115 protein-coding genes and 3 tRNA genes are annotated in these 97,333 nt (G+C 39.9%); 62 read left to right on the top strand and 56 right to left on the bottom strand.

Annotation, left to right across the window (positions count from 1 at the left end; translation table 11 throughout):
- Both CL181_RS07580 and CL181_RS07575 read right to left on the bottom strand, forming a co-directional pair.
- Positions 1 to 746 (bottom strand): DNA alkylation repair protein (locus CL181_RS07580; protein ID WP_255251476.1); only part of this gene is annotated, 746 nt, incomplete at its 3' end.
- Positions 737 to 2,923 carry a beta-propeller domain-containing protein gene (locus CL181_RS07575; protein WP_141398832.1) on the bottom strand — a complete coding sequence of 729 codons (2,187 nt, stop codon included), beginning with the start codon at positions 2,921 to 2,923 and terminating at the stop codon, positions 737 to 739. The genes CL181_RS07580 and CL181_RS07575, both read right to left, overlap by 10 nt.
- Before the next feature lie 234 nt (positions 2,924 to 3,157).
- Between CL181_RS07575 and CL181_RS07570 the strand changes: the two genes are divergently transcribed.
- Entirely contained in the window at positions 3,158 to 3,811 is a 654-nt protein-coding gene (locus CL181_RS07570) for a PHP domain-containing protein (protein WP_097298702.1), read from the top strand.
- Between the two features lie 39 nt (positions 3,812 to 3,850).
- Entirely contained in the window at positions 3,851 to 5,260 is a 1,410-nt protein-coding gene (locus CL181_RS07565) for an NAD(P)/FAD-dependent oxidoreductase (protein ID WP_097298697.1), read from the top strand.
- 13 nt (positions 5,261 to 5,273) lie between these two features.
- Here the strand turns inward: CL181_RS07565 and CL181_RS07560 are convergent, their stop codons facing one another.
- The 4 genes from CL181_RS07560 to CL181_RS07545 form a co-directional block, all read right to left on the bottom strand.
- A complete protein-coding gene (locus tag CL181_RS07560; RefSeq protein ID WP_097298696.1) occupies positions 5,274 to 5,615 on the bottom strand; it encodes a hypothetical protein in 342 nt (113 codons plus the stop codon).
- 30 nt (positions 5,616 to 5,645) lie between these two features.
- On the bottom strand, positions 5,646 to 5,993 hold the full coding sequence (locus CL181_RS07555; RefSeq protein WP_097298695.1) for a hypothetical protein: 348 nt from the start codon (positions 5,991 to 5,993) through the stop codon (positions 5,646 to 5,648).
- A 97-nt stretch (positions 5,994 to 6,090) separates the two neighbouring features.
- Positions 6,091 to 7,977 (bottom strand): biosynthetic arginine decarboxylase, encoded by a 1,887-nt coding sequence (gene speA / locus CL181_RS07550; protein ID WP_097298694.1) that lies wholly within the window; start codon positions 7,975 to 7,977, stop codon positions 6,091 to 6,093.
- Between the two features lie 96 nt (positions 7,978 to 8,073).
- A complete protein-coding gene (locus CL181_RS07545) occupies positions 8,074 to 8,361 on the bottom strand; it encodes a hypothetical protein (RefSeq protein ID WP_097298693.1) in 288 nt (95 codons plus the stop codon).
- 178 nt (positions 8,362 to 8,539) lie between these two features.
- Between CL181_RS07545 and aroA the strand changes: the two genes are divergently transcribed.
- The 3 genes from aroA to CL181_RS07530 all read left to right on the top strand — a co-directional run bounded on the left by aroA (position 8,540) and on the right by CL181_RS07530 (position 10,740).
- Positions 8,540 to 9,817 carry a 3-phosphoshikimate 1-carboxyvinyltransferase gene (aroA, locus tag CL181_RS07540; RefSeq protein ID WP_097298692.1) on the top strand — a complete coding sequence of 426 codons (1,278 nt, stop codon included), beginning with the start codon at positions 8,540 to 8,542 and terminating at the stop codon, positions 9,815 to 9,817.
- A 73-nt stretch (positions 9,818 to 9,890) separates the two neighbouring features.
- Positions 9,891 to 10,000: transfer RNA gene (locus CL181_RS07535), tRNA-Met, on the top strand.
- 197 nt (positions 10,001 to 10,197) lie between these two features.
- On the top strand, positions 10,198 to 10,740 hold the full coding sequence (locus CL181_RS07530; RefSeq protein WP_097298691.1) for a DUF6448 family protein: 543 nt from the start codon (positions 10,198 to 10,200) through the stop codon (positions 10,738 to 10,740).
- Between the two features lie 34 nt (positions 10,741 to 10,774).
- Here CL181_RS07530 and CL181_RS07525 read toward each other — a convergent pair whose 3' ends face one another.
- Positions 10,775 to 11,059 (bottom strand): hypothetical protein, encoded by a 285-nt coding sequence (locus CL181_RS07525; protein WP_097298690.1) that lies wholly within the window; start codon positions 11,057 to 11,059, stop codon positions 10,775 to 10,777.
- The gene (locus CL181_RS07520) at positions 11,059 to 11,295 is read right to left on the bottom strand and encodes a hypothetical protein (RefSeq protein WP_097298689.1); all 237 of its coding nucleotides are present in this window, start codon (positions 11,293 to 11,295) and stop codon (positions 11,059 to 11,061) included. The genes CL181_RS07525 and CL181_RS07520 overlap by 1 nt, the downstream gene beginning before the upstream one ends.
- Before the next feature lie 125 nt (positions 11,296 to 11,420).
- On the opposite strand from CL181_RS07520, the gene CL181_RS07515 reads away from it, so the two are divergent.
- The 11 genes from CL181_RS07515 to CL181_RS07465 all read left to right on the top strand — a co-directional run bounded on the left by CL181_RS07515 (position 11,421) and on the right by CL181_RS07465 (position 21,286).
- A complete protein-coding gene (locus CL181_RS07515; protein WP_097298688.1) occupies positions 11,421 to 12,047 on the top strand; it encodes an orotate phosphoribosyltransferase-like protein in 627 nt (208 codons plus the stop codon).
- Positions 12,048 to 12,073: 26 nt separating this feature from the next.
- Positions 12,074 to 12,481, top strand: a complete 408-nt coding sequence (locus tag CL181_RS07510) for a hypothetical protein (RefSeq protein WP_097298687.1) — start codon at positions 12,074 to 12,076, stop codon at positions 12,479 to 12,481.
- Complete coding sequence (locus tag CL181_RS07505) at positions 12,478 to 13,935, top strand: cobyric acid synthase (protein WP_097298686.1); 1,458 nt, start codon at positions 12,478 to 12,480, stop codon at positions 13,933 to 13,935. Before CL181_RS07510 ends, CL181_RS07505 begins: the two co-directional genes overlap by 4 nt.
- On the top strand, positions 13,932 to 14,870 hold the full coding sequence (locus CL181_RS07500; protein WP_097298685.1) for a ribose 1,5-bisphosphate isomerase: 939 nt from the start codon (positions 13,932 to 13,934) through the stop codon (positions 14,868 to 14,870). The genes CL181_RS07505 and CL181_RS07500 overlap by 4 nt, the downstream gene beginning before the upstream one ends.
- A gap of 88 nt (positions 14,871 to 14,958) precedes the next feature.
- The gene (locus CL181_RS07495) at positions 14,959 to 15,657 is read left to right on the top strand and encodes a hypothetical protein (protein ID WP_097298684.1); all 699 of its coding nucleotides are present in this window, start codon (positions 14,959 to 14,961) and stop codon (positions 15,655 to 15,657) included.
- Positions 15,657 to 16,229 carry a hypothetical protein gene (locus tag CL181_RS07490; RefSeq protein ID WP_097298683.1) on the top strand — a complete coding sequence of 191 codons (573 nt, stop codon included), beginning with the start codon at positions 15,657 to 15,659 and terminating at the stop codon, positions 16,227 to 16,229. The genes CL181_RS07495 and CL181_RS07490 overlap by 1 nt, the downstream gene beginning before the upstream one ends.
- An 89-nt stretch (positions 16,230 to 16,318) precedes the next feature.
- Positions 16,319 to 17,767 (top strand): tRNA guanosine(15) transglycosylase TgtA, encoded by a 1,449-nt coding sequence (gene tgtA / locus CL181_RS07485; protein ID WP_097298682.1) that lies wholly within the window; start codon positions 16,319 to 16,321, stop codon positions 17,765 to 17,767.
- Between the two features lie 282 nt (positions 17,768 to 18,049).
- Positions 18,050 to 19,417, top strand: coding sequence for a PAS domain S-box protein (locus tag CL181_RS07480; RefSeq protein ID WP_097298681.1), 1,368 nt, complete (start codon positions 18,050 to 18,052; stop codon positions 19,415 to 19,417).
- Between the two features lie 80 nt (positions 19,418 to 19,497).
- Positions 19,498 to 20,073, top strand: a complete 576-nt coding sequence (locus CL181_RS07475) for a flavodoxin family protein (RefSeq protein WP_097298680.1) — start codon at positions 19,498 to 19,500, stop codon at positions 20,071 to 20,073.
- A 60-nt stretch (positions 20,074 to 20,133) separates the two neighbouring features.
- Positions 20,134 to 20,598, top strand: a complete 465-nt coding sequence (locus CL181_RS07470) for a PspC domain-containing protein (RefSeq protein WP_097298679.1) — start codon at positions 20,134 to 20,136, stop codon at positions 20,596 to 20,598.
- 4 nt (positions 20,599 to 20,602) lie between these two features.
- Complete coding sequence (locus tag CL181_RS07465; protein WP_097298678.1) at positions 20,603 to 21,286, top strand: pentapeptide repeat-containing protein; 684 nt, start codon at positions 20,603 to 20,605, stop codon at positions 21,284 to 21,286.
- 377 nt (positions 21,287 to 21,663) lie between these two features.
- On the opposite strand, the gene CL181_RS07460 is transcribed toward CL181_RS07465, so the two are convergent.
- The 4 genes from CL181_RS07460 to CL181_RS07445 all read right to left on the bottom strand — a co-directional run bounded on the left by CL181_RS07460 (position 21,664) and on the right by CL181_RS07445 (position 25,371).
- Positions 21,664 to 22,242 (bottom strand): hypothetical protein, encoded by a 579-nt coding sequence (locus tag CL181_RS07460; RefSeq protein WP_097298677.1) that lies wholly within the window; start codon positions 22,240 to 22,242, stop codon positions 21,664 to 21,666.
- Positions 22,239 to 22,442, bottom strand: a complete 204-nt coding sequence (locus CL181_RS07455) for a hypothetical protein (RefSeq protein WP_097298676.1) — start codon at positions 22,440 to 22,442, stop codon at positions 22,239 to 22,241. Before CL181_RS07455 ends, CL181_RS07460 begins: the two co-directional genes overlap by 4 nt.
- 90 nt (positions 22,443 to 22,532) lie before the next feature.
- Positions 22,533 to 24,272 carry an ATP-binding protein gene (locus CL181_RS07450; protein ID WP_097298675.1) on the bottom strand — a complete coding sequence of 580 codons (1,740 nt, stop codon included), beginning with the start codon at positions 24,270 to 24,272 and terminating at the stop codon, positions 22,533 to 22,535.
- Between the two features lie 4 nt (positions 24,273 to 24,276).
- Positions 24,277 to 25,371 (bottom strand): DNA repair exonuclease, encoded by a 1,095-nt coding sequence (locus CL181_RS07445; RefSeq protein ID WP_097298674.1) that lies wholly within the window; start codon positions 25,369 to 25,371, stop codon positions 24,277 to 24,279.
- A 452-nt stretch (positions 25,372 to 25,823) separates the two neighbouring features.
- Between CL181_RS07445 and CL181_RS07440 the strand changes: the two genes are divergently transcribed.
- Positions 25,824 to 27,452 carry a radical SAM protein gene (locus CL181_RS07440; protein WP_097298673.1) on the top strand — a complete coding sequence of 543 codons (1,629 nt, stop codon included), beginning with the start codon at positions 25,824 to 25,826 and terminating at the stop codon, positions 27,450 to 27,452.
- Between the two features lie 161 nt (positions 27,453 to 27,613).
- On the opposite strand, the gene CL181_RS07435 is transcribed toward CL181_RS07440, so the two are convergent.
- Entirely contained in the window at positions 27,614 to 28,435 is an 822-nt protein-coding gene (locus tag CL181_RS07435; RefSeq protein ID WP_097298672.1) for a hypothetical protein, read from the bottom strand.
- Positions 28,436 to 28,591: 156 nt separating this feature from the next.
- Between CL181_RS07435 and CL181_RS07430 the strand changes: the two genes are divergently transcribed.
- From CL181_RS07430 to CL181_RS07420, 3 genes are all read left to right on the top strand, one after another.
- Positions 28,592 to 28,789, top strand: a complete 198-nt coding sequence (locus CL181_RS07430; protein WP_097298671.1) for a hypothetical protein — start codon at positions 28,592 to 28,594, stop codon at positions 28,787 to 28,789.
- Positions 28,790 to 29,036: 247 nt separating this feature from the next.
- On the top strand, positions 29,037 to 30,143 hold the full coding sequence (locus tag CL181_RS07425) for a DUF2117 domain-containing protein (RefSeq protein WP_097298670.1): 1,107 nt from the start codon (positions 29,037 to 29,039) through the stop codon (positions 30,141 to 30,143).
- 83 nt (positions 30,144 to 30,226) lie between these two features.
- A tRNA-Arg gene (locus tag CL181_RS07420) sits at positions 30,227 to 30,316 on the top strand.
- A gap of 177 nt (positions 30,317 to 30,493) precedes the next feature.
- Here the strand turns inward: CL181_RS07420 and CL181_RS07415 are convergent.
- From CL181_RS07415 to CL181_RS20220, 7 genes are all read right to left on the bottom strand, one after another.
- Positions 30,494 to 31,243: a 4-phosphopantoate--beta-alanine ligase gene (locus tag CL181_RS07415; protein ID WP_097298669.1), complete on the bottom strand. Its 750-nt coding sequence runs from the start codon at positions 31,241 to 31,243 to the stop codon at positions 30,494 to 30,496.
- Positions 31,240 to 32,085, bottom strand: coding sequence for a pantoate kinase (locus tag CL181_RS07410; protein ID WP_097298668.1), 846 nt, complete (start codon positions 32,083 to 32,085; stop codon positions 31,240 to 31,242). Before CL181_RS07410 ends, CL181_RS07415 begins: the two co-directional genes overlap by 4 nt.
- Positions 32,086 to 32,139: 54 nt before the next feature.
- Positions 32,140 to 33,291, bottom strand: a complete 1,152-nt coding sequence (ftsY, locus tag CL181_RS07405) for a signal recognition particle-docking protein FtsY (RefSeq protein ID WP_097298667.1) — start codon at positions 33,289 to 33,291, stop codon at positions 32,140 to 32,142.
- 15 nt (positions 33,292 to 33,306) lie between these two features.
- Positions 33,307 to 33,756 carry a prefoldin subunit alpha gene (pfdA, locus tag CL181_RS07400; protein ID WP_097298666.1) on the bottom strand — a complete coding sequence of 150 codons (450 nt, stop codon included), beginning with the start codon at positions 33,754 to 33,756 and terminating at the stop codon, positions 33,307 to 33,309.
- Complete coding sequence (rpl18a, locus tag CL181_RS07395) at positions 33,753 to 33,932, bottom strand: 50S ribosomal protein L18Ae (protein ID WP_097298665.1); 180 nt, start codon at positions 33,930 to 33,932, stop codon at positions 33,753 to 33,755. Before rpl18a ends, pfdA begins: the two co-directional genes overlap by 4 nt.
- Before the next feature lie 111 nt (positions 33,933 to 34,043).
- Positions 34,044 to 35,333: an SLC13 family permease gene (locus tag CL181_RS07390; RefSeq protein ID WP_097298664.1), complete on the bottom strand. Its 1,290-nt coding sequence runs from the start codon at positions 35,331 to 35,333 to the stop codon at positions 34,044 to 34,046.
- A 6-nt stretch (positions 35,334 to 35,339) separates the two neighbouring features.
- Positions 35,340 to 35,486 carry a hypothetical protein gene (locus tag CL181_RS20220; RefSeq protein WP_176505108.1) on the bottom strand — a complete coding sequence of 49 codons (147 nt, stop codon included), beginning with the start codon at positions 35,484 to 35,486 and terminating at the stop codon, positions 35,340 to 35,342.
- Positions 35,487 to 35,798: 312 nt separating this feature from the next.
- Here CL181_RS20220 and CL181_RS07385 point away from each other — a divergent pair, with 312 nt between their 5' ends.
- From CL181_RS07385 to CL181_RS07330, 12 genes are all read left to right on the top strand, one after another.
- Positions 35,799 to 38,246 carry a radical SAM protein gene (locus CL181_RS07385; protein WP_097298663.1) on the top strand — a complete coding sequence of 816 codons (2,448 nt, stop codon included), beginning with the start codon at positions 35,799 to 35,801 and terminating at the stop codon, positions 38,244 to 38,246.
- Positions 38,243 to 38,737 carry a ferritin family protein gene (locus CL181_RS07380; RefSeq protein ID WP_176505107.1) on the top strand — a complete coding sequence of 165 codons (495 nt, stop codon included), beginning with the start codon at positions 38,243 to 38,245 and terminating at the stop codon, positions 38,735 to 38,737. Before CL181_RS07385 ends, CL181_RS07380 begins: the two co-directional genes overlap by 4 nt.
- Before the next feature lie 36 nt (positions 38,738 to 38,773).
- Positions 38,774 to 39,181 (top strand): carboxymuconolactone decarboxylase family protein, encoded by a 408-nt coding sequence (locus CL181_RS07375; RefSeq protein ID WP_097298661.1) that lies wholly within the window; start codon positions 38,774 to 38,776, stop codon positions 39,179 to 39,181.
- A 70-nt stretch (positions 39,182 to 39,251) separates the two neighbouring features.
- Positions 39,252 to 39,671 carry a bacterioferritin gene (locus tag CL181_RS07370; RefSeq protein ID WP_097298660.1) on the top strand — a complete coding sequence of 140 codons (420 nt, stop codon included), beginning with the start codon at positions 39,252 to 39,254 and terminating at the stop codon, positions 39,669 to 39,671.
- On the top strand, positions 39,671 to 40,357 hold the full coding sequence (gene mcrC / locus CL181_RS07365; protein ID WP_255251478.1) for a methyl-coenzyme M reductase I operon protein C: 687 nt from the start codon (positions 39,671 to 39,673) through the stop codon (positions 40,355 to 40,357). The genes CL181_RS07370 and mcrC overlap by 1 nt, the downstream gene beginning before the upstream one ends.
- Positions 40,358 to 40,363: 6 nt before the next feature.
- Positions 40,364 to 40,576 carry a DUF2180 family protein gene (locus CL181_RS07360; RefSeq protein ID WP_097298658.1) on the top strand — a complete coding sequence of 71 codons (213 nt, stop codon included), beginning with the start codon at positions 40,364 to 40,366 and terminating at the stop codon, positions 40,574 to 40,576.
- A 5-nt stretch (positions 40,577 to 40,581) separates the two neighbouring features.
- On the top strand, positions 40,582 to 40,803 hold the full coding sequence (locus tag CL181_RS07355) for a DUF2180 family protein (RefSeq protein ID WP_097298657.1): 222 nt from the start codon (positions 40,582 to 40,584) through the stop codon (positions 40,801 to 40,803).
- Positions 40,804 to 40,809: 6 nt separating this feature from the next.
- Positions 40,810 to 41,709, top strand: coding sequence for a pyruvate ferredoxin oxidoreductase subunit gamma (locus CL181_RS21130; protein WP_097298656.1), 900 nt, complete (start codon positions 40,810 to 40,812; stop codon positions 41,707 to 41,709).
- A complete protein-coding gene (porA, locus tag CL181_RS07345; RefSeq protein WP_097298655.1) occupies positions 41,706 to 42,878 on the top strand; it encodes a pyruvate ferredoxin oxidoreductase in 1,173 nt (390 codons plus the stop codon). The genes CL181_RS21130 and porA overlap by 4 nt, the downstream gene beginning before the upstream one ends.
- Positions 42,875 to 43,837, top strand: coding sequence for a thiamine pyrophosphate-dependent enzyme (locus tag CL181_RS07340; RefSeq protein ID WP_097298654.1), 963 nt, complete (start codon positions 42,875 to 42,877; stop codon positions 43,835 to 43,837). Before porA ends, CL181_RS07340 begins: the two co-directional genes overlap by 4 nt.
- Positions 43,834 to 44,091 (top strand): glutaredoxin family protein, encoded by a 258-nt coding sequence (locus tag CL181_RS07335; protein ID WP_097298653.1) that lies wholly within the window; start codon positions 43,834 to 43,836, stop codon positions 44,089 to 44,091. The genes CL181_RS07340 and CL181_RS07335 overlap by 4 nt, the downstream gene beginning before the upstream one ends.
- The gene (locus CL181_RS07330; RefSeq protein ID WP_097298652.1) at positions 44,088 to 44,585 is read left to right on the top strand and encodes a ferredoxin-thioredoxin reductase catalytic domain-containing protein; all 498 of its coding nucleotides are present in this window, start codon (positions 44,088 to 44,090) and stop codon (positions 44,583 to 44,585) included. The genes CL181_RS07335 and CL181_RS07330 overlap by 4 nt, the downstream gene beginning before the upstream one ends.
- 146 nt (positions 44,586 to 44,731) lie before the next feature.
- Here CL181_RS07330 and CL181_RS07325 read toward each other — a convergent pair whose 3' ends face one another.
- Positions 44,732 to 45,316: a hypothetical protein gene (locus tag CL181_RS07325; protein WP_097298651.1), complete on the bottom strand. Its 585-nt coding sequence runs from the start codon at positions 45,314 to 45,316 to the stop codon at positions 44,732 to 44,734.
- 513 nt (positions 45,317 to 45,829) lie between these two features.
- Here CL181_RS07325 and CL181_RS07320 point away from each other — a divergent pair.
- The 6 genes from CL181_RS07320 to CL181_RS07295 all read left to right on the top strand — a co-directional run bounded on the left by CL181_RS07320 (position 45,830) and on the right by CL181_RS07295 (position 50,879).
- The gene (locus CL181_RS07320; RefSeq protein WP_097298650.1) at positions 45,830 to 48,541 is read left to right on the top strand and encodes a NosD domain-containing protein; all 2,712 of its coding nucleotides are present in this window, start codon (positions 45,830 to 45,832) and stop codon (positions 48,539 to 48,541) included.
- 378 nt (positions 48,542 to 48,919) lie between these two features.
- A complete protein-coding gene (locus CL181_RS07315) occupies positions 48,920 to 49,240 on the top strand; it encodes a nucleotidyltransferase family protein (protein ID WP_176505106.1) in 321 nt (106 codons plus the stop codon).
- Positions 49,241 to 49,315: 75 nt separating this feature from the next.
- A complete protein-coding gene (locus tag CL181_RS07310) occupies positions 49,316 to 49,510 on the top strand; it encodes a hypothetical protein (RefSeq protein ID WP_097298648.1) in 195 nt (64 codons plus the stop codon).
- Positions 49,511 to 49,514: 4 nt separating this feature from the next.
- Complete coding sequence (locus CL181_RS07305) at positions 49,515 to 50,207, top strand: IS1096 element passenger TnpR family protein (RefSeq protein ID WP_097298647.1); 693 nt, start codon at positions 49,515 to 49,517, stop codon at positions 50,205 to 50,207.
- 227 nt (positions 50,208 to 50,434) lie between these two features.
- Positions 50,435 to 50,647 carry a TRAM domain-containing protein gene (locus CL181_RS07300; RefSeq protein WP_097298646.1) on the top strand — a complete coding sequence of 71 codons (213 nt, stop codon included), beginning with the start codon at positions 50,435 to 50,437 and terminating at the stop codon, positions 50,645 to 50,647.
- Between the two features lie 25 nt (positions 50,648 to 50,672).
- Positions 50,673 to 50,879, top strand: a complete 207-nt coding sequence (locus CL181_RS07295; protein WP_097298645.1) for a CxxC-x17-CxxC domain-containing protein — start codon at positions 50,673 to 50,675, stop codon at positions 50,877 to 50,879.
- Between the two features lie 52 nt (positions 50,880 to 50,931).
- Here CL181_RS07295 and CL181_RS07290 read toward each other — a convergent pair whose 3' ends face one another.
- Entirely contained in the window at positions 50,932 to 51,840 is a 909-nt protein-coding gene (locus CL181_RS07290; RefSeq protein WP_097298644.1) for a Fic family protein, read from the bottom strand.
- A gap of 350 nt (positions 51,841 to 52,190) precedes the next feature.
- Between CL181_RS07290 and CL181_RS07285 the strand changes: the two genes are divergently transcribed.
- Entirely contained in the window at positions 52,191 to 53,066 is an 876-nt protein-coding gene (locus CL181_RS07285; RefSeq protein WP_097298643.1) for a cation diffusion facilitator family transporter, read from the top strand.
- Between the two features lie 7 nt (positions 53,067 to 53,073).
- Here CL181_RS07285 and CL181_RS07280 read toward each other — a convergent pair whose 3' ends face one another.
- The 16 genes from CL181_RS07280 to CL181_RS07205 all read right to left on the bottom strand — a co-directional run bounded on the left by CL181_RS07280 (position 53,074) and on the right by CL181_RS07205 (position 66,842).
- On the bottom strand, positions 53,074 to 53,562 hold the full coding sequence (locus CL181_RS07280) for a chemotaxis protein CheD (protein WP_097298642.1): 489 nt from the start codon (positions 53,560 to 53,562) through the stop codon (positions 53,074 to 53,076).
- A 202-nt stretch (positions 53,563 to 53,764) separates the two neighbouring features.
- Positions 53,765 to 54,382, bottom strand: a complete 618-nt coding sequence (locus CL181_RS07275; RefSeq protein WP_097298641.1) for a chemotaxis protein CheC — start codon at positions 54,380 to 54,382, stop codon at positions 53,765 to 53,767.
- Positions 54,379 to 55,224: a protein-glutamate O-methyltransferase CheR gene (locus tag CL181_RS07270; RefSeq protein ID WP_097298640.1), complete on the bottom strand. Its 846-nt coding sequence runs from the start codon at positions 55,222 to 55,224 to the stop codon at positions 54,379 to 54,381. The genes CL181_RS07275 and CL181_RS07270 overlap by 4 nt, the downstream gene beginning before the upstream one ends.
- A complete protein-coding gene (locus tag CL181_RS07265) occupies positions 55,221 to 57,188 on the bottom strand; it encodes a chemotaxis protein CheA (protein WP_097298639.1) in 1,968 nt (655 codons plus the stop codon). The genes CL181_RS07270 and CL181_RS07265 overlap by 4 nt, the downstream gene beginning before the upstream one ends.
- A gap of 10 nt (positions 57,189 to 57,198) precedes the next feature.
- A complete protein-coding gene (locus tag CL181_RS07260; RefSeq protein ID WP_097298638.1) occupies positions 57,199 to 58,260 on the bottom strand; it encodes a chemotaxis response regulator protein-glutamate methylesterase in 1,062 nt (353 codons plus the stop codon).
- 12 nt (positions 58,261 to 58,272) lie between these two features.
- The gene (locus tag CL181_RS07255; protein WP_097298637.1) at positions 58,273 to 58,629 is read right to left on the bottom strand and encodes a response regulator; all 357 of its coding nucleotides are present in this window, start codon (positions 58,627 to 58,629) and stop codon (positions 58,273 to 58,275) included.
- 162 nt (positions 58,630 to 58,791) lie between these two features.
- Entirely contained in the window at positions 58,792 to 59,154 is a 363-nt protein-coding gene (locus CL181_RS07250) for a response regulator (RefSeq protein ID WP_097298636.1), read from the bottom strand.
- A gap of 114 nt (positions 59,155 to 59,268) precedes the next feature.
- Positions 59,269 to 60,921, bottom strand: coding sequence for an archaellar assembly protein FlaJ (gene flaJ, locus CL181_RS07245; protein ID WP_097298635.1), 1,653 nt, complete (start codon positions 60,919 to 60,921; stop codon positions 59,269 to 59,271).
- 3 nt (positions 60,922 to 60,924) lie between these two features.
- Positions 60,925 to 62,556 carry a type II/IV secretion system ATPase subunit gene (locus CL181_RS07240; protein ID WP_097298634.1) on the bottom strand — a complete coding sequence of 544 codons (1,632 nt, stop codon included), beginning with the start codon at positions 62,554 to 62,556 and terminating at the stop codon, positions 60,925 to 60,927.
- 13 nt (positions 62,557 to 62,569) lie between these two features.
- Positions 62,570 to 63,262: an ATPase domain-containing protein gene (locus CL181_RS07235; RefSeq protein ID WP_097298633.1), complete on the bottom strand. Its 693-nt coding sequence runs from the start codon at positions 63,260 to 63,262 to the stop codon at positions 62,570 to 62,572.
- 3 nt (positions 63,263 to 63,265) lie between these two features.
- Positions 63,266 to 63,721, bottom strand: a complete 456-nt coding sequence (locus CL181_RS07230) for a flagellar protein G (RefSeq protein WP_097298632.1) — start codon at positions 63,719 to 63,721, stop codon at positions 63,266 to 63,268.
- Between the two features lie 9 nt (positions 63,722 to 63,730).
- A complete protein-coding gene (locus CL181_RS07225; protein ID WP_097298631.1) occupies positions 63,731 to 64,129 on the bottom strand; it encodes a hypothetical protein in 399 nt (132 codons plus the stop codon).
- Between the two features lie 15 nt (positions 64,130 to 64,144).
- Entirely contained in the window at positions 64,145 to 64,783 is a 639-nt protein-coding gene (locus CL181_RS07220) for an archaellin/type IV pilin N-terminal domain-containing protein (protein ID WP_097298630.1), read from the bottom strand.
- 41 nt (positions 64,784 to 64,824) lie between these two features.
- Positions 64,825 to 65,427, bottom strand: coding sequence for an archaellin/type IV pilin N-terminal domain-containing protein (locus tag CL181_RS07215; RefSeq protein ID WP_097298629.1), 603 nt, complete (start codon positions 65,425 to 65,427; stop codon positions 64,825 to 64,827).
- Between the two features lie 27 nt (positions 65,428 to 65,454).
- Complete coding sequence (locus tag CL181_RS07210) at positions 65,455 to 66,015, bottom strand: flagellin (RefSeq protein ID WP_097298628.1); 561 nt, start codon at positions 66,013 to 66,015, stop codon at positions 65,455 to 65,457.
- A 194-nt stretch (positions 66,016 to 66,209) separates the two neighbouring features.
- Entirely contained in the window at positions 66,210 to 66,842 is a 633-nt protein-coding gene (locus CL181_RS07205; protein ID WP_097298627.1) for a response regulator, read from the bottom strand.
- 612 nt (positions 66,843 to 67,454) lie between these two features.
- Between CL181_RS07205 and CL181_RS07200 the strand changes: the two genes are divergently transcribed.
- Positions 67,455 to 67,697, top strand: coding sequence for a hypothetical protein (locus tag CL181_RS07200; protein WP_097298626.1), 243 nt, complete (start codon positions 67,455 to 67,457; stop codon positions 67,695 to 67,697).
- A gap of 235 nt (positions 67,698 to 67,932) precedes the next feature.
- On the opposite strand, the gene CL181_RS07195 is transcribed toward CL181_RS07200, so the two are convergent.
- Complete coding sequence (locus CL181_RS07195; RefSeq protein ID WP_097298625.1) at positions 67,933 to 68,232, bottom strand: DUF2769 domain-containing protein; 300 nt, start codon at positions 68,230 to 68,232, stop codon at positions 67,933 to 67,935.
- A 115-nt stretch (positions 68,233 to 68,347) separates the two neighbouring features.
- Between CL181_RS07195 and CL181_RS07190 the strand changes: the two genes are divergently transcribed.
- Entirely contained in the window at positions 68,348 to 68,734 is a 387-nt protein-coding gene (locus CL181_RS07190) for a hypothetical protein (RefSeq protein ID WP_097298624.1), read from the top strand.
- A 54-nt stretch (positions 68,735 to 68,788) separates the two neighbouring features.
- On the opposite strand, the gene CL181_RS07185 is transcribed toward CL181_RS07190, so the two are convergent.
- From CL181_RS07185 to CL181_RS07170, 4 genes are all read right to left on the bottom strand, one after another.
- Positions 68,789 to 68,862, bottom strand: a tRNA-Phe gene (locus CL181_RS07185).
- Positions 68,863 to 68,946: 84 nt separating this feature from the next.
- Entirely contained in the window at positions 68,947 to 69,201 is a 255-nt protein-coding gene (locus CL181_RS07180) for a hypothetical protein (protein ID WP_097298623.1), read from the bottom strand.
- Positions 69,202 to 69,207: 6 nt separating this feature from the next.
- Positions 69,208 to 70,101 (bottom strand): hypothetical protein, encoded by an 894-nt coding sequence (locus CL181_RS07175; RefSeq protein ID WP_097298622.1) that lies wholly within the window; start codon positions 70,099 to 70,101, stop codon positions 69,208 to 69,210.
- A gap of 3 nt (positions 70,102 to 70,104) precedes the next feature.
- On the bottom strand, positions 70,105 to 70,893 hold the full coding sequence (locus CL181_RS07170; protein ID WP_141398831.1) for a hypothetical protein: 789 nt from the start codon (positions 70,891 to 70,893) through the stop codon (positions 70,105 to 70,107).
- Positions 70,894 to 71,072: 179 nt separating this feature from the next.
- Between CL181_RS07170 and CL181_RS07165 the strand changes: the two genes are divergently transcribed.
- Complete coding sequence (locus CL181_RS07165; RefSeq protein WP_141398830.1) at positions 71,073 to 72,368, top strand: Ig-like domain-containing protein; 1,296 nt, start codon at positions 71,073 to 71,075, stop codon at positions 72,366 to 72,368.
- A 30-nt stretch (positions 72,369 to 72,398) separates the two neighbouring features.
- On the opposite strand, the gene CL181_RS07160 is transcribed toward CL181_RS07165, so the two are convergent.
- From CL181_RS07160 to CL181_RS20215, 3 genes are all read right to left on the bottom strand, one after another.
- On the bottom strand, positions 72,399 to 73,067 hold the full coding sequence (locus CL181_RS07160; RefSeq protein ID WP_097298619.1) for a hypothetical protein: 669 nt from the start codon (positions 73,065 to 73,067) through the stop codon (positions 72,399 to 72,401).
- Between the two features lie 136 nt (positions 73,068 to 73,203).
- A complete protein-coding gene (locus CL181_RS07155) occupies positions 73,204 to 73,980 on the bottom strand; it encodes an S-adenosyl-l-methionine hydroxide adenosyltransferase family protein (protein WP_097298618.1) in 777 nt (258 codons plus the stop codon).
- A 77-nt stretch (positions 73,981 to 74,057) separates the two neighbouring features.
- Positions 74,058 to 74,222: a hypothetical protein gene (locus CL181_RS20215; RefSeq protein ID WP_176505105.1), complete on the bottom strand. Its 165-nt coding sequence runs from the start codon at positions 74,220 to 74,222 to the stop codon at positions 74,058 to 74,060.
- 503 nt (positions 74,223 to 74,725) lie between these two features.
- On the opposite strand from CL181_RS20215, the gene CL181_RS07150 reads away from it, so the two are divergent.
- From CL181_RS07150 to rpl12p, 3 genes are all read left to right on the top strand, one after another.
- Positions 74,726 to 75,367 (top strand): 50S ribosomal protein L1, encoded by a 642-nt coding sequence (locus tag CL181_RS07150; protein WP_097298617.1) that lies wholly within the window; start codon positions 74,726 to 74,728, stop codon positions 75,365 to 75,367.
- Between the two features lies 1 nt (position 75,368).
- The gene (locus tag CL181_RS07145) at positions 75,369 to 76,289 is read left to right on the top strand and encodes a 50S ribosomal protein L10 (RefSeq protein ID WP_097298616.1); all 921 of its coding nucleotides are present in this window, start codon (positions 75,369 to 75,371) and stop codon (positions 76,287 to 76,289) included.
- A 74-nt stretch (positions 76,290 to 76,363) separates the two neighbouring features.
- Positions 76,364 to 76,678, top strand: a complete 315-nt coding sequence (rpl12p, locus tag CL181_RS07140; protein ID WP_097298615.1) for a 50S ribosomal protein P1 — start codon at positions 76,364 to 76,366, stop codon at positions 76,676 to 76,678.
- Positions 76,679 to 76,757: 79 nt separating this feature from the next.
- Here the strand turns inward: rpl12p and CL181_RS07135 are convergent, their stop codons facing one another.
- Together CL181_RS07135 and CL181_RS07130 are read right to left on the bottom strand one after the other, a co-directional pair.
- Positions 76,758 to 77,063 (bottom strand): hypothetical protein, encoded by a 306-nt coding sequence (locus CL181_RS07135; RefSeq protein ID WP_097298614.1) that lies wholly within the window; start codon positions 77,061 to 77,063, stop codon positions 76,758 to 76,760.
- A 14-nt stretch (positions 77,064 to 77,077) separates the two neighbouring features.
- Positions 77,078 to 78,037: a hypothetical protein gene (locus tag CL181_RS07130; protein ID WP_097298613.1), complete on the bottom strand. Its 960-nt coding sequence runs from the start codon at positions 78,035 to 78,037 to the stop codon at positions 77,078 to 77,080.
- A 200-nt stretch (positions 78,038 to 78,237) separates the two neighbouring features.
- On the opposite strand from CL181_RS07130, the gene CL181_RS07125 reads away from it, so the two are divergent.
- The 3 genes from CL181_RS07125 (at position 78,238) to CL181_RS07115 (ending at position 81,616) form a co-directional block, all read left to right on the top strand.
- Positions 78,238 to 79,002: a hypothetical protein gene (locus CL181_RS07125; protein WP_097298612.1), complete on the top strand. Its 765-nt coding sequence runs from the start codon at positions 78,238 to 78,240 to the stop codon at positions 79,000 to 79,002.
- 65 nt (positions 79,003 to 79,067) lie between these two features.
- Complete coding sequence (locus CL181_RS07120; protein WP_097298611.1) at positions 79,068 to 80,222, top strand: formate--phosphoribosylaminoimidazolecarboxamide ligase family protein; 1,155 nt, start codon at positions 79,068 to 79,070, stop codon at positions 80,220 to 80,222.
- An 11-nt stretch (positions 80,223 to 80,233) separates the two neighbouring features.
- On the top strand, positions 80,234 to 81,616 hold the full coding sequence (locus tag CL181_RS07115) for a mannose-1-phosphate guanylyltransferase/mannose-6-phosphate isomerase (RefSeq protein ID WP_097298610.1): 1,383 nt from the start codon (positions 80,234 to 80,236) through the stop codon (positions 81,614 to 81,616).
- 35 nt (positions 81,617 to 81,651) lie between these two features.
- Here the strand turns inward: CL181_RS07115 and CL181_RS07110 are convergent, their stop codons facing one another.
- From CL181_RS07110 to CL181_RS07090, 5 genes are read right to left on the bottom strand one after another with little or no spacing between them, the layout of a single operon-like run.
- Complete coding sequence (locus CL181_RS07110) at positions 81,652 to 81,903, bottom strand: hypothetical protein (RefSeq protein WP_097298609.1); 252 nt, start codon at positions 81,901 to 81,903, stop codon at positions 81,652 to 81,654.
- A gap of 3 nt (positions 81,904 to 81,906) precedes the next feature.
- Positions 81,907 to 82,251, bottom strand: coding sequence for a DsrE family protein (locus CL181_RS07105; RefSeq protein ID WP_097298608.1), 345 nt, complete (start codon positions 82,249 to 82,251; stop codon positions 81,907 to 81,909).
- Positions 82,252 to 82,254: 3 nt separating this feature from the next.
- On the bottom strand, positions 82,255 to 82,557 hold the full coding sequence (locus tag CL181_RS07100) for a DsrE family protein (RefSeq protein ID WP_097298607.1): 303 nt from the start codon (positions 82,555 to 82,557) through the stop codon (positions 82,255 to 82,257).
- Complete coding sequence (locus CL181_RS07095) at positions 82,554 to 82,778, bottom strand: sulfurtransferase TusA family protein (protein ID WP_097298701.1); 225 nt, start codon at positions 82,776 to 82,778, stop codon at positions 82,554 to 82,556. Before CL181_RS07095 ends, CL181_RS07100 begins: the two co-directional genes overlap by 4 nt.
- Positions 82,779 to 82,783: 5 nt before the next feature.
- Positions 82,784 to 83,593: a molybdopterin-synthase adenylyltransferase MoeB gene (locus CL181_RS07090; protein WP_097298606.1), complete on the bottom strand. Its 810-nt coding sequence runs from the start codon at positions 83,591 to 83,593 to the stop codon at positions 82,784 to 82,786.
- A 164-nt stretch (positions 83,594 to 83,757) separates the two neighbouring features.
- Between CL181_RS07090 and CL181_RS07085 the strand changes: the two genes are divergently transcribed.
- Entirely contained in the window at positions 83,758 to 84,171 is a 414-nt protein-coding gene (locus CL181_RS07085; RefSeq protein WP_141398829.1) for a hypothetical protein, read from the top strand.
- Here the strand turns inward: CL181_RS07085 and recQ are convergent.
- A complete protein-coding gene (recQ, locus tag CL181_RS07080; RefSeq protein ID WP_255251472.1) occupies positions 84,168 to 86,564 on the bottom strand; it encodes a DNA helicase RecQ in 2,397 nt (798 codons plus the stop codon). The genes CL181_RS07085 and recQ overlap by 4 nt on opposite strands.
- A 21-nt stretch (positions 86,565 to 86,585) precedes the next feature.
- On the opposite strand from recQ, the gene CL181_RS07075 reads away from it, so the two are divergent.
- Positions 86,586 to 87,077: a DUF5658 family protein gene (locus tag CL181_RS07075; RefSeq protein WP_097298603.1), complete on the top strand. Its 492-nt coding sequence runs from the start codon at positions 86,586 to 86,588 to the stop codon at positions 87,075 to 87,077.
- A 130-nt stretch (positions 87,078 to 87,207) separates the two neighbouring features.
- Here the strand turns inward: CL181_RS07075 and CL181_RS07070 are convergent, their stop codons facing one another.
- Positions 87,208 to 87,786: a hypothetical protein gene (locus tag CL181_RS07070; protein ID WP_097298602.1), complete on the bottom strand. Its 579-nt coding sequence runs from the start codon at positions 87,784 to 87,786 to the stop codon at positions 87,208 to 87,210.
- A 123-nt stretch (positions 87,787 to 87,909) separates the two neighbouring features.
- Here CL181_RS07070 and CL181_RS07065 point away from each other — a divergent pair, with 123 nt between their 5' ends.
- Positions 87,910 to 89,046, top strand: coding sequence for a glycosyltransferase family 2 protein (locus tag CL181_RS07065; protein ID WP_255251469.1), 1,137 nt, complete (start codon positions 87,910 to 87,912; stop codon positions 89,044 to 89,046).
- An 8-nt stretch (positions 89,047 to 89,054) separates the two neighbouring features.
- Entirely contained in the window at positions 89,055 to 89,951 is an 897-nt protein-coding gene (locus CL181_RS07060; RefSeq protein WP_097298601.1) for a glycosyltransferase family 2 protein, read from the top strand.
- Positions 89,952 to 89,955: 4 nt separating this feature from the next.
- Here CL181_RS07060 and CL181_RS07055 read toward each other — a convergent pair whose 3' ends face one another.
- Positions 89,956 to 90,981 carry a glycosyltransferase family 2 protein gene (locus CL181_RS07055; RefSeq protein ID WP_097298600.1) on the bottom strand — a complete coding sequence of 342 codons (1,026 nt, stop codon included), beginning with the start codon at positions 90,979 to 90,981 and terminating at the stop codon, positions 89,956 to 89,958.
- Positions 90,982 to 91,098: 117 nt separating this feature from the next.
- On the opposite strand from CL181_RS07055, the gene CL181_RS07050 reads away from it, so the two are divergent.
- The 10 genes from CL181_RS07050 to CL181_RS07005 all read left to right on the top strand — a co-directional run bounded on the left by CL181_RS07050 (position 91,099) and on the right by CL181_RS07005 (position 97,324).
- Positions 91,099 to 91,572, top strand: coding sequence for a dTDP-4-dehydrorhamnose 3,5-epimerase family protein (locus CL181_RS07050; RefSeq protein ID WP_097298599.1), 474 nt, complete (start codon positions 91,099 to 91,101; stop codon positions 91,570 to 91,572).
- A 17-nt stretch (positions 91,573 to 91,589) separates the two neighbouring features.
- On the top strand, positions 91,590 to 92,546 hold the full coding sequence (rfbB, locus tag CL181_RS07045; RefSeq protein WP_097298598.1) for a dTDP-glucose 4,6-dehydratase: 957 nt from the start codon (positions 91,590 to 91,592) through the stop codon (positions 92,544 to 92,546).
- Entirely contained in the window at positions 92,501 to 93,340 is an 840-nt protein-coding gene (gene rfbD, locus CL181_RS07040; protein WP_255251468.1) for a dTDP-4-dehydrorhamnose reductase, read from the top strand. The genes rfbB and rfbD overlap by 46 nt, the downstream gene beginning before the upstream one ends.
- Positions 93,337 to 94,059: a sugar phosphate nucleotidyltransferase gene (locus CL181_RS07035; RefSeq protein ID WP_097298597.1), complete on the top strand. Its 723-nt coding sequence runs from the start codon at positions 93,337 to 93,339 to the stop codon at positions 94,057 to 94,059. The genes rfbD and CL181_RS07035 overlap by 4 nt, the downstream gene beginning before the upstream one ends.
- Before the next feature lie 79 nt (positions 94,060 to 94,138).
- On the top strand, positions 94,139 to 94,861 hold the full coding sequence (locus CL181_RS07030) for an ABC transporter permease (RefSeq protein WP_255251467.1): 723 nt from the start codon (positions 94,139 to 94,141) through the stop codon (positions 94,859 to 94,861).
- Between the two features lie 450 nt (positions 94,862 to 95,311).
- Positions 95,312 to 95,518, top strand: a complete 207-nt coding sequence (locus CL181_RS07025) for a hypothetical protein (protein WP_097298595.1) — start codon at positions 95,312 to 95,314, stop codon at positions 95,516 to 95,518.
- A 1-nt stretch (position 95,519) separates the two neighbouring features.
- Complete coding sequence (locus CL181_RS07020) at positions 95,520 to 96,008, top strand: PIN domain-containing protein (protein ID WP_176505104.1); 489 nt, start codon at positions 95,520 to 95,522, stop codon at positions 96,006 to 96,008.
- Between the two features lie 324 nt (positions 96,009 to 96,332).
- Positions 96,333 to 96,758 carry an ABC transporter ATP-binding protein gene (locus CL181_RS21370; RefSeq protein ID WP_097298593.1) on the top strand — a complete coding sequence of 142 codons (426 nt, stop codon included), beginning with the start codon at positions 96,333 to 96,335 and terminating at the stop codon, positions 96,756 to 96,758.
- Positions 96,759 to 96,791: 33 nt separating this feature from the next.
- Entirely contained in the window at positions 96,792 to 96,986 is a 195-nt protein-coding gene (locus CL181_RS07010; protein WP_097298698.1) for an antitoxin family protein, read from the top strand.
- Entirely contained in the window at positions 96,971 to 97,324 is a 354-nt protein-coding gene (locus CL181_RS07005; protein WP_097298592.1) for a PIN domain-containing protein, read from the top strand. Before CL181_RS07010 ends, CL181_RS07005 begins: the two co-directional genes overlap by 16 nt.
- Positions 97,325 to 97,333: the final 9 nt, after the last annotated feature.

The following is a 97,333-nucleotide window of genomic DNA, read 5'->3' as shown; positions in this document are numbered from 1 at the left end:
CATGCTGGATTTGCACCAGCTGGCGAGTATGAGCTTTGCTCGGCGCGCCCGCGTAATCTCTTCTGCACCTTTTCATTTGTCAATTCAGCAAGCGCATTAGATGCTACCCATTTAGCAGTCTTTGAATCTATTTCCAGTATCTCCTTTGCAGTTTTAATCGCAATTCCATTTAAATTCAGGTTTCGTTTCCCGATCTGGCGAAGCGCCCAGTTGACAGCTTTCCTGACAAAATTCCTGTTATCCACTGATTCCTTTTTTATACGGGGCAGGAACTTTAAGAACTCTTTATCTGCCGCCATCTTATCATGAACCGCAATTGTAGCCATCATGACAAAACCCGCTCTTTTAACAAATTCTTCTTTCCTGTTGCTCCATTCAATCGCTTTTTGATAAGCAAGTGAGGTTTTGTCAAAAAGATTACTGCAGCACTGGTCGCAAACATCCCATGAGTCAAAATCCACCACCCATTTTTCCATCTGCTCTTCATTTACCTTTTCCGGGACATCGATGAGGCTGGCAAGAATCCGTGCCTCATGGATGCCGGATGACCAGAGTTCCTGGGCAAGGGTGTGATCTTTTCCTGTTTCCCTGGCTATCTTTCTCAAGGTTGGAATAGAAACTCCACAGGTGTTAATCGGATTGATCCCAAACCGCGCCATTCCTGCTACTGCTTCCGGGTTTGAGAGGGATTTCAATCGGTTAAGGATCTCTTCATATTGCATCTTTCCTCCAAATATCAATTCCATCCATACTCATTGTAAAGATCCCTTGAGAACGGCAGATCGATGCTGTTTATCCCGCTGATATCCTTAAGGTCGCTCATCATTACCTTTCTCGCTGATATCGTGTAAAGCACATCATCCATGAACAATGACCTGCGAACTGCGCCGGGTGAGCCCCAGTAATAATACTGCTCCTCGAAATCATCAAAGTGCGATATCTTACCTTTGAGCTTAAAGCCATTCAGGGTTATGTCGAAGACATAAGCGCCCTGCCATACTTTTTGCATATAACCATATCTGCTGTCGTATTGCTCTTTTCCTGTGACTTCTCTTACCGGGATCACAAGCAGGTTCTTCTTTTTATCAAACAAAAATGCCTTATGGTCACGAAGCGCCTCGGAATCCGTCCCGGCTTTTCCGATTTCATAAGTATCTATCTGTTTAGGATTATTGACATCAGATACATCAAAGAGCGACACTTTCACACCTTTTATCGATACTCCACCCCATTCATTCTCGGCGGTTTCTTTCCCCACACCGATTATATGGTTTTCATCATACGGGTGCAGGTAATCTGAGAATCCCGGTATCTTGAGCTGGCCAAGCACTTGCGGTTTGTTGGGGTCTGTGAGGTCTATCACGAACAACGGGTCTATTCTCTTGAATGTCACCATATAGAGCCTGTTCCCGATGAATCGCGTTGAGTAAATTCTTTCGTCCTGAGCTATTTTTTCCAGCTTCCCCGCAATTTTAAGGTCACTGTCAAGGACATATACGTTATTATACTGGATGTTACTGTTCTGTGTCCAGAACTGCGAAGTAGTGGCAACCCTGAAATAATCTCCGGATTCATCCATAGAGAACTGGTTCAGGAGGCTTCCCGGTACCTCGCCTTTTGTCTTATATTCGATAGCGCCATTCTCAATACCAATTTTCTGGATGACCGTCTTTTCTCTTTCCTGTGCGAGTTTTATTTCATATTCTTCAACTGCTTTCCGGACATCTTCCTGGTATTGTTGTTTTTCTTTTTCCGTCATCCTGTTGAAAGTATCTTCCAGAATGGATGATATTTTGTCCCATTTTTCGTGCTGGTCAAGGTTACTGTTCTTTATCTCATTTATTTTATTCCGGGCATCCTGCGGGAGAAGAGGTAAAACCACCTCATAGAACCGTTCTTCACGCTGCGATTCATAATACAATACGGGCATATTTTTCCTGTAAGTGATGTATATATTATTCTGGGAAACATACAAATTATCAGAATAACCCATCATGAAGGTCTTCGCGTTGATGCTATCTGTTTTCTTAATATTGATAGAGGCGATGGTATGAAATACGTAATTCTGTTCCGGATTATCAAAGTAATATACATCAGGAGCCATGATCCTGGCTGATCCTTTCCTGATGACAGGCATATCTACAAAATCATTGTAATAATAAACCGAATCCTTTGCGATGAAATATACATTATCCCCGATCATCCTTGACTGGAAATAATTGCCGCTGATGCTGTAATTTGCTACTTCCTCCGGGTTTTTCCTGTTTGAGATATCATATATCAGGGCTACTGTTTTCATAGTGTTCCTTGGCCTTGGCATATAATCATATTCCGCAATACCATAAACAGTATCGGTATCTTCCATAAAAATCATTAGCCTGTCACCGTTTACGAATATATCCTTTGGCCGTCCTTCGATCAGTGTGGAGGAAAGGATCTTTGCATCAGATGCAGGGAATGCATCAAGGATAACAAGCCTGTTCTGCGCGATGACATAAATATATTTTCCATCGTTCTTTACAAAATCAGCTTCATCTACACCTTCAACCTGGATATTTGTTTTTGAATAATCCGCTGCTGTGCCACCGGAAGGCGCTTGAATGCTCACTGCTTCTCCTTTGGAAACAGATGCGGCTGGTACAGCCGTTACCCTGCCCATTTCTGATCCTGCAATGGCAAAATCCCTTCCCATCCAAAAACCGCCGGATGCACCTGTATTTTGCGCGCTTGCTTTCAGGTATTCCCGCAATTCATATGCTGATGAGAATTTCTTCAATTCTTGAGTTGATCCAGGTACTGGAAAGACTGTCGTGTTCCCCACACTTTTTTCCTCATCTATTGTTTTCATGTCCGCCTGGATGCACCCGCTAAAGATCGCAATGCTTATCATTGCTAATATCAAAATTACTACTTTTTTGTTCATTTATTATCGCCTGCTTGACAATATCATACCGCCTGATGATAAATATATCTTTGACTTCGAATTGAATTGGAGTTATAGATTTTTTTTTCCAGTGGAAATAATGGGGTATATGATAATCATTATTACTATCATATTATTGATTTCTAATTTTCATGCAAAAATGAACTGGTCTAAGTAGATGCAGCAATTCATAGCACAGGTATTTTTTTGTATATCTTAAGAAATACAAGGAATATGCGTTTTGACCTGCACATCCATTCAAACCATTCCTCAGACAGCGGATTGGCTATAGATGACATCCTGAAAAGGGCTGTGGAAAAAGATCTGGACGGGATCGCAATATGCGATCACAATACCATAACCGGGAATTTTCTTGCCCGCAAACGTGCAAAGGATCTGAATCTTCCATTGATGGTTATCCCCGGAATAGAAGTCTCAACAACGCAGGGTCATCTTATCATACTGGGGGCAAGGGGGAGCATCCCCCCGGATCTTTCTCCGCAGGAGACAATCAGTATTGCAAGACAAATCGGAGGCGTTATAATAGCAGCGCATCCTTTTAAGATCAGGAGCCTGGGTAATGTGAAAGGGCTTGATATTGATGCCATCGAGACATTCAATTCAAGATGCATATTCGGGGAGAACAAAAAAGCGGAAGAAATGGCATTGGAATTGGGAAAACCTCAAGTGGGAGGAAGTGATTCCCATATGCTTGCAACAATTGGGAGAGGATATACGGAAATAGATGCAGAGCCTTTTATGGAATCAGTATTAAACGCCATCAGAGAAGGAAAAACCCGTCCGGGTGGGAGGACAGCTCCTTTATATGTAGTTATATTCCAGGTAATGCGCGGGGTTTTCAGGCGTATGAAGAAAGTTATCCGATAGAAAGATTTTTTATAATGTTTCACCAATATAAGAGATGCAATGTCAGATTATGATGTAATTATCGTGGGAGGAGGAATTAGCGGGCTATTATCAGCCCTGACTCTTTCAAAGCATGGGAAAAAAGTGCTTGTACTTGAAAAGGATGATGCCGTAGGGGGCAATTGCAACAGTTATACGGTGGATGGTTTCCAGGTAGATACCGGACCTCATGCGATCACCCACCTGCGGGAAGGACCACTGCGGCGGTTGATGGATGAATATTTCACATATATGCCTTTTTTTGTGGATTACGGGCACTATTATGTGCGTACCGAAAAAGGTCTTACGAAAATCCCTTCCAATATAAAAGATTTTGTCACTTTTGATGTACTCCCTGGGAAAGACAGGCTCATGCTTTCACAGGCATTAACAAAAGCGCTGACCCAGATGACCTTCGGGATGCTGGATGGGGATCAGCCAGTTTACGATTACATTCCTAAAGGACTTTCCGGGGACACATATGATTTTGTCAATGCGATCGCATATTTCCTTTCAGGGAAATCCATGAAAGACACATCCGTAAACCGTGTATTATATGGGAGCAGTTTTGTAAGGGACAGTGTTTCCGAGGATATTTTTGAGAATGTTGAGGAGGCATCAGGTACGTCTTATGCCTCAATGATAAGCGACAAATTGTCAAAATACCAGTTAAAAGGTCATCTTAGCTCCCTGGGCAGGCTTGCCACCAATAAGGTATCTTATGCACAGGCTTACCCCCGTGGAGGATTGAGATCACTGTTAAAAGCGGTATTATATTCGATGCCTGAAACAGTGCAAATAAAAACCAGTTCAAGAGTAAATAAAATATTGACTGATGGCGAAAAAGCGGTTGGTGTCACTACTGATAGTGATTCTTACTCTTCGGATACTATCGTTTACACGGGTTTTGTAAAAAACCTGCCTTTACTTGTCGAATTACCACCGGATTATATAAAGAAACTTTCAACGATAGACCAGACACTCAGCCTCACTCTCTGGCTGGGATTAAAGGAAAAAATGAAGGAATTTGATTATACTGGCTCTGAGGTATGGTTCAAGGGCGGAGCATACTGGGCGATGCCAATCAGTAATTACGATGCGAGCATTGCGCCTAAAGGTAAACAGCTTGTGGGATTTACATTTGTAATTGATGATAAAAATAATATCGAAAGCGAGAAGAAAAAAGCGCTGGATTTGATCTTCAGGGCAGTACCTGGCATAGAAAATAAGATCGAAATGACACATTACCAGGTGACAATCCCTGAAAAAGCCGCAGTGACCATAAACGGATATTTTGCAGGAACACGTTCTCCTGTCAGGAACCTTTATCTGGCAGGGACTGACACCGATAGCCGGAGCATGGGAGTAACAAGGGCGGCGTATTCTGTTCTTGAGTTGCTAAAAGCCATGAAAGAGGATAAGATTCTCTGATCTTTTTTAATTTTTATTTTTTTTTAATTTTTATTTTTTCCTTTTTCCTGTTCTTCATATAATCCGAAAAACCCGAATTCAGGACAAAAACAATTCCGATAGTAAAAACCACAAAACCCAGGAATTTCATATTAGATAAGTTTTCTTTTAATATAAGTAATACTCCCATATGCAGCGCCAAAAGACCCAGAATTATCGATGTAATCTCTTTGAATTTAGGAAAAAATGTAAAAAATATCAGGGCTGCGAGCCAGGTACCCATACCCAGGTATTGGAAAGCAATATTTCCGGAATAAAATCCTGGAAAGAAAAAAACAGAACCAAGTACTGTTAAGAATGCAATTTTTTTATTCATTTAATTGCTTTGATACCAGTAACCTGTATTTTAATCTTCGTTTTTGACTTCGATTTTTATCTCACGAACCAATTTTACGCCAAGCCCCCCAATTCTTCCGCCTGCTGATGCTACAAATGTCATGAGCATAAACCACAATCCCATGTTTGTCAAAATGCTTGATTCTTTTCCCGATATAAGCTCTGTGTCCATAGGCGGAGTTCCGGGGCCTGTTGGGAGGGATATTTTGACGCTGTTCATCTGGATAACGGATGGCGCAGCTTCTGCTCCGGTAAATACATTGTACATTGAATATACTGAATAGAATATAAATAAAAGACCCAATATGAGCAAACCGTGCCCTGTACCTTTAACATTTTTTATATTTTTAATTTCCATTCTTTCACTTCGAGTTTGATTTTTAGTACCATTTATTTATTAAAAGTATCGATATATAAAGATATCCTGAATGAATATGGTGACAATTGAAAAATAATTATATATCCAGATACGTGTATCTGTTCATGACATTCTTATAATTATTCATAATATCTTCCGCATCTGATTTTGATAATCCGCACTCTTTTACTGCCTGGTTTACTTCGGATTCAAATGCTGACAGAAGATAACTATTATTATATTTTACATATCCAAGGACATCGCAATTCCTGTCACCGTTCACTATTTGTTTGATGTGCCACCCACCACTTTCATCAACAATGATATGAGCTTCATTTGCCGAGCCGAACAAATTGTGATAATCGCCAATCGTATCCTGGTATGCGCCAATTAAGAGTACTGCAAGATAATACGACCCATTATTCAGTTCATGGAGTTCAAGAATTTCTTTTACATCCTTTAAATCCACGAATTTGTCGATCTCACCGTCGGAATCACATGTAATATCAACTATAGTACCATACTCTGTGGGTTTTTCGTTATTCCTGCTGACAGGGACGACCGGGAATAATTGTTTTATTGCCCAGAAATCCGGAACTGATTGGAAAACCGAAAAATTCCCGATATATTTTTTCGAAAGAAGCTTATTCAGGTCATCGAAATCATCGGATTTATTTTCTGTTTCCTTTGCAAAGCCGATAGCTTTTTCGCATAGCTGCCAGAAAAGGATCTCTCCCATTGATTTTTCCTCCAATTCGATTTCACCGAGATTGAACAGGGAAAGAAGCTCTTCACGATGAAGCAGGGCGTCGTGATAAAACTCTACATAGTTTTTTATATTTATTTCTTTAAAGGCGTCGTATAATTCCGTTATTATATGCGGCTCATTTCCGCGAAGTTCAACACGTTTATTTAAATCTCCATTCTTATTTCCCTTGATATTAATAACAAGAACGGAATGATATGCGGAAATCGCACGGCCGCTTTCAGATAAGATTATGGGATGAGTTACATTTTCTTCATCGCATACTTCTTTCAGTGAATAAACCACATTATTTGCATATTCCTGTATTGTGTAATTGGCGCTTGCATCGGATGAAGTCTTGCTGCCGTCATAATCAATCCCGAGACCTCCACCGATATTGAAATATTTGATGTTTATATGCTTTAATTTTATTTTGGCATAAACCCTTGCCGCTTCTTTGACCGCTTTCTGGATCCTCCTTATTTCGGTTATCTGGGAACCAATGTGGAAATGAAGCACCTGGAGCTGGTCGATCATATTGTATTCACTGATTATCTTTACGCATTCAAGTATCTCTGTGGTTGACAGGCCGAATTTTGAAGATTCTCCGCCGGATTCAGCCCATTTGCCGCTTCCCCTTGAGTACAGTTTTGCACGGATGCCAATTATCGGTTTTACATTCAATTGTTTTGCAATCTCAAGCAGGCGTTTTGTTTCGCTGAATTCATCGATGATTATAACAACTTTATTGCTTAATTTGATGGCATTCAAAGCCAGATGGAGATATTCATCATCCTTGAATCCGTTGCAGATAAGAAGGGCATCATTGCTTAGATCAAATGACAACGCTGCAAGAAGTTCGGCTTTCGTTCCCACTTCAAGTCCCATATTATATTTCTTGCCGGATTTGACGATCTCTTCTATCACTTCTTTTCTCTGGTTCACTTTCATAGGGAAAATTCCCTGATAAGTGTTATTATATTTATATTCTAATATTGAATTTGAAAAAGCGCTGTTCAATGTTTTTATTTGTGACTCAAGGATTTGCGGGAACCTGAACAAAATTGGATAATTTATTTTCTTGGATACAAGACTATCAACCACATTTTTGAGATCTATAACCTGTGCATCATTTTTTGTTGGTTTGACAATCAAATTCCCATTTCTATTTACTGAAAAATAACCGCTTCCCCATCTTTCTATTCCATAAAGTTCTATAGCATCCTCAATTTTCCACATTTATTTAGAATTCACGTCCTCATTGTTGATAAATCCAGCGCAAGAATACCTTATCGGGTTTAAAGTTTTCCGTTTGAATATCTTAGGATATAGTAATTAATATAATATATCGTCATTTAATTCTTTATGCAGGTAATAAGTTGCAACAAAAATCCCGAGGAACCCAAGCATCCATTCAATATATTTTATAGACAATACAGGTTCGCCTGCAGAAAAATAAACATAACCTCCGAGATTTGCAAATATCCAGGTAAACAGGATTACTATCATGTAGCTTATCAATGCCATAAGACCAAGTATTCTTAGTATTTTAATTGATGAACTTTTTGCAGTTATAGCATTGTCTTTTTGTCCTTCAACCCGATATTTACTATACTGATTCACAGTATTAATTTCTTCCAGAGCATAATATAGTTAACTGATAATTGTTATGATGATGATAATTTGGGGTCATAGCAGGTATTCACATTAAAATCAACCATAATGAACGAAAAATGATAACGGCGACGAATTTACAATATAAATTATAAATAGTTGCATCTTCAATTAGCATGTTCAACACATGAAACTGACAATCAATAGATCCGAAGTAAAAGGCACTGTTAATGCACCACCATCCAAAAGCTATACACACAGGGCTATTGCCATCGCAGCCCTCTCTAAAAAAGCCACAGTCCATAATCCCCTGATCTCAGAGGATACAAAAGCTACCATAAGAGCCGCCATTGCTTTCGGAGCAGTTGTTGAATCAAAAAATGATTCTTTACTTATTACAGGATTTAATGGAAAATTAAAAATCCCTGATAATGTGCTTGATGTTGCAAATTCAGGCACAACACTTCGGATAATGACTGCGGTATCCTCTCTTGTTGATGGAGCTACTGTACTTACCGGGGATGCAAGCATCAGGACAAGACCAAATACGCCGCTTCTGGATGCTCTCAATGATCTTGGAGCAATGGCATTTTCTACGCGCAATAATGGTCTGGCACCAATAGTTGTCAGGGGCAAAATGAAAGGAGGAAAAGTCCATATCGATGGTTCAATAAGCTCGCAGTTCATTTCCGCACTTCTGATCGCATGTCCATTTGCAGAAAATGAGACCACCATAATGATAAAAGGTGAATTGAAGTCACGGCCGTATGTTAATATCACAATTGACATGCTAAAAGATGCAGGAGCCAGCATAAACGTCGATGAAAGAGCCAGTTCATTCACCATACCTCCAGATCAGAAGTATGATATGAGGTCATATAATGTTCCGGGAGATTTTTCCTCAGCTTCCTATATGATGGCAGCAGGAGCGCTTTGCGGTGACGTCACTATTAAAAACCTATTCCCTTCGGAACAGGGTGATTCTGCATTGATAGGGATACTTGAAAAAATGGGAGCACAAATCCTATGGGACCAGAAAAAAGGAGAAGTCAAAGTATCCAGAAGCGAGCTTTGTGGCATCAAAGTGGATGTGGGCAAGACGCCGGATCTGGTTCCTACGCTTGCTGTGCTGGGGGCTGCTTCCAGCGGACAAATGGTCATCGAGAACGCTGAACATGTCAGATACAAGGAAACTGACCGGCTTCATGCAATGACAGTTGAACTTAAAAAAATGGGTGTGGACATTACAGAGGAAAAAGACAGGCTAATAATCAAAGGCGGTAAGCTAAAGGGAGCAACAGTACATGGCTGGGATGACCACAGGATTGTCATGGCGCTTGCTGTCGCAGGAATGGTGGCAGGTGAAACTACCATCGATACAATAGAATCCATCAGCATTTCATACCCGGGATTCTTTGAGGATTTAAGAAAGAGCGGCGCGATTATTGATTTTCCGGAAAAATAGATAATTATCTAATAGATGATCCAACCCAAAGACGATATATTTTAATACATCTTTGCATGTAGGGGAGGGATATGCCCAGGTGGCCTAGTCGGTTAGGGCGCCAGACTCATAGGGTAAATTTGAAGAGGCGCTTGAGTCTCCTGAGAAATCTGGAGGTCACGGGTTCGGATCCCGTCCTGGGCATTGATCAATACCTGTTATCTGATGGGGCTTAGCACAGACAGCGCGCCGAAAGAAATAATAAGCGACCTATTCAGGACACAAACCACACCTGAGCCTGCGTAATAATCCAAAGCAATCTTTTTATATATCCTTAAACAAATTATTCAGTGGGAAAACGGAAGTGAATAATATGAATTATAAATTCAGGAGGTTAGATTATGCCACCACATTGCGATACGATGGACGGGCCTGTTGTTAAGGCTGCAAAACTGGCTCTGGAGAAAGGGAATGTCAATTTGATACTTCCCTGGCTGCCCAGGAAAGGAGAAGATGAATTGAAAGATGCATTTGAGAGAACTCTTCGAGTGAGAAAATCAAGTAAGGAAGCTAAAGAACTTGCAGACTACTGGTTCTTTGAAACCGCGGTACGTGTGCACAGGGAAGGGGAAGGAGAACCTTATACTGGATTAAAACCAGCAGGACTTGACGAAGGTCCGGTTGTTCCAAGAGCGGAAGAAGCCATAGAGAAAGGAGATGCAAGCGAAGTAATAGAGTTCCTATCGCATACAGTTGAAGAGGAAGTGCAAAAAAGGCTCGACCATGCTCTCTCTTTGAAGGATTACGATGAAAATGATGTGGATGCTGCAAGAGAGTACGTAGAGGCGATGCTTGAATTAATCCTCTATTCTCATAAACTGTACACATACATGAAGAGCGCAGGAGGGCACGCAGCAGAAGCAGTACATGGACATGAACATTGAGCTTTTACCCGCTTGCCGACAATTTTTTCTTCATCTATTTTTTATATATAAGCGCCCCTGTCAGCACTCCAATTAAACCTATCAATACAAAACCAAGGCCTTGCATAGCGAATATCGCATCAATGGCTGATGCAATTCCCCACAGGGTCAGGAAGAACCCCGTGGCTGCAAGTGAGATCGCAACCGCGGTAATAAATAACTTTTTTCTGAGTTTCTCTATACCTTCTCCTATGGAATTGCCAATTCCACCATGCTCGATAAAACCCTGGGTTATCGATTTTGAAAGGCCGGATAGAAAATCTATTATACTTTGCTTCACTAACCTTTTCCCCTCCCGATTAGGCAACCCACGAGAATCCCGCCCACAAATGCTCCTGCCACATAAGCAAGAGGGTTTTTATTCACTTTCGCTTCAGCAGATTCTTTTTTCTCCATGACCGCTTTCCCTGCTGATTCAGACAGTTCATTATATTTGTCTTCAAATTTAGCGGTCAGTTCACTGAGCGTATTTTTTATCTCTTTTATTTCTTGTTGTTCTTGTTGTTCTTCTTGCATAAATTAACCTCCACAATGTAATTAATGTACATTTTAATATATAGTTATGTTGTTTGCCAATAAATCGCCAGACAATCTGTTAAATACAAGGAAAAAGTATTATTATCATTTCCGGTGAAGTCCTTATGAAAACAATCGATGAATTAATTAAAAAAGCTGTAGAACTCCAGGCTGGCGGACTCTTAACAGGCCAGATCGCTGATGAATTGAATGTTTCCCGCGAAACAGCAACATGGCTTCTTGTCCATTCCAAAAAGGGTGACGCTACCGCAGCTCCCAAGGATATTTATATTGACTGGAGCAACATCGGACGAAGCTCGAACAGGCAGAGATTTATCGCAAGCTCATTGACTGATATGGTTATTGAATGCCTTAGCAAAACAGGATCTGATATTGACGTTATCGTAGGGGTTGCGCTTTCAGGTATACCTCTTGCTAACCTGATAGCAGATGAATTAGGGGTTGAATTTGCAACATATCATCCGAATAAGCAGAAATGGGAGCCGGAATCAAAGGAAACAGGCGGAACAATAAGCCAGAACTTTGCAAATGTTGCTGGAAAGAATTGCGTAATTATAGATGATGTTGTAACATCAGGAACGACTCTTACCGAAGCCGTAGCAGTTCTAGAGAACCTTGGAGCAAAACCAGTAGCTATAGCAGTACTTATTGATAAGAAAGGAATTGATGAGATAACAGGCGTTCCTCTTAATGCACTGCTGCGAGTTACAAGAGTGGACAAATCCGAATGAACAGATAAGGAAGAAATAATTCTAAAATGCCAAATTGGGCTATACATTTAATCGTTCCTTTTCTTGCCCTTATAATGGTGGGCAGGAAAAAGGATTACAAATATATCCTTTTGCTGTTACCACTTGCAGTTTTGCCTGATATTGACACTTTTGCGACTGAACACAGGGCGCTTTTACATAATATTTTTATTCCTGCAATACTTTTTTATCCGGTATACAATCAAATGGCATTTATCGATGCAAGCATTGAAATGAGTAAGACAAATCAATTATTATGGATATTTGATTATGGTTTTAGCAGTTACAGCGAGAACTGGAAGACCGGCTATGGGTATATATCAGACAGCGTAGGGACTGGTTCCCTGGTTTTTGTATTGGCAGCAGGTGTCTGGGCGGCTTACCGAAACAGAATATTTGGAAAGGAAAATGAATGAAAAAAATTACAAAAAGCCTCATGGTCGTGGGTACAGGGTCACATGTGGGAAAAAGCATACTTGTGACCGCCCTGTGCAGTATCCTCTCAAAAAGATATTCAGTTGCCCCATTTAAGGCGCAGAATATGAGCCTTAATTCCTGGGTAACGTGCGATGGCAGCGAAATCGGGATAGCGCAGGCAATCCAGGCAAAAGCGGCAGGGGTTGAACCAACAGCAGACATGAATCCAGTATTATTGAAGCCAAAAGGTGATCACAGGTCACAGGTGATAATCCTTGGAAAGCCTGTAGCTGATAAGGAAGCAGGGGATTATTATGATTCGATAGATGATGTTATGTCAATTGTTTCCGGGGCTTTTGAGCGTCTTTGCGATCTGCACGAATTAATAATAATAGAAGGAGCAGGAGGAGCCGCTGAAATAAACCTGTATCATCGGGATATCGTGAACACGGGTATGGCAAGACTTGTTAAGCCTCCGATAATACTGGTCGGGGATATCGAGAGGGGCGGGGTTTTTGCAAGTATTTACGGAACCCTGCAATTGCTGCCTGCGGATATCAAACCCCTTGTTGCCGGTCTTATAATAAACAAATTCAGGGGAGATATAAAGCTACTTACGCCGGGAATAAAACAGCTTGAAGAGATCACCGGACTCCCTGTTCTGGGTGTAATTCCTTATACTAATATGAATATACCATCAGAGGATTCTGTTTCCATTAAAGACAAAACCCGTAATGGCAATCCGGTCAAGATCGCAGTGATACGGTTACCCCACATATCTAATTTTACTGATTTTGAGCCTCTTGAACATTGCGCAGATATTGAATATGTTGAACCGGGTGAAGAACTCCCAGGATCAGATGCGATCATATTGCCTGGAACAAAAAACACAATGGATGACATGTCAGTCCTGTTATCCAGTGGAATGGGACAAAAGATCATCGACGAAGCAAAAAAAGGGATCCCGGTGATCGGAATATGCGGGGGTTACCAGATGCTTGGAAACGAAATAATCGACAGCGGTATAGAAGGGACAAATGGTGCATGTTCAATAAAGGGACTTGGGCTTCTTAATGTTTCTACGTTATTTGAGAAATACGAAAAACAAACACGCCAGGTTGAAAAACCCGTTACTGGAGACGGACGGATACTTGGGGCAATAAAAGGCCAAAAGGTTTCAGGATATGAGATCCACATGGGCGAGACAAAAGGAGAAGCGCACGCATTCGGGGATGACGGAAGCGTGAGTGAAAACGGGATTGTCATAGGTACATATCTTCACGGGCTATTTGAGAACAATAATTTCAGGAATTCTTTCCTTAGCTATTTATATAATCAAAAAGGATTGATATATGAAGATAAAATCCAGGGCGATGGTATTGAGGAACTTGCAGGATTCATTACATCCCATGTGGATATGGATTCGATTTACCGGATGCTGGAGGAACAATGAAACAGCTTTCAGAAACAGCACAAAAGATAAAGAATATGGAGATAAGGGGCGCGGGAAGGATCGCACGAGCAGCGGCAGCCGGACTTCGCGATTATAGCCAGCGCATTGGAATAGGGAAGCTTGAAGAATTCAATAATAAGATGATTGAGGCTGCCCGGCTTCTTATCAGTACGCGCCCCACAGCAGTATCACTGCCAAATGCGGTTCGTGCTGTGATGAGATATAAAGGCGATAGCATCGATGAAGCAAAAGCAAATATCAAGGAACTTGCAGATGGATTCATTCTGAATTCAGAAAGCGCTGTGCTAAAAATTGGCGAAATCGGCGCACACAGGATCCGGGATGGCGACACGATAATGACGCACTGCAACTCCAGTGCCGCAATTTCAATAATGGCTGCCGCGCATAAGGGTGGGAAAAATATCTCTGTTATAGCTACGGAATCCCGCCCAAGATGGCAGGGACATCTGACCATCAGGCAGCTTGATGAAACCGGGATAAAAACATCATTAATAGTAGACTCTGCCGTTCGCTATTTTATGAAGGAAGTTGACCTTGTGGTGATGGGCGCAGATGCTGTTACGGCTAATGGTTCAGTTATAAATAAAATAGGCACATCCCAGCTTGCCCTTGCTGCGCATGAAGCAAGGAAAAACGTGATAATTGCAGCCGAGACCTATAAATTCAGCCCAAAATCATTATTGGGTGAGCTTATTGAAATAGAAGAACGAAACAGTTCTGAAGTAATAGCAGATGAAAAATTACGGGAATTCTCAAACGTATCTGTGAAAAATCCTGCTTTTGATGTAACGCCTCGCGAATATATCGATCTTATATGTACGGAGGTCGGGGCGATCCCTCCTGAAATGGCGTATTTTATAATAAAGGAATACCTGGGCTGGGGATTGGGAGATATGGATCAAGGGCTAAAATAATTGTATAATAATTGTATGATCATATGATATTTTTTTAATCAAAAGAATTAAATATCATTATTATAATCATATATATCATGGAGATCTCATGAGTACAGATGAAATCGCGCTTTTTACCATTATTGTTTTTCTTTTTATTATTGCGATTTATCAATTTGTATTGCTCAGGAGATCACATGAAAAAAAGCAGCATCAGGAACAAAAAAATATTGAATATAAGGATATCGTTGATATAACCCCGGAATTCAAGTTTGAAACCCAGACGAATAACGTAGATATTCACCAGATCAAGGACCTGATGAAACCCGTGACAGATATTGTTATAGCAGAACCGGATGCGGAAACAATCAGTATAGAAGAGAAAATCCGAAGGCAAAAAAGAGATTTAAAAACCTTTCCTGACCCGGATAATAAAATACACGATATAAAAAATGATACCCAGGAGGGGATAGATGAAATTCCGAAAACAAAACCAGGTATCACAGAATCCCATGCAGCAGAAGACATTAATGTAACAGTAGCAATGATGGAAGATGTTTCGGGGCTTAAGCTTGAAGACACGTTGATAGGGATCGAAGAAGGAAAAAAGAGACGAAAAAAAATTGCCACGAAGAAATCAGATTCGACGATTAAGAAATCAATAGTTTCATCGGTTAAACCATCGGTCGGGGAAAAAGAAATAAAAAAAATCAAGCCAAAAAAGAAGTCCTTAAAAAAAGAAGAAAAAGAAGAAGAAAAAGTTATCCAGAAGGAAGCTCCCGGGGAAGATGAAAAGCCGGTGAAATAATGAAATCACTTCACATTATTCTCTTTATTTCTATCTTATTAGTGATCAGTTCAGGAAGTATTGGTTCAGTCGATGAAAAATCCGGTATTAATGGTTATGTGGAAAAAATTATAAAATTATACAATGACGCCTATCTGGAAATCATTAGAGTTTATAACGATTTTATGGATAAAAACTTCAAACCACCAAACTATGAGATCAACCTTAGCGAGACAAGGATACTGAAAGATTGTTTTGATATTTCCCTTGATGCTAAATCGCCTTGCACACTCGTTAATCTCGATATTAAGAATAATCAGAATGACAGTGTAACTTTTGAAATCACAGGACGGACTATTGTTACAAAAGATGGAAAGCAACTTGATAAATATGGCGGGTTATATAATACAAAACAATTGAATAGTCAATGCGATACTGAAAATTTCTTCAAGCTTTTCCCAAATGCCAATAAAAAAACAGGAATATGTTTTCCAGTAGTAAGTAAAAATGATGGTCCGGTAATGTACATAGGGGTAAAGGCAAACGGGAAAGAAAATGAATATAATTTTGACCTGGCCCCATATATTTCCTGATGTTTGGGAAAAAATTTAGAATTTAAGACCTCATCCTGATATACTTCTACCTCATCCTAATATACTTCTCATTCCAATATCAGGCTATAATGCCTCCAATCTTCGAAATTCTCCAGAAGGACTGTGCCGGTCGTATCGGACGGCTGGAAACCCGTCATGGGATCATCGAGACACCCACGATCATGCCTGTTGTTAATCCCAATATCCAGACGATCAAGCCATCAGAACTTCGAAAATTCGGCGCCCAGATCATCATAACAAACTCATATATAATCTACCGGAGGCCCGACCTGAGGGAACGCGCCCTGAAGGAAGGCTTACATTCGCTTATCGGATTTGATGGCCCGATAATGACAGACTCAGGCTCATACCAGTTATCGATATACGGGGAAGTGGAAGTAAATAATAAACAGATAGTTGAATTCCAGCAAAATATCGGCTCAGATATCGGAGTACCTCTTGATATTCCTACACCTCCTGATGTTTCACGAATGCGCGCCGAGTCCGAACTTGAACAAACAATAGCCCGGGAAAAAGAAGCTCTGGGATCAAGAAAAGACATGCTTCTTGCTGCGCCTATCCAGGGTTCTAATTTTGCTGACCTCAGGGAGAAATGTGCGCGCGAGTTAAGCTTGCTTGATTTTGATGTTTATCCTCTTGGAGCGGTTGTACCTCTTATGGAATCATACAGATTTTCTGAACTTGTAGATGTTATTGTTGCCTCTAAAAAAGGCCTGTCACCGGCAGCTCCTGTGCATCTTTTCGGGGCCGGGCATCCAATGATGTTTTCTCTTGCCGTGGCTTTAGGCTGTGATCTTTTTGATTCCGCATCTTATGCCCTGTACGCCAAGGATGGAAGATACATGACAACGCGGGGCACGTATCATATTGAAAATCTCCAGTACCTGCCCTGTTCCTGCCCGATATGCAGTTCGCTAAGTGCCCGGGAATTGTTTGAAAGCGAAAAGCGTGAAGAGCTGCTGGCGCGCCATAATCTTTATGTTACCTTTGAGGAAATACGGGTTGTAAAACAGGCAATACAGGAAGGAAGCCTGTGGGAACTTGTGGAAAATCGATGCAGGGCGCATCCTCAATTATTATCCGGACTGAAGAGGGCGCTATCACGGCATTCAGGATGGATCGAAACAATCCAGCCATTATCAAGGTCAACTTTCTTTTACAGTGGACCGGAATCATCCCTGAGGCCGGAAGTTTTAAGGCACAGGAATAAACTCAAAAATTTGAATATTGATGGAAAGGTTCTTATCAGGAATAAAAGACTTGAAAATGAGGATGAATTTGACCGGGTGTTTGATTTCAAGCCCCCGTTTGGCCCATATCCATTAGAACTCAAGGAAACATTTCCTTTCAATGCAGAAATAGTTGATGAACCGGATCATGAATCACTGACTGTTGCCCTTCAAAATACGCTTCATTTGATCGAATTAAACCCGGATTCTGAATTTACGATCCTGCTGGATAGTCTGCCTGGACATCCTTTGATAAAGGAAATAAATAATTTAAATTCATATCGTTAAATAACTTCAAATTGTCCGACTTCTCCGATAAAAGCATCATTTTAATATTATTGAGATGAAAGACCAAAGGAGAATTTATTTAAAGTTAATTATCCTTATATAAAAAAAAGTGATTATTATGTATATGAGGAAAAATATGTTCAAACTGGAGGAACTGGACTTGAATAAAAAATACTTCTGGTGGAAGACAGGCTGGATTATATATTTAGGACGGGCAAATTTGCCGGACACGAAGTTGAATATCTGCCTGCCATGACATTTCTTGACCTGAAAAGATAAAATATGAGCAAACAACTTCGGGTTCTGGTAGTCGAGGATTCAAAGGACGATGTTCTGCTTCTGATAAGAGAATTAAAGCGGGGCGGTTATCAACCGGAATATGAACGTGTTGATACTGCTGATGCTATGAGCGCAGCTCTTGATTCAAAAAAATGGGATATCATCATATCTGATTATGTTATGCCTCGATTTAGCGGACTTTCCGCTTTGAAATTATTGAAAAAAAAAGAGATCGACGTGCCTTTTATCCTCGTTTCAGGCAGGATTGGGGAAGATATAGCCGTTGATGCCATGAAAGCAGGGGCACAGGATTATATCAGGAAGGACGATCTGAGGCGCCTGAATCCTGCTATCGAGCGGGAACTTGAAGAGGCAGAAGGAAGGCTAAAACGGAAAATTGCCGAAGAGGCACTGCGGTCTTTATCTTTACGTTATGAAGCAATACTATCTGCGGTTCCAGATATTATTATGGAAGTTGATATCAACAAAATATACACATGGGCAAACAAAGCTGGTTTCGAATTCTTTGGTGGTGATGTTATCGGAAAAGAAGCTGCTTTCTATTTTGAAGGCGAACAAAAAACTTACAACATAGTGCAGCCTTTATTTGCGGGAAGAGAAGATGTTATTTATGTTGGGAGCTGGCAGAGACGAAAAGATGGCGAACGGCGTCTTTTAGCATGGTGGTGCCGTGTTCTCAAAGATTCAAATGGAAATGTAACCGGAGCACTATCTACAGGAAGGGATATCACCGATATCCAGCGCGGGGAGGAAATGCTGCGCGAGAGCGAGAAAAAGTTCAGGGCTATGGCTGAAACATCACCGCTGGCTATATACATGTCAGCTGGAATAGAGCAAAAAACCGAATACATAAACCCCACGTTCACTAAATTATTTGGTTATACATTAGAAGATATTCCAACAGCGGAAAAATGGTGGCCTGTGGCTTATCCTGACGAAAAATACCGCGCAAGGATCGAAGAAGAATGGCGAACTAAGGTCAGGCAGGCGATCGAAACAAAATCAGAAATAGAGCCGATGGAAGTTATCGTCACCTGCAAAGATGGTTCAAAGAAATATATCTCCTGGAGTTTCATTTCGACGGGGGAACAGAACTGGACTTTCGGCCTTGATCTGACCGGGAGGAAAAAAGTGGAAGAGGAACTTAAGAAATACCACGAACATCTTGAGGATATGGTAAAGGAGCGAACTGCGGAACTGGAAAAGAAAACAGCAGAGGTTGAGCGCATTAACCGGCTCTTTGTGGGGCGCGAACTCAAGATGAGTGAACTTAAAAAGAGGATAGCAGAGCTTGAAACGAAATTGGGAGATCAAGATCATCATGAAGAATCCAGATCAGTGGTTCGATAAGTGTGTGAAAGTGAAGTGAAACAGGGCAAAATTGTGAAAATCAGAGTACAGGAAAAAGAAAAGGAGAAGGAAAAGATAAAATGAGAGTAGTGGCAATTAATGGAAGCGCAAGGAAGCAAGGGAATACTGCAATTCTTATAAAATATGTGTTGAGTGAATTGGAGAAAGTTGGGATAGAAACAGAACTAATAGAGCTTTCTGGAGAGAAAATACAGGGATGTACGGCCTGTTATAAATGTTTTGACAAAAAAGATGGGCATTGTGCTGTTAAGAGCGATATTGTAAATGATTGCATCGATAAGATGGTAGAAGCTGACGGAATAATATTAGGTTCACCAATTTATTTTGCCGATATAACCGCGGAAATGAAAGCCCTGATAGAGAGATCGGGAATGACGGCATTAGCAAATGGCTCAATGTTCAAACGCAAGGTTGGTGCGGCTGTGATAGCTGTACGAAGAGGCGGCGCAATCCATGGATTTGACTCGATCAATCATTTCTTCCATATAAGCCAGATGATCGTTCCTGGTTCAAGTTACTGGAACATGGGTCTTGGAAGACAGATCGGAGATGTCCAAACAGATGAAGAAGGAATCCGGACCATGAAGAATCTTGGAGAAAATATGGCATGGTTGATGAAAAAGATCGTTGTGTGAAAGCTTTTATCTTGAATGAAGATATTATTGTTGTTTAACTATTAAGGAGGTATCATTAATATGTCAGGGGAACGCATTACAAAAAGTAAAACCGACAAGGTCATTGATGGTGTATGCGGCGGCATTGCCGAGTATTTCGGGATTGATTCAGTCATTGTCAGGCTTGTCTTCATCGTGCTTGTATTTTTAAATGGCATCGGTTTGCTGCTATACATAATATTAGTCATAATAATGCCAACAGCTGATCAAGCCGGCCAGCCGCAAAAAGAAACGATCCAGGAGAATGTACAGGAAATAGGTGAACGGGTAAAAGAAGCAGGCGAAGGATTGGGGCATGCTTTTTCAAAGAGAACCGAAGAAAAACATTCAAAACGTGCAGGATGGTTCGGTATTATCCTTATTTTGCTGGGTATCTTTTTCCTTCTTGAAAACCTTCATTTGATACCGTGGATAGATAAAGACCTTCTCTGGCCAGTTATTATTATTTTTGTTGGAGTGTGGTTGCTGATAAAGCGCTGGAGTTGATAGTATGAAACCGGGATATGTGGGGCCACTTCTTCTTCTGGCCATTGGATTTATCCTGTTATTCAATAACCTGGGATCACTTCCATGGGAGATATGGGGCAGCTTATGGCAGTACTGGCCTGTAATACTCATTTTGTCAGGCATACAGATACTTGCAAGGCGTTCCGGATCCGGTATTATGTATGTATTGGCGGTAATTCTTAGTATTTTATTGATCATCGCAACCGTTTTTTTGGCCTGGAACGGATATCCTGCACCAGATACAGTGGAAAATAACCTGGAGTGGTCTATATTTAATAATAGCCATCCCGGGGATAATAATTTTGATTTTGCTGATCTTGATAATTCAGACTTTAATAATTCAGTATTAAATGGCGCCAATATGAATTTTGCAAGCATGCAATATGCAAATTTTAGTAATTCAAGCCTGAATGGTGCAAATATGAATTTTGCAGATCTGAAATATGCAAAATTAAATAATGCAGGTTTGAAAGGAGCAAATCTTAATTTTGCAGGTCTGGAATATTCAGACCTGAACAATGCGGTTCTTGATGGCGCTAATCTTAATTTCGCCAATCTTGATGGCGCAAACATGACAGGCGCCCGGATGGAAGGTGCCAATCATGTATTTGCGATAACCTCCAAATCCACGATATGTCCTGATTCGAGAAATGGACCGTGCTGGTAATCTGTGAGCATCCGCCTATCTGTGTTCTGTATTGCCATGTTAATTGTTACGGATGCGCACGAATTCTCCGACTCTGCGCGGTTCTCACTGCTGCCTAATCTCCCAATTTATCGGGCTGCACCATCCGGGATGTGGCTATCTTATTTTAAATATATACAACATCTTTCGATCCAGATAGATATGTAATAATCCTGCATCACTACCCCCGACCGAGGTCGGGAGCATCCATGCGCAGGTGCATGAGGAATACTGTCGCCTTTTATCACTTTGGAATGTATTGAAAAGAGAGGGCACTCAAGCTACGTGACGAAAAGTAAGTGGGAACGATTATTCTTGTAGCAAGAACTTGTATGGTTCTATCTCCGATTGCGCAAAAATCATTTAACGGTTAAACCATTTGCAATATTTGAAATCTGCTCAATGTTTAAACCTGATAACCAATATGACAAAATTCCTGTTTTCCATGCCGTGTACCACAATGACCAGTCATTGGTAATTAACATGGCGCTTTTCATTTCCGCATATGAGATTACAAATACATCCATACCGCCGAGCATGACTTCTGTTTTTGATTTATTCCAACCCGGTACATCTGTGTCTTTTGGATTCTTTTTGATTTTACTGAGCTTCGAAGAATTCGCTATGCACCTCTGAAAATACAGGTTAGAAGATAGCGAGTAGAGAGTGTTCAAACTTTGCTCTGTCGTAAACGGATAGATCTCCACAGCGACCTGTAACAATTTCTCTATACCTTCATTTGCCAGATCTGAAGGAAGAATTTTGGATAATACCGTTCCGACCTCTATTGGTATTACAGAAGGTATCACCAATTCATTTACGCCCGATATGCAAGATTCAAAAATCTGAGATGCTTTTTCATGAAGTGAGAGCAATTTTTCATCTTTTGGGAAGCGAAGAGCATGAACCAGAACATCAGAGTCAAGAACCAATTTCAATAAAATTCACCTTTAACTCTGGTTTTTCTGATGTATTCGGTGGGCTCTATAGATATTTTAATTACTTTTTTAGTTTTGGCAAGATATTTTCTGTAATCATCTATTGTGATCAACGCCTCCTTTTTAGAAATAAAAGATTTAAGCAACTCAACCTGCTCTTCAAGAGCCTTGATTTTTTTGTCTACATGAAGTCTTTGCATTTTAACACCCGACTACTAAAGCTTTAAATTATATATTGTATTTCCACATAAATAATTATGTGAGTCTAATGCTGAGGAGATTAAAATTCATTAGTTCAACTCGATTATTTTACCTGTAAAATTTTTAACCTCTTGATGATACGGTCTATGGGATATAAGAATTATTTGTTTATTTTTTGCTAGTTCGTTTATCATATTTATCGTCTTAGCCAATCGTACATTGTCAAAATTATGGAAAGGATCATCTAGAATAAGGGGGATATTAGTATCACCACTTAATAAATCAGACATTACAGTTCTTAAGGTGAAATATAATTGATCTTTTGTCCCTTGACTTAAATAAGAAACATCAATATATTCTTTAGCTTCCGGTTCTTTAATTTTAATATTCAACGTGTCTTCTTCAATTTTCAAATCAGAATATCTTTCGTTTGTTATTTCTTTTAGAATTTGTTTTGAATTCTTTTCAATCATAGGGGTAAACTTATGGTGAACTTCAGATTCTGCCAATTCTAAGAAATGAGCTGCTAATTTATATTCTTCAATTTTTTTATTTAATTCACGTTGATTTTCTTCAATTGAATCTAATTCCTCTTTAACTTCTTCAGGACTTTCAACAAGTGTTGTAGTCGTTCTGATACTTGTCTGCAACTCTACTTTTCTTGATCTTAACGTATCCACTTCTTTTTTTAATGTCTCTAATTCATTAAAGTCATTTATATTAAAGTTCACAAGTTTATACTCCTCAAATCTTTTTTCGATAATGGCTTTTTTATTAATTAATTCGTTTTTCTCTGTAAGATATTTTTGTAACTTTTCATTATCTTTTTGAACTGGTTTTCGCTTCTCCTCTTTTTGCAGTAATTTAATTAATCCCCAAATTACCAAAGGAATACCGATTACCAAAAGAATATCGATTGCGGCACCAATACCTGTTAGGGATATTAAAATACCAATTAGAGTTAAAATAATCCCTATGGTTTTGTCAGGGATTGGTTTGGTAGAAACTTCTTTATCAGAAGATAAAGTTTCTATTAGTTCATCCACCTTTTTTATTTGTTCGTTAAGATGTTTATCCTCCCCTGACAATTTATCTTTTTCATAAAATAACTTTTTATTTTGTTCTAGATTTTCCAATTTTATTATTTTATCATCAAGTTCGGTACCTATGTTTTTGAGTTCTCCACTATCTTCTGCTACTGATCCCCTTGTTTTTTTAACAGATTCCAACTTTTCTTTAAATTTGACTTTTTCTTCTTCTAAATTATCAATTTGTTTGGAATAGTCTTTTGCCACTTGATTCATTTTTGCAAGTGCTTTAGTGGCAGAAGATTCAGCACTGCCTGCAAAGACTTTTTCAATCATATCCTTAATTTTATTTTTAACTGAATTGTCCTCTAATATGGCTATATGTGATTGTCTTATAAATGCAGTGTTTTCAAAGACTTTTTTATCATCAAAACCAAAGTGCTCCTTTAAAAATGGATTTATATTTTTATCAATTGTTGCAATTTCCTTCATTCTACCATTTTCTATTTTTTCAAGCCTTCTTTTTCCAGATTTATAATCCGAAATTATTTTAAAAATATCAGCTTTATCAGTTCTGTAGGTTAAAACAGTTCTGCACGTTTCATTATTATTCCAACAGATAAAAGGCTCAATTTGAGCTTTTGTATATTTGAAAATGGAAGCTGATATCGCTTCTAAGACCGTACTTTTCCCAGCTTCATTTAATCCTATGATAAAATTTATTCCCTCATCGAAGTCTATGGGCTTTTCTTTTGCAAATTTCCCAAATCCTTCCATTTCTAGCTTTATTAATTGAACCATTTTATCACAATTTTTTATCTAAATGCCCTACGCCTATTCTCAAAGCATTTTCCAATCTCTTTTTCTTTTCAGAATCTTTCTCTTTTCCAATTTCGGCTTTGATTAATCGTATGAGATTGCCTCTAATAGTCTCATCTTCTATGAGATTTTCAGGCAGATGAATGTTGTCCACAATTTTAAGGAGAAAATAATTTTCATCAAATTCCTTTAATAAGAGTTCAATATCGAGATTAAGATCTAATGAAGGAAGCCCTTTAAGAACCAATCTTAAAGCTTTGTTTTTATCCTTATTCTTTTCAATAATTTTTCTTATCCCCGAATCTGATTCAAAATTTGTACAATCAATCTCCAGCGTTTCAAATTCTCGTATGTTAGTTTTTATTGATCTAATAGTAACATTACCATCGTTATATGAAGCTAATATAATTGAGCAGTCCTTTTTATTCTTAAATGTTAGTGGTTCAGGAGTTCCTGAATAGAAACATTTTGTTTTACTTTTAATCTCTAAAGTATCATGAAAATGACCCAATGCAACATAGTCTAATTTACAGTTATTCAAGTCAGCTGTTGTTATTCTCCTGTAACCTTTTTCAGGTTCTTCCTCCCAATTAATATCAATTATGGAACCGTGAATCAATCCAATTTTAAAGTTATCGAAATCGTTTGCTTTAAATCCCTTTAGCGGTTCTTTTGTATCATCTATGTATGCTAATCCGTAAACAGTCAGCCCATCTATTTCTTTGGCTTCTAAATCGGAAGAATCAAAAATAATAACATTTGATGGAAACCTATATGCTAACCATACACTACCGTTTTTGTGAGGATCATGATTCCCAGAGGAAATAAATACAGTAATTTTTTCTTTGTTTAACCTTTCAAACTCACTAATTACAAATTTTACCAATGATTTCTGTGGTTCAGCAGTATCAAATAAATCTCCTCCAATCAGTAAAGCCTTTACTTTTTCCTTTATGCATAAATCAATAATATTCGTGAGTACGTTTTGGCAGTCAATTCTATGAAGTTTGGATTTGCTTCCAAGAACTTTAAATGTGGATCCTAAATGTAAATCAGACGTGTGAACAATTTTTATATCCATAATCCTTTCGACTTAAATTAATATACAGTTATTGTATATATAGACTTCCGTTTAAAATATTATTAGTCTTGCAAAGCATGCGAATCTATCCATCAATAGTTTTTAAGCCTTTTATCACAAAAGACAATTCAGGAGAGGGATTATCTACAATAGAAACTCTCTGTAGCTTTATTCGTGCCCATTTTTGGCGACATTATTGTACCTTTATTTTAATCGCCCTTATGGATGCACAAAACTCCCATCGTCTTCAGTCACCCACAAACCCGTACAAATGTTACGATGCCTGTAGATACGTTTTTAACTATACAGAATCTTATTGAGTAATATAGTTCTAATTTATCGATCCTTAAAACTGACGATTAGACGTTTAATTCTATACAAATCCATAAATTGTATTGTATCACAACAAAATTACCAACAAAAATTAAAACCTCTCCAAAAACAACAACACAATGCGCGTTCTGATAATTGACGGGTATGTGGATGAACCTGCATGCCTTGGCGTTCCCCCGTATATGGCTCCTTATCCTCGTTACATAGCAGGCGCTCTCATAGAAAAAGGAGTTCAAAAAGAGGATATCATCTATCGCACAATAGACCGGATAAGAACACGCAGGGAGCCTCTGCGATTTGATCTATATATTATCATAGCAGGAATGACAGTTCCGGGGAAGTATTTAAGAGCATCACCCATCACCCTTAAAGAGATCAACGAATTATCGCACCTTGAGGGTACAAAGATTATCGGAGGACCGATCAGGTTAGGATTTGGCGAAGAAGGCGGCTCATCTGCAAAAGAGTTTTCTGTTCCGGGAATTACGCTTGCAAAGAAAGACATTGAAGCGTTCGTTTACGATCTTATGGATCACAAAGACCCCGCATCTGTCCAGCACAGGATGCGGACAAACAGTGAAATAGGCAGATGGGCAGAATCGGGCACTTTCATTATCACCCAGCATCCTGATTATCCATTTGTTCTATGCGAGCTTGAGACATACCGGGGATGTCCGCGCCATTCACATTGTTCTTTCTGCACAGAACCATTCTACGGAAAACCGGATTTTCGTGAAGTTAACGATGTTGTAAGAGAAGTGTCAGCTCTCTATGAGAATGGAGCGCGCTATTTCAGGTTAGGAAGACAGCCCGACTTGTTCATGTACCGGTCAAAAAAAGGTGTCCCTGACCCTGGAGCTCTGGAAGAACTTTATAGCGGCATACGCAAAGCTGCGCCAGACCTCAAGGTGCTGCATATGGATAACGCCAATCCCGTAACGATATCGAAGTATCCGGATGAATCGCGAAAGATCGCAGAGATAATCGTTAAATATCATACATCAGGTGATGTCGCAGCTCTCGGAATGGAAAGCGCAGACCCTGATGTTATCAGCGAAAACGACCTGAAAGCAACGCCTGATGAAGTATTTGAATCTATAAAACTTTTAAACGAAGCAGGAGCTGCACGCGGGGCAAGTGGTCTTCCTGAACTTTTGCCTGGAATAAATTTTGTCCATGGACTGAAAGGTGAAACAAAAAAAACATTTGAACTGAATTTTCAATTCCTGAAAAAAGTGCTCGATAGCGGTCTTATGGTCAGGAGGGTGAATATCAGGCAGGTCATGACATTTGCGGGAACCCCGATGCAGGGGCATGATGAAGCTGTATGGAAGAATAAGGAGCTATTTCTTCGCTATAAAGAAAAGATCAGGAACGAGATTGACCTTCCCATGCTTCGCCGTGTCATCCCTGCCGGAATCCTACTTAAAGATGTCAGAACGGAAATTTACGATAAAATTACATTCGGAAGGCAGCTTGGCACATATCCCCTGCTTGTGGGAATTCCACTTAAACTTGATACGGGCTGCTCCTTAGATATTCTCGTCACAGGCCACGGGCACAGGTCGATAACCGGAATTCCTGTGCCTGTTGATATTAACCGTCTTCCAGTTAAATTACTGAATATGCTTCCGGGAATGGATAATAAACAGGCTGCACAGGTGATGCGGGGAAGACCTTTCAAAGACAGAGAGGATATTATGGAACGGACATCGATCCGGGGAGAGATACTCAATCTTCTTTTATAATTACTTTTGATTCAAAAGATTTATTATTATGATGGACAATAGTATTAATTGGATAGATAGGATGAATATTCAAATAACAAAAGAAAAAATTGTAATATGGGTGCTTGCCCTGATTGCTGTAGCACTTTTAAGTGTGCCAAAATAAAGCCCGTTTTTTTTGGTTAATTCTTTTTCTTTAACAGTGCATTTTTTGCAAGTGTCTTATAATATTCTCTTGTGATCCCCTTTGATATCCCGGCCGCATCATCCAGAAGTTTTTTATCTTCGAATTTAGTTCCGATTTCAATACCGGTTTCCAATATCTTTAACAAAACTGCGGACTTCTCAAAATCATCTATGATATTATCAGTCATTTCTCCTGCTTTTCTAAAAAAATTGTAACTTCGATTATCATTAAGTTTAGCCAGGACCGCACTGATATCACAATATGCCAGTATTTGATATATGGTTTTGATCCCTTCACTTTTTTCAAGTACCTCAATAGATCTATCGAGCAGATCCAATGACTTTATTTGATCAATATCTGCCATTACCTTTGAAAGATTCCGATAAGCCATTGCACGATATGTGTTCATCGGTATTTTTTGTACAAGGTCAAGAGAGGCAAAATAGATCATCTCATCTTTTTTATTAATACCATATTTCCCAAAAGCAAATACGATTTCAGAAAGCGCAACAGAAAGGTCAAGATCATTATCTGTTTTTTCTGTGATTTTAACGGTTTCATCAAATGTTTTTTTATCTTTCCGGTTCATTTTTGAAATGGCACGGATGATCTCAACATAAGCCTTGGATGGATCGTCAGTAACCATTCCTGCAATCTTCATTGCTTCTTCAATATACGCAGGATCGTTTGAACGTACCGCGTTCCGGGATAGGATTCCCACTATAGTCCTGTATTTTCTTGAACGTTCAACCGGGTCAGGAATACCAGCAGCCGATCCGATGATTTCTTTTATCTTGTTGATATTTTCATCATGCATATTCCCGGATTTACAGGCGCTTTTCTTATATATTTTTGCTTTTCAGGAACTGATAGAATATTTCTTGCGGCAAAAGCTATAGAAATACACGATAGAAATAAGCACATGACCAGACTAAAAGGAAAGATATTTGTCATAATAAAATAGTAAATTTGCATGATGAAAAAAACGAACTCTTATTTCACAGCTTCTGCGGCATCATTAACATATTTTGTTACATTCATTATTCTGAAATATCTTTTACACGATAAAATCCTGGACTGGAAAGGTGCGCTAATAGGCGCTATAATTTTCTGGGCCGTAATTTTTATTGTTCATCAAATCCTTAACAGGCGCTCTGATGATTTAGATTAATATTATTATATAAAAAAATGGTTTAAAGTGTGTTATAGTTTTTTAATAATAAATAAATTATATACACAACGATTAAAAATATAACGAGTTGTAAGAGAATCGCAGTAATCCACCACAAAATCTTAATTACGATTAGGGCAAGAATGATCGCAATGATGACAAGGACAATATTCCTAAGTTGCATAAATAGCTTTTATTATTTTTGATACTTAAATATTTATTCCGATACCTCTAATTAATCGATAGCATGCGTATAGGGATCATTCTTCATGGGCCTGAGATAGTTGATATGGGTTCTGCAGGGAAAATAATCGGCATATTCAAAAAAGAGCATGACATAACCGCAAGACTTGGAGGGACTATGGGAAGAACAGCAGTTCTGGATGCAGGTCTTGAAAACATTATTGACATTTCCGGGGGGCTCACGCCCAGTGAAACTATAATCGCGATGAAAAATGATATTGACCTCGCAATACTCCTTAACCATGGAAAAACACTGGATACCGGCCGCTATTTTGGCAGGATCGTAGCGTCTAAACTGGATAATTTACTACCATTTGTGCATATCGAGAGCCCTGATAATAATGGCAGGATAATATACTACTATCCACCTGCGAAAAGATGCGCTGAATTTGTCAGGAACTTTCTCGCAAAATATGGAACTTATGACCTGCCTGTGGAGCCGGGAATACCCGAACCCTCGCATATCCGGATCAATGGGGAGCTTGTCATCCGCAGCATAGGAGGCGCGTTCATTGGTGAAAACATCCGCCTCGATGGTATTGTGATCGGTGAGACTACAAATCCTGATATTGAAATTGTATGCAGGGATGGAAAGATCATAAGGCTCAAAGGCATAAAAGTAAAACCGCATGGTCTTGAAAAACTTGAAAATCGCGTTATCAATCTTTTCACAGCAAAGGTAAAAACTGGCGGTATCAGGAGAACAAGACCAAAACCAAGGATAAGAGATATCAATTCAAAAAAATCGAACAATAAAATAGCAATAATTGACCATGCTGCTGAATCAACCTTTGAGCTTGTACAGGATGCAGGGCTTGTCATAACAGTAGGGGATGACACTACGACAATAGCTGCGGATATACTGGCGCGTCTTGGTATTCCTGTTATCGGTATTATTGATGGGGATATGGATAATGTGCTTGAGAATACAGTGGTTCCGGAAGGGTCAATAATCATTCGCGTCCTGCCAGGATTTGATGATGTTGTGGGAAGGGAGATTTCCCAAGAAATAATGCAGGGAAAACAGCAATTCAGGCATGATAAGGATGAATTGACCGCAAAGATACTAACACTTGCTGAAAAATATGTGGTTGAAGTGACTTATTACTAACTTCGTGTCCCGAATAATACCGTTTTTGTCCGAAAGATACGATATATTAAATACAAACCACTGACATTTAGTAAAAACCCCAAGGGCGCGTGGCCTAGTCTGGATAGGGCGGCAGCCTCCTAAATAATATTGGAGCTAGCTGTAGGTCGGGGGTTCGAATCCCCCCGCGCCCGTATTATATCCCGCATTCCGAGCCCTTAACACCGCAAAGGACGCAAAGAGCGTAAAGCATAGCAGCAAATTCTTGTTTTCTGTATAGTTCGCTGTTTTTTTCATGTTCATTTATGAACCGCAGTTGATGGCGATGACCGACTTTTGCGGTGGGAATGCACCTAACGATATTGGTAATATCATGACCTGCCTATAAAAGAGATTAAGTTCTTGTTTATTTCTTCAATAGCAAGAGACAGTGTCTGTTTATTATCATAGCCCATAACAATATCTTTAAGTTGTTCCTGTTCCAGTTCTTTCAATTCTTCTGCAAATTTTGAAATATTGGGCACAGCGCGGATTATATTATCCACAATAGTTATCGTTGCACATTGCGCAGTCCTTGAAAGCGGATTGAGGTCAATGGCAATTACGGTTTTTCCCATACCTACAAGTGCTTTGCACCTGTCGCCATCCTCAAGAGGTACAAGAACGACATCAGCTGCGAAGATGCCATCACGGTCTACTTTTGCGCGGTCATGTTCAAGTCCGGGGATCAGAGCATCGTTCTTTGTAACCAGATTTTTTGCACCGAGGGATCGAAGATGCCCCATGATTTTATTTACCCTTTCTTCTGTCCTGTGAAATAAATTAACTTCAAGAGGCGCATTTACAAGTTCGCTTAACCTTATGAGTTCAAAACCGACAAGGGCTGCGGCATTTCCATTCACCGATATTACAGGTTTTTTTGCAAGAAGTAACTTTGCCGCTGCCACCTTCTCAGCACGCAAAGCGCTTTCTGTGGTTTTCTCACCTATCAAATAATCAAATGCTTCCCCCCGCCCCTGTGCTATCAAACCCTGGGTACTTGTAATACCTTTCCTGACCCCTTCAACTATTAACTCACGCGCCATAAGAGACTCATATCGAGGATGGCTTTTCGGTATCATATCAGGTGTGCCCCGGCATTACTTATCCTGCTTTCATGGACTTTCCCGAACTCCATAAGTGCGCCATTATCGTTTATTGCAAAAACAGTATCTCCAAGCATTGCCTGGCTTGCAAGACCGCCTGCGGCTTTTACAGCTTCGATGGCATCTTTTACCCTGGGGCTCATGAGTTCAATATCTTTTGCGAATGCTGCGGATTGTATCATGAAATTTTCAACCGTGGGTTTTTTAAAGAGTTCTTTGAGCCTTGATTTTCCGGCCCTGTTTATGGTCTTCTGTTTCAGTTCATCGGATAAAACTGATTTCGTGGAGATTTCATTGAACTCTATCCAGGATATTTTTGTATTCCTGGATGGGATCTTATCAATAATCCCACGAAAAGGCGCGCCTGCTTTTTTCCGGATAACCATGCCGCCAAAGGTCATTCCTGTGACATCTCCAAGCCCTGTCATGTTAGTCACTTCGGCACAATGAGCGGCTCCTGCTACTTCTTTAAAGGTCAAATCCAGGGAGAGCGCTTCATTTAGCGAAAGTGCGGCGCTCAATGCCCCGGCTCCGCTTGCACCAAACCCAGCGCCGATGGGTATGTCAAGTTTTGTATCAACGAGCACAGGTTCAGGGGTCAGGAGCCCTATTGCCGATAATGTTGTGGGGGCCCCAGTAACAATCCCATTGATCCTGATTATTGTTTCCTTTGATGGGCGCACTTCTGTTACAGCGCCGTCCTCAAGACATATTCCGCAGCCCATTGAACCTGAAAGTGACGGGTCTTTTTTAATGTCGATTATGAAAATACCTGATATATGGGCAGGGGCGAAAGCTTTACCGATTTTGTTTTGCATTTTTTATACAATAAGCGATCTAAACACAAAAAACTTTACATGATCAAATCACTATTATTCGAATAACCGTGAGATTAACCACTGAGGCTCGAATTTGACAAGATCTTTATAGGTTTGCCCGACTCCAAGGAAAAGTATTGGCTTCCCGGTAGTGTATGATATTGATATCGCTGCGCCGCCTTTTGAATCTGCATCCGCTTTTGTCAAAATGCTCCCGCTAAATGGCACAGCGCTGTTGAATAGCTTTGCCCTTTCAACAGCATCGTTACCTGCTATAGCCTCATCCACGAAAATAATAAGATCAGGATTGTTGACCCTGCATATCTTTTTTAACTGGTCCATAAGATTAATATTGATATGCATTCTCCCAGCCGTATCTGCAAGCACGATGTCCTTGTGCTTTGCTTTTGCGAACTGTATAGCATCATATATTATTGCTGCGGGGTCAGAGCCTTCCTGGTGCTTGATGATCTTTATCCCGAGAGCTTCTGCATGCCTGTCTATCTGCTCAATTGCGCCGGCGCGGAATGTATCGCCCGCAGCGATAACGACAGAATAATTCTGCGATTTAAAGCGTTCTGCCATTTTTGCAACAGTTGTGGTCTTGCCTGTTCCATTTACACCAACAAAAACAATGCTTACCGGTTTATTGGCCTTCTTGATGAACTCATCAAAATCAAAATAATCTACTGAAATAACTTTAAGAATGGCTTTTTTAAGCGCGTCTTCGACGATCTTACCCGTATCGGAGCCGATTTTTCTCCTTGTTCCAACAAGCTCTAATTTTATTGACTCAACTATTTTTTCAGCGACAGGAAGCGCTACATCACTCTCAAGAAGCGCCATCTCAAGCTCCCAGAGAATATCTTTTACGCTGCTTTCTTCTATTATGAATTCCTGTTCAAAGACCGCTGCTTTGATCTTATCGAATATGCCGAATTTTTCAGGAGCTTTTGGCGGGATTGCAGGTTCTGGAGTTTTCCTGATCTCTCCGATCTCCCCGGTCTCCGAACTTGTGACCCGGGTATTAAGGTCAGTTTTAACATCCGCTTTAACATCAGTTTTGATCCCGGCCTTAACGGTTTTAACCTTTACGGATTCGACCTTTGCAGGTTCTGTTTTTATAGCTTCTTTTTCTTTTGTTTCTAAAACTGTGCCAAGTGCTTTCTTAAAACCGCCAAGTTTCTCTTTGAGTTTTTCAAACATGTGAAATATATGAAATTATTCGGCGCGCATGGGCTGCTGTTGCTGCTGGGATTGCTGGTGCTTTTGAACTATTTTCTCTATATTTTGAAGTTCCTGGCCAATCTTTGCTATTGTAGTGTTCAGCTGATCATAATATTTTGTAAGTTCATCTTTCCTTTTTTCAAGGAATGATCTGGCATCGTCTATTTTTTTCTCAACGCTCACTCCCGCCCCGATTCCAACAACAATAGTATCCGTATTTACCAGGTTCGCCTTGACGAAAGAACCAAAACCGATGGGCACAAGTGTTTCTATCCCCGATGGTTCGTCTTTTAAAGCAGTGATTGTGGTCAATGCAGTCTCCACATCCTTGATTGTCAACTTAACCATATTTATCTGCTGTGCAATGGATTCCGCCTGGTACTGGTAGACCTGGTGCTTTTCTGATAATTCCGCTAGTTGCTGCTGGTTCAATACACCACTCATTCTTTAGCCTCGTCTACTGAATTTATCTTAATTAAACTGCGTCTTAACCTGTGCTCGCTTCCAAGAAGGGAAAATGTCTTTTCTAATGCCAGACTCTTGTTTAATGTTGTTATCTTTTTTGTAAATTGTTCCCATTTTTGTCCTGCTTTGAAATTTCCTTTGACTATAAAATTCATAATATCACCTGAACTGGGGTTTGAGTACTACTCAAACAGATATATATCTACTGTTATCCAGAAATAGAATGTATCGATTCACGAAATTAAAGAGTGTCAGGGCCGGAAATTTTAAAAAGATAGTTCTACCGCAAGCACTATGCTTGCTCCCAGTATGGCAATAGGAGTAACGAATAATCCGATCTTAAGAAGATCGGTCATTGTAGTATTCCATCCATACCTGCGCGCGCTTTCAAGCCAGAGTATCCCGGCAAGCGCCCCGAATGTGGTAAAATTGGCGCCAAGGTTTGAACCGATAACAAGCGAGTAACCCATTGCCGTGTTCATTGACGGGGATAGATTTGCCTGCTGGATTATTGAAAGCATCATGGCTGTCATGGGAATATTATTTACAAGATTGCACATTAAAGCAGACAAAAGCGACATGGAATAAATTGCGATGAAAATATTATCGCTCAATCCTGTAAAAACCATTTCGCCTATTTTGCTATTTACTCCGCTTGCATCCAGGCTTTTTACTACGATGAAAAGCCCGATAACAAAGACCACAACATTCCATGATATCATGTTTAGCCGATGTGCAATTCTTCTCTCGGAAATCAACAGGATCAAAGCCCCGCTTAATGTCACAAAGGATATTGGCACTTTATAATAATTCGCTATACCTCCAAAAATGATGACGCCAAGCAATACTACAAGTCCCAGGGTTACAATAGGTTTATTTTTTATAGTTACTTCGAAATCATCTTTCAAGCTAAAACTAAGCGGTATCTGTTTCCTGAAGATATATTTCAATAAATGATAATTTACAGAAGCTGCTGCGATCGTAGGAAGGAACATGTATCCGGTAAATCCGAAATAATCAAGCCCGAAACTATCCCCTATCAGGATATTTGTAAGATTCCCGATATAAAGCGGTATTGAGAACGTATTTGCAGCAAAAAAAGATGCATACATATATGGTTTTGGATTTATCCCGGCATTTTTACAAAAAATAAGGATAATGGGAGTTGTAGTCAGGATGACGACATCATTCCCGGCAAAAAGAGCTATTGATGAGACCACAAGATATGTATATAAAAATAATTTGTGCCCGCTGTTCCCTGATGCATGTATCGCTTTCCTTGCGCAGTATGCAAAGAACCCGTAATCATCAAGAAGACTTGAGATAATCATTAAGGTTATAAGAATTATAACTACATTCCATGTTGTAACAAGAGGCACTGGCATTTCCTGTGTCGAAATACCAAGAGCTTCAAGTACCTGGTGAGGCTTGAGAAGGAATATTACAGAAAGGACCGCGCCAATTAAAGCCGCATGGGCTTCATTGATCTTTTTTGGCTTAAGGACTATCAGTGCATACGTAAATAAAAAAACACCAACAGCCAGAAGCTGATTCAATTATGCCTAAACGCGTTCTTCATTGAATTCTTTGCATCCAAGATTTGTTTCATACACATTTTTTTTCATCCTGGTGCAGGAACCATCGTATTGTTCCCTGTTGCTTCCTTTCACTTTTGTTGAGAAGTGTCTGCAATCAACACAATACTTCAAAATTTATCCTCCTCTTTATTATTAAAAATTATCATAACTATTTAGTATCTTTTAGTAAATATTATTAAAAATAAATTATACAAAATCCAGCTGGGTTATTTTTGAAGAAAACTATTTCTCGAACCAAATACTTCACTGAATACTATTATGAAAAAACTCATTAATAAATCTTACTCTTTGAATTAATAATATCATGATGACATTTTTATTAAATATTATGATATTTTGTAAAAACCATTATTCTGTAAAAGGCATTATGTTCATGAAGGTTAATAGGGTTTAGAATTTGGGCACAGAGAATTAACAGCAGATATGATTGATCATTCCGAAATTATATTAAAGAATTTTCATAAGATTGAGGGATACCGCATCTTTTTTCCCCGCGCAAATCCCACATTCAATAACCCGGGATTTGAGAATGCCCGGCTGCGGGTATTGATCGTTCGTCTCTCTCCTTTTCAAAATATCAGGGAATCCATAACGCATCATTTTCTTTTCCAGGAAATACGAAGAGCTCTGCCTCTGGCATATATTGATTATGCATTTTTTCCCGATCCAAAGAATATCCGGTTTTTCAATGATAACAAAATACCATTTTTCCTGGGCATCCAATCCCTCCGTCCAATAAATGATTTTGATCTTATTCTGATATCCAACTCTTTCACCCTGGAATTATTCAATCTGCCATATCTCTTTTCAAATACCGGGATCCCGGCCCTGAAGTCAGAAAGACAAACGCTTCGCCCCATCGTAATTATGGGTGGCTCAAATGCACTGATGGCTCAATGTGCCATATCGCCGGAAGGCGATTCTTTTATTGATGCGCTATTTTTCGGGGAAGGCGAAGGAGCTGTCGGGAAAATCGCTTCTATCGTGAATGACAGTAAAGAAAAACCAAAGAAGCTGGTACTGCATCTTCTTGAAACCGAAGTAAAAGGATTGTTTGATATCAGGCTTCCGATCCCGGATAGTATTGGTATTGCTCCCCCTAAAACGCCGCAGGCTTCGTATATTATAACCGAATACCCGGTATTGAATACCGATATTGAGAATACGGTAAAACTCCAGATAACTCAGGGGTGCCCATGCTTCTGTTCATTCTGCTTTGAAGGGCATACAAGAAAACCATTCAGAGAATATGAACCCGGGGACATCCTTTCAAAAGCGCTTGAAGTAAAAGTAAAACATGCACCTACCGGGTTTGATTTTCTGAGTTTTAATTTCAATCTTCATACAGGAATCTCAATAATAATCGCTGGCCTTAATGAAATTGCAAAATTTGTGAATTTCAAGAGCCAGCGGGCAGACATCATCGCAATGCACCCTGAGCTTCTTGATCTTGAGATACTTTCCGGGAAAAGGACTTTCACGCTGGGGGTGGAAGGGATAAACGACAGGATGAGACGTTTTTTGCATAAGAGTTTGTCTGAAAAGGAACTTCTCATATCGCTTGAACATATCTATTCGAGAAAACCAAGGCAAATAAAATTATTTTTCATAATTACAGGTCTTGAAAATGAAAATGACTGCCGGGAATTCAAAACTTTCATAATGAAGCTTAAAAATTTAAAAACAAAATTATCACCGGGCTGCAGGACAATTATGAGTTTCAGTCTTCTTTCAAACCTTCCTTTTACACCCCTGCAATTCAGCCGGACCATAAAAGATCCTGAGAGCATAAAAAAGATAAAAGGGGATATTAAGAGGGATTGTGAAACCAATAACTTTGAGTTCAGGATGGCACAGGATATAGAGGAATTCCTGATATCGCAGCATATTGTTCTTGCAGGTTTTGAATGTTTTGGGGTCATTTCCGGATTTGCCAGAAAGGGTGGATACTTTGATGGTGAACATATGATCGGTGACAAAAATTTGCTTATCTGTGATTTAAGATCAGCATCAGGCAATGGAATATCCGAAGCTAAAGACATGAATTACGTTTTTCCTTTTGAAAGCCTGAAAGGCACTCCTGCCAGGTCATTTCTTTATAAAATGTATACCAGATCCATGAATTTTACAGACAATGGATATTGTCTTGAAGGAAAAGGTGGCTGCATCGGGTGCGGGGGATGTGAAGAACAAAAACTTTTATCGGTTCCTGTGGTTTTACAGAAAGATCTCGAAAGACTCAAAAATACCGTAGAGAAAAAGAAAAGGCCAAAGATCGTGCAGGCAGCAGTTACCTTAAAAGAATCCGGGCGATACCTGACCCCGGAAGCAAAATGCGCATTTATCGGGAAATCTATTCTTGAACAAATACCTGCACTTATAAAGGACTATCTTTTATGCAGGCAGGTGCAGAATATGCAAGCTTCCAAAGGATATGGTTTCCTTTTCGGCCGATTCCTGTATGATTTTGAATTTTCGGGAAGTCAGGAAATATTCATTGAGCGCCTCAAGGAAGAGAATATCGAATCATCACTATTGGATATCTCATCTTTCGACGGAAAAGAAGTCGGAAATAATTTTAAGATAGTATCACTGTGGGACGATCCTTCAAAGTACAGTTTCCAGAATCGTTTGCAGGAATACCTGCTTTTAAATGGACTTGGTTTTGACATTAAGAAACATGAAGGGATGGTCTGTTTTGAGGTCGCAGTGAAGGACAGGAAAAAAAAGCTCCTGGATTCAGTATTATTTAGCCAGAAAGATAATTTAGTGACTATCGAGGTAAAAACCGATTCAAATTTCCTGATAATAGATATGCTCAAGTATCTTTTTGTTGATAGATGGGCGGATGCGGAGGTCGAATCGATTTGACAATCCAATCTTTTATTATACTTGAAAGACAAATTAAGAGGATGGAGGAGGAAGTTGTGATCGATTACATAAAAGAATCAAAACTTAGTGTAAAATCTGCAGTAGAAAAAATGCAAACAATGGAAATAATGGAGAAAACGTTTGATTCGGAATCAAATGATATAGCATTATATCTTGCCATGTCAAAAAGAGCAGAGGAGGAAGGGGAAAAAGAGATTGCAGCTTATCTTTTTAATATTGCAATGGATGAGGCATCTCATGCCGCCCAATTTGCAGCTCTCCTGGGAATGGTCAAAGATACAAGAACAAATCTTCTGAATATGCTTGCAGGAGAAATACAGGCGGAGAAAGATAAATCAGATGCATCAGAAGTGGCATTCGGTGAAGGAAATGATGAAGCGTTCAAATTTTTTGAAAAATCAATGAAAGATGAAACAAGACATAAGGAAGGAATAAAAAAAATCCTTTCAAAATTGCAGGCAAAGGATTAAATAAACTCTTAAACAAAGATACCATGGGAGAAAAATATGGAACCTAAGAAAGTAATAGACAGCATAGAAGGTAAAATGGGATTTACTCCTGAAATAATGAATATGATGGGTGAAATGAATCCCGATATGTTTGAACATTATAAGAAATGCGATGACCAGATCCAGGAGGATGGCGCCCTTTCTGCAAAGGTCAAAGTATTGATGTCCCTTGCTGTCATGGCAGCCCAGAGATGCGAGCCCTGCTGCGAATCACAGATGAGAAGCGCACTCAACCACGGTGCCACAAAAGAAGAAATAATGGAGACAATGAATGTAATTTTCATTACTTCGGGCGCACCCGGCGTAGCAGCGTGCAGGAGAGCCCTGAAACTTATAGAGGGAACAGAGGGAAGAGAAGGATACGGCAGCGGTCATGGCTGTATGCCTGGAAGAAAAAGGCAGTAAATAAGATAAGATTGAAATATATTAATATTCATTGATTTATCAATGATATAAGATCAAACGGGAGGAAAATATGAGCCAGAAAATAATAGATGCATTGAATAAGGACAGAGAAGAAGAATTGAGCGCTATCATACAGTATATGAAGCATCATTATGAGGGAGAGGGAATGGAAAGTCCTGCCATTCTTGAAATATTCAAATCAATTGCAAAAAGTGAGATGGACCATGCTGAAAAGCTCGGTGAGAGGATTGTATATCTTGGGGGAACACCAACAAAGAAACCCGAGCCAATAGCTGAAGGCGGAGACTTAAAGAAAATGGTACAGGATGACCTGGCAAAGGAGAATCATGCTATAGAGCAATATAAGGAACATATCAAACTTGCCATAGAGGAAGATGACCCCACAACAAGACTTATGCTTGAAGAGATACTCTCAGATGAAGAAGACCATGCAGATACATGGCAAACCTTACTTAAGGTAAAAAAATAATCATGTTCGGAAGAGAAACACAATTAGTAGATTGCAGGGAGACAATGGGCCTTGGCCGGGGTGGCGGTCTTGCCCAGAGAGGCACCCTCTCTGAGGCAGCAAGACCTGATGTGGTAGCTATTGCCATGTCCCCAGGCCGCAGGCATATCACAAAACCGGTATGTGAAATAACGCAGGGTCTCAGGCGGGAAAGTATACAGGTTAGTGTTCTTGTGCTTGAGGCTGGCGCGGGTGTTCCAATGGATGAAACCGGATCTTCTAATGTTTCAAGAGGCTATGGAGCAAATTTCGGTCTGACAGCTAAAGAGATAGAACAGATAGCAAGGCACAAAATTGTATTGCTCAATATGGGAAATGTGAATTCCCATATAATCTCAAAAACAAAAAAGATATTGAAATATATAAATATCCCTGCAGTAGTAGCCTGTGAATATCCTATTGATTTTGAGGATTTTGCAAAAGCAGGAATTAAAACAAAACTTGTAAAACCCAAAAATCCGGAAACAGAAGGAACCGTGGCTGCGATCGTCAGTGGAATAACGAGAGGAGAGACCTGTTCACGAATAAAGCTAAATGAACTGGCAAAAGAGATCCGGCAGATACTTGGCCAGAAAATAGAATCAACCCATGCAGTAAGAAGCGATCTATTGATAAAAGAAGGACTGATGGCAAGTGAGGAAGAGTGAATTAGTATGAAATGTTATGTTTGTGCTAAAATGGGGAAAAATACGGACGCAGTGGCGGCCTGTATAGTGTGCGGTATGGGCGTTTGCATGGAACATGCGATATATGAAGAAACGCCTGTCTGGAAAGGTGACTATCCTGTAAGGCTTGAAAAGGATATTGAGAAAATGAAACGAATAATGTGTCCGCCCTGTCATGAAGCCCTTAAGGAGAATTGGTGATCGCTATGTTGAGATGTTTTGAATGCGCACGAAATGAGACTGTTGAAGAATCCGTTGCCATATGCATCATGTGCGGAAAAGGGCTCTGTATGGGACATGCACACAGGATTGACCTTCCGATATGGGAGGGAGGATATCCGGCGCCTGTCAGGATACTGAAAAAAGGTCTCCCGAGATTTGTATGCAGTGATTGCGGGAATATACTTTTACCCGGCTCCTGTGAATAAAAAGTCATGTACGAAGTGAGATTTCATGGTCGTGGCGGACAGGGGGCGGTCATGGCTGCCCAGACCCTTGCAGAGGCTGCTGTCAATGAAGGAAATTATGCAGTAGCATTTCCTTTTTTCGGGGCTGAAAGACGGGGAGCGCCGGTTCTTGCCTTCACGCGTATCGATTCAAAAAAAATATTCAGTAAAACACAGGTATACAATCCCGACTGCGTGGTCGTGCTTGATGATTCGCTGCTTGACACAATTGATGTTGTATCAGGTTTGAAACCGGAAGGTATTGCGGTTATTAACTCAAAGGAAAGACCGGAAGACATAGATCTGGGTAAGATCATCAACACAGCGACTGTCAATGCAATATCCATAGCGCTTGAAATCCTGAAAGCCCCGATCACCAATACCGCAATCCTGGGGGCATTTGCAAAAGCAACAGGGGTTGTAAAGATAGAATCCTTAGAAGAATCGATCAAGAGAAAATTCGGTGAAAAGCTCGGAGAAAAAACAGGTGAAAGAAATGCGCTTGCTGCACGGACTGCGTATGAAAAGACAATTATTGGGAAAAGCAGGGGCATAAAAAAGCTTGAAGCAAGAAAACAATGGCTGCCCACATATCAGGAAATGCCAGTGGGCGGATCTCTTATTGAAGGTAAAACTGATGCAGGTCTTATCGGTCCTGGAAGTTTTATCGAGAATAAAGTATCGGGCTGGGCTACATATCGTCCGTTGAGGGACAGGGAAAAATGCGTTATGTGCCTTTTATGCTGGTTTTACTGTCCTGAAGGCACGATCCACAGGATATCCAACAGGGGAGACCTCATGACCAATTACGATTATTGCAAAGGATGCGGCGTATGCGCCAACGAATGCCCTGTTGATGCGATAAAAATGGTGAGGGCTCGCGTATGAAGAAAGTAATTACAGGCGACCATGCTGTTGCGATCGGTGCAAAACTTTGCCGCGTGGAGGTAGTACCGGCTTACCCGATAACTCCGCAGACGCTGATAATAGAGCATATCGCAGATTTTGTCAATGATGGCGAGCTTGATGCAAAGTTCCTTACAATGGAGTCAGAGCACAGCGTAATGAGCGCAGCAGCAGCAGCATCTGCTGCGGGTGCACGGGTATTTACTGCAACTTCTTCCCAGGGACTTGCATTCATGCATGAGATGCTCTATGCTACAGCACCTCTTCGGCTTCCAATTGTGATGCCAGATGCCAGCCGTACACTTGGTGGGCCGCCAGGGATCTGGTGCGAATACAATGATTCCATGGGCGCGCGGGATTCCGGATGGTTGCAGCTTTATGTAGAAGATAACCAGGAAGCTCTGGATATGGTGATCCAGTCTTTCAGGATAGCTGAAGATAAGCGGGTTCTCCTTCCTGTGATGCCCTGTCTTGATGGTTTTGTACTTACGCATACTGTTGAGCCGGTTGATGTCCCGCAGCAGGAGGAAATCGATTCATTCCTGCCACCTTATGAGCCCGATATCATCCTTGACACTGCAAGACCTGCGATGATCGGGACTTTCATGCCTCCTGAATATATTATGGAAATGCGAAGACAAACTGCGGGAGCAGTTGAATCCTCAAAAGAAGTAATCCAGGAAATAAACAGCAAATTTGCAAAAAAATTCGGAAGGGATTATGGGGGCCTGATTGATACATATCGGATGGATGATGCCGAAATTGCTTTGATCACTATGGGAACCGTCACAAGTACATCCCGTGAGGTTGTGGATGAATTGAGGCAAAAAGGAGAAAAGGTGGGTTTAATAAAGCTTCGATTTTTCAGGCCATTTCCTTCGCGGGAATTAAAAAAAGCGGTATCAAAATTAAGCGCCCTTGGTGTTTTTGACCGCTCGATATCCTATCACGGGGGAGGGCAGGTATATAATGAGGTGCGCTCAGCCCTTTTTGGGATGACAATACCTGTTATCAATCATCTTGCAGGATTAGGAGGCCGCGATGTGACAAAGGAGCAGATAATGAAGATGTTCGAGTTGACACGAAAGGCAGCAAAGGGTGAAAAAGTTAATGAGATAAATTGGCATGATACGCGGGGTGAAACCGTATGATCACAATAAAGGAACTGCCGGATGAGAATCTTTTTACGGCAGGACATACCGCATGCCCGGGATGCGGTGTTGCCATGTCGATAAGGAATGCGATACGCGTTCTCGGAAAAGATACTGCCGTATATGTCCCTGCAAGCTGCGGTGTGGTGTTTGGCACAACATTCCCGTATGGAGCATGGAAAGTGCCGTTTTTCCATACAGCTTTTGAAAATACCGGAGCCTGCCTGACCGGAATGCAGGCGGCTTTTGAAAAGAAAGGGAAAAAAGTAACTGTGGTCGGCTTTGCAGGAGATGGCGGGACTTATGATATCGGTTTGCAGAGCATGTCGGGTGCTGCGGAACGTAATGATGATGTTCTTTATATCTGCCTTGATAATGAGGCATATATGAATACAGGGATACAGCGAAGCGGTGGGACGCCTTTTGGCGCATGGACCACGACTACGCCTGTAGGAAAGCATATCCAGGGAAACAGGAGGTTCAAGAAAAATCTCGGTGATATCGTTGTAGCGCATGAAATCCCGTATTATGCTACGCTTTCCATCGGCCAGCCCCTTGATTTCATAAGAAAAGTGGAGAAGGCAAAAAATATCAGGGGTTTCCGCTTCCTTCATATGTTCACTCCCTGCATACCGGGCTGGAAAATGGACCCGGCAAGAACCGTTGAGGTCACAAAAAGGGCTGTGGAAAGCGGGATGTGGACGCTGTATGAAGTGGAAAACGGCGAGAAAAGGATCACATATAAACCAGGAAAAATGAAGTCAGTAAAGGATTACCTGATGATGCAGGGACGTTTCAGGCACATGAGCGATGAAGATATAAATGCTCTCCAGATGTGGGTTTGCAAAAAATGGAACCTGCATTATAAGGAAAAAGGATCGCCGGATATTTGTGAAATCGCGCCGCCTGAGGAACATCATGCAGTTACGGAAGAACACAGGGAGATGCACGGACCATGAAGAAAAATATTAAACCAAAACTCTATACGCTTAGCACATGCGTTCATTGTCGCGCAACAAAACGGTTCTTGAAGAAGAACGGTATCGAATATGATTATGTGGATGTGGATAAATTAAGTGGAAAGGAAAGGGAGAATATAATTTCGGAAATGATGAAAATAAGTCCGGATGTGAGATTCCCAACCATAATAATCGGTGATGAGGTGATTATAGGTTTCCGTGAGGATAAAATAAGAGAGGCGCTGGGCTTATGATAACAGTTGAAGAGATGTTTGCAGGAATGAAAAAAATTGCAGATGAGGAGGGTTACAAGTTCAATCCTTATAAGGATGAACTTGATGATATTCTCCAGGGCCTGTGGGATAATGAGCACCGATATGGCTATGGGTCGTGCCCCTGCCGTATCGCAAGCGGAGTGCTTGCCGATGATATGGATATCATCTGCCCGTGCAACTACAGGGACCCCGATGTTGCAGAGTATGGATGCTGCCTGTGCACATTGTATGTGAATGACGAATGGATATCAGGGAGAAAGTCGCATGACCCGATCCCGGAGCGGCGGCCCCAGGAATATTATGTGAAAGGCTATCCGAGCATTAGAGAACAGAAAGGAGCAGGAGGTGGAGAAATGGTTGAGGTTTACAGGTGCCAGGTATGCGGATATCTATGCGCGAGGGAAGAGGCGCCGGATCTATGTCCTGTTTGCAGGGCGAAGAAGGAGAGGTTCGAGAAGTTTGAGATGAAGTGATATCGAAGTCGGAAGTGATTTTAAGGAAATTGATGGAATACTTCAATTCGATAGTTAGGAAATAATCCTGAAAACGTTAGATACAGGCCCTTAGATTGTACGGAGTATACCGATGACTGCAACGATAGACGTGTATCATGCATCCGTTATGAATCCAATCCCAGATATCTTTTAATATATTCTTGTATAAGGGGCTTTAACAAATCGTAAATAGGAGACCATATTTTTCGCGCCTTGTCAAGCAAAGATTTCATTTTTTCTATATCTGGTTTTTTCTTTTTTCCCTCTGATTCTAACTCTTTAACAACATCAGATACTTCTTTTTTGCTGTTCTCGTCCAACTTAGATTCTTCAATTGCCCGATATATTCGATTAAAACTATCTTCAATTCTAATATTCTGAGATTGGAATATCTGTGAGTTATTTATATTGCTATTAATGATTAAATTTAGAAGTGGTACTTCACGGGCAAATAGTTCTGGGTGTTCGATTGCATCGATTCCATGAGCAGTAATCTTACACTGTATTGGCTTACCATATTCATGAATAGCCTTTGTACACCAACAATGTAACAATTCCTTCTCATACAGATACCTCACATGGCCTACAAGCTCGTTCTCATTCATATTAAATATATCAATAAAATGATCATAATCTCCGTAATCTGTAGGGTTTTCTTTATATAACTCATAATAAAATTGTAAGATGTCTAATCTATATTTGTCATTCATATGGAATATAACCAAGCCCCTTCACAATATATTTGTTTCGGAATTGCCCTCTTCTAATCTCATTTAATGCATCCTCCCGTTGATGCCACGCTTTTCAAAGCGTGGTAGTGACTGAAGGCGATATAACCCTCATGCTCTCGAAAGGCAATATGAATCCAGAATAACCATCTAAAACCTGAAAACTCGGCGCCTAAGAAACTCGTTTATTGCTTCATTCGAATTTTAATACAGTGATCTGAATTTTTATTTATACAGAACAAAATGTCAGACCAGTAATGCCGACAAGAAGCAGACCTTCATTATAGGATGCGTTTAAATTCAACAGAAGGTAAAGGATTTTTTAATTTGACGCTTCTATCACTGTGGAAAAATAGCTTTCATTTTTATTAGAGTTTTTTCTATTATTAGTATAATAATTATTTATGTGCTCAATATAATTAACAAATCTTATATACAACCTGCTATTGACAAATATGCAACCACGCTGCAATACAGCGGGACAGGTGTGAAAAAATGGTATCTAATAGAACTCACAAGCAAAGAGGTCATGCCCTCAGGATAGCTTTTGGAATAACGTTGTTAGTATTATTCGTTGGTGTGGGATTTGTACAAGCAGAGACACAATTGCCTTTGCCCCCAGAAATTAATTTTTCTGATTCGTTTCAATTCCCCTGGAGAATTGAAGGAAATGGAACTTATTTTGAATTGAATAAAAGTGAGTATTTGAACACAACTCTTTACAGCTCTGAATCTATTAAGCTGATCCTCGAATCTGTTCCTGAAATGGTTACAATACATATTGAGTCAAATTCTGATGCCATTTCAACGCAGATAACTCTCGGCGGCTTTTTACCCTTAACTACTTACCACAAATACGAAGATAATTATCACAATCACGTCGCTTTCACGACAGATGCCAATGGCAACTATACTTATACGCAGGATTTATCTCACAAGCACCTTGTCTTCATCCAGCCCAAACCTAGCACCAAGTTTATTATTGATGATGCAACTGGCGGAGATTGTACCACATTTGGAACGTGGGATGCCACAATCAAGACATGCACCCTGACAACCGATTTGACAGATACTATTCAAATTGACAGCGACGGCATAACCCTGGAAGGCAATGGATATACCCTGACAGGACTTGGTGACGGTAGCGGTGTGTTCCTCAGCGGAAGAACAGGGGTCAATATCAGTAACCTGAATATCAATGATTTTTCATATGGAATCTATCTGGGTACATCCAGTTACAACACGATCAGCAGCAACAATCTCTCGAACAACAGCTATGGGGGCATTTATCTGGATTTTTCCAGCTACAACACCGTTAGCAGCAATAATCTCTCGAACAACAGCTATGGGGGCATTTGGCTGATTTCTTCTAGCTACAACACGGTCAGCAGTAACAATATCTCGAACCACATTTTTGGAGGCATCTATCTATCCAAATCCAGCAACAACCAGATAAACGCAAACATTGGTTCGAACAACGGTCCGGTTGACTTTGTTGGTGGAATATTTGTAGGTGACATCATTCTAGTGATGAACAGCAACAACAACAATGTCAGCAGCAACAATGTCTCAAAAAGTAATTTTGGCATTATGCTGGCTGAATCCAGCAATTACAACACCGTCAGCGGCAATATAGTTTCGAATAGTAAGGGTGGCATTGTAACGTTTCTTGTTAGTAACAATATCCTGAGTGGAAACACTGTCTTGGACAACAACTTAGGTATCTGGGTGTACCAATCTAGCAATAACATGGTCAAGAACAACACTGTCTTGAACAGCAGAACATATGGTATCGGGGTGAGTTCTAGCAACAATATGGAGAGTTGCTGCAACAATATTATCTATAACAACAACTTAATCAACAATCCAACACAGGCTATTGTCTATACCGACAATAATATCTTCAACCTTGAAGCACCCATAGGTGGCAACTACTATAGTGACTATGATACTCCTGAAGAGGGCTGCAATAATATTAACGGTGATAACTTTTGTGATGAGCCTTATGTCTTTTCTAGTGGATGGGATAATTTGCCATGGATAAGCCCTGACGGTTGGCTACCCCGAGGCAACACACCTGTAGGAAGTAATGTCCAAATAAATCCTGATGCTCATGTTTCAATTTTATATAATGAAGTCACAACTGCAGGTGATACCACTGTAACCCAATCTACAACAAATCCGGGACCTGATAAAGATGATTTTATGTTTCTGGGCAATTACTATGAACTATCCACATCAGCCGTATTCACACCTCCAGTCACTGTTTGTATCAACTACGACGATATAGGCATGCCGCTGGAGAGAGAAGCGCATCTCAAGATATTCCACTGGAGTGAGGGTGGAACAGGCTGGGATGATGTAACTTCGCCCGGCTATCCTGACATTGATAGGAATATCATCTGCGGTCAGGTGGATTCATTTTCATATTTTGTTGTTGGTTACGATAATAGCGGCCCAATTGTTTCGAATATCGTTGGAATATCCGATCCTGTGAAAATTAACACCGATATTATTCTTAATGCACCGATAGATGATACTACAAATGGAAGTTCTAATATCAAATCCGCTGAGTATAGCATAGATGGAGCATCCTGGAAATCAATGAGTGCGACAGATGGTCTTTTCGACGAACCTGCTGAGGAAGTAACAGCGACAGTCTCAATACCGGAGCCTGGTGTGTATGATCTTTGTATCCGGGGTATAGATGTTGTTGATAACACGGGACAAGAGAAGTGCAACTTACTTGTTGTTTACGATCCTTCTGGTGGATTCGTGACTGGAGGAGGATGGATTATTTCAAAAGCTGGGGCATACACAGCCGATACATTATTGGAAGGACACGCAAACTTTGGTTTTGTCTCAAAATACCAGAAAGGAGCTAATATCCCAACAGGTGAGACTGAGTTCCAGTTCAAAGAAGGCAATCTGAACTTCAAGAGTACGGTTTATCAGTGGCTTGTGGTTGCAGGGGTTAAAGCACAGTACAAAGGCTCGGGCACGATCAATGGCACTGGCGACTATGGTTTTCTCTTGACTGCAACTGATGGTCAATTACCCGGCGGAGGAGGGGTTGACAAATTCCGTATCAAGATCGTGGACAAAGCTACGGGAACGGTTGTTTATGACAACGTGGGTGGATCAGATGATATGGAAGCCGTAAATCCACAGGAAATAGGCGGTGGAAGCATCGTTATTCATAAATAAGTTCAGCAAAAGGATATATTCTATAACTGGGGCGATACTTACGCCCCACCATATTTTTTTTAAAGTCTTCCATTAGTTATTTTGTCCACCAATCATTAAGCAAACATGCGCCTGAATCAATATATTGAGAAAAAACAAACTGACGGGAATTCAAAATCCATGAGCATCAACCTGATGCCCGCCGAATTCGGGGGTCGTTGACTTTCTCTACAGAATCCGAAGCCGAAGGCATGGATGCCCCGGAATTTATTCCGGGGTGAGAAGGTTGGAGCTTTGCAGAATAAGAAAAAAAATTTTAATTATTTATCCAAAAGACAAGTAAATCAGAAGTGGCTAATAAGAGTTAACATTAAATCATTCACGACCAATTATAAAATCATGCAAGAGAATATCAAACTAATAATCGAAGAATTCAAAGCAAAAGTCCAAAATCTCTATGGAAAACGATTAAAAAATATTATTCTTTATGGTTCTTGGGCACGAGGCGATCAAAAAGAACATTCGGACATTGATCTTGCAATATTGCTTGAAGGAGATGTTAATCCTGGAAAGGAAATAGACCGCATGATAAATATAATAACAGACCTTCAAATGAAATATAATGCTTTAATATCAGTATATCCCGTATCTGAAAAGAACTATTCGGCCGTAAAAAGTCCACTGTTAATAAACATACATAAAGAAGGCATAACTGCATGAAAGAGATTGATTCTCTAATGGCGAGGTCAAGAAAATACCTGGAGAGCGCTAAAATTCTTTTAATGTCAGGAGATTATGAATCATCAGTATCCAGAGTCTATTTTTGAAAAGGAGATGAGTAAAGAACTTACTCGTGCTTTTGAAAAAAGACAATTAGGTGATTATGAGTACACTTTTGTGATAACTGAAGATGAAGCTCAGGAAATGATTGAAAAAGGTGATCATTTCGTCTTAAGAATAGCCAGATATTTAGATATAAATAGTCGCTGAAAAAATGAAACATCAACAATTTAAACCACAAAAAACCAACGGAACCTGCGCCGTTTGCAGCAAAAGCTTCAGCAAAACAGCTATGAAGAAGCATCTGGAATCAAGCGGTCACTCAGCAAGGGAAGGTTCAGGAGATCAGGTGCCTGTAGGAGCAAAATTATTCACCATCCTTGTCGAAGGAAGCCTCTTTAACGAATACTGGATGTATCTTGAAGTTCCTGCAAATACAATACTCAGGAGACTTGATAATTTCCTGAGAGATACATGGGTGGAATGCTGCGGGCACATGAGCATGTTTGTGATCGATGGAAAAAGATATTTGTCAGAGACAGATGAGTTTTTCAAAGAGGATCTAAGCATGCATTATATCCTTGATAAGGTTCTGAGTCCTGGTAAGAAGTTCAGCTATGAATATGATTTCGGAAGCACCACACAGCTTGACCTGAAAGTGGTTGGTGAACGGGAAATCGAAGATTCTGATAGTTCGGTCGTGGTCCTTGCAAGAAATGAACCGCCATTACTGGTATGCAATTCGTGCGGAAAGATCGCCACATATATTTGCAGACGGTGCGGTTGTAACAACGAAGGATGGGTTTGTGATGACTGTTCTTCAGGTCATGAATGCGGCGAAGAGATGCTGCTGCCTGTAGTCAATTCACCGCGTGTTGGAGTATGCGGATACACTGGAATGGATTGATTAGAAATTTTCAGGAATGATCCTGAAAAAAAAACCGCAAAATCACATCTGTTCACCCGCAGGTGTGAAGAGGAACGTATATATAAAAGTACCCAAAAAGCTTATATACTATTATGCTGCATTGACAACTATCAGTTGTCTAATTAGGTAATTTATAGAGTTTAGGGTTTTCCCCTCTGTGTTTGCTTTTTTTGGTAGATTGGTTAAAAATAAACAGAGGTAAAAATTTGTTAACAGAAGAAGATAGAATTTCTCCGGTCTCGCAAGGCGCTATCCACGATGTAAAGATCGATAGCATTGCCAGAGAAGGAGATGGAATAGCACATATACAGGGTTTAGTGATTTTTGTGCCAGGCACGAAAATCGGAGACCAGGTAACGATTAAGATCGAGCGGGTAATGCAAAGATTTGCAATTGCAGCACTTGCTGGAAAGAATTAAAATAACAAAATCAACGGAGATATATATGAGTAACGATAGAAAAAGCGACAGCCGCAGCAGCGGTGGATTCAGAGCAACAGGTCCAAGAGATATGCACATGGGGCCAAGAGAAATGTTCAAAGCAACCTGTGCAGACTGTAAACAGGAAACTGAAGTACCCTTCAAGCCATCCGGCGACAGACCGGTATATTGCAGGGAATGCTACCAGAACCATAGACCAAAAAGATTTTAAATAACATCGGGCGCTGATAGGAATATCAATGCCAACTTTTTTTTAGTTTTTATTATTTATTAGCCAGAGGCTTAAACCTGCATTCTTTCAAATATCGTTTGAAAAACCATTGTAAGAATATATCCTCTTGTTTTTTTGTCTGAGACCTTTCAAGAGCGCTGTAATAACCGGCTCTTTTTTCATAAGGTATGTTCAGCATTGGAAAATCATTTTTGTGAAAAATAAAGTTCATCATCAATCTGCTGATTCTTCCATTCCCATCTGCGAAAGGATGGATGGTTACAAGTTTGAGGTGAATCAGCGCTGCGAGTTGTACCGGATGCATTTTATCTTTGGTTCTGTCGTACCATTTGAAAAATTCCATGAGCAGCGGATAGACTTCTGCAGGAAATGGCGGTATGAATTTGCTTCCTGCGATAGCTACCTGATGCGCCCTGATAATTCCGGCTATGTCGGCTTTTGTGCTTTCGAACAACTTTTTATGGAAATACAATATAGTATTCAGAGAGAGGTCTTTTTTATAATCCAGCATTTCGTAGAATGCGTTTTTGTGCGCCTGCGCCTCTTTTACATCATTTATGGGTCTTTTGCCTGAAGTTATCCCTTTTTCAAGCAGGTCTGCCGTATCCCTGAGCGTAAGGGTTGAGCCTTCGATCCGGTTTGTGTCATAGGTGAACCTGATGGCGAAAGTCTCAATTTCTTTTTCCCTCGCGGATTTTGGGGTGATTTTTTCCTGTTTTAAGAATGCTGCTTTTATTTCATCGAATCTATCCAGCCATTTTTCTTTATAAATTTCAGCCATGAACTCTGCCATATATTCCTGTTTCAATTCTTCGATATTCGAAGGGAGGGCTTTTCCAATGATCTTCTCTTTCTTGTGCACTCTGTCTCCTTCACGGAAGCTGTGCTCGATATAATAATATGTATGATTTTTCACTGTTTTTTTTCTAATTGCGGCCATATTCTTATATTACCCCTACATATTTATTAAATTTTGTGTTATTATACAGAATGTAGGGGTAATGACGCTTTGTCTTCATGTTTCGAGTTCTCCATTAAACGCTTTCTGCATAAATTCAATGAAGCTGTAAAACAACGCTAACACCAAAAGATGAGTGTTGACCTATTTTCGGGGATAGGCATAGCGTTAAATAGTTTCAAACCAGACTGAGTAAGGAACGAGACATAGTATTGCACGAACTGCAAGATTTCAAGCCTGTGGAGAATCCGGCAGGTATTCGTTGAAGCAGGAAGCTACAATGCCTTCAGGCTGTGGTAGTTCACTCTAATAACCCCAATAATAAATTACACATGGAAGACATCAATAAGAACCTGAAAATCGCAATTTTTCTGACAACATTCATCTTTTTCCTTGAATTTGCAGGCGGGATAATATCAAACAGCCTTGCCTTGCTCTCGGATGCGGCCCATGTTTTCATGGATGTTATCGCCTTATTACTTACCTATGGTGCGATCAGGATCTCAGCGCGCCCATCCAACAGGAATATGACCTTCGGTTATCACAGGTTTGAAATATTTGCCGCCCTGATCAATGGATTGACAATAATAGGGATCTCGGTTTTCATCTTTTATGAGGCATATGAAAGGATTTTAAACCCCCCTCCTGTAAAAGGCTTTGAAGTGCTCATTATCGCAACTGTCGGACTTCTGGTCAATGCCTGGGCTGCTTTAAAACTGCACGGGCATCATGACCTCAATATCAAAGGTGCCTATCTCCATGTGATCGGTGATGCTCTTGCATCCATAGCCGTAATAGCAGGCGCAGTAGTTATTATTTTCACCGGGAATAATATTGTTGACCCGATCTTAAGTATTGTAATAGGCCTGATGCTTCTTTATGGGGCAGTCAAACTCGTTTTCGGTTCAATCCGTATCCTTCTTGAATTTGCACCAGAGCATGTAGATGCGGATATTCTTTCAAAGGTAATGATGGAAATAGAAGGCATAAAAGGGATACATGATATCCACATCTGGAGCATTTGCTCAAATATCCATGCCATGAGCGCACATGTGCTTGTGGACAGGATCCATGTACAGCAGACAGAGATATTAATAAGTGAAATAAACCGGATAGTAAGGGAAAGATTCCAGATAGTCCATACAACGCTGCAATTCGAATGTGCCGAATGTGTTCTTCCTGAAATTGGCCACCAGATCGGGCATTAAAATATAGCTAAATTTCCTTAGTCTCATGAAAAGCGCTTTTTACATACATAATGCCTGAAGCAATATTGAATTCGACAGTTCTTCCATAATTCAAACCAGTATCACTGGCAATAAGCGGGATTTCCAATTCTTTGAGTTTTTTCTTAACTGCTTCGATATTTCTTTCCCCGATATTGATGGAACTGCTTCCGATATTGAACATGCTGGCACCACCTGCTATCTTTGCTTCTAACCTCCTTTTCGCACAGCCTTTCTCAAGTAGTAGTTCCACTACCATTTCAATGGCTGAATCTGCAAATTTCATAGGATTACTCTTATTATTTGCCTCGGATATACTGGGAAGAAGTATGTGGGAAAGTCCTCCGTACCGGGCTACCGGGTCACGAATTGAAATGGCCACGCAAGACCCAAGACCGATGGTAACAAGTACCGCAGGATTATGAACAACTACAAGTTCTGCAATTCCAATAATTATCTTTTCAGGTTTCGGATCCATAATTATATTATTCTTCTATATTCGGATATAACTAAGCAGTATAATCATGCTTATTATTATGATGTGAGCTGGTATTATAATAAAAACAATAATCAAGCTTTATATCGTTGGGGAGAAAACCACTGGACTTATTCTGGACTGCTTGAGTAATCTAAACATAGATACTATGAAACAGGAAGCCAGATACTTATAGGGCGGCAGTTCACTTCCCGACCAGCTTGTTGATAGCCTCAAGCATCTTTGTAAGAGAGTGGGAATCAGTAAATATCAATATTTTCCCGTCGATTTTTTCAGAATTAATATCAAATTGGGTCTTGAGGAATAAAACATCTTCAACATCCGGGCTCATAAGACATACAACCTGGTTAATTATCGCATCCGATATATCATAGACGTCTGATGGCGGGGACAAACCTATCGATATTGACAGGAAATTTGAAAGGGCAGAAATATATGTACCCCCCATAATATTACCCAGTTCCTTCAGGACCGATGTTTCCATTTCATCGAATCCTTTTGTTACATCGGCTTCACCAATTACGAGCCTTACCAAAAACTTTGCCGTTGGCTTTGATAATAAAAGGAGCAAAAAGCCTTTTGCATCCCCTTTGAGTTCAAGTATTATCCCGATAACAGGGTCTTCATTTTTCACAAGCTGTGGCACCGTGAGCAAAGGTATTAATTTAAGTTCGGGAAGCGATATCCCCACCTGTTTATTTACCATCTGGGAAAGGGAAGTTGTCGCATGTCCGATCCCGATATTTCCAACTTCCTTTAGTGCATCGCTCTGGAAATCCGTGAGCGTTTTTATATCAGTCATATTTTTTCCCTCTTTTGAAATATTCTTTCTTTCAAATCAAAACGTTTGAAAAGTTGGGTTGAAGGCCCTACCAGAGTCTCAGTTTTTCCCATAACAAAATATCCCCCATCATTCAGGGCATTATAAAAATTCATATATAATATCTCCTGCAAACTTTGTTCAAAATAAATTGTAACGTTCCTGCAAAATATAATATCAAAACCTGAAAATTTCGGGCCTGAAATCAGATCATGGCGTTTCACCTTCACAAGCTTTTTTACTTCATCAATGACCTGGTAATTATTATTATCTTTCTTTATGAAAAACCGATTGATCCTTTCCTGGCCTATTTTTTCAAGCTGTTTTGGCTGGAATATTGCCGTTTCTGCTTTCGCAATGGAGTCATCATCAATATCTGTAGCCTGGATCGAAATATTATATCTTTTGATTGAATGTCCAAGGAATTCATTCAACATAATTGCGATCGAATAAGGTTCTTCACCATTTGAACATCCTGCGCTCCATACCTTGATGACTTTATTAATTCCCTTTTGTTTGATCAGTTCCGGAAGAACATTGTTCCGGACAGAGTCAAATGTTTCCGGGTTCCTGAATAATTCCGTGACATTTACTGTTAATGTTTCTTTGAGCTTGTTTACCTCGTCCTCACTTTTTGATAGCATCTGTGCATAATCCCTATAAGATTTTGACTCGGTCGCACGAAGCCTTACAGCAAGCCTTCTCTTCAGGTGAGGCTGTTTATAGTCTTCACAGTTAAATCCGATTTTTCTTTTAATGATAGACTTCAATTCTGAAAATTCCTTCTCATCTTCATGTATGATATCTGTTAGTAAATTCATCATAGTAATGTCCCTACATCAAGGATCAAAGCAACATTGCCATCCCCAAGGATCGTGGCTCCTGCGAATCCTTTGACTCCTTTTAATATGTTATTGTCAAGGTTCTTGATTATCACTTCCTGCTGGCCGATAACCTGGTCTACTACCAGCCCCACATTACTGCCCGCGCGTTCAACTACAACCACAAGAAGTTCTTCAGAACCATTGCCTTTAATGTCAAAGAGCTTATGTAATCGAACCAGAGGCAGGACATCTCCCCTTATCAGAACTACTTCTTCACCCTTGATCGTCTTTATTTCTTCTTTCTTAATTGACAGGTCCCTTATAACATTGGTAATAGGTATGGCATAGATATCCGAACCAACCTTAACCATCAGTGAATGAATGATTGCAACAGTCAAAGGAAGCTTGAGTCTCATCATTGTTCCTTTCCCCGGGACAGATTCGAGTTTAATCGACCCGCCCATTCCTCCGATCTTTGTCCGCACCACATCCATTCCTACTCCTCTTCCGGAGATCTCTGTTACCTTCTCAGCTGTACTGAATCCTGCCATGAATGACAGGTTTATCGCCTCAGTATCGGAAAGTTTTGCTGCTTCTTCCTGTGTCATCAATCCTTTCTTTACAGCAGTTTCTCTCATTTTTTGCGGGTCCATTCCTTTGCCATCATCAACTGCTTCAATAACAACATGATTTTTTTCCCGCCTTGCAGTCAATCTGATCGTTCCTTTCTCGTTCTTGCCATTCTGTTTTCTTACTTCGGGGGATTCAATACCATGGTCAATGCAATTCCTCAGGATATGCACAAGCGGGTCTCCAATTTCATCAAGTACTGTACGGTCAAGTTCAATATCCCCGCCTTCCAGGATCAAGTCGATTTCTTTCTCCTGATTTTTCGCAAGATCCCTTACCATTCTCGGGAACCGGTTAAATATCTGTTCAATAGGCACCATCCTTGATGCCATGATCTCTTCCTGAAGGTCGTTTGTAAGGCGGTTAAGACTGGCAAGCGTCTCCTCAAGATCATCCAGTTTATGCACACTGGCAAGCTGCATTAATCGGATTTTGTTTATAATAAGTTCCCCTACAAGGTTCATCAACGAATCCAGGCGTTCTATGCTTACCCGTACGCTCTGTACGCTTTTTATAGAGGTTTTACTCCCATTCCCATCGGTGACACACGTTTTTTCTTCGATTTTTTCCCTGGATTTAGAGCCTGTGTGGGATTTAACTTCCACTTTTGATATCTCGGATACTTTTTTTGCTGCATCTTCTAATTTTTTGGCATCTTCTATTGTCGAAATTATGACCTTGAATTCCCGATCGAATTTTTCATCCTCCAGATCCTTTATCGGAGGGACTGTTTCAATGATCTCGCCAATCTCAGATAGATTTCTCATTACTACTGTTGACCTGGCAGATTTAAGCATGCAGGATTCATGAAGCGTCACAGTTATTTCGTAAATATTGCCTGTTTCGGATTTTTCCCCGGAATTAACGGGCGCATTAATGCCTGCGGCCGGAATATCATTCGAAATAGCCTCATGTGCTGCATTAGTTTGAACTATTTGCTCATCCTTTAATGGAACAGATACATAGTCATTTGTTGATAATTTGCCAATGAGAGAAGCAATATCAATTTCTGAGGATTTTTCCGGTGTTTCCACCATTTTTTCAAGTGTATCAAGACATTCAAACAGGACATCTATTGCAGAAGAGTCAAGATTTATCTCATTTTTTCGGACCCTGTCCATCAGGTTTTCCATGTTATGGGTAAGTTCTTTAATATTTGTATAACCCATTGTTGCAGACATGCCTTTGAGGGTATGGGCTGCCCTGAACATCACATTTATTGTTTCACTGTTAGCCGGGTCTTTTTCAAGACTGAGAAGTGCATCATTCATTGATTGGAGATGTTCCGCGGATTCAACTGCGAACATTTCTTTATATTCATCCATGTCATCCATATTATTTCCTCTATGTATTTTCCGTTATGCTCTGAGCAATTTTGTTAATTGGTAAAATGTAATCTGCCAGTTTTTGGTCGATCACGGACCTTGGCATGCCATAAACCACGCATGTTGACTCATCCTCGGCTATCACCTTGCCGCCTGACGATTTTAGTTTCCTGATGCCATTTGTTCCATCAGAACCCATTCCTGTAAGTATTACCCCGAGTGTATTTTCTCCAAAGATCGGCGCCACAGAATCAAGAAGAACATCAATAGAAGGCCGTACACCCTGTACCTTTTCAGTCTTTGTAAGTGTGACTACTTCTCTAAGCTCGCCATTAATATTTTGCTGTTTTACGATCATATGAAAATCCCCGGGAGCTATATAGACAGTTCCTGCCTCCACAATATCACCATCAGCAGCCTCTTTTACTTTTAGCATGGATTGGGAATTCAAACGGTCTGCAAGGGATTTGGTAAATCCGGGAGGCATGTGCTGTACAATAAGGACAGGAGCACGAAGATTGGAAGGTAAAAAGGGTATGACTTGCTGTAATGCCCTGGGTCCGCCTGTGGAAGAACCTATTATTATTATCTTTTTAGTCCTGATTCTTTGTATGGATTCGATCTTTTCTTTCTTGCGAACGTTTACTTTTTGTTCTTCTATGAACCCAAGCTTATGGACCGCCACATTCGCAGCCGCTTTAACTTTTTTTATCAATTCATCTTTTATCTTGGCCATATCAAGGCTTATGTTCCCTGAAGGTTTCTGGATAAAATCAACTGCGCCATATTGGAACGCTGTCAGGGTAAGATCGGCTTGTTTTGATTCCGCACCGCTTAACATAATAACTGGCGTGGGACACTCACTCATGATATAACCAAGCGCATGTAATCCGTCAAGAACAGGCATTTCAACGTCCATAGTGACTACATCAGGCCGAAGGCGGGTTATCTTTTCTATTGCATCCTGTCCGTTCTTTGCTTTGCCTATAACTTCTATATCAGGAGACGATGCCAGAATATCAATAATGATTTTACGCATGAACGCTGAATCATCAACTACAAGAACTTTTATCCTGGACATTGGTAGACCTGATCACATATTCTTGGAAACAGCTTCCAGAACTTTTGCAGCGTCAAATGGTTTCACAATAAAATCCCTTGCACCGATCTTGATTGCATCATTTACTACAGTCTGCTGTCCGATTGAACTGCACATAACGACTTTTGCATTACTGTCTAAAGCCATTATTTGCTTCAGGCATTCAATACCATCAACGTTTGGCATGACTATATCGCAGAATACAAGATTCGGTTTATTTTCCTTGTATTTTGCAACACCATCCGAACCATCGACTGCTTCTAATAATTCATGTCCTGTCGGTGCAATGATCTTTTTAAGCATCATTCGCATGAATGCCGCATCATCCACCAGTAATATTTTTCCAGCCATTATTCCTCCGAGATATTATTTTTTGATTTCAATGTTTTAAAGTTGATTTCGTTATACATGCTATTCTCAACCACATCAGTATATACAAAAGTGTGATATTGGTGTGATATTACATGATTACACACCATCCGTGTCAATCCAGCAGTCTGGCAGTCTGAAATATCAGGCTGGCATATTTTTATAAAAGATTTCCAGGACTTTTGCTGCATCAAATGGCTTGATAATATAATCCCCTGCACCTATTCTGATTGCCTCATTTACTAACGCCTGCTGCCCTATCGAGCTGCAAATAATGACTTTAGCATTACTATCATGTGCCATTATTTGTTTCAGGCATTCGATCCCGTCAACATCTGGCATCATTATATCCAGAAACACCAGGTCAGGTTTATGCTGCTTATATTTAGACACACCATCCGATCCATCAGCGGCTTCAATTAATTCATTTCCACTCGAAGCAAGGATTTTTTTCAGCATCATTCTCATAAAAGGTGCATCATCCACAATCAATATCTTTCCGAACATTTTTCCTCGACATATTATTTTGTAGAGTTCTATATTTTAAAGCTGTTATGATTAATTATGGTCAATCACATCGATATATACAAAAGTGTGAAATTTAGTGTGATCTCATTATCATTACATACCCAATAGCGGTCCCATCCCCTGAATTGTCAATTCAGCAGTCAGCGCGGAAATCCAGACAAGTCCTACAAAATGAGTATAGGTATTAAAATGATGACCCCCATCAACAATTCTTATTAGCATTGCAGACATAAGTGAATGACATACCATCATTATCATAAGCATCGTTGTCATCAGCGGAATATTAGTGGCAGAAATCGTAGCAATTGAAATCCCAATATCGATATCAGGTATCGAAACATTTGAAAACATTTTTGCCAGCATTGCAATTATAGACACAGCAAGGAACATAGTCGCTGCAATTCCTGCGGTCATGCCATAAAGCACGCCTATCAGGCTTGAAGCGCTGCTATATCTCAATTTTCTCATTGAAAGTATACTCATAAAATTGTGGCTTATAATATCTCCGATTAAAGCTGGTTTCCCGCCCACATTTGTTCCTTCCACGAACATCGTTGCAAAACGTTCAATCAGATTACTCCCTGTTCCTGCAGCGAAATGCTCCCATGAACGCGGAGTACTGAGCCTTGTTCTGAGTCTCTTATACAGGTTATTTACATTTTCTGAAAGCGGGCCGAAATCATGAGAAATCAATTCTTTTAATGATTCAAGAATTAGTCCGCTTCTTGACCCTGCGGCCCCGCCAAGAGAACGGATAAAGGCTCCAAAATTATTATCATATCTTTTTATCTTATTTTCCTCAGTCCGCGCTATCAGTCCGGTAAGCAATAACGGAGTTAATGAAGTGGCAAACAGTATAGTTGTTGGTAATTTAGAAAATGGAACAACAATTCCCGTAACGATTATACAGAGGAGTAAAGAAACCGGCATAGACCATTTGATCCTGCGGTCAGCAGTTGTTTCGATTTCAAGTGTATGCCATATTCTGTCTGCAGGAACCTTTGACCTGGCATATAACAATATTACAAATTCCGTGCCTATAAACAGAACTATTGCGCCGCCAAGCAGTAATATGGAATCCATGCCCGTGATTATTGGCATGATGATCGCGAATGCTACTATGAATATAAGAGACATGCACATTGAAATAAACATTTCTTTTATCATATCTATGGAATTTAAAGAGTCCTGGTACATGGTCACAAAGTCTTTCATTACCACGGTTTGCTCGGATAATACGAACTCCCTGAAATCCTGTCCTGCCTGGACAGAATGCGCCATCCGGTCAAGAAAGTCCGAAAAAAGAATGGAAGGTGTTCGCTGGGCTATGAACCTGCATGCAACCGGGAAACTTACATGCCAGTAGTAAATAAGAGCATATATCCTTCCGGTCTCTTTTGCCAGATAACCATAAGCTTCAGTATGTGACAGCTTGAGTAATAGATCAACCCTTGTCATCTGGGAAGTAGCAAGAACACCCATATGTGTAATGTAATAATGTATATTATTGTCAATTTCTTTTTTTTTTCCTTCCAGGCTTGATATTGGATATATTATCACGATTGAAAATAGTGCAATGGGGACAAGCATTACACCCACGAAAAGAACTCCTTCCATGACTGAAGGGACAAGCAGCAGGATTATAATTGGAAATAAAATCGCTAAAATAGCTATCGGGATCACAAAATTCATAAAATATTTTTTTTGCGAGATCCCAAGGCAATGGAATATGACTTTTGTGTTCATATTTCATACCTCAAAAGGAATACCTTCAAGACCTCTTGCCTGGTATGCCCAGATTATATCCCTTACTTTATAATAATCCAGGATATTTTCTTCTACCATCCTGGTAAGTATTTTGGCACGTAAAGCAAGGTCATCATATATCAGGCGCTTATCATCATAACCCTGTTTGGTAGCTATCTTGTCAAGGAGGAAACTATTATTCATACCCCTGAAACGATGCCTGTCATTTGTAAAATCCCACTCAAAAACTCCCCTGGTTATTACACCTCCCGCCTCTTCAAGATAACCTTCTATCTCATCAACCGATGTGCATCTTCGCAAATATTTGCCTTTTCTATATATTGCCTGGAGGATCAAAGCTGCATTGAGGTTATCAGCAAATGTTGGCGGGATATTTATAGGCTCACCAGTAAGCCTCTGGAGAAGTTTTCTGACAGATGACGCATGGAACGTGGCAAGAACAGCATGTCCTGTCTGCATTGCCTGGAATGCGACCGCGCCCTCTGCGCCCCTGATTTCACCCACAATGATATAGTTTGGTCTTGAGCGCAGGGCAACTTTTAAGAGAGTAAATGTATCTACCTGGGATTCGATCGGACCATCAAGCCGCGTGATCAATTGCTGCCATGCCGGCTGTGGTGGAAGTACTTCAGCTGTATCTTCTACTGTATACATCTTTGATTTGCTGCTAATGAAAGGCAATGCAGCGTTAAGCATTGTTGTTTTGCCGCTTGCTGTTTCACCGCTAAAAAAAATGCTCATCTGGTTCTCAAGCAAAAGCCACAGATATGCGCAAAGATTTGCGTCTACACTTCCCCACTTGATAAGCTGGGGAATACTCGCCGGCACTTCCATGAATTTTCTCATGGTGAAACTGGAACCTTTCCGGCTGATGTCAGTACTATAAATAGCAGCAATTCTTGTACCATCACCAAGAGATCCATCGATCAGGGGGCGCGCATCGCTTACAGGCCTGCCGATACGTTCACCCACGGTATGCAGCCAGTGACTCAGGTTTTCCTGGGTGCCAAAAGTCAAATTGGTTGTAAGCATGTTCATTATTTTATGGACTATATATATGCCGCTTACTCCGATACTATGAATATCTTCAAGGTAAGGGTCCCTTATTACAGGCTCTATCGGTCCCTGGCCAATGACATCCCGGTCAAGGAAATAAGAGATCTTATCATATTCATCCTGGGTTAAAGATACGGATTTTGCTCCAAGGAATTTATCAAATATTCCAATTGGTGCCAATTTCCCCGCAATATGAACCGATTCATTAAAAAGTTTCATCATTAACTTTCTCAATTGTTCCTCATTTTCAGGAACTATTTCATCTGCAGCTTTTTCAAGAATAGTATCCATTATAGCCTTATACTTTTTTGACTCATCCGGGGATAGGGCTGGCTCAATCGCAATATAAAAAATTTGCTTTGTGACCTTGTCACCTTTTAGATGGATAAAGATCGGGTCGCCCACAGGATAAATTATGGAAGGTACAGGAATGTCTACAATATCACGGGATAATTTAGGCATGAAGTCCGGCATTACCCCGCTTTCTTTCTTGCATTTATCCACATATTCTGACAGATGCGGGTTTCTTTTCAGGGCTTCTTCGAATTTATCATCCATGATGATCACTCATTTATGATACCCCGGAAATGTTGATCATGACACCGCTTTTTGCTTCTACCTTGAATCCGATCATTGCCCCAACCTGTATTTCAGGATTCGAATATTTGTTTATGACCATAGTTCGCAGCATTTCAGTTCCCATCTGCCGCATTTTGATTGTTATCATGATCTCAGCCGCGTCTTTAAATTCGGAAACTACATGAGCAGGCATCTCTGTGGTGTCCATTGTAATAATAATCGTTTTCTGTAAACCTGTTATTTTCTTGAAAAACGAAATTAGCTCAAGGCTTTTCTGTGCATCGGTCCCATATCGGATAAGCGCCGAAAGAGTATCTATAATAATTATGTTTTTTTCATAAAGTCCTTCCGCACCCATAAGGCGCTGGAGAAAATCAATCCTGGGCTTTGATTCTTTTAACAATGGAAAAACCGGAATATACAATAGTTCGCCTTTTAGCAACCTTATCCCTATCGGATAATCGAGTGATTTCATCTGCCTGATGAAATTTTTCGTGGTTAATTGAGTTGAAATATAGGTGACTGTATTTTTATTGTCAAGAAGACCGTAAGCAAATCTCTGGCACAGTGCGCTTTTTCCACTCCCGCTGGGACCGTCTATCATTATCAGGGAACCTTTCGGAAAACCGCCCCCCAGCATCTGGTTCAATTCGTCCCTGTCAAGCACAAAATTATATCCTGCCATATTTTAAGGTATCCTGAATGAAAAAGTATCTTCAATTCCGTTATTCGTTATTACCCTGATATTATGACTGCTTGCGGAAAGCGACGTTGTCGCGTTTATTTGCAGTACATCTCCTGAAAGCCACATCGGATCGTTACCTAAAATTGTTTTATTAAGGTTACTGTCAGCAACGATAGTTCCGTCTATGATGACTGTAATATATTGTATGCCAAGCTCTTCTTTCCCCGTGTTTTTTACGTAAAATGTATAAATGCCGCTGCTACTGTTATAAGGTATCAATTCAGGATCACTTATGATGGTGATATCCGTTTTCAATTGTTCCGCAAATGCCTTACTCCCCATAATTGCTGCTGAGGAAATCGATTGGATGTTCAGGAAAATTGCTCCAACTACACTCAATGCAATTATTACAGATGTGATGAAAAAGACCATCTGAGTTGCTGATGCGCCTGCTCCCATTTTTATCTCCTAGGTCAGTGAATAATAATCAGCTGCACCATTTTCGGTTATAATCTTCACTCTGCCGCTTACAAGTTCAATCGTTACATTGATGGATGTCTCAGGCGGCCAGACACCGCCGGGATTTACAGTATAAGACGAGTCGAATTTCCCATTTAATATTACATTGATCTTACTGGAATTAAGGGTCATTGAGCCATTATTAAATACAGTCAGGTTTCTGCCATCCTGGTCCCAGTTCGTGATTACTATTTTGGTATTCAATTTTTCATCCCATAATTCATTTGAACTTTTTTTTGCTTCTTGAACCTGCCGATATGACATATCCGCCATGGGATAGAATATTGACGCCATTTGCAGAATTGACGCAATGAATATAACCATAACAGCAGAGGTTGAAAAGCCCATTGGATCTCTCCACTGTTATGGGTATAATCGTACGTACCTGTTTACTCCGAACGAATTTGGAGTTGCTATTTCGAGATTTACCGCCTGCCCCAGTTCCTGGTTCAAAGATAGCCAGAAAGTTTTTCTCGGGGCTAAGACTATACCCTGTATAGCATTGGCAGATACCTGGATTTCTATTAAATCTCCACTGTTAAGTACAGGAGTTGTGTTAGAAAATGACATGTCTTCATCCCGCACTGCTATAGCAGTATATGTTGTGTTAGTAGTGTTAGTAGTGTTAGAACTATTATAACCCTCACTTGAATAATTTAGATCATAGCGTTTAGTAGAATCCATAATCGTTACAATAACCTGTCTCAAATCTATTGAAGTAGTACCTACATCCGGTTTAAGCCTGATTAATAGATCATTTATTGATTGGTTGGAAGTTTCTCCTCTATCTCCAAGAACCTGCTCCACAACGATATTTGAAGATATCTGCTGTGTGGCCTCTTTGCTTGTCTTTGTAGCTTTCTGCTGAAGCGCCCCTGTTGTGTATATCAGTACTGTGGCAGCTACTGCGGCGACAAGCACCATCGCAATGAATATGATCAAAGTGCCAACTCCGATATCACCCCTTTCATTGTCTGTCAGGAATTTTTGGTTTGCTTTCATGTATTACTCCTTTCCTTTAAAAAGGAAAAAATTCCCCTTTTTCAGGGGAATAGCTGGGAATAGTTCTTGGTTCCCCAGGATGAGGGGGCTATTACTTCCTTCATTACCATTGTGCCTGATTCCGGAATAACCTCAATAAGGCCCTTTTCCCTGAGGCCTAAATCAGTGGTTGTATTAATTGTGATTATTCCAAGTTCACCTACTTGCAGGACGGAATTCGCGGCAGATCCAACATAGCGCTGTTCAGTGTAGTTAAACATTGTTGAAGTTATATTAGCTACACCTACACTACTATTGTAAACCATTGTATCCGTTACAGCGCTGTCAATATATTTCACAACAACAGATTTAAAATCAATATTTTGCCCGCCAGCTGACAATTGTAAAGCTATGGTAAAGTTTTCAACTTTCTTCGAGCTTGTATTCACATTACCGATAATCGAGACAAAATTCAAATTGGATGTGACTTCTGTTGCTGCTTCTTTACCAGTCTGCTGGGCTTTTTGCTGCAGAATGCCAGATGTCTGGATCAGCACTGCTGCTGCCACAGCTGCTACAAGAACCATTGCAATAAATATTATCAATGTCCCTATACCAACATCCGCCGTATCATTTATTAATATGTTATTTTTTTGTTTATTCATATTTTCACCTTCTAAAGAATTTTTCCTTTATGGGAATAACTGATACTGGGTATTTCCTCCATATGTTGATGGGGCAACAATATCTTTTATTACCATAGAACCTTTTTCAGGAACAATCTGGATAGTGGCAGATTTCCTGGCAGCCAATTCTTTTCCAGTAAGATCAAGAGTAAATTTGCCAAGGTCCCCTGGTGATAGAATATTGGCATCTCCGTCTAAAGTCCTTTCTTCTGTATAGAGCGCAGAAATGTTAATAAATACTGCATTTGTATCATCTATATATTTCACTACAGTTTTATTTATATCAATAGGATTTCCACCTGCTGATATTTCTACTGAGAAGGTAAGGTCCGTAGCTTGTTCGCCCGTGACATCAGCGATGATAGATATGATTTTCAAGTTGGAAGATATTTCCGATGTTGCTTCCTTGCCTACGGTTGTTGCTTTTTGCTGCAGCACACCGGATGTCTGGATCAACACTGCTGCTGCTACCGCCGCAACAAGTACCATGGCGATAAATATGATCAGAGTGCCTATACCGACATCGGCGTCTTCATTTTTTATTAATTTTGTTCCTTTAGCTTTCATAACGCCTCCGTTTAAATTTTATATTTTTTGATTTATAGAGTTAGGTGGCGTCATTACGCCAGACCTTTCATCTTATAATCATTATCATGATGCATACATATAAACGGTGTTGTGAAAAAGGTGTGATAAATAAGGCAAAATGCGCAGGTGAATCTCCCTGCACCAGAGGAAGGATGGCAATAATTAAAAGAATATCAGGCTAATAAAAACCTGTCATTTTTGAAATGTTTTATTTCGGTTTGTGCTGAATTGATCTTCTTTTTCAAATTATCAAGAAGTTTCCTGCTTTCCGGGTCATTTTCAAGTGTATGGTCCGGATAAAGCTGCCGCAGCAAGATGAATCGTTTCCTGTCAAGAATGTTTTGTTTCAATAATAAGAATAATAAATACAATACATCCTCCTTTTCTTTGTGATATTTAATTGTTTTAACGCATTGTTCAAGATATGAGGGAATTTCAATAGCATCCTTTACAGCCATATGAAGGCAATCCAGGGTTACAGGCTTTATGAGGTAATCCGAGACCATGGAAAGCCTGAACATATCGCTGATTACGGGAATTTTCGATGTATTGACCACAATAGGTATATCCGAATGATTCTTTTTTATTTTTTCTATTAAATCCCATCCATCCATGTCCGGAAGTTCCATATCCATCAAAACCAAATCGGGAGAACTTTTTTTAATTCCGGCCAGACACCTTTTTGCTGTAAATGCTGTGGTAACAATATACGTATTATCAACCATGAGAAGCATTTCAGCAAACAAGTCAGCTATATCCGGTTCACCGCTTACAATAAGGATGGATTTCTGCTTTTTTTCAGTCATATGATTTTACCTGGAAGACACATTAATATAAGGCTAAGTATGATTATTCTTCACAAACATTAAAATTAAGTGAGATAAAGAGTATCAAAAGCTCTATAAAATTTTAAGGTGTAGCCAATTCCTTTTATATGGCTATTAATTATCTTCATCATAAATATTGACCATATTTTAACTCCTACAAAAGCTGATTTTAAATATGTTACATATTTTTTCGGATAAAATTGGATAGGTTCACACAAGATAAGATTTTGGTGAGATTAATTTCCACACCCATGATGCTATGATGAGGTATTCGTTTTATCTCACTCACCATTATATCAGTATGAAACATTTATTAAAAGAACTTTTTATACCAGAGTATGGCCAACCACCTTTTGTTATTATTGACTTTACTAACTTCCTGACATAGTATAAATATAAATATTGGCACGCATATAGGATATTATAGGGAAGTAGGTTCTAACAAGAAATGAAAGACTATAGCGATCTTTCTAATTAACAGCTACAATTAATAAATATAAAACTCATTCAAAGTTTCCTTTAACTCTTGAAAGAGAGCATAATAGAAACTGAGATTGAAAGCAAGATATAAATTAAAAGGAGGTGAAAAGTATGGCAACAAGAGAGGAACAACATGTTGAAGAAGAGGAGCCAGTTAAACAGGCCGGAAAATCTCATGGGAAAAGCACAAAATCAGGTGCCACTGAAGAATACAATGAGAGAATGAGGAATTTCAACAAAGAGCTAATGGAGAAAGTAAAGGGGGGTGCCAGCGAGGAGGAGGAAATGCCAAGCGCACACTCAAAGACATCCAAGAGGGCAGCAGCATCTGAGGAAGCAGAAGCATCTGAGTAGCTGTAAAGATAAATACGCATCCATAGCCTTTTATGAGGGATGTAAAAGCTGCAATACTATGCTGCTTCAGAAGAATTATTGGAAGAACATTCCCTCTTTTTTTTTACGGTTTTTTATAGTCTTAAGAGGAGCTCTGGAAAAGGTGGAATCCAGAATTAATAAAAGTAGAAATAAATACACAGGTAGAAGTAAATATACAGCTCTGAATACTTTCTTAATTGTTCATGTATCAATTTTATTTCATACCTGCCTGCTCTTTACCAGAACCCCTGAGGCAGTAGCGGTCCCATCTGAGAGACAATGTCTTCTGGACAGGGCAGGTAGGGCATAGACAGCCTTTATAATTCTTGATTATTGTGCTTCTCCCGATTGCGCAAAATGCAAGTTTGTTTTCGCCGGTTCCAATATAAGTAGGACAGTTTACACAAATACATATTTTACTCAGCTCTTTGATTTTATCCTGCATCTGTGCCGGAGTCATTTTGCTCATTGCTTCCATATTCTGTTCAAATGTTTTCTGTGGTTCTGCTGGCATATTTTACCCCCTTAAATTAGCATATTAACAATTCTGGTTGTTAGTATATAATTGTTTTCAATAGATTTAATACCGTTGCCATTACATATTATTAAATGAAGGGGTGAATAAGTATATGGATAGAAATACAGAACAAACTGTAGACAAGTTTAAGAAAATTGAAATGGGATTAAAATGCATCAGGGATTTGAACCTTCTTGATGATTTTTTTGATGAGACATGGAAAGAGGGGACAGAGAGGTTCCTGGATAAGTATGAGGATAAAAAATCATTTTATGATCTGCCCCTGGAAGAAACCGATAAAGTTTTAGACAAGGTAACCGAATGGTTCGGAGATGATTACGGGCTGGCTGTAATCGATGGGGAATTCTGGATGGTTGCTGTGGGCAGCGTAGAAGAAGGCGGCAACAAGTGGTGGTTCAAAATGAGACTCAAAACAAATGATATAGAGACCGCCAGAAAAGTCATTTTGCTGGATAAATGCAGGCCGAGGAGATACTAAAATACTAAACTCTTTTTTGTTGATGAACCTGAGAGTTCGAAGTAAAAAGAACAGTGCCCAGACCCGGACTTGAACCGGGGACATCTGCGTCTTCAGCGCAGCGCTCTCCCAGGCTGAGCTATCTGGGCACAACAGGTGCTAATTGCCGACATCGTATATCAAACCTTTGCCAGCGAACTCACAATATGTTTAACCATAGAAAAAGGTTTCGATTATCGAGAAAGGAACATTTTCACAAGATAGACGCCAATACCGATCACTAAAAGGCTGAAAATCGATCTGATTAGAGCTACATAACGATAATCAAACAATGTGGAAATTGCCTCCTGCATATCGAAAAAAAATGTGTAAAGTGCGATAAAGATAAGTCCAACCAGCATGATAACAACTGCAATGTTGACCAGCTTTTGGAAACTGTTATCTTCTATCTTTCCTGCACTTTTTTGTTCCTTTTGTTCCCCTTCCATTTTATTTCATCTCCTGCGCCGGATGATTATATGATATACAAGCAATATCCCGATTAATGCAGAAACAGTAAGGAATCCTGGTTCTGCTGGCGTTGCAGGTTTTGGTTTCCCTTCTTCCACAAGAATATTAGTTACCGGTTCGTTATATTTCAAAGTATTCAGTTTTACTTTGTCAACCAATTCAGCCTGAGCAACAGTTTTTCCGTTTTCCAGGACTTTAACAGAAAAACTATATTCCTTATTCCTGGGAATGGTGAATGTCACCTTGCCCCTGGACCTGCCCTCGCTTTTTATTATATTTAGCGTCTCACTCTGGACATACGTATTGTAAGGGTCTACCTGGGCTGTCACTTCAAGGGTCAGTGGATTTGAATCTCCCCCCTGATTGTATAATCCGGGTGAAACATCCACTACAGCCATTGACGCATCATTGAGAAGTTTGGTTACGACAATGGTCATATCAATAAGTTTGATATCCGATGGATCACCTGGCGCAGGTTTTGCTTTGACAACAACAGGAGTAAAATGTTCAGGAGTTAAGAGCTTTCCTCCTTCAAATACCTGGACCACAACCGCATATTCGCCGGGATTCGGAACATTGAGTGATACACTGCTGGACGAAGAAGATTTGCTTTTAATATAACCTATATCCGAATCCTTTTCTGCAACTATTAAATTTGTTGAAGGTTCCCTTATTTTTACTTTGACTGTAAGTGAGCCGGTATCAGTATCCTGGTCATTCCTGATATACGGGGTCACAGTGAGTTTTGTTCCGTCTTCAACCTGTGAATACATAACATCAGTTGAAGTTATATAGACGCTACCGTATTCTCTCATGCAGCCGCTAAGGGCTACTGCAATAAGAATAAAAAATAAAAATAAAAAAACATTCAATTTCATATCTTATAGTTTTACCTTGAGTTTTATTGTCTTTGAATCAATGACTTTATCACCCATCATAAGAGTAACGAATACATCTGTCTCTCCATTGGGTGCGTTTTTCAGGACCTGGACTTGAAGAGGTAGTGTATTGGATGTTCCGCCTTTTGCCATTGCATTCCCGATTGTGAGTGAATTATTTGTTCCCATTCTCTTATTATCAACATCCACGAATACTTTCAGGGTATTTTCATCTATTGTTGACCTGCCATCATTTTTAATTGAAAAGGTTATAGTCACATTATCTCCGGCACTTGCTTCCCATGTAGTTACTTCGGCCTCTGATATGCTGTTAATATCCTTAACGAAGCCAACGAACTGAAGTTTTGCATCAGGAAGAACTATGGTATTCACAGGGATTGACTTCGTTTTGGTTATGAGATTGCCTTTTGAATCCTTTCCTGAATCATAGGACACTGTAAGAGTTGTTGTACCTGTAACATCTTTGAAACCTGGCGCCTGGATTTTTGCAGATAAGAGAACAGTGGACGGCTGGTCTTCCCTTGCAGGAATATTCACATTTCCGCCAGAGAGAACTGTGAAAGGCTCAAGTGACTTTACAGAAACAGAGTCTATCGGTGATGTAGCGTTGTTCATAACGTTCACTGATATTTCTTTTTCCTGGAACTCTTTCATCTGGATCGGAGCAGCACTTATTGTTATGTCCGATGGGTCAACTGGAGTTACTGTCGATACACATCCTGATAAAAGGACGACCAAAGTTAATAGTATATACATTAATGGTTTTTTCACGATATCACCTGATGTTAAACTATTTATTTACATGTTTAACTATTTATAATCCTACTTACTCATACAAATTCATTTTTAACCATATATAGATTTCCCCACAATTGTTCCACTTAACCAGAAATTACCAATATCGACAAAGGCCGGAAAATATAAATATTAACGACCTCTATAATATAATTGTGAGAGTTCTGATCCGCAGCTTTATTTTACTTGTTTTGATATCAGGTTTAACCATTGGTCCGGCACAATGTGAACCCCTGCAGAATTTGACAGATGTTGGCACGTTCACAACATCTGAACCTCACGATGCCGAATTCTATAAGGATTACATGTTCATTGCTGATGGGAACTCCCTCCTGGTATACAATGTAAGTAATCCTGAAAAGCCCGGGCTGCTCAATAAAATGACAGATTTTGATAAGGTTTATGGGATATCTATTCTGGAAGAGCGTTTGTATATGGCATCAGGTCCGGGTTGGATATATGTGCTCAATATCAGTGATCCTGAAAACCCAACAAAATTACAGCAGATCACCTACCTGGATAATGCAAATGATGTTGCAGTAACTGAAAAATATATGTATGTAGCCGATACAAATACCGGATTACTTATTTTTAATTTCAACGATCAGACAAACCCGGAACTTTCCGGAATGTTTTACGTATTAAAATCTAACATTAGTGGAACTCTTCAAGGATGGGCAGGGATATCGATTGAAGTTTCTGGAAATTATGTGTTCTTAAGTGCAGAAAAAAGAGTTGGATTTTATATTGTTGATGTATCCGATCCGGAAAGTCCAAAGGAAGTCTTTCATTCTCTTGGAAAAAATGTATATGATATAGCTATACGAGGAAATGATGTTTATCTTTCCAGGGCTGATGGAACATCTGAATATAACCTGCTGGATGTCAGCAACCCTTATGCTCCAAATAATACCGGTACATTTTTTATAAATGAAATAAAAGATAGAGCCGCTATTGCAGTCCATCCATCGGGTGATTATATCTATGCGGCATCGGGTGACACATGGCATATTTTCAAAGTTCCTGATACCATCCCCCCACAGATAATAATTGACAGGCCACAGCAGGGCGAAATATTTTCAAACCAGGTAATTAACATCTCAGGTACTGCTTCTGATAAAAATGATATTAAAGAAGTTCTGGTAAACGGAAATTTTTCCGGAACAAAGGTATGGGATCAAAGAGTCAAGCTTCAGGAAGGGACCAATAACATCACCATAACTGCGTGGGACACGAATGGAAATAATATTACTGAAAGTATTCAGGTTGTATACCGTCCGCAGGCCATTACACCCATGCAAACAATTACTTCCAGCCCATCACCGAAGGAGACCCCTGAAATCATAAAAGATACTGTTAAAAAGCCTGTGTCTTACAATGTTATATTAATTGCAATGCTCTTTTTAATAACTATAGCTTTTATTTATTGGATAACCAAACTAAAAAAATAGGACATGCTTTGCGTTAAGCAAATATAGGAGTCATGATGATGCTATCAAAACCATATCATTTTCCCCGGATATTTTATCCCGGCCATTTTCCCCAAAGGCTTCATACATTGATTTTAGTGCCTCTTCCTGAGTGGAAGCACTTCCGAATAACATGTATATAGATGCCGGATAATTCAATAGTTTACTTATTTTCTGAGGACTCTTATTATTAGAGAGATACATTGTTATTAATTTTGCATAGAAACTGTTTATTTCAGGATCTATACCCGTTATCTGGATTGATATCTGACCATTTTCACTCCCGATATTCACGGAAATAGGCCAGTTCAGGAATGAGATCTCTTCATTTATTACCTTGTTAAGGGTATTGATATCATAACTATTGATATTTTGTTGTGAAAACAACTGAATTGCTTCATTTATGGGGGGTAAACTGCTTTTTCTATTACTTAAAAGCCACCTGAACATTGTCAGGGGAATTGTTATTCCATAAATGCGGTTTCGTGTCTGCTCCATTGCATGATTTTTTTCTTTAAAAAGATCTTTTGCAGTTTCCAGGCTTCCCATATTTTCAGTAACAAAGCCGGTGAAATCGATAATATCTCGCATTGCTGCAGATAAATTACCCTGGTGTTTTTTAAGCAATGGGTCGAGCATCTTTAAATGGGTATCACTTATAGAGACATTTTTTCGTAGCATATTTCACCTTTTAGATTGGATTTTTAAATGTTCATAAAGCGTAAAATCTTGACATTGCCCTATGATTCTTATGATAATGATAATAATAGCTAATACTATTTATAACTTATCCCAAAAATTCATCAGAAACATAAATTTAAATCGAAATTATTACTTCATCCCCCTGCTTCCTACCAAACATTTTCGATGCATTCCCCATGTTCACTGCTAACTCAAGAAACCCATGGCTGCCCACTAATACCAGGGGGTCGCCTTCTTTAAAAAACCCATATGAACTACCAAATATTACCCTTCTTTTCCCGACCCATAATTCATCCCCGGGCAGAAAATCCACCGATTCCCGGGAAATATTTGTGATAATATTACCGAATGAGTCAATATATATGACTCTGCCATGAATGGAACCATTCACTTTTTTCCCCTTCCCAAAATCAAGTTCCTTATAATCAAAGATTTGTCCGCCTGCATCTTCAATCCTTGATCCTTTTGAAATATGCGCACCCACGGGTGCAAAAATATCCCTGCCATGAAAAGTGCAGGATATATTTTTTTGAAATAAATTTGTATTTGAAATTTCATATACTTCTATCGTTCCAATGCTTTTTGCGGCAGGGATAAGAAGACCGTTGTCCGGCCCGATAAAATAATGGATCTCACCATTATGGGATACAGCCTTGATTGCAATTTCGCGCCTTTTTGTCCCGACACCAGGATCAACTACTGCTATATGGACAGTGCCTGAGGGAAAATATTTTGCCGTGGTCATTAATATGAACGCTCCGGCACGTATATCATAGCGCGGTATTGAATGTGTGATGTCCACGATATTTACATCGGAATTAATTCCGAGTATTACACCTTTCATGGACGCCGGATATACATCCCCGAAATCTGAAAGCAGGGTTATTACCATACAGGAACATTTAATACCTGTTTAACTATATAACTGATAGGAAGTATAATCCATCGCTTGTCGAAAAGGCGGGTGGTTCACGGTATTATTCTTTTCCCGGGTACTTTGTAAGCCCATCTGCTGAAACTATTTATATAGAATATTTCTTCATACCTGCTCTTTTCGATGAATTGTATATTTCCTTCTTCAACCTCTCCATTTTCAAGTTTGAATCGCACATTGTCCCCGATAGTATATTTCATATATTTCTCCTGCCAGGTTTAATCAAACCAGGCAAATTTACTTCGCAATAATTACTAATTAACATGCTCATATAAACTTTTTGGTTTTTATCGAAATTAGTGCTATCATATTATTACAATAATTAAAATTCAACTTTGAAATGTGTCTATTTAAGTATAAAATCAACATTGTACCCCTTTATTCCTGTATAACTATCTTAGTACTACTTTATTCACACCAGCTTATTTATGGGTGCTACTTAATTTAGAGGAATGGAGCAAAAGATAATACATTTTACCAAACGGCTGGAATGATAAATCAGGCAGGTTGGAGAGTGGGGATTTCACTTTTAATTAGCTTATGGTTTTTTCGGGTGTACTTTAAAAATTTACGCTGTTGAAATCTTAAATTGTTTGATTATATTGCTCACTTAACCGATAGCTTAAAGTACTTTATAGTAGAAAAGAGTACTCCCCTATCATCCGTAGGAGACAATAGTCGAATAACTACGGGAGGAATTATATTGGAACATGAAAAAGTATTAGAAGCTGTCAAGCAGGCTCTGGAAAAGTCTCCGGAGCGAAAATTTGCAGAAAGCGTTGATCTGGCTATCAACCTTAAAAATCTTGATATGAACCAGCCTACAAACAGGCTTGATGAAGAAATAATCCTGCCAAACGGCCTGGGAAGACCTATAAAGATCGCGGTATTTGCAAAAGGTGATACTGCCCAGAGGGCGAAAGCTGCTGGTGCAGATTATGTTTTTGATCCCGAAGAGATAAGTATTCTCGGAGAAGACAAAACACGAACAAAAAATTTAGCAGAAGAAGTGAATTTCTTCATAGCAGAAGCAGCATACATGCCTCTGATCGGTAAAACCCTTGGCCAGGTGCTTGGTCCCAGGGGGAAAATGCCTATACCATTGACCCCGGATAAGGATGTCGTTCAGGTAATAAACAAGTCCAAGAACTCAATAAAAGTAAGGTCCAAGGATAAAATGACATTCCATATTGCGGTGGGTAAAAAGGATATGGATCCTGTGAAATTATCCCAGAATATCGAGGCGATAATCAACCGTATTGAGCACAGGTACGAACGCGGCATGTATAACGTCAAATCGATCTATGTAAAATCCACAATGGGGCCGGCAATAAAGGTGGTATAAAATGTCAACTGAACTAGTACACCACAGTATTCATATCCCAAAATGGAAAAAAGATGAAATTGAGGATATAAAAAGACTTATAACGACTCATTCTTCAGTCGGTATTGTAGGAGTTACAGGAATTCCATCTAACCAGCTCCAGCTGATGAGAAAGAGCCTGCGCGGTATTGCAGATCTCAAGATGTGCAGGAATTCTCTAATTGACCGTGCGCTTGCTGAATCATCCGATGAAGTTAAGCAGATAAACAAATATGTTGAAGATCAGACCGCGTTATTATTTACTAACGAGAATCCTTTCAAACTCTTTAAGATCCTGGATAAAGGAAAGACCTCTGCACCAATGAAGCCAGGAGGCATCGCTCCAAAGGATATAGTAGTCGAGAAAGGACCGACTTCTTTCCCACCCGGCCCGATAGTCGGAGAATTGACTGGAGCAGGAATCCCGGCAGGCATCGAAGGTGGAAAAGTCGTTATCCGCCAGACAAAGACCGTGGCTAAAAAAGGCGATGTTGTTGATGCAAAACTTGCATCTATCCTTTCACGCCTTGAAATACACCCCATGGAACTGGGCCTTGACCTTCGTGCTGTTTATGAAAATGGCATGATCTATGAATCAAAGATCCTGTCGGTCGATGAGACCACTTATACAAATAATCTGACGTTGGCAGTCCAACATGCATTCAATTTGTCAGTCAACTCAGCTTATCCGGCTAAAGCAACTATCAGCACACTGCTCACAAAGGCAGCATCGCAATCAAGGAATCTTGCAATAAATGCTGAAATCATGATGCCGGAAATCATCGATGTACTGCTTGGAAAAGCAAATGCGCAGATGATGTCTATTGCCAGATTGGCAATGGCAAAAGACGCTAACTCCGTCAGCAGCAAAATAAAGGAGAAGGTTGCAGCAGCACCCAAGTGAAGAAAAAAACAAAAAAAAGATTTATAACGGGCTTTGGCCCGTTATTTGGTTAAATTCAATAAAAGGTGATTAAAATGGAATACGTATATGCAGCGCTATTATTACACAGCGCAGGAAAGAAAGTAACTGAAGAAGGAATAACCGCTGTTATCAAAGCAGCAGGTGTTGAAGTTGATGCAGTAAGGGCAAAAGCACTCGTTTCAGCCCTTGATGGAGTCAATATCGAAGAGGCCATTGCAAAGGCAGCATTTGCAGCCCCGGCAGCAGCAGCCCCGGCAGCAGCAGCAGCGGCAGCCCCGGCAGCAGCTGAAGCTCCAAAGGCAGATGAAAAATCCAAAGAGAAAGCTGAAGAAAGCGGAATGGAAGGCCTCGGCGCCTTGTTCGGTTAAGAAGAATTCATATTCTTCTTAAATTTTTTTCTTTTTTTTCGTTTTTTAAAAAAGAAAGGTAAATGCTCCTGCATCTACCCTAAATGGTATCCAATAAGGAAATTTCCATATTCATATCATTAAACGTAGTATCTATTGCAGATAGATTACTTTCTGTCCCAAAAAGGTCATCAGGTGCCGGTGAAACTGCCGGTGATCCTGCTGACGGAGTTGCAATTACCGGAGTTACAACTGCTCCGGGTGTAACTGCTGCTTCACCAGGTTCACCAGGTGAAACCGATGTCTGGGCAGGGGTCTGTCCAGTTGTTTCAGCCTGATTCTTATCAACGCAACCTGAAGCTGAGGCCGCTACAACCAGCACTATTAAGATATAAATCCATTTCATATTTTTATTCTCCTTTACTTGGCAGTAAGTGTAGTAGTGGCTTCACCGTTTATTTCCAGTTCGCCTTTCTCACTAACTTTTACTTTTCCACGGGCAAGTTTTCTGAATTCTTTACCGAATTCTATCAACTGTTTGCCTGCTTCTTTCAATCTTTTGATCGTATCTCTTTGTAGTTCATTTGCCTTTTTAAGGAAATCCCTGGCATCTTTTTCATTCGTAACAGTGCCATCTGCAGCAAATCCGGAATGAGTTGCAAATAAAGCCACTGTTTGGGCCTGGATGTCTTTTGCTTCTTTTACCTTGTTCTTGAATTCTGCTGCATCGGACTCAAGTTCTTCTGTATCTGTACCGTTAGCTTTCAATTTTGCAACAGCATCATCCACTTTTGCTGAAACGTTATCTGTCTGGTTTATAAAATTGTCGATCCTGTGGTTTAGCACCATTCCCATGAAATAACGTGTTTCAAGATTTATCTTAGCTACAATTCCTGCCAGTTCTTTATGGGCAGCTCTAATTTCATCGATAGTAGTTGCCTGGCTGACATTTCCTTTCATCTGTTCAAGCTGTGCAGTATGTGCATCAATGATCTTTATAGCATCAGAGGCCAATATTCCTTTATTTTCAGGATTATCAAGCCTGTTCTTCATTACCTGAAGTTGCGCTTCGGTATGGTTTATTGCCCTGAGGATATATTCCCTGGCCTTTTCCATCAATTCTTCTTTTGACCTGTTATCTGATTTATTGTCTCGTACATTTTTAAATTTCTTGTTAGCCTCCTCAAAGAGTTTTTTCGCATCTTCGAATTGCTTTCTTGTATTGTCGAACTTTTCTTTTTGTACCTGGTATTGCTCTTTTGTTTTTTCATACTGTTCTCTGGCTGTTGTCTGTGCCGCAACACTTCCTGAGAATAAGCTCAGGATGAACAGCGCCAGGATCAGGGGTGTTAATATCCTGAATATATTTGTGGGTTTCATGTTTTTTCCTCCTTCTATATTTCAACCGCATTCGCGATTGCATACCCAATACTATAATGACAGATTACATAAATATACTTTTATGTGATTAAAAAATTAAGTTTTTTTATGCATGATAATTCTTTACAAAACATTATAAACGCTTTTTTGGCTTTATAATAAACTATATATACCATATTTTGAGATTAGAATATGTGTTCATGAAAAGACGAATTATTTTATTGATAATTCTAATAACCATCCTGATCTCTGGCGCCCAGGCAGCAAAGGTATACGGCAGCATATATGAATGGTCAGAACTTGATAAGCCCCTTAAGAATGCGATAGTGGAAATAGAAGAAAATTCCACCAGGATGCAATATAAAGTTTCCGGAGATGGAACATATTCTTTTGATATTTCACCTGGAAGTTATGATATCAAAGCTAAATATTATTACAATAATATCCTGGAATTATCCGGTGAAGAGAAACTCCGGATAAACAATCCTGATGATTCAAAGAACCTTGATCTTATTCTGTTTCCACCTATTGATTCGGATTATGAGTATCTCGGGAATATAAGCCTGACCGGGGAATTAGACACAAAACAGGCGGATTACACAAATTATATCATAACTTTTCTCACTGTTCTTGTTGCTTTAATTATTATTTCGGTTATTATCTTTATATGGAAGAAAAAAAAGAAGCCAGCCGTTCCAATAATCGATGAACCTGTACCTTTGCCTCCCGAAAAGCTAGAGAAAAAAGAAGAAAGTAGCCGGATCGAACTTCCCGATGACCTCAAGGAACTATATGATATAATATTGAAAAAAGGCGGAAGAATAACCCAGAAGGACTTGAGAAAAGAAGTGATATATGGTGAAGCAAAGGTCAGCCTCATGATCGCCGACCTTGAAGACCGGGGTCTGATCAAAAAGATCAAGAAAGGACGTTCGAACATAATAATTGCTGAAAACATAAAATAAAATAAACACAAATTTTTGTGTTTAAAAACGCAACATTCATGGACTCTTAAAACTTACAGGTGAGTATGATAGAACGGAAGGAAATAACCGAAGTACTATGCGAATATGATATCAGTGAAACTACGATAGGTGTACTGGCATCACATTCGGCACTGGACGTATGTGATGGGGCAGTAGAAGAGGGTTTCAGGACATATGCAGTATGTGAGAAAGGACGGGAAAAAACCTACACACAATATTTTAAGGCCCACAGAATAAATGGCAATCTCATTCGGGGAATAGTTGACAGCGCTGATATTTATTCTAAATTCAATGAGATAATGAAGCCGCAGAACCAGAAAAAGATGAGGGAGAAAAATACGATCTTTATTCCAAACCGCTCTTTTACATCGTATTGCGGGATAGATGAAATTGAAAATAATTTCAAGGTTCCAATGTTCGGAAGCCGAAACCTTCTCAGGAGCGAAGAGCGGGGAGAGGAACGGGATTATTACTGGCTTCTTGAAAAAGCAGGACTTCCGTATCCGGAGAAAATAGCAAGCCCTGAAGATATCGACAGCCTTGTTATGGTGAAATTACCTCATGCTGTTAAGAAACTGGAACGAGGTTTCTTCACCGCAGCATCTTTTGATGAATACAGGAAAAAATCAGAGGCCTTCCTGAAACAGGGGATAATCACAAAAGAAGCGCTTGCAAGCGCCCGGATCGAGAGATATGTCATCGGGCCTGTATTTAACCTTGATATGTTCTATTCACCACTTGAAGAAAAGATGAGCAGGGTAGAGCTTCTCGGTATTGATTGGCGCTTTGAGACAAGTCTTGACGGACATGTTCGTCTTCCTGCTCCCCAGCAGATCGCGTTGAACGAACGCCAGCTTACTCCTGAATATACAGTATGCGGCCATAATTCCGCGACCTTACGTGAATCTTTACTGGAGGATGCATTTGAACTTGCTGAAAAATATGTCAAAGCAACCCAGAAATATTATGAACCCGGAATCATTGGACCGTTCTGTCTTCAGACATGCGTTGACAAAGACCTTAATTTCTATGTTTATGATGTGGCGCCGCGTGTTGGCGGAGGGACAAATGTTCATGTTTCTGTAGGGCATCCGTATGGTAACACGCTCTGGCGCAAACCCATGAGCACCGGAAGGCGAATGGCAATGGAAATAAGAAAGGCGATCGAACAGGAAAGAATAGAAGAAATTGTGACATGATTTAAAAAGATATGAACAGCATTAAATCCATAATACTTGCAGGCGGTTCGGGCACACGCCTGTGGCCTTTGAGCAGGGAGCAATATCCCAAGCAATTCTTAAAACTTGAAAACACATCGCTTTTCCAGAAAACTGTGTTGCGGTGCCTTAAGTTATCTGATCCTTCCGGGATATTTGTTGTTACAAATGAAAACCAGAAATTTTTTGTTTCAGGACAGATGGAAGAACTCAGGATTGAAATTCCAAAAGAAAACATATTGATCGAACCACAGGGAAAGAATACACTTCCGGCAATATGTTTAGGTATGAATGAGATAAAAAAGCAGTATGGCAAGTGTGCTGTGGGCGTTTTCCCCTCTGACCACCTGCTTGACATAGAAGCTATCGATAAAATAAAAAGTGCAGAAAAATTGTGTTCTAAATATCTTGTGACTTTCGGGATCACACCTTCTTCTCCTCATACCGACTATGGTTACATAAAACCGGGGAAAAATTTTGAAACCGGTTCCAAAGTTCTTGAATTCAGGGAAAAACCCGGATTAGAGGCTGCAAAAAAATACATACAGGAAAAATGTCTCTGGAACAGCGGCATGTTCATGTTCGAAACCGGAGTCTTTTTCAAGGAACTTAAAATACATGCGCCAGACATTATATCAGCCTTCACGGATGGAAAGAATATCGAACAAATTTACAGTGAACTTCCATCCATTTCGATTGACTACGGGATAATGGAAAAGTCGGATAAGGTGGCTGTTGTAAGGCTTGAATGTAAATGGAGCGACCTTGGTGACTTTGATTCGATATTCCAGGAAACGGGCAAGAATGAATTAGGAAATGCAGTTTATAATTGCGATGATATGTCTTTGAATTCCAGGGGAAATCTCATATATTCCAAGAAAGATAAGATCGTATCACTTATCGATGTAAGTGATATGGTTGTGGTAGATACATCTGATGCCCTTCTCGTTTCCCCCAGGAAATCATGCCAGAAAGTCAAAAATATCGTGACATCACTTAAGAAACAGAATAATAATAAAGCATTATTCCACCTGACGGTGTACAGGCCATGGGGCTCATACACGATACTGGAAGAGTCAGAAAGACATAAGATCAAGAACATTACAGTAACACCTGGTAAAAAACTCAGTCTTCAGCTTCACAATCACAGGAGCGAACACTGGGTAGTTGTCACAGGAATGGCATGGATCCGGGTTGATAATAAGGAATTTTATTTACGTAAAGGAGAAAGCACTTTCATCAAAGCCGGAATCAAACATAGATTATCAAATCCCGGAACAATACCGCTTGAAATTATCGAGGTGCAGCTTGGTGATTATGTGGGTGAAGATGATATTGAAAGATTTGAGGATGATTTCGGAAGGGTCAAAGAATAAGGAACATTAAAAATTGTGGCAAAAATGTGGTTCTATTACCATGACACCACTTTATCATATTCAAATAGCATCTGTGCTATCCTCTTAAAATCCACACATCCATGCTTCGTGATCCCTCTTGCCCTGGCATCAGCTTCACAGGCATATACTTGAAGTTGAATATCAGGATTCGCGTAAACAGCATCATGCAAGAGAAGAACTGCCACCTCATGCTCATTACTCTGGGATCTGGCTATCTCAAGCGGGGTAGCATCGTTGGGGTTTCTAATAATATGTAGTATCTTCATAATTTAGAATGGAATAACAATATCTGATTCGTTAATTGTTCGGATTATCTCTTCACGTTCAACACATTTTATATTTTCAAGAATCTCCTGGATCCCTCTTTTTTCCATTGAAGGCTTATCTGCCAGCATGCTGCATTTAAGCATGGAAAGCGCCCCGAATTCTCTTACAGGATGAGGAATATTGATCAATTCGGGTTTTGTGCGGGTTGCTGTATAAACTCCATCGTCTATGAAAATAACCGTGACCTTATCCTCCCGAAGCGTCAATCCCACACTCATGCGCAGCGCCTCGGCATTTCTGCGTATATTAAAAGGAAGGTTTCTTACAATCACGGTTATTTTTTTCATAAATCATCCGAACGATATGAACCTGTCAGCACTATTTGCAATACAGGCATGGTCATACTGGCTTCCGAATAATATGCCATCCACTTTAGCGACTCTTCTTTGTTCTGCATTAAATGCGCAAATGGTTATTTCAACGCCTTTGTTGATCAATTCTGCAAATTCTTTTTTATTCACGTTATAAACGCCATCATACATCAGGAAAATAGAGACATCATGACCCTGCTCCCTTGCAGCTTTGCTTATTTCAATAACAGTATTGGTATTCTCATTCTCAGGGCTTGTGGTCAGGAGTATCCCCAGTTTCATGCTTTTTTTATCCTTACTTTCCAGAGGCGATCGCCTGTTTGCTCAATACCCATTATTTTATGACCTTCATTTTTCAGGCTTCGTGGGACATTCTCAACAGCAGGTGCATGGTCAAAAAATACGACCAGTTCCTCGCCGCTTTCTACTTCTTCAAGTTTCAGTTTCGTTTTTACAAAGGTGTAAGGGCAAACCTCACCCTTCAAGTCAAGTTCAATTGTCATATTATTCACCATATTCTGCATGAATCCCCATATATCTCTTCCTGTATTGAGGTTATCTTTGGTACTTCACCGCAAATCGGGCAGTTCTTGTTCCATCTCATCTTGATCTCATCGAAAGTCATATTCAGCGCGTCATAATAAACGAGACGACCCACAAGCAGTTCTCCAATTCCAAGGAGATATTTCACGACTTCAGTTGCCTGCATTACACCGATTATTCCAGGCAGGACGCCAAGTACGCCTGCTTCCTGGCAGCTCGGCACCATTCCGGGGGGAGGAGCATGTTCGAAGAGGCATCTGTAGCATGGTCCCTTGTGGGGGATAATGGTTGTGACCTGTCCCTCGAACCTGTATATGCTGCCGTGAGACAGAGGTTTATTTGTGATAACACATGCATCGTTAACAAGATACCTGGTCGCAAAATTATCAGAGCCGTCAACTATCATGTCATATCCATTGAAAATATCGATAACATTATTAGCATTCAGCCGCTCAATATAGGTTTTCACTTCGATATCAGGATTGAGATTGTTGATGAATTGTTTTGCAGATTCAGCTTTTGACATTCCCACATTGCCGCCATGTATGACCTGTCTCTGGAGGTTGCTCAAATCCACGGTGTCATCATCGATAATACCAAGAGTCCCGATGCCTGCTGCTGCAAGATATTCAATTATTGGTGCGCCAAGACCCCCTGCACCTATGCATAATACCTTTGATGAAAGCAGTTTTTTTTGTCCTTTCCCACCTACTTCAGGTAATATGATATGACGCGAGTATCTTCTTATTTGTTCTTCATTGAATCCGCCTAACATTGTTTTATCACCACATTATTACTGTGAGTTCTATTTGAACCTATGAAGTATTACTGGGATAAATAATTTTTGGTAATTTTCTTACGATAGGTTTATCCATTAATCAGATAAACTTTACATTTATGCAAAACCTGAATATATTTTTGATTGCTGCAACAGGATTGATGATCATTGTTTCAGGCTGCATGAGTAATCAAGATGCTGAGCAGAAGCAGAATTTAACACAGAATATCACCAGTTCTCCCAAACCAGCTATAACGGCAGATGTAGGAATGGGCCATGTCATATTAAGTCACAGGGGTGGTGATGAAATACCTATGAATAATTTTACCATAATTATCGAACAGGGGGAGATATATTTTATTTATGAGAAATTAGGCAAGCCTGATGAAAAATTTGAAAAAGGTGATATCCTTGACCTCACCCCCAATAACGTATATTTAAATGATAGAATAATAAATGCCAAAATTTCAGTTAACAGCTCGGGTGTTATAGGAAATGAAACAATTATTACACTTCTTTCGAATGGAAACAAATTTGCAAAAATTGTTTCAAGGTATGAATTTTTTGAACGTTAAACCTTCTTCATCATCATAGCCCTTACCAGCCTTATTTCACCATACGAGAAATTATCCCCCAGTCTTTCTTTTATTGGCTTTAAGGCATGCCCTCCTATTTCGGTTAAAGCGCTCAAAATCAATTCGACCTTTTCTTTCTTTATTAACTTCTCGATTTTGATATTTTCACCGGACAGTATCAATTTTTCGATATGGAGATATATAGTATTAAGGGATAAATTCCTTTTTAATGTGATCTCATCAAGATTCATACCTTGATCCAGCATTTCAAGGGTTATGGATTCACTTGATTGCTTTTTAACCTGATAGCCGCATGAATCCTGTTTTTCACAAAACCTGCGAATCTCACTTATAAAAATGCCGCCGTAGCTTTCAAGTTTTTTATCTCCTACCCCGGTGATCTTCCTGAAATCCTCAGGATTGCATGGATGGCGCGATGCCATCATTTTCAGGCTTGCATCGTTAAAGATCATATAGGGAGGCTGGTTCCGGGCATCTGCCAGGGTTTTCCGTAATATCCGGAGTTTCTCGAACAAAGCATCATCGGCTGTATCCTCCTCAATTTTAGAATTATGCTCGATTAAACCTTGCTTTTCGATAGTCAAGGGTTTTACAAGGTATATTTTTTCATTTTTAACCCCACTCCATGACAGCGATAAAATATCCCGGCTTTTCTGGTTCAATTTGATGACCGGGTATTCTCCTTCAACTTTTAAATATCCGCGCTGGATAAGTTCTCTTATAAACCCATGCCACATTTTCTTTGGCAGGTTTTTTCCTGACCCATATGATCTTAATGAAGTATGCCCATTTTGCAGGAGCCTGCTGCCCTTTCCCCCGGTAAGCACATCTATAACATAATTTATCCCAAACCTCTCACCCATTTCATCGATGCAGGAAAGTATGGTCATTATTTCAGCTGTTGCTTCGATTTCCTCCTTTGGCAACAGGCAGTTATCGCAGCTCTTGCAGTTATTTTCTTTGAAATCCTCTCCAAAATAACCCAGCAATAGTTTTCTTCTGCATAGATTTGTTTCAGAGAAATTTATTATATCATTCAGCTTATTTTGTGCAATTTGTCTTTCCTTTTCATTAGATATCTGTTTTAGAAAATACTCGATTTTTTGCCGGTCGCCATAACTATAAAAAAGCACGCATTCGCTTTTCAATCCATCCCTCCCTGCACGCCCTGTCTCCTGGTAATATGCCTCAAGATTTTTAGGAAGGTCATGATGTATAACAAAACGGATATTGGGTTTATCAATGCCCATCCCGAAGGCGACTGTGGCCACAAGTACATCAACGTCGTCTTTTATGAACTTTTCCTGGTTTTGACTCCTTTGATTCGCAGATAAGCCCGCATGATATGGAAGCGCCCGAAATCCCGCACTTTTCAGGCCTTCCGTAATAGTTTCCACGTTTTTCCTGCTATAACAGTATATTATGCCTGATTCACCCGGCTTTGTTCGCAGGATTTCCACAATCTGCCTGAATGCATCCTGTTTGGGTCTGACATAATAGATCAGATTCTCCCTGTTAAAACTGGCAAGATATCTTTTGCAATCGGAAAGGGCAAGCTGGGTGGTGATATCATCCCTGACTTTCGGGGTAGCGGTTGCAGTTAGCGCTATTATCGGAACATCCGGAAAATATTGCCTTATCTGCTTTAACTGCCTGTATTCAGGTCTGAAATCATGTCCCCATTCTGATATACAGTGGGCTTCATCAATAGCGAACAGGCTTATGTCAAGCCCCTTCAGGAAGGATAGAAATGATGGTACTGTAAATCTTTCCGGAGCAATGTACAGCAATCTGATATTGTTCTGTAAAAGAGCGGATTTTATTTTTATAATATCCTGATAACTCTGTGAACTATTTATGAATTCAGCAGGAATGCCATTCATTCTCATGCTGTCCACCTGGTTCTTCATCAGTGAAATAAGAGGTGAGATAACTATTGTCAGTCCTTTAAAAAGCAGTGAAGGATACTGGTAGCACAGCGACTTTCCCCCGCCTGTGGGCATAAGCACAAGTACATCATTTCCTTTCAGGACATCAAGGATTATATCCTTTTGAAGCTGGCGGAATTCAGGGTATCCGAAATACCTCCTGAGTATATCATAATCGATAACAGGGTTCCTTCTATTAGAACCTGTATCGATTTTTTTCTGATCTTCAAAGGTTTTCAATTTCGGGCACAGGTCAAAAAGCCCTTCGTCTTTTAATCCGCACTTTTCTAATGCTTCGCATCTGCCGCACGCCTGCATAGGAGGTATACATAATCTCAATGACAATAACGGTTTCCATAGACAGCAAATCCATTGGCATTCCTTATTTCCTTCGAAGTTATGATCATTATTGTTATCATAATATTCATATACTATCTTATGCATTGAACTTCTTAAGAGGACACAATGACCGAAAATGTTGAGAAAGGGTTCTTTATCGAACTGCTGGAAATTATTAAGTTAGCTACGATATTTGCCATACGAAAAATGAGTTTTCAGTCCGTACTTTTTTTTATGGCTTTCCTGACTCTTGGGTTAGGCGATGGTATTACGTCCGCCTACATGATGGAAAAACTGGGTGCAGATGCAGAGATAAATCCCATTATGAGACTTGTTTTTCTGGAACATGGCATTGGAGGGATGATGATGGCCAAGATATGGCTTACTCTGATGTTACTGTTTGCGGTTTATGTAGTCCAGTTGAAATCCGATGGCCATGCATTCTGGACAGTGAATGGATTTCTGATCGCACTTACAGCAGGAGGGATTCTTGCGATGAACGCAAACCTGAGCGCAATTAATGGATTAGTACCATCATCTCCCGGGGAAATAATTGTCATATATATGGCCCTTGTATTATTACTGACAGAAGCCGGGAGTTATATAGATACCCACTAAGAACCTATCCGAAAAGTTGAAACCACAAAGAACACAGAGAGCGCAGAGATTTTTAAACATATCTCTGTGTTCTCGGTGGCCTCTGTGGTTCATTCGGAAATGTAATATTGATTGATTTTTCGGATAGGCTCTAATAACCGATTGCAACAACTTTAAAATGTTCCATCCTTTTAATCCATCTTTCGCCTGTACCTATCTCTGTATGGCATTTTGAACATTTATCCGTATGGCAGTTGTTGCAGAAAACTCCTCTTGGCCTGTGAACAGTGATCAAATTGCCTTTGCTTGGCAGTAGCGGATCTGGATAATCATGGCAATTGTTGCATGATATGCTGCCGTTAGAATAGACCGGCTTACCAGGGCTTGTCCCATGGCATTTTTCGCATGTAACGTCGTTGTTGATCGGGTGTTTCTCATGCGATATTTGATGGCAGGAAAGGCAGTAGGCGCCTCCGTTGACGTGAGGACCGGCACTTTCTGCCTGGGGTATGGAGGGTTTGCCTGACATGTGGCATCCTTCACAAACATCTTTGGATACAATAACCGTATAGTTATTTACAGGCTCAGACTGCTTGTTCAGGGCTTGTCCTTCCGGAATTGTTTTGGGTTCGGTCTGTTTTTTCCCGGATTCCGGACTTAATGCAATTAATAAAAGCACGACGGCTGCCGCAAATATGGTTACATATATAATTTTTTTATCTAGTTTCATTATTTGGTTTAATTTTATATGTTATTTTACTATATATCTTTTTTTGCAATTATAAGATTAAAAAAAATCGCATGTACAGAATACCAAACAAAAAGATATTTCATCTCCAAAGATATGCTGGGTATGATGAGCCCACCCCTTGTATCGATTATAATCCCATGCATGAACGAGGAAAAGACCATAGGAGTGTGCATCAAGAAAGCATTGTTAGCACTGGAGAAAGAAAAATGGGACGGGGAAATAATTATCTCGGATAATTCTACTGATAACTCCAGGAATATCGCAAGGTCACTTGGGGCAAAAATCGTAATACCCAACAATAAAGGATATGGAAATGCTTTCCTTGAAGGATTCTGGCATGCAAAAGGAACATACTTCTTGCTTGCGGATGCAGATGATACCTATGATCTTTCTGAAACAGCAAAGTTCCTGAAACCTCTAATGACAAATGATGCGGATTTTGTAATGGGCACAAGGTTTAAAGGCCAGATCAAAAAAGGTTCTATGCCATGGCTTCACAGATACATTGGAAATCCATTATTAACAGGTATTCTTAATGAACTTTTTAAGACAAATCTCAGCGATTCCCATTGCGGCATGAGATCGATTACAAAGGAAGCGTACGATATGCTTGATCTTACAAGTGAAGGGATGGAATTTGCAAGTGAAATGATAATAGAAGCTGCCAGGAAAAAGTTGCGAATAACCGAGGTACCTATTACATATTATCCCAGGCTGACGCCCTCCAAACTCCACTCGTGGGGAGACGGATGGCGCCATTTAAGATTCATGATGCTTTACAATCCTACGCCATTTTTTTCGATCCCGGGATTGTTAATATTAATACTTGGAATATTTATGACCCTGACATTATCAATTCGCGGGAATGTTGGAACAACAAGCCTGCATTCATTTATACTTGGTTCGATGCTGCTGATCATTGGCACCCAGACGATAGCCACCGGCAGCTACATGAAAGTTTACGGGATGGTTCATAACAGGATCGACAAAACCGGTTTGACCGCTAAAATACTGGATTATCATTCACTTGAGTTCGGATTGATGTTTGGAATTGCATTATTGTTTGCGGGCCTTATCCTGGGCTCAGGTGTGATCCTGAAATGGATAGGATCGGGATATGGTTCACTTTCCGAAGTGGGAACAGCAGTAACATCAATGACAATGGCGGCGCTCGGGATCCAGGTCATATTTTCGGCACTAATTATAAGTATATTTATTCTTGAAGATAAGGAAAAATAGTATAATTTATGGAAAATATAAAATTATCAGTTGTCATCCTTACAAAAAACAATGGTACAACTATCGGAAAAGTCCTGCAACAAATCCAGGCGCAACAAATCCGTAATGATTATGAGATCATTGTTGTTGATTCGGGGTCAAGCGATGATACGATACAGAAGGTATCCGGATTTGATGTAAGATTTTATACAATACCACCAGGTGAATTCGGACATGGCAGGACCCGGAACCTTGCATCTGAATATGCTACAGGAGACTATATTGTATATCTTTCTGCTGATGCAATCCCTGAAAATAAGAACTGGCTTGGAAATCTCGTAAGTAGACTTGCCATTGAAAATGTTGCAGCGACCTTTGGAAGACAGATCCCTTATAAAAATACACCACTTATGGAACGATTTTTCATTCTAAGGAATTATCCTCCTATTTTAAATGAACCGTATTCAATAAAAGATTTCAATATGAATGCGTTTTTCTCAAACGTAAATTCTGCGATCAAACGTTCTGTATGGACAAATATAAAATTTAACGAGGAACTCATCATAAGTGAAGATCATGACTGGGCAAAAAGAGCAAATGAGCTTGGATATAAAATAGAGTATGTCCCGGATGCAGCAGTATTCCATTCCCATAATTACAGCTTAAAACAGGTATTTAAGAGATATTTTGATTCAGGAGTATCATTCTCCCAGATGCGTATGAAACCAGCAGTTCTCAGTAATGGGATCAGATATTTTATAGATGAAATAATATATGTGGGGCGGGAAAATTTCATCAAAATACCGTATGCAATATGCTACGACATTTCTAAATTCACTGGATTTTTTTTTGGGTTGCGCCATAAATGGATCCCCGGATCAATTAAGATACATTTGAGCATGCATGCATATTACTGGAAAAAGTGAATCATCATATTCGCTCATGACTTTTTATTATCCATCGATCGAGCCTGGAAAAATCTGCACCATTTGATCGTAATTTCATTCGCTGGTTCAATATATGAGGAAGTTTTGCATACGCTGACAACTTTGCCCGGAATACTGCAAATAAAATAGATCTGAAACTGTAATTTAAAACAGGTTCTTCCTTTTCCGGAGTCTTTCCAAAGAATGCTTTTATAAATAATATTAAATATCTAAAATAATAAATATTCGTGAATGGGAGTTGGATAAGAAGCATCTTGACCGGAAAATATTTCCACATATTCCAGAGCTTGTTCCTTTCGATAAAGAATATTTTAAATGGTGAAGAACTTTTGGCTGTTGCGGAATGCATATGATATACAATAGCATCAGGCACGAAAATACATTTCCAACCAGAAAGATGCATCCTGAAAGATATATCCACATCCTCAAAATATGCAAAATACTCTTTATCAAAGAGACCGATCTCATCAAGCATTTCCCTGCGGTACAGGGCTGCTCCGGCGCAGGGGCCAAAAATTTCTTCCATTATATCGTACTGCCCTGTATCTTTTTCTTCTCTTCCCCTGTCGTATGCATTTCCATTCTGGTAAATAACGATGCCTGCTGAATCTATTATGTTCCTTGCATAATAACGCAGCATCTTTGAACCACAACACCCTATGCCTGGATCGGATTCCATGACCTCCACAAGACTTTTTATCCAGTTATCATCTGCCTGGGCATCATTGTTAATGGTGGCTATGAATTCTCCCCCTGAAATCCTGATACCGCTGTTCACGCCTTCCGCAAAGCCAAGATTAGCGGCATGTCCTAAAATGACGACACCTGGAAATTCATTTCTTACAAAATCAATTGACCCATCAGAAGAACCGTTATCTACAAATATGATCTCAATATTTTTATAAGTTTGTCTTACCAGGGATGAAAGGCATGTCTCAAGATACTGTTTTCCATTCCAGTTGAGAACGATTATGGAAACAGTTCCGATAACAGTTCGTTTGGGAGTCATCGAAGCATATAATGGAAAAACTAATATAATAGTATAAGCCTTTTATTTATTCTTCTGGCAAAGTTATTTAATGAATACAATAAAACAGTTATATCTGGATAGGATATTATAGGAAATATGAAAAACATTGACGGTGTAGTCATAAAAAACCTGAAAGTCATTCCTGATGAGCGGGGCTGGCTTATGGAAATCCTCAGGTGTGACGATAAGATATTTACCAAATTCGGGCAGGTTTATATTACTACTGCTTATCCCGGGGTCGTAAAAGGCTGGCATTATCACAAGAAGCAGACCGATAATTTCACATGTGTACATGGCATGATGAAAGTCGTCCTGTATGATGGGAGGGAAGAGTCACCGACATATAAGAATTTAATAGAATTGTTCGCCGGTGAAAAAAATCCGATACTTATCAGCGTTCCTCCGGGTGTATATCATGGATTCAAAGGCATTGGCACGCAAACAGCATATTTCCTCAGTATTCCCACCCTGCCTTATAATTATGAAGAACCTGACGAATACAGATTGCCTCCCGATTCTAAGGAAATCCCATACGATTGGGGACTTGCACCCGGATTAAAACACGGTTGAATTTGAGAGTGAGGAAATTGAAATTACTTGTAACGGGCGGTCTTGGTTTTATCGGGAGCAACTTTGTCCGGCATATGCTTGTAAAATATCCCGGGTATGAGATCATAAACCTTGATAAGCAAACGTATGCAGGAAATCCGGATAATCTCAAGGATATTGGAAAAAACCCGAACTATACGTTCATCCGCGGTGATATCTGCGATTCAAAAGTAGTAAATGAGCTCATGGAAAAAGTTGACCATGTGGTGCATTTCGCTGCTGAGAGCCATGTTGACCGGTCTATCGATGATGCATCTGTTTTTGTTAAAACCAATGTTCTTGGCACGTTTACACTACTTGATGCTGCATTAAGACACAATATACGAAAATTTATTCATATCTCGACTGACGAGGTATACGGAAGCATAACCAGGGGCTCGTTTGTGGAAACTGACATCCTGACTCCTTCAAGTCCTTATTCTTCAAGTAAGGCAGGTTCTGATCTTTTAGCCCAATCTTACTTTATCACCCATAAGCTGCCTGTGATCATTACCAGGTGCACCAACAATTTCGGACCATACCAGTATCCTGAAAAGCTTATACCTCTATTTATAACGAATTTGCTTGAAAACCTGAAAATTCCGGTCTATGGAACCGGAAAAAACGTGCGCGACTGGATATATGTTCTTGATCACTGCAAAGCAGTTGATTTTATTCTTCACAAAGGCAGTACCGGGGAGATATACAATATCGGTGGAGGAGCTGAAAAAACAAATATTGAGATCACAAAAAAGATCCTTGAGATGCTTAAAACGGATGGATCTATGATCGAATATGTTAAAGACCGGCCCGGACATGACCTTCGATATTCGCTTGATTGTTCAAAACTCACGAAGCTCGGATGGGAGCCCGAACATGACTTTGATGAAGCCCTGGCATATACTGTAAAATGGTACATCGAAAATCGCTGGTGGTGGGAAAAATTAAAACAATGATATTCGGCGCAGGCGGGATGCTGGGAACGGAACTCTGTCAGGTATTTCCTGATGCTGTGAAACTCAAGCATAGTGATATTGATATCCGGGATAAAGAAGCGGTCATCGACTCCATTTCGAGGGCTGGACCGGATGTTGTTATCAATGCTGCAGCGTATACTGCCGTGGATGACTGCGAAGATAATCAGGAATTGGCTTTTGAGGTAAATGGCAAAGCTCCCGGATATATAGCGCAAGGCTGCTCTATCACCGGTGCAAAATTCATTCATTACAGCACGGATTACATATTTGATGGCTCCAAAAAGCAATATTTAGAAACAGATGCATCCGGTCCGATCAATGTCTATGGTCATTCCAAGCTAATGGGTGAAAAAAATATAATTGAAAAAACGGATGATTTCAGGATTATAAGGACGTCATGGCTTTTCGGGTTACATGGTAAGAATTTTGTTGATACTATGATAAAATTGTCCGGACAGATGGATACTGTAAGAGTAGTAAATGACCAGTTCGGTAAACCGACGTATGCATCTGACCTTGCCAGGAAAACTGAAGAGATCATCGGACATCCGCCCGGAATATACCATATAACAAACGAAGGCGCATGTTCATGGTATGAATTCGCATCTGCGATAATAACAAATGTTAAGCCGTGCAGCAGCGATGAATTCCCGCGTAAGGCAAAGCGTCCTAAATACTCGGTCCTGACGAACACAAAAACAACTCCGATGCGGCACTGGAAAGATGCGCTTGCTGATTATTTAAATAAACGAAAAACTGTTGAGGTAACATGAAAGGAATAATACTTGCAGGAGGAACAGGTTCCCGCCTCTATCCTCTGACAAAAGTCACAAATAAGCATTTGCTTCCTGTTTATGACAAACCCATGATATATTATCCCTTGCAGACGTTGATGGATGCGGGTATCAAGGATATTATGATAGTCTCAGGGCGCGGCCATGCAGGGCATTTTCTTGAACTCCTGGGTTCAGGCGCCGATTTTGGCGTGCACTTTACTTTTGAGATACAGGAGCAGGCGGGGGGTATTGCGCAAGCCCTGGGGCTTGCTGAGGATTTTGCGGATAAAGAAGATGTGGCCGTTATCCTGGGTGATAATATATTCCAGGATAAGGTCTATAAAGCAGTAGAGTCTTTCAAGTCCGGGGCAAGGATATTCCTTAAAGAAGTCCCGGATGCCAAGCGGTTTGGCGTGGCCGAGATTAAAGGAAATAAGATCATTTCTATCGAGGAAAAGCCGAAAATGCCAAAATCAAATCTTGCTGTTACAGGATTATATATCTACGATCCATGTGTATTTGAGATAATACGCACCCTGAAGCCTTCGGGCAGGGGAGAACTTGAGATAACGGATGTGAACAATGAGTTCATACGCCTTGGTAAGATGGATTTTTCCATGCTGTATGGATTCTGGAGCGATGCAGGAACGTTCGAATCACTGTTCAGGGCGAGTGAACTTGTGCGGAAAATGAAATCAGAAAACCCGAATGAATGAAGATTATTGAATCGAAGGCAATAGAACATACCGAATCATCATGTATATATTTGAATATAAAGAATTAATTAAAAACCTCGTGATAAGCGATCTCAAGACAAAATATTCAAATTCAGCCCTTGGTTTTGTCTGGTCTATGCTGAATCCTCTTTTGATGATGCTCGTTCTTTATCTGGTTTTCAACAACGTCTTTCGCAATAACCAGGAGCATTTTGCGCTGTATATTCTCATTGGCCTGACAGGCTGGAGATTTTTTGCCCTTGGTACCTCAATGGCTATGTCCTCTATCGTGGGAAGATCAAGTCTTGTTACAAAAATCTACATACCCAGGGAGATACTCACAATCAGCGTTGTGCTGTCCGCACTGGTCAGCTCTCTCCTTGAATTCCTCGTGCTGATACCCCTTCTACTCATATTCGGCGTGGGTCTTTCGGCCACAATCCTCCTGTTCCCTGCTCTCCATGTCCTGTATTTTCTGATAGTGTACGGCATCGCACTTTCGCTTGCTTCTCTTTACGTCTATTACAGGGACATTAACCAGATATGGGAAGTCCTTCTGCAGATAGGTTTTTTCCTGTCTCCCATCGTTTACCCGATTTCACTGATACCTGAGGAATACAAGCTTTATTACATGCTGAACCCCATCACAAGGTTGATCGAAATGTACAGGGATACACTTTTATATGGAAGACTACCAGGATTCACTGATTTCGGCCTGGTGCTGGTGTTCGGGATCATTATGTTTGTCTTCGGTTCATGGTTATTTCGAAAGCTGTCTCCCAGGTTTGCAGAAGAGGTGTAACCAGACGGAGCAGCGTGCCATCAGTAGAAAACGTCTTTTAGCCTTCAAGAGTGGCGCTGGGGTTTCGAACCCCAGACCCCTGTGGACGCGCCGCCGATGGCGGAGTTTAACATAAGATTACAGGTTGCATTAAATGAAGCGCTGCGGCAGATATCGTGTCCAGGCAGTGATACACCCATATATAGTTGCAATATGATAATATTATCATGATTCAACAATTCATAAACCGGGAAGAAGAATAGCAGGCGTACTCACCCGCGACTCAGGTTCTGTCAAAATGAACAGTAGGATAGCCCGTTCCTTGAAATTGGGATTGGCTTCAACCCTGAACTCGCAGCAGAGGACAATGTCTACGGCGCCATTATGGCAACCATAATAGAATTATAGGATTTCTTAAATAAAGGGTATGCATATATAGATTAATTAGACCATATTTTGGAGAAAAATTTAATGACAGCAATAATTGTATCAGCCAGGGTTCATGGAAGAAATCTAGAATTGATAGATAGTCCGATAAATCTTGGTTTATCTGAAAATGAAGAACTATTTGTTGTTCTGAAGAAAAAAAAAGAATCACTGGTTGAGAGAACAGCCGGAAGCGAAATGGATGAAGGATTAATAGATAGTTCCATTGAATTGACAGAATCTGGTGAATAATTTGAAACAGGAGATAATACCTCCAGATTCAGATGTTTTTATTGATAGTAATATATTTACTTATCACCTTCTTGGACATAAGAGATATAGAGATTCTGTGAAAGATTTTTTGATAAAAATCGAGTCTGGAATATATACCGGCTATATCAATGAAGTTGTTGTTTCAGAAGTGTATCATAATTTTATTCGTGTTATAATTTGTGATAAATTTAACATACAACCGGTTGATTTCATAAGATTTATTAAACCAAATCCCGAAGCAATTGCTGAAGTGGACCTAAGTAAGGTTACAGCTATTCTTTCGATGAAAAATCTTCAGTTAATACACGGAATTAAGATCGATATGGTAGAGGAAAATATGAAAATGTATAATTTATTATCTTCCGATGCAATCCATTTATCGTCTTGCAAGCTCCAGAATATTGAATATATGGCAACAAACGACTCTGATTTTGAAAGAGTAGATTTTCTTAATTTGTGGATGCCTTGAAAAATTGAATTAATCATGGCAAAAACTATAATTATAATTGAATTAATATCTGGCGCTTCGCATATGTCAGGGCAACAACCGAAACCGAATCTATTGCAAATACAATAATTTTCCGGCGCTTCGCGGAAATCCCGATCAACCACCACATATAAGGAAACATAACCAAAGCATCATGAAAATAAAAGATAAGCTTTATGCATTATGTTATCGAATAATGATAGGTCATTCTGAAAAAAACCAAACCGCAGATGAACGCAGATAAACGCAGATTTAATGCATCGGTATTTATTAACGTATTCTGTTTATTAAAAACTAAACTCATCAATGTTCGACCTCCAAACCCCCAAACAACCATCTGAAGACGCAATCATAGTCCAGAACGTCTCCAAGCACTTTCGCATTCCGCACGAGAAGAAAACAAAGCTATTAGAACACATCACCGGCGCACTAAAAGGTACCACTTCAACCTACGAAGAATTCTGGGCAGTAAAAGACGTCAGCTTCACAGTAAAAAAAGGCGAGACCCTGGGCATCATCGGCGAAAACGGAAGCGGAAAAAGCACCCTTCTGAAGATCATAGCAGGCGTATTGACTCCAGATTCAGGCAGCGTAAAAGTGAACGGCAAAATTGCTCCCTTCCTGGAACTTGGCGTTGGCTTCAACCCGGAACTAACAGCAGAGGACAACGTGCGGCTTTACGGCGCCATCATGGGGATGTCGAATAATGAGGTTCAGGAACATGAAGCTTAAAAATTTTTCAAGCAGTAAAATATGGTGAATAAAATGACAGAAGTTTTTGAATGTATATACGAAGGTGGTGTATTTAAACCACTTGGAAAAGTGATTGAAGTAAAAGAAGGGGAGAGAGTCAAAGTAAGAATAGAAAAAAAGATCGATTTTGAACCTATTAAATTGAAAAAGCGTATCACAATCGATAAAATTATGAAAATAAGGAATGAATTATGGACATCTTCTTAGACACTTCTTTTATCATCAGTCTTTTATTAGAAACTGAAAAGACTGAAGGTACAAGAAAATTTTTTAATGAAACATCAGATTCTTTTATTACAAGTGTTTCTGTGTACGAAGAAACATTTTTTGTTGGAATAAAAATGATAGCTGAGGATAGGTTGAACATTGTAAGCTCATATTCTCTTAGAGACTATATAAAAAAAAGTGGATATGATTTTGCAGATATATTTTTTAATTATATGCGTGAAGTATTCAAATCAGTACAAATCGTTCATGATACAAATGATCTAAAACTTATTGAACAGGCTGTCCCAAAACTTCCTATTTTTAAAAAAAATCACTAGTTCTACATT

It is taken from the genome of Candidatus Methanoperedens sp. BLZ2 (assembly GCF_002487355.1).
Classification (GTDB): domain Archaea; phylum Halobacteriota; class Methanosarcinia; order Methanosarcinales; family Methanoperedenaceae; genus Methanoperedens.
The sequence above is the reverse complement of the archived record's forward strand: the minus strand, read 5'-3'. Positions and strand labels throughout refer to the sequence as shown.

Coding starts and splice junctions, on each gene's coding strand:
- CL181_RS07570 (WP_097298702.1), top strand. CDS start 3,158: ATGCGTTTTGACCTGCACATCCATTCAAACCATTCCTCAGACAGCGGA.
- CL181_RS07215 (WP_097298629.1), bottom strand. CDS start 65,427: ATGAATAAACAAAAAAATAACATATTAATAAATGATACGGCGGATGTT.
- CL181_RS07085 (WP_141398829.1), top strand. CDS start 83,758: ATGATCATTGTTTCAGGCTGCATGAGTAATCAAGATGCTGAGCAGAAG.
- CL181_RS07195 (WP_097298625.1), bottom strand. CDS start 68,232: ATGCCAGCAGAACCACAGAAAACATTTGAACAGAATATGGAAGCAATG.
- CL181_RS07110 (WP_097298609.1), bottom strand. CDS start 81,903: ATGAAGATACTACATATTATTAGAAACCCCAACGATGCTACCCCGCTT.
- CL181_RS07530 (WP_097298691.1), top strand. CDS start 10,198: ATGCCACCACATTGCGATACGATGGACGGGCCTGTTGTTAAGGCTGCA.
- CL181_RS20215 (WP_176505105.1), bottom strand. CDS start 74,222: ATGAAATATACTATCGGGGACAATGTGCGATTCAAACTTGAAAATGGA.
- CL181_RS07200 (WP_097298626.1), top strand. CDS start 67,455: ATGGCAACAAGAGAGGAACAACATGTTGAAGAAGAGGAGCCAGTTAAA.
- CL181_RS07145 (WP_097298616.1), top strand. CDS start 75,369: ATGTCAACTGAACTAGTACACCACAGTATTCATATCCCAAAATGGAAA.
- CL181_RS07495 (WP_097298684.1), top strand. CDS start 14,959: ATGAGTACAGATGAAATCGCGCTTTTTACCATTATTGTTTTTCTTTTT.
- CL181_RS07465 (WP_097298678.1), top strand. CDS start 20,603: ATGAAACCGGGATATGTGGGGCCACTTCTTCTTCTGGCCATTGGATTT.
- CL181_RS07100 (WP_097298607.1), bottom strand. CDS start 82,557: ATGAAACTGGGGATACTCCTGACCACAAGCCCTGAGAATGAGAATACC.
- pfdA (WP_097298666.1), bottom strand. CDS start 33,756: ATGAGTGGTGTATTGAACCAGCAGCAACTAGCGGAATTATCAGAAAAG.
- CL181_RS21130 (WP_097298656.1), top strand. CDS start 40,810: ATGTACGAAGTGAGATTTCATGGTCGTGGCGGACAGGGGGCGGTCATG.
- CL181_RS07455 (WP_097298676.1), bottom strand. CDS start 22,442: ATGCAAAGACTTCATGTAGACAAAAAAATCAAGGCTCTTGAAGAGCAG.
- CL181_RS21370 (WP_097298593.1), top strand. CDS start 96,333: ATGTTCGACCTCCAAACCCCCAAACAACCATCTGAAGACGCAATCATA.
- CL181_RS07375 (WP_097298661.1), top strand. CDS start 38,774: ATGGAACCTAAGAAAGTAATAGACAGCATAGAAGGTAAAATGGGATTT.
- CL181_RS07370 (WP_097298660.1), top strand. CDS start 39,252: ATGAGCCAGAAAATAATAGATGCATTGAATAAGGACAGAGAAGAAGAA.
- CL181_RS07180 (WP_097298623.1), bottom strand. CDS start 69,201: ATGGAAGGGGAACAAAAGGAACAAAAAAGTGCAGGAAAGATAGAAGAT.
- CL181_RS07130 (WP_097298613.1), bottom strand. CDS start 78,037: ATGAAACCCACAAATATATTCAGGATATTAACACCCCTGATCCTGGCG.
- porA (WP_097298655.1), top strand. CDS start 41,706: ATGAAGAAAGTAATTACAGGCGACCATGCTGTTGCGATCGGTGCAAAA.
- CL181_RS07280 (WP_097298642.1), bottom strand. CDS start 53,562: ATGGATCCGAAACCTGAAAAGATAATTATTGGAATTGCAGAACTTGTA.
- CL181_RS07430 (WP_097298671.1), top strand. CDS start 28,592: ATGATGAAAAAAACGAACTCTTATTTCACAGCTTCTGCGGCATCATTA.
- CL181_RS07090 (WP_097298606.1), bottom strand. CDS start 83,593: ATGTTAGGCGGATTCAATGAAGAACAAATAAGAAGATACTCGCGTCAT.
- CL181_RS07285 (WP_097298643.1), top strand. CDS start 52,191: ATGGAAGACATCAATAAGAACCTGAAAATCGCAATTTTTCTGACAACA.
- CL181_RS07160 (WP_097298619.1), bottom strand. CDS start 73,067: ATGCTACGAAAAAATGTCTCTATAAGTGATACCCATTTAAAGATGCTC.
- CL181_RS07355 (WP_097298657.1), top strand. CDS start 40,582: ATGTTGAGATGTTTTGAATGCGCACGAAATGAGACTGTTGAAGAATCC.
- CL181_RS07310 (WP_097298648.1), top strand. CDS start 49,316: ATGAATCATCAGTATCCAGAGTCTATTTTTGAAAAGGAGATGAGTAAA.
- CL181_RS07050 (WP_097298599.1), top strand. CDS start 91,099: ATGAAAAACATTGACGGTGTAGTCATAAAAAACCTGAAAGTCATTCCT.
- CL181_RS07225 (WP_097298631.1), bottom strand. CDS start 64,129: ATGGGCTTTTCAACCTCTGCTGTTATGGTTATATTCATTGCGTCAATT.
- CL181_RS07445 (WP_097298674.1), bottom strand. CDS start 25,371: ATGGATATAAAAATTGTTCACACGTCTGATTTACATTTAGGATCCACA.
- CL181_RS07510 (WP_097298687.1), top strand. CDS start 12,074: ATGCCAAATTGGGCTATACATTTAATCGTTCCTTTTCTTGCCCTTATA.
- CL181_RS07340 (WP_097298654.1), top strand. CDS start 42,875: ATGATCACAATAAAGGAACTGCCGGATGAGAATCTTTTTACGGCAGGA.
- CL181_RS07435 (WP_097298672.1), bottom strand. CDS start 28,435: ATGCATGATGAAAATATCAACAAGATAAAAGAAATCATCGGATCGGCT.
- CL181_RS07415 (WP_097298669.1), bottom strand. CDS start 31,243: ATGATACCGAAAAGCCATCCTCGATATGAGTCTCTTATGGCGCGTGAG.
- CL181_RS07500 (WP_097298685.1), top strand. CDS start 13,932: ATGAAACAGCTTTCAGAAACAGCACAAAAGATAAAGAATATGGAGATA.
- CL181_RS07175 (WP_097298622.1), bottom strand. CDS start 70,101: ATGAAATTGAATGTTTTTTTATTTTTATTTTTTATTCTTATTGCAGTA.
- aroA (WP_097298692.1), top strand. CDS start 8,540: ATGAAACTGACAATCAATAGATCCGAAGTAAAAGGCACTGTTAATGCA.
- CL181_RS07290 (WP_097298644.1), bottom strand. CDS start 51,840: ATGGCCGCAATTAGAAAAAAAACAGTGAAAAATCATACATATTATTAT.
- CL181_RS07315 (WP_176505106.1), top strand. CDS start 48,920: ATGCAAGAGAATATCAAACTAATAATCGAAGAATTCAAAGCAAAAGTC.
- CL181_RS07010 (WP_097298698.1), top strand. CDS start 96,792: ATGACAGAAGTTTTTGAATGTATATACGAAGGTGGTGTATTTAAACCA.
- CL181_RS07410 (WP_097298668.1), bottom strand. CDS start 32,085: ATGCAAAACAAAATCGGTAAAGCTTTCGCCCCTGCCCATATATCAGGT.
- CL181_RS07475 (WP_097298680.1), top strand. CDS start 19,498: ATGAGAGTAGTGGCAATTAATGGAAGCGCAAGGAAGCAAGGGAATACT.
- CL181_RS07135 (WP_097298614.1), bottom strand. CDS start 77,063: ATGAAATGGATTTATATCTTAATAGTGCTGGTTGTAGCGGCCTCAGCT.
- CL181_RS07235 (WP_097298633.1), bottom strand. CDS start 63,262: ATGGCAGGATATAATTTTGTGCTTGACAGGGACGAATTGAACCAGATG.
- flaJ (WP_097298635.1), bottom strand. CDS start 60,921: ATGAACACAAAAGTCATATTCCATTGCCTTGGGATCTCGCAAAAAAAA.
- CL181_RS07065 (WP_255251469.1), top strand. CDS start 87,910: ATGATGAGCCCACCCCTTGTATCGATTATAATCCCATGCATGAACGAG.
- CL181_RS07565 (WP_097298697.1), top strand. CDS start 3,851: ATGTCAGATTATGATGTAATTATCGTGGGAGGAGGAATTAGCGGGCTA.
- CL181_RS07520 (WP_097298689.1), bottom strand. CDS start 11,295: ATGCAAGAAGAACAACAAGAACAACAAGAAATAAAAGAGATAAAAAAT.
- recQ (WP_255251472.1), bottom strand. CDS start 86,564: ATGCATAAGATAGTATATGAATATTATGATAACAATAATGATCATAAC.
- CL181_RS07490 (WP_097298683.1), top strand. CDS start 15,657: ATGAAATCACTTCACATTATTCTCTTTATTTCTATCTTATTAGTGATC.
- CL181_RS07265 (WP_097298639.1), bottom strand. CDS start 57,188: ATGGATGACATGGATGAATATAAAGAAATGTTCGCAGTTGAATCCGCG.
- CL181_RS07095 (WP_097298701.1), bottom strand. CDS start 82,778: ATGACAATTGAACTTGACTTGAAGGGTGAGGTTTGCCCTTACACCTTT.
- CL181_RS07450 (WP_097298675.1), bottom strand. CDS start 24,272: ATGGTTCAATTAATAAAGCTAGAAATGGAAGGATTTGGGAAATTTGCA.
- CL181_RS07385 (WP_097298663.1), top strand. CDS start 35,799: ATGATTGATCATTCCGAAATTATATTAAAGAATTTTCATAAGATTGAG.
- CL181_RS07480 (WP_097298681.1), top strand. CDS start 18,050: ATGAGCAAACAACTTCGGGTTCTGGTAGTCGAGGATTCAAAGGACGAT.
- rpl12p (WP_097298615.1), top strand. CDS start 76,364: ATGGAATACGTATATGCAGCGCTATTATTACACAGCGCAGGAAAGAAA.
- CL181_RS07035 (WP_097298597.1), top strand. CDS start 93,337: ATGAAAGGAATAATACTTGCAGGAGGAACAGGTTCCCGCCTCTATCCT.
- CL181_RS07205 (WP_097298627.1), bottom strand. CDS start 66,842: ATGACTGAAAAAAAGCAGAAATCCATCCTTATTGTAAGCGGTGAACCG.
- CL181_RS07240 (WP_097298634.1), bottom strand. CDS start 62,556: ATGGATGATAAATTCGAAGAAGCCCTGAAAAGAAACCCGCATCTGTCA.
- CL181_RS07220 (WP_097298630.1), bottom strand. CDS start 64,783: ATGAAAGCAAACCAAAAATTCCTGACAGACAATGAAAGGGGTGATATC.
- CL181_RS07115 (WP_097298610.1), top strand. CDS start 80,234: ATGAACAGCATTAAATCCATAATACTTGCAGGCGGTTCGGGCACACGC.
- rfbD (WP_255251468.1), top strand. CDS start 92,501: ATGGTACATCGAAAATCGCTGGTGGTGGGAAAAATTAAAACAATGATA.
- CL181_RS07295 (WP_097298645.1), top strand. CDS start 50,673: ATGAGTAACGATAGAAAAAGCGACAGCCGCAGCAGCGGTGGATTCAGA.
- CL181_RS07575 (WP_141398832.1), bottom strand. CDS start 2,923: ATGAACAAAAAAGTAGTAATTTTGATATTAGCAATGATAAGCATTGCG.
- CL181_RS07505 (WP_097298686.1), top strand. CDS start 12,478: ATGAAAAAAATTACAAAAAGCCTCATGGTCGTGGGTACAGGGTCACAT.
- CL181_RS07515 (WP_097298688.1), top strand. CDS start 11,421: ATGAAAACAATCGATGAATTAATTAAAAAAGCTGTAGAACTCCAGGCT.
- rpl18a (WP_097298665.1), bottom strand. CDS start 33,932: ATGAATTTTATAGTCAAAGGAAATTTCAAAGCAGGACAAAAATGGGAA.
- CL181_RS07210 (WP_097298628.1), bottom strand. CDS start 66,015: ATGAAAGCTAAAGGAACAAAATTAATAAAAAATGAAGACGCCGATGTC.
- tgtA (WP_097298682.1), top strand. CDS start 16,319: ATGCCTCCAATCTTCGAAATTCTCCAGAAGGACTGTGCCGGTCGTATC.
- CL181_RS07060 (WP_097298601.1), top strand. CDS start 89,055: ATGGAAAATATAAAATTATCAGTTGTCATCCTTACAAAAAACAATGGT.
- CL181_RS07470 (WP_097298679.1), top strand. CDS start 20,134: ATGTCAGGGGAACGCATTACAAAAAGTAAAACCGACAAGGTCATTGAT.
- CL181_RS07335 (WP_097298653.1), top strand. CDS start 43,834: ATGAAGAAAAATATTAAACCAAAACTCTATACGCTTAGCACATGCGTT.
- CL181_RS07055 (WP_097298600.1), bottom strand. CDS start 90,981: ATGACTCCCAAACGAACTGTTATCGGAACTGTTTCCATAATCGTTCTC.
- CL181_RS07560 (WP_097298696.1), bottom strand. CDS start 5,615: ATGAATAAAAAAATTGCATTCTTAACAGTACTTGGTTCTGTTTTTTTC.
- ftsY (WP_097298667.1), bottom strand. CDS start 33,291: ATGTTTGAAAAACTCAAAGAGAAACTTGGCGGTTTTAAGAAAGCACTT.
- CL181_RS07190 (WP_097298624.1), top strand. CDS start 68,348: ATGGATAGAAATACAGAACAAACTGTAGACAAGTTTAAGAAAATTGAA.
- CL181_RS07230 (WP_097298632.1), bottom strand. CDS start 63,721: ATGGGAGCAGGCGCATCAGCAACTCAGATGGTCTTTTTCATCACATCT.
- CL181_RS07325 (WP_097298651.1), bottom strand. CDS start 45,316: ATGAATGACAAATATAGATTAGACATCTTACAATTTTATTATGAGTTA.
- CL181_RS07255 (WP_097298637.1), bottom strand. CDS start 58,629: ATGGCTGGAAAAATATTACTGGTGGATGATGCGGCATTCATGCGAATG.
- CL181_RS07305 (WP_097298647.1), top strand. CDS start 49,515: ATGAAACATCAACAATTTAAACCACAAAAAACCAACGGAACCTGCGCC.
- CL181_RS07270 (WP_097298640.1), bottom strand. CDS start 55,224: ATGATGAATTTACTAACAGATATCATACATGAAGATGAGAAGGAATTT.
- CL181_RS07320 (WP_097298650.1), top strand. CDS start 45,830: ATGGTATCTAATAGAACTCACAAGCAAAGAGGTCATGCCCTCAGGATA.
- CL181_RS07155 (WP_097298618.1), bottom strand. CDS start 73,980: ATGGTAATAACCCTGCTTTCAGATTTCGGGGATGTATATCCGGCGTCC.
- CL181_RS07075 (WP_097298603.1), top strand. CDS start 86,586: ATGACCGAAAATGTTGAGAAAGGGTTCTTTATCGAACTGCTGGAAATT.
- CL181_RS07330 (WP_097298652.1), top strand. CDS start 44,088: ATGATAACAGTTGAAGAGATGTTTGCAGGAATGAAAAAAATTGCAGAT.
- CL181_RS07425 (WP_097298670.1), top strand. CDS start 29,037: ATGCGTATAGGGATCATTCTTCATGGGCCTGAGATAGTTGATATGGGT.
- CL181_RS07275 (WP_097298641.1), bottom strand. CDS start 54,382: ATGACTGATATAAAAACGCTCACGGATTTCCAGAGCGATGCACTAAAG.
- CL181_RS07360 (WP_097298658.1), top strand. CDS start 40,364: ATGAAATGTTATGTTTGTGCTAAAATGGGGAAAAATACGGACGCAGTG.
- speA (WP_097298694.1), bottom strand. CDS start 7,977: ATGTGGAAAATTGAGGATGCTATAGAACTTTATGGAATAGAAAGATGG.
- CL181_RS07105 (WP_097298608.1), bottom strand. CDS start 82,251: ATGAAAAAAATAACCGTGATTGTAAGAAACCTTCCTTTTAATATACGC.
- CL181_RS07440 (WP_097298673.1), top strand. CDS start 25,824: ATGCGCGTTCTGATAATTGACGGGTATGTGGATGAACCTGCATGCCTT.
- CL181_RS07070 (WP_097298602.1), bottom strand. CDS start 87,786: ATGAAACTAGATAAAAAAATTATATATGTAACCATATTTGCGGCAGCC.
- CL181_RS07025 (WP_097298595.1), top strand. CDS start 95,312: ATGACAGCAATAATTGTATCAGCCAGGGTTCATGGAAGAAATCTAGAA.
- CL181_RS07005 (WP_097298592.1), top strand. CDS start 96,971: ATGGACATCTTCTTAGACACTTCTTTTATCATCAGTCTTTTATTAGAA.
- CL181_RS07250 (WP_097298636.1), bottom strand. CDS start 59,154: ATGTTCGGAAAGATATTGATTGTGGATGATGCACCTTTTATGAGAATG.
- CL181_RS07120 (WP_097298611.1), top strand. CDS start 79,068: ATGATAGAACGGAAGGAAATAACCGAAGTACTATGCGAATATGATATC.
- CL181_RS07125 (WP_097298612.1), top strand. CDS start 78,238: ATGAAAAGACGAATTATTTTATTGATAATTCTAATAACCATCCTGATC.
- CL181_RS07260 (WP_097298638.1), bottom strand. CDS start 58,260: ATGTCCAGGATAAAAGTTCTTGTAGTTGATGATTCAGCGTTCATGCGT.
- CL181_RS07555 (WP_097298695.1), bottom strand. CDS start 5,993: ATGGAAATTAAAAATATAAAAAATGTTAAAGGTACAGGGCACGGTTTG.